The organism is Haloarcula argentinensis DSM 12282 (assembly GCA_000336895.1).
Taxonomy (GTDB): Archaea; Halobacteriota; Halobacteria; order Halobacteriales; family Haloarculaceae; genus Haloarcula; species Haloarcula argentinensis.
Window position 1 is genome coordinate 166862 of the sequence record AOLX01000025.1, and the last position, 91715, is coordinate 258576.

87 protein-coding genes (1 of these 87 cut by a window edge) are annotated in these 91715 nt (G+C 62.5%); 37 read left to right on the forward strand and 50 right to left on the reverse strand.

Annotated features, from left to right (window positions below; all coding sequences use genetic code 11):
- The 4 genes from C443_RS16130 to C443_RS16145 all read left to right on the forward strand — a co-directional run.
- On the forward strand, nt 1–173 hold the 3' end of the coding sequence (locus tag C443_RS16130) for an SAM hydrolase/SAM-dependent halogenase family protein (protein ID WP_005537697.1). It extends 604 nt beyond the left edge of the window; 173 of the gene's 777 nt are visible here — the last part of the coding sequence; its start codon lies off the left edge, out of view; its stop codon occupies nt 171–173.
- 79 nt (nt 174–252) lie between these two features.
- Nucleotides 253–2721 carry a DUF5059 domain-containing protein gene (locus C443_RS16135; RefSeq protein WP_049944101.1) on the forward strand — a complete coding sequence of 823 codons (2469 nt, stop codon included), beginning with the start codon at nt 253–255 and terminating at the stop codon, nt 2719–2721.
- Nucleotides 2722–3160: 439 nt separating this feature from the next.
- The gene (locus tag C443_RS16140; RefSeq protein ID WP_005537702.1) at nt 3161–3994 is read left to right on the forward strand and encodes an endonuclease III domain-containing protein; all 834 of its coding nucleotides are present in this window, start codon (nt 3161–3163) and stop codon (nt 3992–3994) included.
- Nucleotides 3995–4116: 122 nt separating this feature from the next.
- The gene (locus tag C443_RS16145; protein ID WP_049944102.1) at nt 4117–5430 is read left to right on the forward strand and encodes an MFS transporter; all 1314 of its coding nucleotides are present in this window, start codon (nt 4117–4119) and stop codon (nt 5428–5430) included.
- A 111-nt stretch (nt 5431–5541) separates the two neighbouring features.
- Here C443_RS16145 and C443_RS16150 read toward each other — a convergent pair whose 3' ends face one another.
- Together C443_RS16150 and C443_RS16155 are read right to left on the reverse strand one after the other, a co-directional pair.
- Nucleotides 5542–6573: an aldo/keto reductase gene (locus C443_RS16150; protein WP_005537706.1), complete on the reverse strand. Its 1032-nt coding sequence runs from the start codon at nt 6571–6573 to the stop codon at nt 5542–5544.
- 93 nt (nt 6574–6666) lie between these two features.
- Complete coding sequence (locus C443_RS16155) at nt 6667–7095, reverse strand: disulfide bond formation protein B (RefSeq protein ID WP_005537709.1); 429 nt, start codon at nt 7093–7095, stop codon at nt 6667–6669.
- Nucleotides 7096–7208: 113 nt separating this feature from the next.
- On the opposite strand from C443_RS16155, the gene C443_RS16160 reads away from it, so the two are divergent.
- Nucleotides 7209–7511, forward strand: a complete 303-nt coding sequence (locus C443_RS16160) for a hypothetical protein (RefSeq protein ID WP_005537710.1) — start codon at nt 7209–7211, stop codon at nt 7509–7511.
- Nucleotides 7512–7530: 19 nt separating this feature from the next.
- Here C443_RS16160 and hpt read toward each other — a convergent pair whose 3' ends face one another.
- Together hpt and C443_RS16170 are read right to left on the reverse strand one after the other, a co-directional pair.
- Entirely contained in the window at nt 7531–8079 is a 549-nt protein-coding gene (gene hpt, locus C443_RS16165) for a hypoxanthine/guanine phosphoribosyltransferase (RefSeq protein ID WP_005537711.1), read from the reverse strand.
- A gap of 115 nt (nt 8080–8194) precedes the next feature.
- Nucleotides 8195–9718 (reverse strand): phytoene desaturase family protein, encoded by a 1524-nt coding sequence (locus tag C443_RS16170; RefSeq protein ID WP_005537712.1) that lies wholly within the window; start codon nt 9716–9718, stop codon nt 8195–8197.
- Between the two features lie 149 nt (nt 9719–9867).
- Here C443_RS16170 and C443_RS16175 point away from each other — a divergent pair, with 149 nt between their 5' ends.
- Both C443_RS16175 and C443_RS16180 read left to right on the forward strand, forming a co-directional pair.
- A complete protein-coding gene (locus C443_RS16175) occupies nt 9868–10932 on the forward strand; it encodes a Brp/Blh family beta-carotene 15,15'-dioxygenase (protein WP_049944103.1) in 1065 nt (354 codons plus the stop codon).
- A gap of 78 nt (nt 10933–11010) precedes the next feature.
- Nucleotides 11011–12201 carry a GNAT family N-acetyltransferase gene (locus tag C443_RS16180; RefSeq protein WP_005537714.1) on the forward strand — a complete coding sequence of 397 codons (1191 nt, stop codon included), beginning with the start codon at nt 11011–11013 and terminating at the stop codon, nt 12199–12201.
- Nucleotides 12202–12286: 85 nt separating this feature from the next.
- Here C443_RS16180 and C443_RS16185 read toward each other — a convergent pair whose 3' ends face one another.
- The 6 genes from C443_RS16185 to C443_RS16205 all read right to left on the reverse strand — a co-directional run bounded on the left by C443_RS16185 (nt 12287) and on the right by C443_RS16205 (nt 19705).
- Nucleotides 12287–13666 carry a hemolysin family protein gene (locus C443_RS16185; RefSeq protein WP_005537715.1) on the reverse strand — a complete coding sequence of 460 codons (1380 nt, stop codon included), beginning with the start codon at nt 13664–13666 and terminating at the stop codon, nt 12287–12289.
- 54 nt (nt 13667–13720) lie between these two features.
- The gene (locus C443_RS16190; RefSeq protein ID WP_005537716.1) at nt 13721–15310 is read right to left on the reverse strand and encodes an oleate hydratase; all 1590 of its coding nucleotides are present in this window, start codon (nt 15308–15310) and stop codon (nt 13721–13723) included.
- Between the two features lie 119 nt (nt 15311–15429).
- Complete coding sequence (locus C443_RS16195) at nt 15430–16074, reverse strand: helix-turn-helix domain-containing protein (protein WP_005537717.1); 645 nt, start codon at nt 16072–16074, stop codon at nt 15430–15432.
- 201 nt (nt 16075–16275) lie between these two features.
- On the reverse strand, nt 16276–17400 hold the full coding sequence (locus tag C443_RS22205) for a methyl-accepting chemotaxis protein (RefSeq protein WP_318249597.1): 1125 nt from the start codon (nt 17398–17400) through the stop codon (nt 16276–16278).
- Nucleotides 17393–18679, reverse strand: coding sequence for a cache domain-containing protein (locus tag C443_RS22210; protein WP_318249598.1), 1287 nt, complete (start codon nt 18677–18679; stop codon nt 17393–17395). Before C443_RS22210 ends, C443_RS22205 begins: the two co-directional genes overlap by 8 nt.
- Before the next feature lie 6 nt (nt 18680–18685).
- Nucleotides 18686–19705 carry a glycine betaine ABC transporter substrate-binding protein gene (locus tag C443_RS16205; protein WP_229727305.1) on the reverse strand — a complete coding sequence of 340 codons (1020 nt, stop codon included), beginning with the start codon at nt 19703–19705 and terminating at the stop codon, nt 18686–18688.
- 632 nt (nt 19706–20337) lie between these two features.
- Between C443_RS16205 and C443_RS16210 the strand changes: the two genes are divergently transcribed.
- A complete protein-coding gene (locus C443_RS16210) occupies nt 20338–21399 on the forward strand; it encodes a S66 family peptidase (protein WP_005537720.1) in 1062 nt (353 codons plus the stop codon).
- A 263-nt stretch (nt 21400–21662) separates the two neighbouring features.
- On the opposite strand, the gene C443_RS16215 is transcribed toward C443_RS16210, so the two are convergent.
- Both C443_RS16215 and C443_RS16220 read right to left on the reverse strand, forming a co-directional pair.
- Nucleotides 21663–22232, reverse strand: a complete 570-nt coding sequence (locus C443_RS16215) for a hypothetical protein (protein WP_005537721.1) — start codon at nt 22230–22232, stop codon at nt 21663–21665.
- Nucleotides 22229–24349: a DUF262 domain-containing protein gene (locus tag C443_RS16220; RefSeq protein WP_005537722.1), complete on the reverse strand. Its 2121-nt coding sequence runs from the start codon at nt 24347–24349 to the stop codon at nt 22229–22231. Before C443_RS16220 ends, C443_RS16215 begins: the two co-directional genes overlap by 4 nt.
- A gap of 137 nt (nt 24350–24486) precedes the next feature.
- On the opposite strand from C443_RS16220, the gene C443_RS16225 reads away from it, so the two are divergent.
- From C443_RS16225 to C443_RS16250, 7 genes are all read left to right on the forward strand, one after another.
- Nucleotides 24487–25020 (forward strand): hypothetical protein, encoded by a 534-nt coding sequence (locus C443_RS16225; protein WP_005537723.1) that lies wholly within the window; start codon nt 24487–24489, stop codon nt 25018–25020.
- A complete protein-coding gene (locus C443_RS16230; protein WP_005537724.1) occupies nt 25017–25949 on the forward strand; it encodes a tyrosine-type recombinase/integrase in 933 nt (310 codons plus the stop codon). Before C443_RS16225 ends, C443_RS16230 begins: the two co-directional genes overlap by 4 nt.
- A 445-nt stretch (nt 25950–26394) precedes the next feature.
- Nucleotides 26395–26784 carry a hypothetical protein gene (locus C443_RS16235; RefSeq protein ID WP_049944104.1) on the forward strand — a complete coding sequence of 130 codons (390 nt, stop codon included), beginning with the start codon at nt 26395–26397 and terminating at the stop codon, nt 26782–26784.
- 346 nt (nt 26785–27130) lie between these two features.
- Nucleotides 27131–27835, forward strand: coding sequence for a hypothetical protein (locus C443_RS16240; RefSeq protein ID WP_152423057.1), 705 nt, complete (start codon nt 27131–27133; stop codon nt 27833–27835).
- A gap of 45 nt (nt 27836–27880) precedes the next feature.
- On the forward strand, nt 27881–28027 hold the full coding sequence (locus C443_RS21515; RefSeq protein WP_160163360.1) for a DUF7557 family protein: 147 nt from the start codon (nt 27881–27883) through the stop codon (nt 28025–28027).
- Nucleotides 28028–28142: 115 nt separating this feature from the next.
- Nucleotides 28143–29375 (forward strand): bifunctional DNA primase/polymerase, encoded by a 1233-nt coding sequence (locus C443_RS16245; RefSeq protein WP_160163361.1) that lies wholly within the window; start codon nt 28143–28145, stop codon nt 29373–29375.
- A gap of 204 nt (nt 29376–29579) precedes the next feature.
- The gene (locus tag C443_RS16250) at nt 29580–30005 is read left to right on the forward strand and encodes a hypothetical protein (RefSeq protein ID WP_005537728.1); all 426 of its coding nucleotides are present in this window, start codon (nt 29580–29582) and stop codon (nt 30003–30005) included.
- 91 nt (nt 30006–30096) lie between these two features.
- Here C443_RS16250 and C443_RS16255 read toward each other — a convergent pair whose 3' ends face one another.
- Complete coding sequence (locus tag C443_RS16255) at nt 30097–30363, reverse strand: MarR family transcriptional regulator (RefSeq protein WP_005537729.1); 267 nt, start codon at nt 30361–30363, stop codon at nt 30097–30099.
- Between the two features lie 131 nt (nt 30364–30494).
- On the opposite strand from C443_RS16255, the gene C443_RS16260 reads away from it, so the two are divergent.
- Both C443_RS16260 and C443_RS16265 read left to right on the forward strand, forming a co-directional pair.
- A complete protein-coding gene (locus C443_RS16260) occupies nt 30495–31049 on the forward strand; it encodes a hypothetical protein (RefSeq protein WP_005537730.1) in 555 nt (184 codons plus the stop codon).
- A gap of 27 nt (nt 31050–31076) precedes the next feature.
- Nucleotides 31077–31532, forward strand: a complete 456-nt coding sequence (locus tag C443_RS16265; protein WP_005537731.1) for a hypothetical protein — start codon at nt 31077–31079, stop codon at nt 31530–31532.
- Between the two features lie 142 nt (nt 31533–31674).
- Here the strand turns inward: C443_RS16265 and C443_RS16270 are convergent, their stop codons facing one another.
- Nucleotides 31675–32121, reverse strand: a complete 447-nt coding sequence (locus C443_RS16270; RefSeq protein ID WP_005537732.1) for a hypothetical protein — start codon at nt 32119–32121, stop codon at nt 31675–31677.
- Between the two features lie 412 nt (nt 32122–32533).
- Here C443_RS16270 and C443_RS16275 point away from each other — a divergent pair, with 412 nt between their 5' ends.
- The 3 genes from C443_RS16275 to C443_RS16285 all read left to right on the forward strand — a co-directional run bounded on the left by C443_RS16275 (nt 32534) and on the right by C443_RS16285 (nt 34431).
- The gene (locus tag C443_RS16275; protein ID WP_005537733.1) at nt 32534–33190 is read left to right on the forward strand and encodes a DsbA family protein; all 657 of its coding nucleotides are present in this window, start codon (nt 32534–32536) and stop codon (nt 33188–33190) included.
- A complete protein-coding gene (locus C443_RS16280; protein ID WP_005537734.1) occupies nt 33187–33786 on the forward strand; it encodes a hypothetical protein in 600 nt (199 codons plus the stop codon). The genes C443_RS16275 and C443_RS16280 overlap by 4 nt, the downstream gene beginning before the upstream one ends.
- A gap of 105 nt (nt 33787–33891) precedes the next feature.
- Nucleotides 33892–34431 carry a hypothetical protein gene (locus C443_RS16285; protein WP_005537735.1) on the forward strand — a complete coding sequence of 180 codons (540 nt, stop codon included), beginning with the start codon at nt 33892–33894 and terminating at the stop codon, nt 34429–34431.
- A 48-nt stretch (nt 34432–34479) separates the two neighbouring features.
- Here C443_RS16285 and C443_RS16290 read toward each other — a convergent pair whose 3' ends face one another.
- From C443_RS16290 to C443_RS16300, 3 genes are all read right to left on the reverse strand, one after another.
- A complete protein-coding gene (locus C443_RS16290) occupies nt 34480–36120 on the reverse strand; it encodes a methyl-accepting chemotaxis protein (RefSeq protein ID WP_005537736.1) in 1641 nt (546 codons plus the stop codon).
- A 125-nt stretch (nt 36121–36245) separates the two neighbouring features.
- Nucleotides 36246–37433: a redox-regulated ATPase YchF gene (locus C443_RS16295; protein WP_005537737.1), complete on the reverse strand. Its 1188-nt coding sequence runs from the start codon at nt 37431–37433 to the stop codon at nt 36246–36248.
- Between the two features lie 92 nt (nt 37434–37525).
- A complete protein-coding gene (locus C443_RS16300) occupies nt 37526–38023 on the reverse strand; it encodes a GNAT family N-acetyltransferase (protein WP_005537738.1) in 498 nt (165 codons plus the stop codon).
- A gap of 128 nt (nt 38024–38151) precedes the next feature.
- On the opposite strand from C443_RS16300, the gene trpC reads away from it, so the two are divergent.
- The 4 genes from trpC to C443_RS16320 are packed head-to-tail and all read left to right on the forward strand — an operon-like array spanning nt 38152 to nt 41937.
- Nucleotides 38152–38967: an indole-3-glycerol phosphate synthase gene (trpC, locus tag C443_RS16305; RefSeq protein ID WP_005537739.1), complete on the forward strand. Its 816-nt coding sequence runs from the start codon at nt 38152–38154 to the stop codon at nt 38965–38967.
- On the forward strand, nt 38964–40277 hold the full coding sequence (gene trpB, locus C443_RS16310; RefSeq protein ID WP_005537740.1) for a tryptophan synthase subunit beta: 1314 nt from the start codon (nt 38964–38966) through the stop codon (nt 40275–40277). Before trpC ends, trpB begins: the two co-directional genes overlap by 4 nt.
- Nucleotides 40277–41107: a tryptophan synthase subunit alpha gene (gene trpA / locus C443_RS16315; RefSeq protein ID WP_005537741.1), complete on the forward strand. Its 831-nt coding sequence runs from the start codon at nt 40277–40279 to the stop codon at nt 41105–41107. Before trpB ends, trpA begins: the two co-directional genes overlap by 1 nt.
- A gap of 26 nt (nt 41108–41133) precedes the next feature.
- Nucleotides 41134–41937, forward strand: coding sequence for a 2-amino-3,7-dideoxy-D-threo-hept-6-ulosonate synthase (locus C443_RS16320; protein WP_005537742.1), 804 nt, complete (start codon nt 41134–41136; stop codon nt 41935–41937).
- Here the strand turns inward: C443_RS16320 and C443_RS16325 are convergent.
- Nucleotides 41934–43190, reverse strand: a complete 1257-nt coding sequence (locus tag C443_RS16325) for a P-loop NTPase (RefSeq protein ID WP_005537743.1) — start codon at nt 43188–43190, stop codon at nt 41934–41936. The two genes, C443_RS16320 and C443_RS16325, sit on opposite strands and share 4 nt — an antisense overlap.
- A gap of 237 nt (nt 43191–43427) precedes the next feature.
- Between C443_RS16325 and C443_RS16330 the strand changes: the two genes are divergently transcribed.
- Nucleotides 43428–44594: a 3-dehydroquinate synthase II gene (locus tag C443_RS16330; RefSeq protein WP_005537744.1), complete on the forward strand. Its 1167-nt coding sequence runs from the start codon at nt 43428–43430 to the stop codon at nt 44592–44594.
- Between the two features lie 35 nt (nt 44595–44629).
- Here C443_RS16330 and C443_RS16335 read toward each other — a convergent pair whose 3' ends face one another.
- From C443_RS16335 to C443_RS16365, 7 genes are all read right to left on the reverse strand, one after another.
- Nucleotides 44630–45046 carry a DUF6677 family protein gene (locus C443_RS16335; protein WP_005537745.1) on the reverse strand — a complete coding sequence of 139 codons (417 nt, stop codon included), beginning with the start codon at nt 45044–45046 and terminating at the stop codon, nt 44630–44632.
- Nucleotides 45047–45130: 84 nt separating this feature from the next.
- Entirely contained in the window at nt 45131–45820 is a 690-nt protein-coding gene (locus tag C443_RS16340) for a type I 3-dehydroquinate dehydratase (protein WP_005537746.1), read from the reverse strand.
- Nucleotides 45821–45856: 36 nt separating this feature from the next.
- A complete protein-coding gene (locus C443_RS16345; protein WP_005537747.1) occupies nt 45857–46885 on the reverse strand; it encodes a DNA-methyltransferase in 1029 nt (342 codons plus the stop codon).
- A gap of 121 nt (nt 46886–47006) precedes the next feature.
- A complete protein-coding gene (locus tag C443_RS16350; protein WP_004591241.1) occupies nt 47007–47972 on the reverse strand; it encodes a transcription initiation factor IIB in 966 nt (321 codons plus the stop codon).
- 257 nt (nt 47973–48229) lie between these two features.
- A complete protein-coding gene (locus tag C443_RS16355; RefSeq protein ID WP_005537748.1) occupies nt 48230–49072 on the reverse strand; it encodes a DUF726 domain-containing protein in 843 nt (280 codons plus the stop codon).
- Nucleotides 49073–49363: 291 nt separating this feature from the next.
- The gene (locus C443_RS16360) at nt 49364–51181 is read right to left on the reverse strand and encodes a flippase-like domain-containing protein (RefSeq protein WP_005537749.1); all 1818 of its coding nucleotides are present in this window, start codon (nt 51179–51181) and stop codon (nt 49364–49366) included.
- A 68-nt stretch (nt 51182–51249) separates the two neighbouring features.
- Nucleotides 51250–52968 carry a radical SAM protein gene (locus C443_RS16365; protein WP_005537750.1) on the reverse strand — a complete coding sequence of 573 codons (1719 nt, stop codon included), beginning with the start codon at nt 52966–52968 and terminating at the stop codon, nt 51250–51252.
- A 148-nt stretch (nt 52969–53116) separates the two neighbouring features.
- Between C443_RS16365 and C443_RS16370 the strand changes: the two genes are divergently transcribed.
- Complete coding sequence (locus C443_RS16370) at nt 53117–53455, forward strand: hypothetical protein (protein WP_005537751.1); 339 nt, start codon at nt 53117–53119, stop codon at nt 53453–53455.
- Nucleotides 53456–53514: 59 nt separating this feature from the next.
- Here C443_RS16370 and arcD read toward each other — a convergent pair whose 3' ends face one another.
- From arcD to C443_RS16385, 3 genes are all read right to left on the reverse strand, one after another.
- Nucleotides 53515–54969 (reverse strand): arginine/ornithine antiporter ArcD, encoded by a 1455-nt coding sequence (arcD, locus tag C443_RS16375; RefSeq protein WP_005537752.1) that lies wholly within the window; start codon nt 54967–54969, stop codon nt 53515–53517.
- 261 nt (nt 54970–55230) lie between these two features.
- Nucleotides 55231–57153, reverse strand: coding sequence for an ABC transporter ATP-binding protein (locus C443_RS16380; protein WP_005537753.1), 1923 nt, complete (start codon nt 57151–57153; stop codon nt 55231–55233).
- Between the two features lie 69 nt (nt 57154–57222).
- Nucleotides 57223–58020 carry a DUF429 domain-containing protein gene (locus C443_RS16385; RefSeq protein WP_005537754.1) on the reverse strand — a complete coding sequence of 266 codons (798 nt, stop codon included), beginning with the start codon at nt 58018–58020 and terminating at the stop codon, nt 57223–57225.
- 105 nt (nt 58021–58125) lie between these two features.
- On the opposite strand from C443_RS16385, the gene C443_RS21815 reads away from it, so the two are divergent.
- Nucleotides 58126–58284 carry a DUF7559 family protein gene (locus C443_RS21815; protein ID WP_004517194.1) on the forward strand — a complete coding sequence of 53 codons (159 nt, stop codon included), beginning with the start codon at nt 58126–58128 and terminating at the stop codon, nt 58282–58284.
- Entirely contained in the window at nt 58281–58805 is a 525-nt protein-coding gene (locus tag C443_RS16390; protein ID WP_005537757.1) for an Hsp20/alpha crystallin family protein, read from the forward strand. Before C443_RS21815 ends, C443_RS16390 begins: the two co-directional genes overlap by 4 nt.
- Before the next feature lie 30 nt (nt 58806–58835).
- Here C443_RS16390 and C443_RS16395 read toward each other — a convergent pair whose 3' ends face one another.
- The 5 genes from C443_RS16395 to C443_RS16415 form a co-directional block, all read right to left on the reverse strand.
- On the reverse strand, nt 58836–59939 hold the full coding sequence (locus C443_RS16395) for an NAD(P)/FAD-dependent oxidoreductase (RefSeq protein ID WP_005537759.1): 1104 nt from the start codon (nt 59937–59939) through the stop codon (nt 58836–58838).
- Nucleotides 59940–60725, reverse strand: coding sequence for a DUF7388 family protein (locus C443_RS16400; protein ID WP_005537760.1), 786 nt, complete (start codon nt 60723–60725; stop codon nt 59940–59942). It abuts the gene before it with no gap.
- A 70-nt stretch (nt 60726–60795) separates the two neighbouring features.
- A complete protein-coding gene (locus C443_RS16405; protein ID WP_005537762.1) occupies nt 60796–61416 on the reverse strand; it encodes an NUDIX hydrolase in 621 nt (206 codons plus the stop codon).
- A gap of 169 nt (nt 61417–61585) precedes the next feature.
- The gene (locus C443_RS16410; protein ID WP_005537764.1) at nt 61586–62056 is read right to left on the reverse strand and encodes a DUF7109 family protein; all 471 of its coding nucleotides are present in this window, start codon (nt 62054–62056) and stop codon (nt 61586–61588) included.
- A 32-nt stretch (nt 62057–62088) separates the two neighbouring features.
- On the reverse strand, nt 62089–63225 hold the full coding sequence (locus C443_RS16415; RefSeq protein ID WP_005537766.1) for an MFS transporter: 1137 nt from the start codon (nt 63223–63225) through the stop codon (nt 62089–62091).
- Between the two features lie 119 nt (nt 63226–63344).
- Between C443_RS16415 and C443_RS21820 the strand changes: the two genes are divergently transcribed.
- Nucleotides 63345–63515, forward strand: a complete 171-nt coding sequence (locus C443_RS21820) for an HVO_0758 family zinc finger protein (protein WP_004517187.1) — start codon at nt 63345–63347, stop codon at nt 63513–63515.
- Here C443_RS21820 and C443_RS16420 read toward each other — a convergent pair whose 3' ends face one another.
- The 13 genes from C443_RS16420 to C443_RS22215 form a co-directional block, all read right to left on the reverse strand.
- Complete coding sequence (locus tag C443_RS16420; RefSeq protein WP_005537769.1) at nt 63516–64601, reverse strand: aldo/keto reductase; 1086 nt, start codon at nt 64599–64601, stop codon at nt 63516–63518. It lies immediately after the preceding gene.
- A 72-nt stretch (nt 64602–64673) separates the two neighbouring features.
- Complete coding sequence (locus tag C443_RS16425) at nt 64674–65858, reverse strand: DHH family phosphoesterase (RefSeq protein WP_005537771.1); 1185 nt, start codon at nt 65856–65858, stop codon at nt 64674–64676.
- Between the two features lie 49 nt (nt 65859–65907).
- Nucleotides 65908–66798 (reverse strand): SDR family oxidoreductase, encoded by an 891-nt coding sequence (locus C443_RS16430; protein ID WP_005537773.1) that lies wholly within the window; start codon nt 66796–66798, stop codon nt 65908–65910.
- The gene (locus tag C443_RS16435; protein WP_005537775.1) at nt 66795–67223 is read right to left on the reverse strand and encodes a DUF5791 family protein; all 429 of its coding nucleotides are present in this window, start codon (nt 67221–67223) and stop codon (nt 66795–66797) included. The genes C443_RS16430 and C443_RS16435 overlap by 4 nt, the downstream gene beginning before the upstream one ends.
- A 50-nt stretch (nt 67224–67273) precedes the next feature.
- The gene (locus tag C443_RS16440; protein WP_005537776.1) at nt 67274–70276 is read right to left on the reverse strand and encodes a DUF7286 family protein; all 3003 of its coding nucleotides are present in this window, start codon (nt 70274–70276) and stop codon (nt 67274–67276) included.
- Nucleotides 70264–71124 carry a DUF7284 family protein gene (locus C443_RS16445; protein WP_049944106.1) on the reverse strand — a complete coding sequence of 287 codons (861 nt, stop codon included), beginning with the start codon at nt 71122–71124 and terminating at the stop codon, nt 70264–70266. Before C443_RS16445 ends, C443_RS16440 begins: the two co-directional genes overlap by 13 nt.
- Nucleotides 71125–71132: 8 nt before the next feature.
- The gene (locus C443_RS16450; protein ID WP_005537780.1) at nt 71133–71528 is read right to left on the reverse strand and encodes a DUF7285 family protein; all 396 of its coding nucleotides are present in this window, start codon (nt 71526–71528) and stop codon (nt 71133–71135) included.
- Complete coding sequence (locus C443_RS16455; protein ID WP_005537782.1) at nt 71509–71970, reverse strand: DUF7283 family protein; 462 nt, start codon at nt 71968–71970, stop codon at nt 71509–71511. Before C443_RS16455 ends, C443_RS16450 begins: the two co-directional genes overlap by 20 nt.
- Nucleotides 71971–72004: 34 nt before the next feature.
- Nucleotides 72005–73750, reverse strand: a complete 1746-nt coding sequence (locus tag C443_RS16460) for a type II secretion system F family protein (protein ID WP_005537783.1) — start codon at nt 73748–73750, stop codon at nt 72005–72007.
- Nucleotides 73747–75609 (reverse strand): ATPase, T2SS/T4P/T4SS family, encoded by a 1863-nt coding sequence (locus C443_RS16465; protein ID WP_005537785.1) that lies wholly within the window; start codon nt 75607–75609, stop codon nt 73747–73749. Before C443_RS16465 ends, C443_RS16460 begins: the two co-directional genes overlap by 4 nt.
- The gene (locus tag C443_RS16470) at nt 75602–76075 is read right to left on the reverse strand and encodes a DUF7311 family protein (RefSeq protein WP_005537786.1); all 474 of its coding nucleotides are present in this window, start codon (nt 76073–76075) and stop codon (nt 75602–75604) included. Before C443_RS16470 ends, C443_RS16465 begins: the two co-directional genes overlap by 8 nt.
- The gene (locus C443_RS16475; RefSeq protein ID WP_005537788.1) at nt 76072–76587 is read right to left on the reverse strand and encodes a DUF7310 family coiled-coil domain-containing protein; all 516 of its coding nucleotides are present in this window, start codon (nt 76585–76587) and stop codon (nt 76072–76074) included. The genes C443_RS16470 and C443_RS16475 overlap by 4 nt, the downstream gene beginning before the upstream one ends.
- A gap of 91 nt (nt 76588–76678) precedes the next feature.
- Nucleotides 76679–76801: a hypothetical protein gene (locus tag C443_RS22215; protein WP_268237874.1), complete on the reverse strand. Its 123-nt coding sequence runs from the start codon at nt 76799–76801 to the stop codon at nt 76679–76681.
- A 178-nt stretch (nt 76802–76979) separates the two neighbouring features.
- Here C443_RS22215 and C443_RS16480 point away from each other — a divergent pair, with 178 nt between their 5' ends.
- From C443_RS16480 to rad50, 3 genes are all read left to right on the forward strand, one after another.
- The gene (locus C443_RS16480; RefSeq protein ID WP_005537790.1) at nt 76980–77348 is read left to right on the forward strand and encodes a hypothetical protein; all 369 of its coding nucleotides are present in this window, start codon (nt 76980–76982) and stop codon (nt 77346–77348) included.
- A gap of 84 nt (nt 77349–77432) precedes the next feature.
- Nucleotides 77433–78671 (forward strand): DNA double-strand break repair protein Mre11, encoded by a 1239-nt coding sequence (mre11, locus tag C443_RS16485; protein WP_005537791.1) that lies wholly within the window; start codon nt 77433–77435, stop codon nt 78669–78671.
- Nucleotides 78672–78684: 13 nt separating this feature from the next.
- Nucleotides 78685–81360, forward strand: a complete 2676-nt coding sequence (gene rad50 / locus C443_RS16490) for a DNA double-strand break repair ATPase Rad50 (protein ID WP_005537792.1) — start codon at nt 78685–78687, stop codon at nt 81358–81360.
- Between the two features lie 25 nt (nt 81361–81385).
- Here rad50 and C443_RS16495 read toward each other — a convergent pair whose 3' ends face one another.
- From C443_RS16495 to C443_RS16505, 3 genes are read right to left on the reverse strand one after another with little or no spacing between them, the layout of a single operon-like run.
- Nucleotides 81386–81808: a DUF7346 family protein gene (locus C443_RS16495; RefSeq protein WP_005537793.1), complete on the reverse strand. Its 423-nt coding sequence runs from the start codon at nt 81806–81808 to the stop codon at nt 81386–81388.
- Between the two features lie 27 nt (nt 81809–81835).
- Nucleotides 81836–82240, reverse strand: coding sequence for a DUF7322 domain-containing protein (locus tag C443_RS16500; RefSeq protein ID WP_005537794.1), 405 nt, complete (start codon nt 82238–82240; stop codon nt 81836–81838).
- A 40-nt stretch (nt 82241–82280) separates the two neighbouring features.
- Nucleotides 82281–82472, reverse strand: a complete 192-nt coding sequence (locus C443_RS16505; RefSeq protein ID WP_004517169.1) for a DUF7331 family protein — start codon at nt 82470–82472, stop codon at nt 82281–82283.
- Nucleotides 82473–82579: 107 nt separating this feature from the next.
- On the opposite strand from C443_RS16505, the gene C443_RS16510 reads away from it, so the two are divergent.
- The 4 genes from C443_RS16510 to sufD all read left to right on the forward strand — a co-directional run bounded on the left by C443_RS16510 (nt 82580) and on the right by sufD (nt 89126).
- Nucleotides 82580–85387, forward strand: a complete 2808-nt coding sequence (locus C443_RS16510) for a DNA-directed DNA polymerase (protein ID WP_005537797.1) — start codon at nt 82580–82582, stop codon at nt 85385–85387.
- A 125-nt stretch (nt 85388–85512) separates the two neighbouring features.
- Nucleotides 85513–86445 carry an ABC transporter ATP-binding protein gene (locus tag C443_RS16515; RefSeq protein ID WP_005537799.1) on the forward strand — a complete coding sequence of 311 codons (933 nt, stop codon included), beginning with the start codon at nt 85513–85515 and terminating at the stop codon, nt 86443–86445.
- 36 nt (nt 86446–86481) lie between these two features.
- On the forward strand, nt 86482–87912 hold the full coding sequence (gene sufB / locus C443_RS16520) for a Fe-S cluster assembly protein SufB (protein ID WP_005537802.1): 1431 nt from the start codon (nt 86482–86484) through the stop codon (nt 87910–87912).
- Between the two features lie 2 nt (nt 87913–87914).
- Nucleotides 87915–89126: a Fe-S cluster assembly protein SufD gene (gene sufD / locus C443_RS16525; protein WP_005537804.1), complete on the forward strand. Its 1212-nt coding sequence runs from the start codon at nt 87915–87917 to the stop codon at nt 89124–89126.
- Nucleotides 89127–89320: 194 nt separating this feature from the next.
- On the opposite strand, the gene C443_RS16530 is transcribed toward sufD, so the two are convergent.
- Nucleotides 89321–90952 (reverse strand): alpha-amylase family protein, encoded by a 1632-nt coding sequence (locus C443_RS16530; protein ID WP_005537805.1) that lies wholly within the window; start codon nt 90950–90952, stop codon nt 89321–89323.
- A 250-nt stretch (nt 90953–91202) separates the two neighbouring features.
- Between C443_RS16530 and C443_RS16535 the strand changes: the two genes are divergently transcribed.
- Nucleotides 91203–91685, forward strand: coding sequence for a hypothetical protein (locus C443_RS16535; RefSeq protein WP_049944107.1), 483 nt, complete (start codon nt 91203–91205; stop codon nt 91683–91685).
- Nucleotides 91686–91715: the final 30 nt, after the last annotated feature.

Consider the following 91715-nt stretch of genomic DNA (forward strand, 5'->3'; position numbering starts at 1 on the left):
TCGCAGTCGACGGGGTCGAGGCCCCAGTCCGCCGAGCCTACGCTGCCGTCGACCGAGGTCAGCGACTCGTCACTGTCGGCAGCCACGGGAACGTCGAACTCGCCGTCAACCGTGGCCGCGGCGACGAAGCGTTCGGCGTCAGTACCGGGGGCGCTGTGGACCTGTCGCTGTGATAATGCGTTACTGTCTGGCGGTTTAGGGACACCAAAAGATCGGTGGGCTTAAGTCTTTTAGGCGAACCTAATTGTCTGTATGCCACAGAGACGTGACTTACTGAAAACGGTGGGGATCGCTGCGACGGGACTGCTTGCCGGGTGTCCAGGGGTGGGGTCGTCCGACTCGAACACGGCGTCAGCTGATACCGAAGCAGCAACAGAACAGGTAACGGCTGCGGAAACCGACGATAGCGGCGAAAGCGGTATCTCGGTCGGACCGATGACCGCTGTCGCGAGTGAGTGGAATGTCTACCGGGCGCGGCTGTACGACGCTGTCGCGCTGGGCCGGGCCGGCGCACCCGGTGCAGGGGCGAGTGTCGCCCAGAGCGTTTTCGCCCGGTTCGAAGGCGCGTCGGGCGAGTACGGGGCCCACGAACAGCTTGAATCGACATCCGAGTCAGCGTACGAGGGGTTCGAGGATGCCCTCGGGGCAGTTCAGTCGTCGCTGTCAGAGGGCGATGTGTCCGGAGCCGCCTCGGCTGCAGACGAGGCGTCGGGCCACCTCCAGACGGCCCAGCAGGCCGCTGCCGGACAGCAGGCCACCAGAGTGCTGGACCTGCTCTTGCTGGGTAGTCGAGCGAGCAATGCCGCCATGGCTGGCACGCTGGGCGCGTTTGAGGGGGCTGCCGCCATCGCGGAGGAGACGATGACTGCGTTCGAGGACGCACTGGTGTACAGCCAGATCGAGGAGGCGGACGCGGAGTCCTACGAAGCCTTCGAGAACGCACTGGCCGGCATCGGTTCCGCCGCGGGCAATGAAGACGCAAGCGGCGTCACTGAACAGGCCCGTGCCGCACTCGATGCGACCGTTTCGGGCGCCTATGCACTGGTTCAGGAGGCGTCGGTCGCCGGTGCGGGCCACCTCGCGACGATGCAGGCCCGTGGCTGGGATGCGGCCGCGCTCGCGTCCGCCGGCGGTCCCGGACAGGCGTACGCGCACACGGTCACGCTGAACAGCTACCGTGCTCGCGTCGCGGACGCGGACTGGCTCGCTGCCAACGACGCGACCGATGCAGCGTCGACCGCCGTCGAGAACGTCTTCGCTCACTTCGAGGGGGCGAACGCACACGACGCGCTGGAGGAGGCCGACGGCGAAGCCTACGAGGCATTCGAGGGCGGGCTGGATGACCTCTCCAGCGCTATCGGGAACGGGAACGCGGACGGTATCGACAGCGCGACCGAGACGGTCGATACGAATCTCGTCACCGGCATCGAAGCGCTGGTCGGCAGCGAGGACGCCCGCGCGGCGCTGGAGTCGGCGTTCTTCCGCGCCCGTATCGCGGACGCCCGCGAACTGTATCGCCTCGGTGACGCCGACAGCGCGGCGACTATCGTCTCGGACGTGTTCGCCCGCTTCGAGGAGAACGAACTCGGCTTCCACGAGACGATGGAACACGAGAGCGAGGACCTCTACCACCGCTTCGAGGAAGAGCACCTCACCTCGCTCCAGTCGGCTTACGAGAACGACGACAGCGAGGCCGTGGCGACACACCACGACGGAGTCCAGCAGGCCCTGCTCGACTTCGAGTCGGCCCTGTCGACGGCCGTCGCAAGCGGTGCGGAGGCGGACTACATGATCGGTCGGGCCTTCGACGCGGCCGGACTCGCGGCGCTGTCGGAAACCGACCGCGCGGCGACCGTCATTCAGGACACCTTCGCCCACTTCGAGAGCGGCGCGGCGGGCTTCCACGAAGCGCTGGAAGAGGCCGACGAGGAAACGTACGAAAGCTTCGAATCGACGCTTACCGACGTTCGCTCCGCGGCTGAGGACGGAGGGGACGTCACTGCCGCGGCGACGGCATTCAACGACGAGGCCATCGCGGCGGCGTACGCCATCGCCGGGAGTGCCGGCGGTAACGGGGAGGCCGCGGCGGCCATCGTGCAGGACATCTTCGCGACCTTCGAGGAAGCTCGGGTCCACGAGATGCTCGAAGAAGCAGACCACGACGCCTACGAGAACTTCGAGGCTGCACTGAACACTTACTCGAAAGGATTGACGAACGGGGACGCGGACCCGTCGGTGCTTGCGGATGCCACGCGAACCGGACAGTTCGCCGTCGTTGGCGCTGTCGACAGCGCCCCGAGTGGGTCTGGTGGCCACAGCGACGAGGAATCCGAGGAGACCGAGTCGTCACTGTCCGGCGGCCCGAACATCGTCGAGAGCGTTCCCGAGGATGCCGACCACGTCGTCGACATGGAAGCAGTGGCGTTCGCACCTGAGGAACTCACGGTCAGCGTTGGTGACACGGTCGCCTGGAAACACGTCGGTGGCGAAGCGCACTCAGTCACCGCTGTCGAAGAAGACCTCCCAGAGGACGCGACGTACTGGGCCTCCGGGGGGTTCGAAAGCGAGTCGGCCGCACGCGGGGGCTGGGAGAACGGCAAGGGGGCTGTTCAGTCCGGCCAGAGCTACGTCCACACGTTTGAGACGGCCGGCGAACACGCTTACGTCTGTATTCCGCACGAGGCCGCGGGGATGGTTGGCACCGTCGTCGTCGAGGAGTAATCGACCCCTCTTTTTTGGCCCGCCTAGAAACCGGTGGCTTTTTGTGTTTTAGGGTAGCCTAAACAATTGTATGCCGGACGAACAGGCCACTTCGAGACGGGATATCTGTCGCCGTAGCGAGTCGGGTACTGCCGTCCCTGTCGTCCGCGCAAACGCCGCCCGACAGGAGGTGAGAGTCAGGACGTGAGTGTGTACTGACCTGTCAGTCTCGACCATCTTTCGCGGCGACGACCACCGTGGGCATAGCCCGTCGCCGCACGCCACGAGCTTTTCGTGTCTGTCCCGTGGGCGTCTCGTCCCAAGGACGCCCCATTTCAGGTCCTTTGCTGTGGACCACACTGGAACCACTGATTCCCGCCAGCCGCCGGTATACGCTTCGTCTGCGTTGCGACCGACTTTCGGGACAGGCGTTTTGTCGGTCCCAGCCTTGGCACCCGATATGAACGACGAGGAACCAGCGGAGAACATCAGCGGCGGGACCGCTGGCGGTGGCCAGCCGGCAACTTTTGACCCGGAGACGGCGGGGACGCGAGTCGAAGCCGTCGTCGACCGTCTCGGCGAGATGTACTGGACGAAGACCTACGGGGGCCGGGACGCCTTCGAGTGCCTCGTCCGGACGATTCTCAGTCAGAACACCTCTGACAAGGCGAGCCAGCCCGCCCACGATGAACTGATGGCGCGGTATGGCGGCGATGAGAACGCGAGCAGCGAGGGAGACACAGACAGCGACCTCGCCCGCGCGCTGGCCGACGCCGACCAGCCTGAACTCGCTGAAACCATCTCCTCGGCCGGGCTATACAACCAGAAATCAGAGCGCATCATCGCGCTGGCACAGCGCATCTGCGAGGAGTACGGTGGCGAATCGGGCTTCGATGAGTTCGTCAGAGAGAGTGACCCCGAGGAAGTGCGGTCGACGCTGCTCGATATGAACGGCGTCGGTCCGAAGACCGCCGACTGCGTCCTGTTATTCGCGGGCGGCCGCGGCGGCGTGTTTCCAGTCGATACACACGTCCACCGCATCGCTCGCCGGATGGGACTGGCCCCCGCCGACGCTGACCACGAGACAGTCCGTGAGTACCTGGAGCGCGATGTGCCCGCGGAGAAGTGCGGGTTCGGGCATACCGCGATGATTCAGTTCGGCAGGGAGTACTGCTCTGCCAGAAAGCCGGCCTGTCTGGACGACCCCGATGCGTGTCCACTGGCGGGCCACTGCGACCAAGTCGGCGTGTATCCGTCTACTGGTGAGGTCGCCGACCCATCCGAGACTGTCTGACGCGCTCTACAGTATACTGTCTGGGCTGTCAATGTATGCTGGTCGCTACTTCTTCCCGTTAGAAACCAAACTGAAGTGTATTTCAGAAAGGAACTTAGTCCCCCGAAAGTGACAGCATCCGTATGTTACAACCGGTATCCGACCGTGGGTTAGTGCGCCGGTACTATCTGTACCGTGCCACGATCGCTGTCGGATTTATCACTCCTATTTTCACCCTGTTTCTCCTGCGAACAGTGTCTTTCACACAGCTCGGTGCCCTCTCAGCAATCTACTCAGGGCTATCTGTCGTCGGTGAGATCCCAACAGGCTACGTCGGTGACAGGCTCGGGCGGCGGGCGAGCCTCCTTCTCAGCGTGCTGTTCACCGTTGCCTCCCTCGTGGGCTTCGTTCTCGCTTCGGGTTTCCTCTGGTATGGCTTCCTCTATGCACTGTGGGCGCTGTCGTTGACGTTACGCTCGGGTAGCATGGATGCGTGGCTGTACGATACGCTCACTGAACGACTCGACAACGGGCAGTTCAGTCATATCCGTGGCCGGGGCGACGCAGTACAGAAGTGGACTGCAGCGGTATCGATGGTTGTCGGTGGCCTGCTGTATGGGCTGCACCCGATCTATCCATTCGTTGCCGCAATCGGTTTCAATAGTCTCGGTTTCCTCACCCTGCTCTCACTGCCTAAGAACCGCCAGTACGCCGCCCGGGGTGATGACAGTAACTCCGTCGACTGTCTCGATCCACTGGAAACCGTCTCCGTCATCTACACGTATCTGGCTCGACCGCCGCTCCGAGCACTGGTCCTGTACATCGGGCTGTTCTATGCTGTTTTGGGCGTTTCCAGCACCTACGTCCAGCCGATGGTCGTCGAGACGCTGGGGCCGTACGCCACCGCTATCGGCGTTCAGATCCCTGCCGGTGGTCCGATCGCGGCGGCGCGAGCAGGTGAGGCCGGCGCGGCACTTGCACTTGGACTGGGTGTGCTGTACGCCACCCTGACAGCAGTGTCGTCCGCTGGCGGCTACTACGCTGGCGCAATTGAGGACCGTCTCGGCGTCCGCAGAGCCGTGGTCGTCGTGCCAGTTCTGACGGCTGTCGCGCTCGTGGTACCGCTGTGGATCGCGCTCGTGGCACTCCCGGCGTTTGCGTCGATGCGAACCGCGAAGCCGCTGGTCCAGCCGATCGCCAACGGATACATTAACGACCATGTCGAGGCGGTCGGACGGGCGACGTTGCTTTCCTCGGTGTCGATGTTGAATATGATGCTCCGGACGCCGCTGGCACTTGCTGCTGGGACCCTGGCGGATGCAACCACGGCGACCACGACAGTCGCAGCGCTTGGCGGCCTGTTTCTCGCCACTGGTGGCGCGGTCTGGCTGTTCGGCGAGATTGCACCTGAGACAGGGACTGTTTCTGGTGACAGGGCCAGCAAATCAGCGTCGTAACTCTATCAGTGGGCGGCCGAGAATTCTACCGGGTCGCGATTAGATCGAACGCCCCCGGAACGACAAGAGCATCTCCTGACTCCAGCGTGCTTCTATCAGTTTGTATCCCGATTACGCCCGGTGACCCCAGCGCTCACCGTCCTCGGCGTAGCGGGCGCTCACGATGCGGTTGAACTGGTCGTCGGACAACGAGATGTCTGTCGCGCCGACGTTCTCGTCAAGCTGGTCGACTGTGCGAGCGCCGACGATGGGGACGCAGGTGAACTCTGGCTGTTCGATGAGCCAGCGGAGCGCGACCTGCGCGGGCGTGGCGTCGAGTTCGTCCGCGACAGTACGGAGTTCGTCGAGGACGTGCCAGCCGCGCTCGGAGAGGTAGAAGTCCTCGAAGCGGTCGGACAGCGAGCCCCGCGAGCCTTCCGGCCCTTCGAAGGCCGTCGGGTCGTCGTCGTCCGTGCGCTCGTACTTGCCTGTGAGGAACCCACCGGCCAGCGGCGAGTACGGACAAACGGCGATGTCCTGATCGGCACAGACATCGAGGTAGTCTTTCACGTCGTCGCGGTAGCCAGCGTGGAACAGCGGCTGGGTCACCTCGAAGCGCTCGTAGTCCTCGACATCGCTCTTCCAGAGGGCTTTCGTGAGTTGCCAGGCGGCCATCGTCGACGCGCCGAGATGGTGGACCTTCCCCTCGTGTACGAGGTCGTCGAGCGTCGACAGCGTCTCCTCGATGTCGCTGTGCTTGTCCCAGCGGTGGATGTAGTAGAGGTCGAGATAGTCCGTATCGAGGCGGTCCAGTGTCCCCTCGATCTGTGCGCGGATGTGCTTGCGCCCGAGGCCGGAGTCGTTGGGACCGGGCTCGCCGCGGCCGTCGAAGGGGAAGTACACCTTCGAGGCGATGACGAAGTCCTCGCGGTCGTAGTCATCGAGCCACTCGCCGATGTACTCCTCGCTAGTCCCGTTTGGATTGCCGTAGACGTTGGCGGTGTCGATGAAGTTGATACCTCGCTCCCATGCCGCGTCGAGCAGGTTATGGGCCTCCTCGCGGTCGGTCTCGACGACGCCGCCGGTCTCCCGACCGAAGCGCCACGTGCCGAAACACAGCTGTGAAACCGTCGTTCCGGTCGAACCAAGTCTGGTGTACTCCATATCGGGGCCACGTCGGGCAACCCGAAAAAGGGGCGCGGTCCCGGCGAAGGCTGTCCGGTATCGGCCGCTCACTCGCTCTGTCGCACCCGCGAATCAGAACTGACTGCCAGACGCTCGGACGGCCGCGACGACCAGCCTGGTCACCAGCACGAACGCCACCAGCGAGAGATTCGGGACAGTCAGGCCGAGCACGCGGTACTGAATCTGCGCACAGCTGATCGCGCCGATGCCACAGGTCGTCTGGCTCACCTGCAGCCAGGAGTGGTAGGCCGCGATAGCGGCTCCCGGAACCGCAAGCGGCAGCGCCGTCCGGACGACGCTGGGACGGCGCTCGACAGCAGCGACACCGAGGACGACCACCAGCGGGTACATCAGAATTCGCTGATACCAGCAGAGCCGACAGGGTGTCAGCCCGAGGCCCAGCGAGAGATAGAGGCTGCCGGCCGTCGCAACGGCGGCGACAGCGGTGGCGGCGGCCAACAGGAGTCGGGGCCGATTAGAGACGAATCGGGAGTCAACCACAGGGAGTTCAGTGTCTGCTGGGAGAAAAAGCGTTCCGAGAGTGGCACGCTTTCTCGGCTCCCGGCTAACTCGCCAGCACTCGCTTTTTCAGTCTCCCCGCCGACAGCCAGCGTATGCCCGACGATTCGGACCCCGAGGCGAACCTCGAACAGTGGAAGTCCGCGATGCAGGAGGAACACGCTGAAGCCATCGCAAACCCCGATCCCAACGAATCTCACCAGATCGAGGGCGTGGCACAGGTCACGTACCGGGTGACTTTCGACTACGACGCCGAGGATGACGCGCTCAAACGGGCCAGCGCTGAGGAGGTCGACGATCTGACCGATCCCGAACTGCTCTCCTGTGTGTGCGGCGTTCGCGGGATGACACCCGAGGAAGCCCGGGAGCACATGGCCGCCGCTGTCGAACGAGAATAAGCCGGCCCGAACTACCGACTCAGTCGTGGATGGTCACGCCGCTCTGGTCGACCGAGATGTCGAGCAGGCTGGTCACATCGTAGTCAGTGTCGTCAAGCGCTGAATCGCCCTGTTTCCGGAAGACGACGACGATATCCGAGATGTCCGCCCCGATGTCGTCGAGCGCCTCACAGATGGCGGCCATTGTCCCGCCGGTCGAGAGCAGGTCGTCGACAATGAGCAGGTCGTCGCCCGCCTCAATGTCGTTGATGAACATCTCCGATTCGGAGTAGCCAGTGGTCTTGTGCAGCGGCACCTCGTCGTCGAGGCCGTAGGAGCGCTTGCGGATGACCACGAGCGGGATATCCGTCTGCAGTGAGAGCGCGGTTGCGATGTGGATGCCCATCGCCTCCGGGGCGACGATCTTGTCCACGTCGAGGTCGGCCGCCCGCGTCACACCGACGACGACCTCGCGGAGGAGTTCCGGCTCCAGCATCGGGACGCCGTTGCTGAGCGGGTGGACCAGATAGGAGTATCCATCCTTGTCGATGATCGGGGCCTCGTGTAGCGACTCGCGGAGCTTCTCCATGCCCCCGTTACCTGAAGCGGGACAATAAACTGTTCGAGGCTCCGCCGCGATGTGTGCAACGGTAGCACGCTGTGATTCGGACGGTTCGCGCGAACTGCCCGCCCAGAGGACGGCGTCAATCCGCCGTCGAGGCCGAGCGGTCCTGTTTCGTCTCGAACGGGCTGTCCTCGATGATGTCCCGGGCGGTGTGTTCGCCGCTGATAAGACACATCGGCATCCCGATGCCGGGCGTCGTGTAGGCTCCAGTGTAGTAGAGTCCGTCGAGGCGGGCGCGGTGGCCGGGACGGAGCGGCCCGGTCTGGAACAGGGTATGTGCCAGCCCGAGCGCCGTCCCCTGGGGGTCGCCATAGCGCTCGGCGAACTCGCTGACACACGCCGTCTCTTCGACGACGATGCGGTCGCGGAGGTCCACACCGGTCTGTTCGGCGAGGTCGTCCAGAACGAACTCCCGGTACTCCTCTCGGATGTCGGGGCCGTCGTCCAGCCCCGGCGCGATGGGGACCAGGATGACGACGGTGTGATGGCCGTCGGGCGCGACCGTCTCGTCGGTCTTCGACGTGACCGACAGGTAGTACGCGGGGTCGTCGGGCCACGCCGGGCGGTCGAAGATCTGCTGGAAGTGGTCGTCCCAGTCTGTCGGCAGGACCAGCGAATGGTGGGCGAGTGGGTCCACGTCGCCCTCGACGCCGAGATACAGCATGAACGCCGACGGCGCGTACGTCTGGTCGTCCCAGTGGTCCGGGTCGTGGTCGCGGGCAGCGGGGTCGAGCAGATTCTGCTCGGTGTAGGCGGGATTGGCGTTGCTGACCACGACATCGGAGGTGACGACACCATCCTCGGTGGTCAGTTCGAACGCCCCCGCCTCGCCGGCGATGTGTTGGACTTCAGTTCCAGTCTGGATGTCGACGCCGAGGTCCCGGGCCAGCGACCCGAGGCCGTCGACGACGCCGGCGATGCCGCCCTCCGGGTAGAACACGTTCATGTTCAGGTCGACGTGGCTCATGATGCTGTACAGCGCCGGGGTGTTGTGCGGCGCGCCGCCGAGAAACACCAGCGTGTATTCGAGCAACTGCCGGAGCTTGGGGTGGTCGATGTAGCGGCTGACGTAGTCGTCCATCGAGCCGAACAGTCGGGCCCGCGGCGCAAGCGGGAGCAGGTCGGTGTCGACGTAGTCCCGCAGGCGCTCGCGGCCCTCGTAGACGACCCGGTCCATCGCGAGGTCGTAGTTCTGTTCGGCCCGTTCGAGATACTCGGCCAGCGCGTCGCCGGCTCCATCCTCGTAGGATTCGAACACCTCGTACGCGTTCTCGCGGTTTGGCCGCATCGTCACGCGGTCCCCGTCCTTCCAGAACACCCGGTACTGGGGGTCCAGTCGCTCCAGTTCGTAGTAGTCCGCTGGTTCGCGGTCGAAGTGCTCGAAGAAGCGCTCGAACACGTCGGGCATCAGGTACCACGACGGGCCGGTGTCGAACCGGAAGCCGTCGCGGTCGAGGACGCCCGCGTGGCCGCCGAGGCGGTCGTGGCGTTCGAGCAGTCGCACGTCGGCCCCGGCGTCGGCCAAGTAGCACGCAGCCGAGAGGCCGCCGAAGCCGCCGCCGACGACGGTCACCGTCCGGTCGCTTGGGAGGCCATCACGCATACCCACTGCTAACGACTACGCCTGAAAAAGGGTTCCTCGGATTCCCAGAGCCTCACAACGGATATCTCCCGATTCAAACCACCGATCCGTTCCCAGTTCGCTGGAATCCCGTGCATCGTTTATTGTGAGTATTTCCCTAGGCTCGCGATATGCCCACGACCAGCCTGGGGTCTGTCTGGCAGCGGCATCGAGACACTGACCGCCATCCGTCGCTTTTGCTTTCGCGGGCGAGCCTGCTGGTACTTGCTGTCATTTTCGGTCTCCTCGGCGCTGCCGAGGTCCGAGTTCCGCTCCGGGCACAGATGGTGGTGTACCTCGTCGGGATGGTCGCGCTCAACCTCCCCCATGGCGGGTACGAACACTTCGAGAACCTCCGCCGCCGTCGCCCCTCGTTTCGCTGGCGCTACGTCGCGGTGTATCTGGCGGCCATCGGCGGGTTCGTCGGCCTGTTCCTCACCGCACCAGTCGCCGGCCTCGCGCTGGCGCTGACTGTCGCCATGGCGAAGGGTGGCCTCGGCGGCCTGCAAGTGCTGGAAGCCACGAGCGGCACTGACCACCTGCAGACCCGGTTCCAGCGCGGGCTGGCGGCGGCTGTCCGCGGCGGTGCGGTGATGCTCGTCCCAATCGTGTTCTGGCCGGAGACGTTCCACGCATTCAGTTCGCTGATGGTCGGCCTCGTCGAACCGGGGGCACTCTCGTCGTACGCGGGGTCGTTCGACACAACTCGGCTCGTTATCGGGTCGGGCTACGGGCTCGCTCTGACGGCGCATATCGTGCTGGGCTACGTCCGCGGCGGCGGCCGCTCCTGGCTCGTCGACGCCGGGGAGTCGCTCCTGCTCGCGACATACTTCGCGTTCGTTCCGGTCCTCGTCGCCGTCGGCCTGTACTTCCCGTTCTGGTACTCCGCCCGGCAGGTGGCGCGGACGGCGTCCGTCGAGACAGAGCCGGTCGGCGACGAGCGCTGGGACCTGCTCGGCGGCGCGGACGCCTCGACCGTTGCGCTCCGCGCTTGGGTCGTCCTCGTTGTCGGAGCGCTGGCCACCTTCGGCGTCCTCGTCGCCGTCTACTGGGCGTTCCCGAACCCGCTGGGAACGAGCAATCTGCTCCCCGGCGCGGTGGCGTTCTGGAGTATGTTCATCAGCATCGTCGCACTCCCGCACATCGTCGTCGGGTCGCTCCTTGACCGGGACCGTGGTATCTGGTACGTGCCGTGACAACCCACTCTTCCGAAGGACCGCGACGCCGACCCGCAGATGACTAACTTTCTGTAGCTGGCGGACACCCGGGACAGTATGTCCGAGTTCCGCCCCGTCCCGGTGGCCGACCGCGAAGCCTGCCAGCGGATACTTCAGTACGCGTTCGCGCCTAGCAGGGGACCTGTAATCCCAGACTCAGACGACGACTGGCCGCCGTCGCTGTTCGACCAGCGAGGCCTCTACGACGGTGACACCCTCCGGGCCGTCTGCAAGCTGTATTTCCTCGACACAACTGTTCGCGGCGCGGCGACGACGGTTGGTGGCCTCGGTGCGGTGGCAACGCCGCCAGAGCACCGCGGGCAGGGGTTCGCTGCCGACCTCTGTCGACACGCACTGTCTGAGTACCGCGAATCCGGTGTCGGGCTCGTCACTCTCTGGCCGTTTTCGACGCCGTTCTACCACCGTCTGGGCTGGGGGACGGCGAACACCTATCGCCACTTCGATCTGCCGCCGTCGGCGTTCCCGAACGACGACACTGCCGGACAGCTGGTCCGTCTCGATGCCGACGACTGGGAGCGTCTCCGGCAGGTTGAGTCCGCTGCGGCCGCCGGGACGGCGCTCTCGCTCCATCGCTCGGAGGCGTGGTGGCGCGAGCGGACCCTCGCCGACTGGGACGGCGGCGGCGTTCCGTACTGCTACGGCTACGAACGCGACGGCGACCTCCGTGGGTACCTTGTGTACACCGTCGCGGACGACACCGACCACACGCTCTCGGTTTCGAACTTCGCGGCTGTCGACGAGGAGGCCCGCCGCGCGCTGTTTGCGTTCCTCGGGCATCACGGCGCACAGATCGAGCGCGTCACGCTCCAGCTACCGCCTGACACTGACCTCCTCCATCGCGTCGACGATCCTGGCGCGGTCGACTGCACGGTCGAAACCGGGCCGATGGTTCGGCTCACCGACGTGAGCCACCTCGAACGCCTCGACTGGACCGGGGGCGATCTCAACTGTACGCTCTCGGTCAGTGACCCGCTGCTCGACCGCAACGACGGTCTGTTCCGGCTAGCAGTGAGCGATGGCACCGCGACGGTCGACCCGCGTCCGCCTGCCGACTCAACAGCCGACGCGACCGTCGACATCGCGACCCTCTCTCAGCTGGCCGTTGGTATGCACGGCGTTGCTGCCGCTGAACGGCTGGCTGGTCTGGAGATACACGATGAGGCGGCTCGCGAGCCGCTCGCGGACGTTTTCCAGCCCGAATCCGTCTATCTGGGCGAGTTCTTCTGAGACTGGCTGTAACTGCAACAGGATACTTGCCACTCCGGTAGTGGCGAACTCTCAAAAGACGGACAGCCGACCGCCTGAGAGACACTCACTCAGCCGAGGGCGAGTCGTCAGCGTCGCCCTCAGTGATCTGGATCTTCGATATGCGGGTGCCGTCGACGCTCGTCACCTCGAACACGTATCCGGCCGCTTCGGCGACATCGCCGACTTCCGGGGCGCGGTCGAGCTGACTCAGCACCAGCCCGCCGATGGTTTCGACCGCGTCCCTGTCGAGGTCGACACCGAGGGCCTCGCTGACTGTCGACAGCGGGACACCGCCGTCGGCGTCGTAGCTCCCGTCGCTTTGTTTGCGGATCGCGTGTTCGCGGCCGTCGACGTCGAACTCATCGCGCAGGTCGCCGACGACGGCCTCGACCACGTCCTCGATTGTCGCGATGCCCTCCAGCGACCCCCACTCGTCGATGACCGCGGCCATCTGCCGGCGGTCCTGCCTGAACTGCAACAGGAGGTCGTTGATAGCTGTCGTCTCCGGGACGACCGGTATTTCGCGGGCGATGTCGCCGGCAGTTGCGGTCTCGTTGCCTTCCTCGCCGGCCCGCAGCACGTCTTTGACGTCGATGAATCCGACAATCTGGTCGCTGTCGTCGGTGTCGACTACCGGATAGCGGGTGTGGCCTTCGTCGAGAACGACTCCCCGGATATCCGACAGCGTGGCGTTGGCTGGCACGCTCACAACGTCGGGACCCGGGACCATGACCTCCCGGACGACCGTATCGTCGAGGTCGAACACGCGCTCGATCATGTCGACTTCCGCCGCGTCGATGTTCCCTTCTTCGCCGGACTGGGCCAGCACCCGGCGTATCTCGCGCTCGCCGAGCGTCTCGTCCGTCTCCGAGACTGGCGGGACACCTAGCAATTGTGTAAAGGCGTTGGCCGAGCCGTTGAACACGACGATACCGGGGTAAAACGGGTAGTAAAACAACTTCATCGGCGGCGCAAGCAACAGCGAGAGCCGCTCAGTCCGGGCAATGGCGAACGTCTTCGGCGCGAGTTCGCCGAAGACAACGTGGAGGAACGTGATGATCGTGAACCCGATTGCGAACGCCACAAGGTGGAGAAGGCTCTCGGGCAGTACCGGAGCAAGGACGGGTTCAAGCAGCGCCGCGACGGCTGGCTCACCGACCCATCCCAGTCCCAGCGAGGCGAGCGTAATCCCGAGCTGGGTCACCGCGAGATAGTTGTCTAGGTCCGCCATCACTGCCTGAAGCGAGCCCGCGCCGGCTCGGCCTTCGTCAGCGAGCTGTTCGACCGACGTGCCGCGAACGCGAACGAACGCGAACTCAGCGGCGACGAAAAAGCCGTTCAGTCCCACGAGTACCAGCGCCGCGAGGAGTTGCGCCGCCGAGAGCGCGAGGTTTACCATCGCACCCTCCGGGCGGAGCGCGTCGGCGTGTGCATACACACCCATCCCCCTCACCGTACTAAAACACTGGAATGTCCTCGCCCGTACCGCCCTCGTTTCTCAACGGTACGCGGCGCGAACAGTGTCTGCAATGACACCGGGCTCTCGGTAGTGCTTGCTCACCGGGGGTACCTCACGGTCCAGATCGAGCATCTCGTAGACGGCGGTCATCGCCGACCGGACGGAGTACTCGACGGTGAACACGACGTCTCGTGGCTGTTCGGCGTACTGTCCGAGGAACGCCAGATTGTGCGACCCGTCCGGAACGACGTCGGGCCGGTCACCGGGTTCCCGGGGCTGGAAGTGCGCCGTGATGAACGGCATCATCGCCGGGATGCAGGTCACGTCGTCGAGTATCTCCGGGAGCCGTTCCTCGCACTGCAGGTGGTAACACAGCTCCTGAAGGATCTCGCGGCCGGTACACTCGGACATCGGTTTTTCCACGTAGTTCCCTTCCCGATCCGGGAACAGCGCGTAGCCCCAGAATACCTTCACGTCGTCCGGCTGGTTCGCGAAGTGGGGCTGTGCGGCGACGACCGTCGACAACAGCCAGTTCGACCCGAGGTAAGTGACGAGCCCGTTGCCCGGTTCCTCGTTGGTGAAATCGACGATGTGGTCGAACAGCTCGGTGTTGTGCAGGGTAACGGTGAACGACTCCCATTTCGTCTCCGTGACGTTGTCCGCGAACACCGACGGATTGCCGAACTGTGGGTTGTCCTCGGCGATGGACTTCCACAGCTCCCACGACGCGCCAGTTTCGTTCAGTTCGGGGGCCTCGTCCATCCCGCCGATGGACGAGCCGTCGGTCATCGACCCGTTCGTCACGAACACGAGGTCGGACGGCTCGACGGGGACCGTCTCGGTTCCGCTGTCGGTCTCACAGTAGAGCCGCTCGACGGTACGCCCCGTCCGCGACGGGACGATATCCATATCGGTCACCTCGTGGCCGTACTCGAAGGAGACGCCCCTGTCTTCGAGCCAGCGCCGGAGCGGGAGGATCATCGAGTCGTACTGGTTGTACTTCGTCCGGTCGATACCCTCCATGGTGTGCAGGCGCGGGAACTCTTGGAGGAAGCGGTACATGTACCGTCGGACCTCGGCGACGCTGTGCCACGGCTGGAACGCAAAGATGGTCGCCCAGACGTACCAGAAGTTCGTCTCCAGGAACGACTCGTCGAACCACTCCTCGATGCGCGTGTCACCGAGCCGCGGTTCGGGCGTGATGAGCAACCGAACGATCGACTGTCGGTGCTGACGCGTCAGTCCGTACTCGCCCGCGTCGATCCGTTCGCCCTCGCGCATCAGCCGTGTTTTCGCGTATGAGGGGTGCGCTTCGTTGAACTCGTCCATCACGTCTTTGACCGAGCGCGAGTCGTCTTCGAGCGACGGGATGGACTCGAAGAGGTCCCACGTACATTCGTACGCCGGGTAGTTGAACATCCGACCGCCCCGGATCAGGTACGCCTCGTCCGGGTCGCCAGCGCCGTCCATCGCGCCACCGACGACGTCCAGCTTTTCGTAGACATGGATGTTTTCGCCGGGCATGTTGCCGTCCCGGACGAGGAACGCCGCGCCAGCGAGGGAGGCAATACCGCCCCCGACGAAGTGTGCTTCGCGGTCAGTGACGTGTGGGTGCTGTTGAATCGTCATTTTGGATCACCGTCATGTAGTGCTACGCAAGTCCCAGCCCTAACCGTTGCCAACATATGTACAGCAATTTATAAGAGAGGTCATTTCGCCGAAATAGCCGCGCTCTGGCTAGCCGGCTGTCACTGTTCGGAGCTGGCAATCGTATGGTCGATCAATTGGTCCGTGCCACGACGGAGGCGCTCCGAAATCGCGGACGTGGTCGTGCCGAGTTCCGCTGAAAGTTCCGTCAGGTCTGCCCCACGGGGGACGGCGAAATATCCCAGTCGATGGGCTGCCAGCAGCGCCTCTCGCTGCGGAGCGGTGAGCCCGTAGTTGTCGCCGCCGTGCTCCGTCTCGCAGAGCCGATGCGGACGGAACGCGACACTGCTGGACTGACAGGTGTCCCGGAACGCTTCGAGATCTGTCCGGTCGGCGAACTGCGTGCTCACCTTCCACCCATGCTCGGTCACGAGCGCACCCATCGGATACGTCTGCCGGTCGACGAGTTGGGTGTACATTTCGACGTAATCCGTATTGAGGACGACCCGATACCGGGACTCGACGATATCCGAGTCCATGGCGACGAACTCCACGACTGATTCGTCGCCGAGCAACGCCGATTCGAGCGCGTCCGGTTCGACGCCCGTTGCGGAGAACACGAGTGCTGGCTCGTCGGTCGTGCCGGAGACGACGTTGTCGACGATCAGTCGGGTGTTCAGTTCGGCAGCGACTGCACACAGCGGCATATCTGCGGACTGCAACTCGAATTCACAGATGACGCTCATGTGTGTTTCTCAGCCGAACAAAATAAAGGCATACTGGGAATTCTCACATGCCGAAACCGACCGGCAAGGTCGGGTCAGCGTTCCGGCCGACATATGTAGCAAAGCGCACCCGCGTCACGACCAACACACGTAGCGAACCGGTACAGGAAGCCGTGTGTACGGGACGGCTTCGAGCGTCAGCCGGGGCTGCTCCGTTGTCGGTCAGCGGTCTCGGGATCGCTGGCTCTCGTCGACAGCGACGTCAAACTCGGACAGTAGCGTCTTGAGCTGTTCGGCCTGTCCGCTCAGCGACTTGATGCTGTCGTTAATCTCCGACATCGAGGCCGCCTGCTCCTCTGCGGCGGCGGACACGCTCTGTACCTCATCGGCAGTGGATTCACTGAGGTCAGCGACCTCCTCGGTCATCGACACCGCTTCTTCAGTGCTGGCGGCCTGGTCGTCGGTGGTGTCGCTGATCCCCTGAACGCCGGCGTCTGTTTTGTCGGCGTACTCAGATACTTCTGTGAACGCAGCCATGACCTCTTCGACCGCATCGATTCCTTCTGCCATCGATTCCTCAGCCACTCTGGCTTCGTCGACAGTTGTCTCGGTCTGTGACTGTACGTCTGTGATGAGTTGCTCGATCTCGGTCGCGGAAGCCTGCGTTTCCCCGGCGAGTTCCTTGACCTCGTCGGCCACGACGGCAAACCCTTCGCCGTCTTTGTCGGCACGGGCAGCTTCGATGTTCGCGTTCAGCGCGAGCATATTCGTTTGCTCGGCGATATCAGCGATCAGCTCGACGATGGTGCTGATTTCCGCCATTTGCTCGTCTAACTGTTCAACGTTCTCGACAGTCGTGTCGATTGCCTCCTGTACCCTGCGCGAACTTTCGAGCGCGTCTCTGGCCGTGTCCTCGCCTTCTCGGGCGACGTCAGCGGTCTGATTCGAGTGGTCTGCAACCGAGTCAGCGGACGCAGCCACCTCTTCGATGGCTGCCGAAAGGTCAGTCATCTCTCCTGAGACTGTGTCCAGCATATCGCGTTGCTCGTCGGCGGCAGCCGCGATCTCCTGAACCGATTCGCTGATCTCGCCGCTCGCACGCTCGGCGTCAGCTGCCCCGACTTCAGCCTCCTCGCTGGCGGCTGTGACGGTCTCCGCGAACTCCTGAATGTCGACGATAGTGCGTTCCCACTGTGCGAGCATATCGTTGAACGACGAGGCGATAGCCGCCATCGCCTCGTTGTCGGTCTCGCTTTCGGGCAGACGCCGAGTCAGGTCACCGTCTGCGCACGCTTCCATCACGTCGCTGTATATCTCTGCTTGCTGTTCCAGCTGTCTCTTATACACATCTCTNCTCTTCCTCCGCTTCCTGCTGAGCGTCTGTTGCTTGCTCACGGGCAGCTTCGGTTTCGTCGATTTTCGAGACGAGTGCATCGCGCATACTCCCGATAGACGTGAACAGCTGGCCGATCTCATCTCGGCGAGAGCTCGAAACGTCGACATTGTACTCGCCCTCCTCGATGGCGGTCGCGGCTGCAGAGAGCTGTTGTACCGACGTCGCCGTGTTCCGCCCAATCGTTCCACCGATGACGACCACTCCGCCGAGCGCGATCAGAATGAACGCCAGAATATCAGTCCGGATCTGCTCGCTCAGTGCGAACGCGTTTGCCGCAGGTGTGTGCTTGATGACGACCCAGTTTGTTCCGGGGATGGTCGCGTACGCGGCGACGTAATCGGTGTCAAGCACTGCTTCCTTTGCTGGGGTATTGGTAAAGGTCCCCTGTTCAGTAGCTGTACTGATCTCGGGGATATCAGCCTGTGACTGATTTGGGATGTACGGCTGCCCGACAGCATCGGTGCCGGCGTCGGAGAACAACACCTCAGTCGAACTTGAGGTCGGACGGACAACCTGCGTGAACGTCCCGTCGATACCAGTGCTGAACTGCTTGCTCAGGTCGCTGGCGTCATACTCGACCACGAGTACGTGAGTGAAATCGGCGGCAACACTCATCGAACTAACCACTCGCTTGCCGTTCGCGTTCGTGTACGGGTTCGATGAAACCACTGTGTCGCGGCCGATAGACCGAGTCCGGTCGACCCACGGATGTGCGTCCGATGTGACGCGCGTTCCGCGGAGCGTTTCGTCAGTACTCGCCACAATCCTTGCCTCCCCCGCTGTGCCGACGGTGGGGTCTGCAAGGTGGACGGCAACGACGCGGTCGGCCTGTAGCTCGTCTCCGGCCAGTCTTTCCATGTAGGCCTGCTGGTCCTCGCGCGTCGTGTTGAAACCGAGCAACGGATTGTTTGAGGCGACGAGCACCGGCCGCTCGTTCCGCTCAACCCACTCGTTCAGCAGGCCGGACTCGGCGTTGACCTCCTGCTCAAGCTGTTGTGCTGTGTCGTCTTCGAGTGTGGCAGTTGCGTTCCCCTGCACCCAGAATCCGCCGGCCGCAATGAGTACCACAATTACGAGCAACGCAACAGCGAACTTGACGATGTACGATCGAAGTGGCAGTAGCGCAACGGCTTTCGCTCGCTCCAGCCCTGTCGTGTTCGAGGCCGCTGACTCTGTCGCGTCTGCTGGTTCGTCGTCACCGTCGCCTGAATGTGTTGTAGGTTCGTCCATACTGATTCAGATGAAGTCGTTGGCCTTGAGGTGCTCAACAACCGCCTGCTGGCTGCCGACCTCGGTTGCGTGACTGTTCAGCTCTTGCATCGTTTTCGCGTCGGGAATGGCGTCCGGCATCTTGTTCAGTGCCGACACCACGGCCTCCGTTGCGACGTCCTCGTGAACGACGCCGACCGGGTGGAAAAACGGCCAGAAATTCCGGTCGTCATCGAGGTACACGATATCTTCAACGGTTGTGAGCCACGCGCTGGTGCTGTACCCGAAGCTGAGATCAGCGTAGCCTTCGTCGACGGCCGTGCCAGCCGCCTGTGCCGACGCCGCCTCGATGAACTCCTGTTCTGCCTCCCAGCGCTCCACGTGCTCGCTCTCAAATCCGTAGTACTCGAGCAAGGCATCGAAACCGTCGCTACGATCCCTGAATCCGTCGCCAAACGCCGGTTGGATATCGTAGTTTCCGTCGTTGACGTAGCCGGCGAGGTCACTGATTGTCTCGATACTGGTCCCTTCGATAGCGTCCTCGCGGATGAACACGGCCCACGTGTTCTGCCAGTCTGCGCGGTCAAGGATCCGAATCGGATGTTCTGATTCCATCTCGGACTTTAACGCGGTGTACTGCTCGTCTGGCGTCTCGAAGGTCGCTTCGTCGTGCTGGGGCGGGTGCGCAGCCCACAGCGACCCCATGTAATCGTAGTACGCGTGGATGTCGCCGGCCTGATAGGCCTCGGCGTGTGCAGCGTTCCCACCGAAGCCGGTTTCATCTACGAGACTCACACCCGTGTTGTTGGCGAGCAATTCATAGGCGATGTACCCAAGATTCAATTGCTCTGTGTATCCTTTCGAACTGACAACGACTGATTGGGAGCTGTTGGTTGACCCGGCCGCTCCGTTCCCACCTTCGGCTGTACTTGATTCAGCGTCTCCACCACTCGAACAGCCACCCAGTGTGGCCGCTCCGCCCGCCGCGAGCATTCCAAGCACTCGCCGCCGGCTTCCAGTCCACGACTGCTGTCTTTCATCTTCCATTGCTCAATCTGTAGCTAATGATCGGGAAAAAGCCGTTGCCGAGAATATCAGCAGTGATACTAGAACAATAAAACCGTGTATAATTTAGCTTCTAATCCCGATAAATGCTCATAGAGAGCAGTTCTACAGGAAGGTGGTCACAGTGGCTGTCGTTCTAGATACGTCTCATGTCGGTGGCAACTGAGCTCTAGAGTTACCTGCGGAGAATCGTCCTCAATCACAGCTAGGAGGAGAAGAGCCTCTGTACTCGCGACTTACGATTATCCATAGTGGCTGTGTTTAGCGCGGCTATAGATGCCGTTCGATCTGTAATCCGTTCCCCCCTCTTGTTACTCTTCTCGTCTGTTCTCTGAGGTTTGAGTGACCAACATCGCTGGCTCTGACCGAAGGTAGTGAGGCCGTCCTCTCTACGTTCTGTGAGGACGTGCTGTGCAATCTCAAGACGTATATCTTGCATTCACCCGCTTTTGTGGGAGGCCTGCTGTGTGAATCTGAGAGGTACCTTTTGGATGTGCAATTCGTACAGTTGCAAAGAGATGCCGAGCTTCACACTCGTGCTTGCTCTGTGAGTCTCTATATCTCTTGACAGTATGGCACATGGCTGGATAAAAAATATATAATCAGGTCTACAGATGCCAGCCGTGCCTGAGTTCCTTACTCCACCCCCTGTCGAACCCGGTGATCAGGTCGCGGTTGTTGCGCCGGCATCAAACGCACCCGAGTCTGCACGGTTCATCTACGAACTCGGCCTTGAGCGAATGCGCGAGGTTTTTGATCTTGATCCGGTTGAGTATCCGACCGCGACCGCCGACCCGGAGTGGCTTGCGGACAATCCAGAGGCGCGCGCCGAAGAGGTCATGAACGCCTTCCGGGACCCAGACATCTCGGCCGTGATCGCTAATATCGGAGGCCACGACCAGATCACGATGCTCCCGTATCTCGATGGGGACGTACTCCGCGAATACCCGACTCGATTCTACGGGTACTCAGACAACACGAATCTGGCTCTGTTTCTCTGGAACCACGGGATCATCTCGTACTACGGCGGCTCTACCCTGCTCGAATACGCGATGGATGGCGAGATGTTTGACTACACCAAAGAGTACCTGCGGCGTGCGCTTTTCGAGGATTCTGTCGGCGAGTGGACCGAAGCGGACGTGTTTACTGATGAGTCCGGCAACTGGGAAGATCCGGAGTCAGTCAAAACCACGCGCGAAATCGAACACTCTGATGGCCGAATCTGGCGTGGTGGTGAAGAGACTGTCTCGGGTCGAATCTGGGGCGGCTGTTATGCAGTCCTCGTTGAGCAGTTCCTCACCGACCGCTACCTGCCTGCTCCCAAGGCACTGAATGGCACTGTGCTTGCGTTGGAGACGAGCGAACTGATCCCTGACCCGGCTGTCGTCGGTGCGAACCTCCGGGCACTCGGCGAACGGGGTCTTCTCGAACGATTCGACGGTATGCTTGTCGGACGCGCCTGTGCCCGCTCACACGCTGAAGAGAACCCACGAGACTGGCGGGCGGAATATCGAGAGCGCCAGCGCGACACGATTGCTGACATCCTCGAAACGTACAATCCGAACGCACCTGTTGTCTTCAATTGCGAGTTCGGACACACGTACCCGACGTGTCCTATTCCAATCGGCGGTGAGGTCGAAATAGAACCCGCAACCAAATCCATTCGCTTTCCTTGATTCACGGCAGGTTAGAATCCTGTCGGCCGCTCGCTTGTTAGCAGTGGGGTTCGATAGCTACTAGCCACGAGATGACAACTGAGATTAGATGCCAGATAGAGTCTCTATCCCTTGATTGGTTTCTCTGGCGTTCGTTCACTTCTCCTCGCAAATGTGTGAACAGAAAGCTGGCCTCGGCACTCACGACTCACAATCTATCCATAGTGAATGTGTTTAGCGCGGCTATAGACGCCGCTCAATCCGTAATCTGTTACTCTCTCTTGCTACTCTTCCCGCATGTGCTCCAGAATCTGGAAGAAGCGGAACGCGGGTTCATCGAAACCCTTCTTCGTTTCTGATGCCCGGTCACGGAGTTCATTCACCCGTTTGGTGTACTCGCCGTTGATGATGAGTTCAACTGACTCGTCATAGTCGCTCTCGAACTGCTGCGTCAACTCTTCTAGACCTTCGGTTAGATGGCCCTCGGACACATACGGCGACCAGAACTGAAACTTGTACTCCTCAGCATCGTCGAAAACGCCGGTGACTAAGTCGTAGTCCTCCTCGAACTTGTGGAAGATACGTTCGAGCGAATGTTGATAACTCGGATTTCCGTATTTGCTCCACCATCCTTCCTCATCTGGAGTGCCAGAATATAATCCCCCTCGAATATGCGTGACCACCTCGCAGGCATAGACGGTCTGTTTCCCGTTTGTTGACTTGACTCCGAGCACGTCAAGTTCCATCTGTCTGCCCGCCTCTTTCGACCGTTGATTGTACGAGACGAGTTCGCAGTCGTTGATAACCCGAAGGTATGCCCCGACAATTAGCTCGCCAATCTGTGTCTGAATCATGATTCCTCGGTGGAGGGCACGAGTCGTTCACGCAACTCCTCGATATAGCCTGAATCAGGATTCAGTCGATACTCAGTCCCTCTTCCGGTTGTTCTGTAATTAACAAGATTCCATGTGAAGCCATTGCTGTATTTGCGAGTGAACCCTGAGAGGATGCCGGAAACCGCTCGACTTCCGCCCGACGAGAGGTCATATTCGTTCTCCATCCGCTGCCGTATTTCCTGATTCACAATCCAATCATTCTCTTCGAGCAGTACCCGAATGAATGCCTCCTGTCGGTTCGTTAACCGCCTGAAGAAACTGTCTGGGAGACTATCATATTCTACATCATCAGAGCCTTCGTCGGTACTCGACCCACCCGACGGCTGTGGCTCAGACGCAATCCCCCATTCGTCAAGCGCAAAGTCGATTATTTGTTGTTCTCTCTCCTCGATTTCGTCCCGTCCGAACTGCTCATACGTTGCTAATATCTGTTGCACTCGGAGTACGGATGATTTGTACTCTTTCTCTCTACGTCCTTCTGCATTTTTCTTTTCTGTGAACGGAAGGTCGGATAGGGATTTGTTCCAGTACGAACTGGCAATCGTGAGGTTCCCCAGTCGATGGATGTTGTCTTCGAAATCCTCCCGGAGGTTTTCGGGGATGTGCTCCTCATCAAGTTCACGAGCAAGAATATGTTCGACCTCGAAATCCGTCGAGAGAATTCGTTCGAGGTCAGGCTGAGCCTCTTCATGCATATCGACGCCGAGTTGCTCTCCGTAGTGGTGCAGTAGATACCGGATATCCTGGCTGGACATTGAATCATAGAATTCAGGGTCTCGAAGATTTCGCTCGAACCGGTCGTCATCAGTATAGATGCGAGTAATAGAGTCGAGACGACTGAGCACGTCCTCGAACAAATAGGAGTCGTCTGAGTGAATTGAATGAGCGAGGCGAACTAACTTCCCCCGTCCCGTATCAGCCCGCCTGCCATCGGTTGCATAGACGCGGAAGACGAGTGTTTCGCAGGCTCGAACGATATCCGCCATCTTATCGGGTTCATCGTCACCGTACTCCATCTGTGCCGCCATCAGGACGGGAAGAACGTTCGCAACCCTGCCAAGTGAGAGCAAGCGGTTTAGTGCGAATTCGACTTCATCAGGACGTTGCGAGGGATTGAACAGCGCAGCAAACACTGATGCTGCTTCACGAAGGTTCTGTGTGTACTCATCAATCTCCTGCTGAACGGCATCGTACTCGCCGTTCCGGTATCCCTCTCGAAGTCTGTCTTTGAGCGTATCGAGACTGTTGAAGTACTCGTCAGAGTCGTACCCGTCATAGATTCCCCAGTGAAACCGTTGAACGCTGTCTTCGTCGAAATCACTCACCCGGTCATGCCCGTTAGATAGGACGAACAGCTCGCGGTAGATGCTCCCGAAACGCTGCTTGATTTTGGTTTCGAGAGCACCCCGATTGCTGGAGCGGTCGTCCATATACATCAGGAAGCTTTTGGTTTTATCGAGTGACGACAGCGGTTTCCCCCGGTCATTCAGGCTCTCGAAAATCGATGCTGCCTCAGAGTCACTGTCTATCTCTACGACGTTGATTTTGCAGTCGTACCGCAGGCGCTCCGATATCTCTCGAACAGGCAGGTCTTCAAATTCTGACTCGAAATACTCCTTGGCGTATTCGAGACGCTCCTGTGACGGAGTTTCGCACTCTAAACTCGCAGTACCGAACAGGCTGTCTCGGAAGAACTCCCCGTCCTGGTCCTGCGGCATCAGCCGGGGGCGCTCGTCAACAGGGAATATCAGGTTGTCCTCCGACACCGTCTCGTCAACCACGTCATCAAACTGCGCGGCGACGTGTAGGAGGATGAGCGCGGTCGTCAATCGCTGTTGACCGTCAACAACGTCATACACGTCGAAGCGCCTGCCTCGGTCTGTTTGATACTGCTCGTCCTTCTTGTCGAGGATGATGTTCCCGAAGAAGTGGTTGGACTCCTCGGGGAGATATCGAAGGTCGTCAATCAGGTCTTCTAACTGCGGTTCCTCCCACGAGTAGCTGCGTTGGTACGACGGTATATCGAAGAATCCATCCTGATACAAGGAGGCAAGCGTCTCGGTACGAGTTTGCATACTTCTCTCATCAGGTGATTGTCCGTTATTTCTTACGACAGCATCAGTTCGCCAGCATTGCCACGGTCAACACATGGGACGTATCTATCCACAATGCCTAGGACCGTCCAGTTGTAAGTGTCTGTTGTGAGATACGAATGAGTGACGAAGAGCCACAGCAGACCGAATGGGAGGACGAGGTCGGCCTGTCCGAAGAAACGACTTATGTCGCCCTCTACCCGAGTCGTAAGCACGCAGAGGAGTGGATGGAAGAGGCCGAGGAGCAGGGCTACGGGAGTCGGTCAAAGTACCTATATGAACTGATACAAGAGGCCCGCGCTGCTCGTCAAGAGGGGTTCCTTGCGTACAGTCAGAACGAGTCGAAGGTCGAAGAACTGCAACTCAAAGTCGAGCAGTTACAGGACGACCTCGAAGACGCTCGTAACTCCGAACCCGGTGAAATCGATATCGAACACGAGGAGTTCGTTACCACGTTCCTCACCGACCGCTACCAGGAGTTCGAAACCATCCTTAAGGATGTGACGGGGAGCGGCGTTCTTACGGGTATCGTCAAAGACGCTGTCGAGGAGCAACTATTCGACCTCGCGGAAGAGGGCAAGGTCGAGTACAAGCAGGGGTATGGTTGGCGACTCGCTCATGATGACGCTGACGCGGAGGTGGTCGAGGCATGACGGGCAGTACCCGCGAGAAGATTTACGAGAACGAGCACGCCGCGGTCAACGACTTCATCGAGCGCAAGCAGGCGATGGGGCGCAGTCGCCGGACGCTCAACGCTTACTCTCGGACGCTGAAATCGTTCTTCCACGAGGAGTTCCCCGACCTCGCGCCCGAAGACGTCGAAGTGCGCCACATCGAGGACTACGTCGGGAAGCTCGCCGCCCGCGACCTCTCACAGAACACGAAGCGCAGATACCTCGAATCGCTGTCGTCGTTCTACGGGTGGGCGATGAAACGCCCGCGCTTTGAGAACATCACCGGCAATCCCGCTGCGGTCGTCCTCGAAGAAATCCCGCAGAAGTATCGCCAGCGTCCCGACTGTGCGACGTGGGAGAACGCGAAGAACATCGTCCATAACATCGCCGACCCGCGGAACAAGGCGATTACCGTCATCCTCGCCAAGACGGGTTGCCGGATTCGGGAGGCGCTCGAAATCGAACGGGACGATTTGATGCTTGACGAGGGATTCATTCGCCTCCGTGAGCGCAAGGGTGGCAGTCAGACGGTCGTCCCGGTCGACGAGGAGGTGAAGCACGCCATCAAGCGGTATCGCCTCGTTCGCCCGGACAACGACTCCGAGTACCTGTTCCTAAGCATTCAGGGCAATCGCATGCAGACGACGCAGGTGCAGCGAGCCGTTCGTGACGCTGCGGTCAGAGCAGGCGTGATGGATGAGGGCGAAACGCGGTTCCACAAGAAATTCACTCCTCACACGTTTCGGACGGTATTCACGACGCTAATGCGCAACAACGAGATGCCCGACCACATATTGCAGTACATCAGGGGCGATTCAAATTCTCGCACAATGGATTTATATACTCGTGTTGACAGGTATGATGCCCAACGCTCGTATCTGGAGTGCATCGAGTCACTCGACCTCTAACTTCGCCTCGTAGAGCAATACGGGGAGACGCAAAGAGACGCGGTCGTGAAGCCGGTCGATAGGGCAGGTCCCTGTTTTCCATCAGTTGAGCACTGGACCGAGAGAGTCGTCGAGCGTCTTCGGTCTGAGGTAACTGGTGATTCTGGTGGGACGACCTTCGGCAAAATTTTGCGTGATGTACTCACAATACCTGCTAGTCTCCGATATCCACACTCGTCGCCGTGCCTGCTTTCGAGTCTGCGACGATACGCGCAACGCTCTCCCCGTTCGTCGCCCCGGCCCCCACGATGGGACAAATAACACCCGAATCCCGAGAGCGTCGAGTCTGCTGTCAGCTCTGCGGTCAGGGGATTCGCTATAACAAAATCGTCTAACACCACAGGTAGGATGACAGAAAATTGACTGCTGAATCGCCATGCATCGACGAACATACATTCGTGCTGCTGTGAGCGCCGGAGTTCTCGTAGTCGCCGGGTGTTCCAGCAATGACGACGACAGTACGAACGACGAACAGGCAACTACGACGCCCACACCAACAGAAACGCCGACCCCGGAACGTGAGACGCTCGTTGACGAGACGCTGTACTACCGGGAACGGTATCCGTTCGACTTGCAAGCGGGACAGCGACTCGTGATTACCGTAGACGTAGAGCGTGGTGGGCCTGTGGTTGTGGACGTAGCGGATGCCGAAGCGGGGGAATCGCTGTTCAGTGACCGCGTTGAGACGCAGGAGACGTTTGAGGTCGACTTACAGAGCACTGGGACGCACTACGTTACCTTCCAGAACGTCTCGGAGGCGAGCATCGAAATCGTCCTCGTAGAAGCTACCGACTGACTCTCCGCCCCTTCGATTCCGAAATCACATCGACCGTCGAGATGAACACTCTCCTTCTCGCTGCGTGGCCTGTCTGAGCACTAGTACGATACTTCATTATGACGTACCGTACACAGCCTCCGAGGGCTACGACCGTGCCTTGTTGCCCAATCTAAATCCACTTCCACTGACTATGGTATGGCTGGATGCGTCGAGATTGACTTCGTACTGAAGTTATAATATATTTGAAAACGGGGACGAAGACAGGATACCAGCAAAAATTTCTCTTTTCGGTCCAGAAACGCACCCGTTTTTAGCCAGTCAGGTACAGAACCCTTAATCCCCGATTGATTTGCGTGGAGCTTCGATGGTTCAGTCGGTGATGGCAGTTCGTAGGAAGGCTCCACAGGAGCCCGCAATGAGTGAAATACACTCCGACGACGGACGCACAGTAGAAAAGCTCGGTCGAGAGCCTTGGGTCCAGATTGACTGGGCCGAATTATTTGAGCGGACTGCCGGAAAAGAGAATCTCCCGCTCTCAACCCAAACGCTGGCCCAAGTGCTTAGCGCCCGGTACGACTGCACTCCGGGACTTGCCAGAGAAGTCCTACAACTGGCCGTCAATCACGGAGAACTTCTGAGTCTTGAAGTTACTATAGGTGATATGTCTTGGACCTATTATTTCAATAGAACATCTCCCTCTGGGAGTCGTTCTATCGAACTGATTGTCTCCACCCGTGATTTCTATGACACTCCCTCCGATTTCGTTCCGGAGACTATCTCTAAGGAGAATCTGAAGTCGAAATACGAAGGGATTTACTCTCACGCTGATACTACTCTCTTTGACCGTGTAATTAATTCACTGGAATATATGATTCCTCTTTTGGTAGATGGAGACGAGGTACGTCTCCATCCCGCTCTCACCAGGTATGTACTCCTGCGGAGGTCGCACGAGGCGATATCTGACGCGATAGCGCCATGCGATACTGCTGAAGAGGGGCCAGCGTTCGAGCGTGTCCTCGGAGAGCTGGGAAAATATAGCGAAGCTAAAAACGAGCTTACGCGACGTTGAAGCCGCTCTAGGTCTATTTTTTGCTCTCTATAAATTATACAGTGTATGTCCCGAACGACGGTCGCTCTCGACAAGTCGACGAAAGACCGTCTGTGTACCCTCAAACGCGGCGGCGAGAGTTACGACGACCTGCTGAATTGCATTCTCGACCACGTCGAGCGAACCGCCTCTGGCGAGGTGGTCGTTGACTAACACGTAATCCCGTTCCAGTGCTCGCTCGCTGTGACCTGACGAAGCGAGCACAAGCGGGACGGTGTGGACGACGAGCCTGCGGGCAGCGGGCTTCCGAGCCATGCACTCCAAGACAATGACCCGGACAAATCACGATACGGACTCCGACCCTAGAAATCTGTCGAGCCAAGACAGCACGGCGCATAGCTCCGCCAACGGGCTGACTGCACAGACTGAACCCCGGACAGTCCTCAGCAGTCGGATAACAGCAGCCGGACTAGACGTAGAGCGGTTCGTACCGCTATGCGACGGGACGAAAAAGAGTCGCGTTGACCATACAAACTCCGCACATCAATACCCGGCTGACGAACTCGACGGCAACTACGGGGTGATGGCTGGTGACGGGCTTGTTATCGTGGACATTGACGATTACAGTGGTAACCAGGGTGTCCCAGACTCCATCGAGGCGCTACCCGCGACGTTCACAGTTGAAACCCCACACGGAGGCGAGCACAGGTACTACGCAGTCAACGACATAGTCAGCAACAATCAGTCTGAGTGGGGCGAAATTCGCGCTGCCAAACAGTACGTCGTCGGTCCCGGTTCTGAACTCGATGCCTGTTCGAAATCGTGGCACGACTGTTCAGCCGACGACGCTGGACGCTATGCGGTCCTTGACGACAGGCCACTCGCACATATCTCTCCATCGGCACTGCCAGAGCGACCCACGCAGCAAACGAATCCTCCGACCACGGTATCGACCGACTCATCGGATGTGGCGTGTCTTGATGACATAGCCGCACCGTTCGGGAAACTCGAGACACGACTGCGGGCGTTCCTCGGGGATGACCGTCGCCAAGCACTCTGGGAGGGGCGATACTCTGACGCAGGCTATGACGACCGCTCGCAGGCTGAAGCCGAACTCGCGTATCATCTCGGCTGGTTCTTCGAGAGCAACGCCGAGGTCGTCAGCAAACTGCTGACGCTCGCCTGTGAACAGTACCCGACGACGGACTGGAACGAACCCCGGAAATGGCGCGTGCGTGATGACGATGCCTATCGCGTGAGCACATGCGAACTGCCTGACTACGACGACACCTACACTCCGCCATGGTCAGGTCGTGGCCCGCGACCCGAAGTGAGTCAGGTAACGTCGGATAAGGTTCTCGCTGCTACGTTTGAATTGTACCCTGCGACAGTCGATGAAATTGCTAACTACGAAGAAGTGGATGTATGCCGAGAGCAGACGCGGAAGGCGCTCGAAGAACTACGTGACCACGAGATACTCGCACGAGAGAAGGATACGATGCAGCCGGGGAAGCCATACGTCTACTACCCGACGTTTGAGGAGGAGCTAAACAATATCTAACCTACCCCCACACTGTGGATAATGTCTTGGATGGTGTGTTAATTGAGAAACACGAATGTCAGGGAGGCGCGGTGCGTCAAAGACCCCGCGGTTCTTCCGTCGCTCCAATGTGACGCTAATAATTCATCTCACACCTTGCTATCTGAATCCCCTTTGAGATACATATTTATTCTCTGGTTCTATTGTTGGGTACAGTGGCCCGTCATGCAGTCTCCAATCGAGCAAACCCGAGAGATGCTGGAGGAAATGGAGGCGGATAATACTCTCCATGGGAAGTCACTGGACGTAGTCGACACTGTCTGGCTTTCCTCTGAAATCGGAAGTATAATTCCAAAAACTATCGCTGCCTGCTCAGTCTATGTTGCCTCTCGCTTCCCAGACGTAGATGCTGAAATCGCACAAACCGAGATAGCCTCCGTCGCTGACCTCTCGACGGCTACAATTGAATCGAACTGGGAGACAATATACGAAATCTATACTGGGGACTCAATTCCTGACGGGCGTAGCCTGGATCTTGAACAGACGGGAACCGCTAGCGGTTCTGACCAAGGTGAAAGTTGGCGACGAAAAGTTTTGAGAGAAGAATTTCCCGAACCTGACAAAGACAGTAACGAGGACGAGAACAGTTAGCAGCCCGTGATATTGGTAATCGAAGTGTCCGTCTTGTTGCTCCCGCTTCTCGTGCGAGTCTCTTCAGTCAACGATGAGAGACAGTCATGTATCAATCCGATTCGTCGGATTCGAGGTCTTCTGCATCGACTTCGCCAGCGAGGAATCGCTCCCCGAGGTCTGTAACCCGGTAGTTCGAAGCATCAACCCGTTGTAACAGTCCTGCGTCCGTTAGTCTCCGACACCGCCGAGAGAGGTATTCCTGCGTGTAATCGATATTTGCAGCGATGACGCTGGGAGAGGCGACTATATATTTCTCGTGTAGAAACTCGAGTACTCGTTCGTCAGCCTGTGTCATCCAGTCAACCCGTGGTCGCATTTAGTATCTGAAATACAGGGTTTGACTGTTTCAGAGGGTGTCAAGACGTGGTTGTAGACATTAGAATTTAGTTCTAATACCACAATTTCTTGTGGTTAATGCTAAGTTGATGGAGATGTTCTGCTGAGGTAATGGACTTGGGCCGGCGCGTACTCGAACAGCAGGAGCCACTGTACGCTGAGGAAGAGGATATGTACGAGGACGAGGTCGCCCGGCTCGAATCGTTACCGACTGCGTTCGAGGAAGACGAGTGGACGCATGAGGATTTGGAATGGATAATTGAATGGAAGGTTCGGGTGTTCACGAAGCCGACGCTGAAACACCTCGATAAAAATGAGGACGAGGAGATTCGAGCGCGAATTAACGAGGCAGTTCACGAGTCGAGCATCAGGCGGAAAGTCGAGGCGCTCACATCTCTCACCGGTATTGGTGTCCCGGTAGCCTCAGCAATCCTCCTGTTCATCAACCCTGACCGGTTCACTGTTATCGACGAACGGGCATGGAACGTCCTACAGGAAACAGGATACCTCGCACAAGAGCTTTCAGACGACCCTACTGTTGACGAATACTTGCTGTATCTCGGTGCGTGTTGGACGCTCGCCAACGAGTACGACGTGAGTCTCCGAACGCTCGACAGGGCGCTATGGGTGCTCGATATCCAGAAGGACAAGAACTCCAGCGATTAAATACTGTCAGGAGAAATAATACAACGTATGGATGACCCCGAACGGCCCGAGCGTCCCGGCCCCGACGCTGATGCCGCCGAGATAGCGGAGTGGATGGAGGAGGATTTCGGGCGAGCCGTGGCCGAGGGGGTAGCAAACGCTGGTGAGGGGGAGGACTCCGACGACGAGCACGAGGTCATAGAGGTCGAGATACTCAATCACGAACGGGGTGAGGTCGTCGGGACGGTAGACACGAACGGGAACCTCGACACGGAGAGCGACGCATTACGCGAGGTTTCGCAGGAATATCTTGAGGAGGGCGTTCCCGTGCTCGTCCCCACAACCTACGAGAACGAAGACGGTGAGACGGTTCACGCGGATGCAGAGGTGATGGTCGAACCGGGAACCACGGGATTCGTACGGGCTTTCATCGACGAACTCCCGAACCCGTTCGACTGCGACTCTGAGGTGCTTAGTGACCTGCCCGTTCACGACGAAGCGTAACGAGGTAGCAACTTGTCAGAGGACGCCGTTCCGAAAATCCAAGTTCGTGAGAAACAGAAAATTGCGCTTTCAGAACGCAACCTATTCTACAGGTAGTCCGTCGTCTCGTGTGAGATGCACCGGCGTTAGAAAAGCCATCTGACTAATTTTCGTTTGCTTCGACGTCTTGCCGCATTTCTTCAAGATTCCACGAATACGAACCTGTACCAGTCGGTATCTGATAGAGAGCGACTCCAGAGCCGCCTTGCTTGATTTCACCGCGAGATTGAATTCCGCTTGAGAGCCCATCCGAAGCGTGTGCCAAGTCGTAGAACCTCTCATCTGTCTCAATTCGACTCCGAAACCACACGTCCTGCATATCTAATGTCCCCTCGGCTACGTCAAGGGTAACAACTACCCACTTACTTCCTTCTTCCAGACGGCCGCCTTCCTTTCGGCTTTTCCGGATGTCTTCAGGAATTTCCTCGGGCGCTTGGTCTGCTTTGATGTTATACTCCAGCACAACATCAGGTTCCGATTCGCCAGCACAGCCAGCAATAACCACAGCTGAGCCTGCTGAAACCGCTCGTATGAACTTCCTCCGTTGCATATCGGTTAGTAGTGATATGTGTTCAAATAATTCTACTGGGATGACTGTCAGTGCGTCAGAAGAGGCTAAAAATTGGGAAGATATGTTGAACCGCGTTAGATTCCGGTGTGAGTGATGTGCCTGTGTGACACCTCAGAGCGAACTCTATCGAGCTTTTGATTACAACTGTCCTCTCTCAGAAGGCAGTAGACGTAATTCTCTGACGTCCGTTCACTTCTCTCCCGAAATGTATGGATAGAAAGCTGGCCTCGGCACTCATAGGGCTCGTCATCAACGGGGAGTCACCCCGGCTCGGCCCTGTGGGTCGTCGTCATCGGCCGCCGGATGATACCGCCGCCGCCGACAAGACGGTTACTCATCGGGGCCACACAGTAGAACAAACGCTAAACCCACGCGGGTCAACCAGTCGTACATGAACAGACGACGCTTTCTCACGCTTTCCGGGGTGGGTGTCGTCGGCGCAGTAGCAGGCTGCAGTAGCGAGGCGGACAGCGCCGAATCCGTTGACAGCCACCCGGCGGCCGCCGACCTCGACGCCCAGCCCCGCCGCGGCGAACTGGGCGGCCACGTCATTCTGGCGTTCGAAGACCCCTCTTGTCCCACGTGTCGCCGCTTCCACGAGGACACGCTGCCGGACATTCGGAAGAACATCGTGGACGCAGGCAAAGGCGCGTACGTCGTCCGGACCTACCCTGTCATCTATCCTTGGGGTGAGCCAGCGACGCAGGCGCTGGAGTCGACGTTCGCCCGTGACAGCGAGGCGTACTGGTCGCTGTTCGATCACTACTTCGCCGAGCAGTCGTCGTTCGACCCGGACAACGTTCTGGACCGGACAGCGACGTTTCTCACCGAGGAGACGGCGGTAGACGGCGAGGCGGTCGCACGTGACGCGCGGGAGCGGACACACGACGACGCTGTACAGGCTGATATCCAGGCGGCCGAGGACGCCGGACTGGGTGAGACGACGCCGATTATTCTGCTGTTCGAGGACGGCGAGTTCGTGACGAAAGTCAACGGAAGCGTCAGCTACGACCTCATCGCGGAGGCGCTGGGAGAGCGTGACGGATGAGCATCGCACGTGGGCTCCGACTGCCGACGACGCGCGGCGACTGGCGACTCATGGGTCGGACGGTCAGGCTCGTGCTCACGCTGCCGGTCTATGCGGCGGTCGCGGTGATTGCCGTAGTCGTCTCACTGACGCTGTTCGTCGTCTCGCTGAACGTCCCGCTGGTGCTTGACCTCGTGGTCGGTGGGTCGCTCCCGCTTGCCAGCCGACTGCGCGTGCTCGCTGAACTGTACCCGTTCATCGGCACATCGTTCAACCCTGCACAGGGAATCCTGCTACTCGTCGTCGCTGTCCTCACCGGCGTCGACATCGGTCTGGTGACGTACCACTTCCGCGAACACGGTCTCGACCTCCAGCAAGGCGGTGCGGGCGTCGCGGGCGTTGTCCTTGGAACGCTCGGCGCGGGCTGTGCAGCCTGTGGGTCGGCGGTGCTGCTGGGGCTGCTGTCACTGCTCGGCGTCTCGACCTCGCTGTTGTTTCTACCGCTTGACGGGCTGGAATTCGCGTTGCTTGCGCTCGTGGTGTTGACTCTCTCCATTTACTGGCTCGCCGAGGGGATGCGTGGCGGTGAGATCAATGGGTGTCCGGTCGACTTCTGACTCTGTCGGTGGCGGGTCTTCGTTTCGCCACGGTCACGTAGTCCCAGCCGTTCCAGCGGGAGAAAACGTATAGTGTCGTCAGCCAAACACTCGTGTCGAGAAGGTATGCCCGAGACGGAGACCCAGGTGACGGCCTCGATGGAGTCCCCCACCGAGTACGAACACCTCCAGCGAAAGCGGAAAGAAACGGCCGACACGGTCGAACTGGCCGAGGTCGTCGACGTGTGGGTCGGCGAGAGCAAACTCGTCTGTCGGTTTCAGTTCGACTGGGCGACCGAGACGATACAGCGGCGCTACGACCTTGACAGCGACCGCGACATCGCCAAGGTCGAGCGGCTCTGTGAAGCGACCGGCCTGCAGTTCGAGCAGGCCAGTCATCTCGAGGGATCACTGGTCGAACTCGAATACACCGGCTCCCAGTGGCTCCCGCGGCCGGAGGCCGCCTACACCGATGGCGAGGGATCGGCGGCCGAGACGTTCCGTGCGGAGTGGCGGTTGCTGGTAAATGAACTGGCGCAGTCGCCCGCGTTCGTCCGGCGGGGCATCGAACGCGTCCGGGGGCTATCGACGACGCAACTGATTATCGGCGTCATCCTCGTCAAGAAAGTCGCCATCATTGCCCTGCTGGCTCACCTCTTGCTGTAGCCGTGCTGCCTGTTGGACGACAGCGCGAGAGCCAGTACCCGGCACGTCTCAGTCGCTCATCGCGGACTCGGTGCCAGCCGGCGCATCCACACCGTCGGTTCCGCTGGTCTCGAACTGTGAGAGTTCGTCGTTGAGCGTGTCGGCGTCGTCAGCGAACCGCTCCACCGAGTCGACCATCCCGGCAACGGTCTGGCCCTGCTGATCCACCGTCGTCGCCATCTCACGGGCGTCGGTCGCGGTTTCCCCGGCGATATCGTTAATGTCGTCGATTATCCGCACGACTTCCTGTGCGCTGGTCGCCTGCTGGTCGGTCGCCCGGTCGATCTCCTGAATGCCGCCGTTGACATCGACAGTGGCGTCGACCACGTCTTCGAGCGTCGTAATCGTCTCGGAGATAGTGTTGCTGCCGCGGTCGACAGCGTCTTCCATCGTCTCCATGGCGTCGACGGACGTGCCGACCTGTGATCGCAGCGAGCCGATGAGGTCCTCCACGTCGCCGGTGGCGGCCTGTGTCTCGGTCGCAAGCTGTTTGATTTCGTCCGCGACGACGGCAAAGCCCGAGCCCGCCTGGCCGGCACGGGCGGCTTCGATGGAGGCGTTCAGGGCCAGCATATTCGTTTCCTCGGCGATACCGTCGATGACTTCGACGATCTCGGCCATGTCTTCGGCGATATCGTCGAGTTGCTTGACCTCGCTCGCGGCGCTCGTCGAGTAGTGTCGGATCTCGTCGACGGCGCTCTGGGCTTCCGACGAGGACCGCTGGGCGTCTCGGCCGAGGTCCGCGGCAGTGTTGCTCTGATCGGCGATTTCGGCGACGGACGACGCCATCTCCTCGACGGTCGCCGAGAGGTCACTGAGTTCGCTCGCCGCGTCGTCTAGCTGCTGGCGCTGGGTTTCTGCCCCGTCTGCGATGTCGGATGCTGTGTCGGCCACGGACTGTGTCTCGTCACGGACCTGCTGGCCGTCGGTCAATACGGTTTCACTCCCAGTGGCGATACGTGTCGAGGTCGACTGGCCGCTGCCGATGGCTGTCTCCAAGGCAGCCAGCGTCTCGTTAATCGCCGTCCCGACAGCCGCCATGGCGTCACTGATGCTGTCAGTATCGACGCGGGCAGTCAGATCGCCGGCGGCTGCGTCGTCGAGTGCTGTTCGGTACTGTGTCGCTTTCAGTTCGAGGTGGCTGCTCAGCGCCTCCATCTCGCTGCGCTCAGACTCCGCGGTTTCACGGGCCTCCTCGGCTGCTTCGCGCGCTTCCTCGGCGCGTTCCTGTGCTTCGTTTGCCTCCTGGATGGTCTGGCCGAGCGAGGTCGCGGCCCGTTCGAGTTTCGTGTACGCGTCTCCGACCTCGTCGATCCGGTCGACGCCGAAGTCGATGTCGTACTGGCCGTTGTCGACTGCCGTCGCCTTTCGGTTGATCTCGATTATTGCGCGATACATCTCACAGTAGCCCAGAAAACCGGTCACGGCGACGACGAACCCGATGAACACCGCAGCGGCTGTCACGGAGGAAAACAGCACGATCGCTAGCGCTGGTGCGCCCACAATCGACATTGCTGCCAGCAGGAAGACACGGGCGCTGAACGTCCGACGGAGCGGCGTCGGCAGGTACGGTTCGATCGTCATCGGCACAGTGCCGACCGCAAGCATGAGTCGGCCAAGCGGGCCCGTCGAATCATCCGTCGTCGTCATCGAAATCGCCCCGGCGCTGCTGTCAAATAGATAACGGAACGGGGTCGTATGAGGTGCATGTGAAAAATTCACACCGGCGTTTAAAAAATCGCACCCCCAGAGTATCAGCGGTGAATCTTACAGTATCAGTTCGTTGTCGTAATTTCGACGACGTCGCGGTGATCGAGTTCGGTGTCAGCACCGATCTGTCGCTCAGTGCGCACGTCATGCGCGTGGAGGAACCCCTCGCCGATGTCGGTGTGCAAGAAGTATGCGAAGTCCTCGGCGGTCGACCCATCGGGGAGGACAAAACAGTCCTGCAGGAAGGTCCCGTCCTCCTGTGGCTTGCGAGCGCCGGGGAACACCGCGATAGCCTCCAGTTCCTCGAACAGCGCGGTTTCGAGGGCCTGCTGGACGCCCGTGCCGCCGAACTCCGTAACGAAGTCCCGGATCTGCTCCAGCCCCGCAGCCTTCTCTTCGGGCAGGTCCGCCGTCACGGTGAAGTCCTCGTCGCCCGGTCGGTAGTCAAGCACGCCCTGCTCGTTGCCGTTTTTCAGCGCCTTCTCAGCATGGGCCGAGACGGGCACGAACGTGAGGTGTTCGTACTCCGGGTCCTCAGTGACGGTCTCCCAGTTCGCCTGTGCTTCCGGGGTATCCATCTTGTTCGCCGCGATGAGCATCGGCTTGGTCCGGATGCGGATCTCCCGGGCGAGTGCCTCCCTGTCCTCGTCGTCCCAGGCGTCGGGGTCGAGTTCCAGGTCCAGCGCGAGCACGACCTGTTTGATCTCGTCGGCGTTGATCTTGAACGCCGACATCTGCTCGGCAAGGTCGTCTTCGATGGCCTTGTCCTCGCCGTGGTAGCCCGAGCGGTAGCGCTCGATGCCCTTCTCGAGGATGTCGAGATACCACATGTCCAGTTCGTCTTCGAGGAAGTCGATGTCCTCGCGCGGGTCGTGGTCCTCGGTGGGTTCGCCCTCCAGGTCCGTTTCGCCGGTGAAGTCGACGACGTGGACGAGCACGTCGGCTTCGTTAAGATCCGTGAGGAACTGGTTCCCCAGCCCTTTCCCCTCGTGTGCGCCGGGGACGAGGCCGGCCACGTCGACGAGCTTGGTCGGGACGAACCGGACACCCTCTGTACAGTAGCCGTGATTCGGCGTGCAGGTGTGGTCGAACTCCGGGGCCGCACAGTCGACGCGGACGTACGCTTCGCCCATCGAGGGATCGATTGTGGTGAACGGGTACGCGCCCTCCGGCACATCGTTCATCGTCGCCGCATTGAAAAACGTAGACTTGCCGACAGAGGGCTTGCCGACGAGTCCGATCTTGTAGCTCATTGCACCGACGAAGCGGTTTCAGCGGCTTAAACGCTGTTACACGAGCTACGAGAGCGTGTGAGTCACACACGCGGTTGAATTCCGGATGGCGTTTACAGTCGTCGCTCGTAGACGTTCACCGGATGTTGCTGTCCACCGACCTCGGTCGTCCGCTCGCCGACCGTCTCGAAGTGGGAGCGGTAGAACGCGTTGCCGACCTCGTTCTCGGCCAGCACTTCGTCGCGAATCTTCCGCACCGAAAGTTCGTGCAGGTGCTGTTCGCCCCGATGGAGCAGCTCCGTCCCGATCCCTTCGCCCCAGTAGTCCGGATGGACGTACAGGTCGAGGTCGCCGAAGCCGGTCGCGTCCGTCATCCCACAGCTCATGTACGCTACTACGTCATCGTCGGCTGTAGAGACGAACAGGCCGACTTCTTCAAGTTCGATCATCTGCTCCAACAGCGGCGGCGCATACCCCTCCTTGAGGAGACTGTTCACCGTCTCTTTCCCGAGGATATCGTCGTATACCGCGTGCCACGCGGCTCTGGCGACCCGGCGGATATCCGCGATGTCGACCGATTCGGCCGGTCGGATGGCTGTCTGGAACGACATGTGTGAACAGTTAACGCGGAAGAGTATAGAAGTGTGCCATGGTTGACAGCCTGCCGGTTCGCTTGTATTCTGCTCCCCGAGAGAATAGGACAACTCTTATGTACACTTCTGTACGTTAGTGTTCAGTAATGGACGACAGTGAGGAGATAGCACCAGCGGTTCAATCGATTCTCGACGCGGCGCGGGAGCGCGGTGGCAGCGGAGACCGGGTATCGGTGACGCCCCGCTCGCTGCCCGATGCCTTCGACGCGGCGGCGGTCGACGGGCGGACGCCGGTCGTCGCCGAAATCAAGCCGACGAGTCCGACCGCAGACGGCGAGCGGACCGACGACCCGGTCGCCCTCGCCCGACAGATGGTCGAGGGCGGTGCGGCGGCACTCTCGGTGCTGACGGAGCCGGATCACTTCGGCGGGTCGGCGGCGACACTCGAAGCTGTGCGGGACGCTGTCGACGTGCCCGTCCTGCGGAAGGACTTCATCCTTCACGAGGCACAGCTGGATGTCGTCGAAGCGGACGTGATACTGCTCATCGTCCGCTTTCTCGAAGCCGACGGGACCGACGACCTCGCTGATCTCCTCACGGCCGCGCGCGAGCGTGGTTTCCAAGTCCTCGTCGAGACTCACACCGCGGCGGAGGTCGAGAAAGCGCTCGCCGCTGACGCAGACATCATCGGCGTCAACAACCGCGACCTCGGCGAGCTGGCGGTCGACCTCGGTACGTTCGAAGCCGTCGCGCCAGACGTTCCAGAGGGCGTCACACTCATTGCTGAAAGTGGTATACAGACAGCGGACGACGTCACGCGGATGCGCGACGCCGGTGCGGACGCCCTGCTGATCGGCTCGGCGATCATGGACCACGACGCGGCGACGGACGTGGAAGCGAACACGCGGCGACTGACACGCGCGAACACTGATGCAGCTGAGACAACAACTACAGACACATGAGTACTGACGACGCACACGACCCCAAGTTCGGCGAGTACGGTGGACAGTACGTGCCAGAGGCGCTGATGCCAGCTATCGAAGAGCTGACCGACGCCTACCAGCGGTACGTGCTCGAAAACGAGGATGGCTTCATGGACGAGTTCCGGGAGCGGCTCGCCGACTTTGGCGGCCGACCAACGCCGCTCCAGTACGCGGACCAGCTCTCGGCCCGGTACGACACGGACGTGTACCTCAAGCGCGAGGACCTGCTCCACGGCGGCGCACACAAGCTCAACAACGCGCTCGGGCAGGTCTTGCTGGCGAAGTACATGGGCAAGGAGCGGATTATTGCCGAGACTGGAGCCGGACAGCACGGCACGGCGACGGCGATGGCGGCAGCTCACTTAGACATGCCCTGTGAGATCTACATGGGCGAGACCGACATCGCGCGACAGCGCCCCAACGTCTTCCGGATGAAAATAAACGGCTCGGAGGTCGTCCCCGTGACCGTTGGCCGGGGCACGCTCAAGGAAGCGATCTCTGAGACGATGCGCGAGTGGGCGACTACCGTCGAGAACACCCACTACGTCATCGGAAGCATTGTCGGTCCGCACCCGTTCCCGAAGATGGTGCGTGACTTTCAGGCAGTCATCTCCGAGGAGGCCCGCGAACAGGCAATCGAAAAGACTGGTGGGCTGCCAGATACCGTGCTGGCGTGTGCCGGCGGCGGCTCGAACACGATGGGGACGTTCGCGCACTTCATCGAGGACACTGGCGTCGACCTCTACGCCGTCGAGGCCGGCGGCTCCTCGCTGCAGGTCGATGAGGAGGAAGGCGTGGCACCGAACTCCGCCACCCTTTCGACCGGCGATGAGGGTGTTCTTCACGGCGCGCGCACGAAGCTCCTGCAGGACTCCGACGGCCAGATCATGGAATCCCACTCCGTTTCGTCGGGGCTGGACTACGCCGGTGTCGGCCCGGAACTCGCCCACCTCGTCGACGAGGACCGGGTTACGCCGGTCAACGTCGATGACGACGCCGCGCTGGAGGCGTTCCACCGCCTCTCTCAAGACGAGGGTATCATCCCGGCCCTGGAGACAGCCCATGCCTTCGGCTATCTCGAAGAGCACCACGACGAAGTCGGTGACTCCGTTGTCATCAACGTCTCCGGCCGCGGCGACAAGGACCTCGAAATAGCCATCGAGGAGACCAGCAAGCGGGACCTCGATATCGCGCCTGACATGTCTATCTTCGATAGCGTGGGGCGAAGCCCCACGTCACAGTCGAGCGGCGATGAGCCGCGAGACAGCGTCGGCGGGGGTGGCCTCTGATGGGACTCGAACGCGCGTTCGCCGACGAGCCCGCTTTCGTCCCGTACCTCGCGGCCGGCGATCCGAACTACGAGGCGTCACTAGAATACGTCGAGGCGCTGGCCCGCGGCGGCGCGGATGCCATCGAACTCGGCCTGCCGTTTTCCGAGCCGATTGCGGAGGGTAAGACCATCCAGAACGCCATCGTCCGCTCGCTGGAAGCCGGAATGACGCCCGACCGCTTCTTCGAGTTCGTCGAGGACCTCGACGTGGACGTGCCGCTGGTGTGTATGACCTACTACAATCTCATCTATCAGTATGGCGGGGGCGAAGGTCCGCGACCGTTCGTCGAGAAGGCCGCCGCGGTCGGCATTGAGGGTCTCGTCGTCCCGGACCTGCCCGGAGAGGAGGCCGGCCCGCTCCGGACGGCCTGTGACGAGTTCGGCCTCGATCTGGTGTTCATTGTCGCGCCGACGACGAAGGGCGACCGGCTCGAACGGATGCTTGAACAGGTGTCTGGCTACGTGTACGTGCAGGCGCGTCTGGGTGTCACCGGCGCACGAGAGGACGTGGACGACGCCACCGAGGAGTCGTTGGCCCGGCTCTCGGACTGGGACGTGCCCAAGGCTGTCGGGTTCGGCATCAAGACAGGCGACCACGCCGAGCGCATCGTGTCTGCCGGCGCTGACGGCGTCATCGTCGGCTCTGCACTGGTCGATATCGTCGCTGAGGGCCACGAGAACGGCGATTCGACCGATACTGTGGCCGACCGCCTCGAAACGAAGGCTCGTGAACTCAAAGACGGCGCGCTCCGGGGGGCGTCAGAACGACCGCAACCGGAACGCACATAATCGTACTTGCCACACTGTCTCATAACATGACTGCAGGAAAACGCGCACGACTCGAACGCATCGGGACAGACGACACATACGTCATCATCCCGATGGACCACGGCATCACAATGGGGGCTGTAAAGGGCCTCAAAGACATCGAATCGACTATCGACGCGGTCACCAGCGGCGGCGCGGACGCCGTCCTCACCCAGCGAGGTATCGCCGGGCGCGTCCATCCGAACAAGAACGACGCGGGCTATATCACGCATCTCAATGGCTCTACTACTATCGGACCGGACGAGCAGGACAAGCGGACCACGGGGACGGTGGAAGACGCCATCCGCGCCGGAGCCGACGCTGTCTCGTTCCACATCAACGTCGGCAGTCAGTACGAACCCGAACAGATCGAAGAGCTCTCCGAACTGACGACTGAAGCCAGCCAGTACGGCCTGCCGGTGCTGGCGATGGCTTACGCCCGCGGCCCCGACATCGACGCCGAGAACGAGGACTACAACCAGTCCGTCGGCCACGCCGTCCGACTGGCGGAGGAACTGGGCGCGGACATCGTCAAGACCGGCTACACCGGCTCCGCCGAAACGTTCCAGCACGTCGTCGAGTCCACGTCGCTGCCGGTGGTCATCGCCGGCGGCTCGAAAGGGACTGACGAGGATACCGTCCGGATGGTCCGCGGGACGATGGACGCCGGAGCCTCTGGCGTTTCGATGGGCCGCTCTATTTTCCAGCACGACGAACCGGAGAAGATCGCTCGTGCTGTCTCCGCTGTCGTCCACGACGATGCGACCACCGAGGAGGCGCTCCGCGAGGCCGGGCTGGCCGTCGAGGCCTAAAAGCCAAACAGCGACCGCATTCTCTCGCCGAGACCGTTAGCTTCGTCTCTGTCGCTGGCATCCGCGTCGCTCTCGCGGGGAGCGTTCGACGGCGAGTCACTGGATCCCTGTTCCGAGCCATCGGAATCTCGTGACGCACCGGCGTCTCGCTCTGCCTCGTCGGCATCCTGCTCCGGCCCGTCGACCAGTGCTGATTCGCTTTCCACCAGATCAGTCCCGTCGATTATTGACGTGGTTTCGGCTTCGTCTTCGGCGTCCGCCTCCGAAGTGGCTGGCTTACCGAGATCGGTCGATTCGGCTACGTCCTCCGCTGGCGGCTCGCCCGCCCTGTCCTGCTTGGCTGGTGCTGGACCGGTCGGATCGCTGTTGTCCCTGATTGCGTCCGATGGGTGGACCGTCTTGCCGCCGTCCGTCGTCCCGGGGATGTGCCGCTGTGGTGGCTGTTCCGCTGGCCGGGTCGTCAGTTCTGGGTCGTCCGAGTCGGGTGGCTTCCCCGAACCGGCCGCATCTGCCGTGGTGTCGGTCGACGCCTTCTCCGTATCGACGAGCTGCTCCGAAATCCGCTCGTAGGCGATCGCGGCACCGCTGTTGGGCGCGTTCCGGACGACGGGCGTACCACTGTCCTGGGAATGCGGGACGGCGTCGTCCTCCGGGACGTGGCCGAGCAGTTCGACGTCGAGGAACTCCGCGATTTCATCGGCACCCGGCGACGCTCCCGTCCCGGATTTCGTGAGGATGAGGCCCCGAACCGGCGCTCCGACCCGCTCTGCGAGTTCTTTGGTGTTCGAAACGTTCCGTATCGATGCCACGCGCGGCGTCGAAATGAGCAACACGTCGTCGGCGAGCTTGAGCGGCTGAATCGTCTCATCGCTCAGTCCCGCCGGGGTGTCCAACAGGACGATGTCGTGGTGCCACCGGAGGGTTTCGACGATGCCGGGTAGCCGGTCGAGATCGGTGTTCGCGTACCCTTCGAGCGTGGTCCCGCTCGGCACGATTGACAGGTCAGCGTCAGTCTCATACATCGCCTCTGTGACTGCCGCCTCGCCGGCGAGTACGTCGTGAAACGTCGCGTCCTCGTCGGTGTCGATGTCGACATCGAGAAAGTCGACGAGGTTCGCCATCGCGAGGTCCATCTCCACGACGACGGTCGAGTATCCGGCCTTCGCCAGCAGTGTGCCGAGGTTGATGCTGGACGTCGTCTTTCCGATCCCCCCTTTCGCCCCGGCGATTGTGTAGATGTGGTTAGTAACCATCCGTAGCTGGACCGTATTATGTGGCTACTTTATTAGTAAAGCTCATTGATAAGTCTGCTGGCCAACATTTAATTGCGATAACTTGGAATAAATAACAAGTGTTGTATTCCCCAAATTCTAATTTCAGGAAATACGGCTAATATCGTCTGCTGTGGGCGTATGATTTCCTCGTACGCCACTCGACAGGCCGACCCGGGTTCCGCCACGTTCAAGCCCCGCCGTTGCGGACGTGGGCGTATGACTCGAAGCGTTTGGCTCAAAGCCGACAGCGAGGTCGGCGACTGGGAGACACGGAAACGCCGGATAACCGCCGGTATCGAGGCCGGCGTCGACTGGGTACTGGTCGACGAGGAAGACGTCGACCGCGTCTCGGAACTCGGGCAGATAAACATCGCCGCGTTCACCAACGGCGATGTCCACGTGATGGAGGCCGAGGCGGAGGACTCAAAAGCTGATGCAACCATCGTCGGGAAAGACGGCGAGGGCGACGGGACGGTCGATCTCCCCTCCGACTTCTCCGGCTCCGCTGACCTCTCGACGCTCCGACAGAACGGGACCGCCCCCGACGGCGGCTACGTGCGCATCTTCGACGAGGACTACGAGGCCTTCGCCGAGGCGGTCGCCGCCGAAGCCGACTTCACCATCGTCATCGGTGAGAACTGGCAGATCATTCCGCTCGAAAACCTCATTGCCCGCGTCGGCGAGGAAACGGACCTCATCGCCGGCGTCCGGACCGCCGAGGACGCCCGGACGGCCTACGAGACGCTGGAACTGGGGGCCGACGGCGTCCTGCTGGACACCGACGACGTCGACGAAATCCGCAAGACTGTCGAGGTCCGCGACGAGATGGGTCGGGAGTCGCTCGATCTGGAGTACGCCGAGGTCACCGCTATCGAGCAGACCGGCTCCGCTGACCGCGTCTGTATCGACACGGGCAGCCTGATGGAACACGACGAGGGGATGCTCGTCGGCTCGATGGCTCGCGGTCTGTTCTTCGTCCACGCGGAGACGGCAGAATCCCCCTACGTCGCGTCCCGACCGTTCCGGGTCAACGCTGGGGCCGTCCACGCCTACGTCCGCACGCCCGACGGCGGGACGAAGTACCTCTCGGAACTCCAGTCCGGCGACGAGGTCCAGATAGTCGACGCGAACGGTCGGACCCGCGAGGCCATCGTCGGCCGCGCGAAAATCGAGAAGCGCCCGATGTTCCGCGTGCAGGCGGAAACTACGGACGGCGACCGCATCGAAACGCTGCTCCAGAACGCTGAGACGATCAAGGTCCATACCCAGGACGGTCGAACTGCCGTCACGGACCTCGAACCCGGCGACGAGATCCTTATCCACCACGAGGACACGGCGACGCACTTCGGCGAGCGGATCGAAGAGAGCATCATCGAAAAGTAAGCCGACCTCGTTCGAGGCTGACCGCAGCCTGCAGGTTATTGTTGGTCCGCCTCGACCGGTTCCAGTTGCGTCGTACACCAGTGACAGAAGTCGATGTCTTCGTCGAGTTCCTTGCCGCAGTTCGGACACGTCGTGCCGGCTTCGACCTCCTGGGCCTGATTCTCGTTGACCGCGACCCAGTAGGCGTCGACGACGTTGAGCGTCGTAATCACGACTGAACCGATCGTCACCTCGGTGGGTCTGGACTGATACGACGACGAGATAGCATCTAGGCTTAGCTGGGTGACAGGGTCGATAGCGCCAGTGGCGACGAACACCACCGACAGCATGAACAGTAACCCGAGCCACAGCAGTCCCCGCACCCACTTTCGGAGGTAGAAGTGTCCCAACCCAGGGAAGATGAACGCAAGCACCACGGCCAGTAACGGCCGCTTGCGTCCTTTGTCAGTCATACTCGGCGAATCTATCTCGCATACTCCTATATCTTCCGAAGGATCACTGTCCGGACGAAAGCCCCGCAGCGGGCGGCTACCGAGTCAGCCGTCGTTCTGTAGCTGTCCGACCAGGGTCCGGAGCGTCGCGAGGTCGTACTGACCCGGAGCGGTCGCGTCAGCGGGGTCGACCGGTGCGTAGCCGATGCGGGAGCCGTACAACGGGGCGACGGCTCTGGAGTGGCGACCGGCCGCACCCATACACATCGTGGCGACCTGTTCGCCGTCGGCGGTCAGTTCGCGGGTCGCGCCGAGCATCGCCAGTACGTCGTCCGGCGACTGGGCTGTGCTGGCCATCTTCCCCACGTCTCCGCGATCACAGGCCCGCTCGAGCCGGCTCACGATCGCGTCACGGTCGGGCGTCGACTCGAAGTTATGCGTCGAGACGACGACGGACGCTCCGTGGTCGCGGGCAACGTCGGCAACGCGGCCAGCGTCGTGGTCGCCGGCTCCCTCCAGCGCTGCGAGTTCGAGATCGACAGCGGTCACGGCGTCGTGTTTGAGCGCGGTTTCGAGCGCGTCGAGGCGACCCGCGGTGTCGGCGGCCTCGCCCCCTTCCCACGTCGGCCGGTTGGTGACGAGTATCGGGAGGTCGCCGTCGTAGTCGTCCAGTTGTGCCAGCGGCTCGTCGGCGAAATCCATCCGTAGTTCCAGCCCGTCAGCATCAGCGCGGGCGGCTGGTTCCACCCCGAGGTCGTCGGTGGCGGCGAGCAGGGTGAACGACTCGAAGTTCATAGGTCGGCTTCGACGGAGCCGCACAAAAAGCCGCGCTTACTCGACTGGCTCGTGGACGGCCCGGAAGCCATCATCGGTCGCGGTAACAGCATCGACCGCGTAGAACTGTATCCGTTGTTCCTGTTTCGTGTTGACGGCGAAGTCGTACTGCTCGGCCTCGTAGCCCGGTTCTTTGCCGTCGGCGCGCCGGTGCTCCACCCATGAGCGGTGGTCAGCAAGGCGCTCCCGAGCGATGGTCCGGGAGCGCTCCGGGGCGGTGGCAACCCGGTCTTCCAGGGCCGACAGGAGGTCCGGGTCGCGGTCCACACCCACCGAGTTCCGGCCGGCGACCATCGCCGCCAGCGTCGTCGTCCCGGTCCCGAGGAACGGGTCGAGTACGGTGTCGCCGTACACCGAGAACATCGAGATGAGCCGATAGGGCACCGTCAGTGGAAAGGCTCCCGAGCGGTCCCGAAGCCCGTCGTCGAGGTTCTGGGTCTCGCCGGGGAGTTCCCAGAGGTCGGAGAACCACTCGTTGCGCTCCTCCCAGAAATAGGCGCTCTCGTAGCGACGGTCCGCGCCCGGTTCGAGGCGGCGGCGCTCCCCGTTTCGGAACACGAGGATGTGTTCGTGTTCGAGCGTCGGATAGGCGTTTGGCGGCACCATCCCAGATCCCATGAACTTCGCGCCGCTGTTGGTTGGCTTACGCCAGAGGATATCAGGCAGCGCGCGAAGTCCGTGGTCGGTCAGCCGGTCGGTTATTTCGGCGTGGTTTGGATAGGAGCGGAAGCCGTCCTCCAGGGACCGCGTCGCGTCCCCGACGTTGATACAGGCAATGCCACCGGGAACCAGCACGCGCTCTATCTCGGCCCACACTGCATCGAGTACCTCGTGCATCAGTGTGAACGCCCGGTCGCCGTCTCCGTCATCCAGCGCCGCTCCGATGGCGGGGTCCAGCTCGGTGAAGATGTCGTCCCACATTTCGATCATCGGGTACGGGGGGGACGTGACTACCAGTTCGACGCTGTCGTCAGGACACTCAAGTGTGCGGGCGTCACCGGTTCGAACCCGGTGTGTCGTCTCCATACCGGTCCCAGCAGACGGGACGACTCTAGTCTTGTGGTTATCGGTCGACGGCGTACACGCTCTGCGTGTGACAATCGATGGCAAAAACGGCCCTCACAGCGATGTAACGCAAATACCGAGCTTACGCGACAGGCAGGTCCTGCTCGGCTTCCAGCAATTCGTGGTAGCGATTGCGGATAGTGACTTCGGAGATGTCGGCGACCTCAGACACGGCGGCCTGTGTCGTCTTCTCGTTGGTCAGTAGCGCCGCGGCGTACACCGCGGCGGCGGCGAGGCCGACTGGCGATTTTCCAGAGTGGACACCCTGCTCCTTGGCGTTCTGGAGGAGCTGACGGGCGCGGTGCTCGGCCTCGTCGGACAGTTCCAGCGAGGAGGCAAAGCGCGGGACGTAGCTCTCGGGGTCAGCAGGACGGACTTCGAGAGAGAGTTCCCGGACGACGTAGCGGTAGGTGCGGGCGATCTCGCTCTTTTCGACTCGGGAGACCTCCGTGATCTCGTCGAGCGAGCGCGGGACGCCGGCCTGACGCGCGGCGGCGTAGACGGAGGCCGTCGAGACACCCTCGATGGAGCGACCGGGGAGCAGGTCCTCGTCCAGTGCGCGCCGATAGATGACGCTGGCCGTCTCGCGGACGTTCTCCGGTAGTCCAAGGGCGGAGGCCATCCGGTCGATCTCGCCCAGCGCCTGCTTGAGGTTGCGCTCCTTGGAGTCCCGCGTTCTGAAGCGCTCGTTCCACTTGCGCAGGCGCTGCATCTTCTGGCGCTGTTTGCCCGACAGGGAGTTCCCGTAGGCATCCTTGTCGCGCCAGTCGATGTTGGTCGAGAGGCCCTTGTCGTGCATCATGTTCGTCGTCGGCGCGCCGACACGGGACTTCTCGTCTTTCTCGCTGGAGTCAAACGCGCGCCACTCGGGCCCGCGGTCGATTTCGTCGGACTCGACGACCAGCCCACAGTCTTCACAGACCGTTTCGCCGTGTTCGTCGTCGATAACGAGCGAGCCACTGCACTCCGGGCACGCTGTGCTTTCCGATTCCGTCGACTCCGTCGTCTGTTCTTCACGCTGCTGTCGTGTCCGTGTGTGTTCACTCATTGGTTGCGAAGGCGGGTGCTCACCGGGTGGGAGACATCACAGAACCCGGAGGCAGTCGGTAACACTGTATTCGAACGAAAGTCATTAAAACATTCCGGTATTGTCATGGAGACCACCGATACACGTCACGAAACCCACGTTTGTGCATTAGTCGCATGACCATTCATATAATAGCTGCCGAGTATTTTTGACTGATTTCCCACAACCCAGTTATAACCGTATACGATGGGTAGAGTCGCCACCTTCGCCTCCACGTCCTACTGAAACGTCTCGACGACGTCGGGCATACATCCCTCATCGGGCTCGTAGTAGGAATTGTGGTCGGCGACGGTTTCTGTGACATCATAATCGGTGTAGTTCTCGGGGGCGTCTCCAGGACTCTGCACACCCGTTTCACCGACCGCTTCCGCCCACTCGGCAGCACTGAATGCAGTCCCCAGCACCGCGTCGTCGTCCTTGTGGAAGTTGTCGAAGGACGTGGTGGCGTACTCGATGGATTCGCCGTATGTCTCGTCGACCTCAACGACGGATTCACCGATAGCGCCGCCCAGTAACGCCACCGACTTGACTGCATCTTCGCGTCCACGCTCGTGAAGCGACGCTACCGCTTCTACAGCCACCTTTGCGCCGAGCGAATGTCCGATTACCCGGACTGGAAGCCCACCGCTGTCGTTGTGGTCGACAACCCACTGTGCGAGCTTTGGACCGTTCTGTTTGGCGATGGCGACACCCTCGTACCAGCCGATGCCGTCGCCCTTGTCAGCATCCCAGGTGAATCCTACGTTGAACTGGTCGTATTCGTTCTCTTCAAGCCCGACCTGACAGGTGTAGGCGGCGTTTCTGGCATCCGTCTCCCCGAGACTCCAGCCGTGGACGAAGATAACGAGTTCCGTATCGTCGCTGGCCCGGCTAGAATCCCAGTTCCCGATTGTTTCGTACTCAGTCTCTGTGTATTCAGACTTCAGTGTACCATCGTCAGTGAACTGATCACGCGTCGAAACAAGCGGGAACTCCGCTGGAGCTGTGTACTCTCCGTCATCACCACCGAATTTGCCGCCCCGTACAGAACCACTCGCACCGAGTGCCGCTACTGATGCCACAGCACCGGTCGAAGCCTTGAGGAAACTGCGTCGCGTTTGCCTGTCCGGTTCGCTCGATTGTATGCTACGTTGAAACATAGCAGAACTGCATAGCTTTCCACATTATATAATATTGACTATTATATTAAACATTATTAGTAAGGTCGCCCTTATTTATAATATTCGTAAAGAAACACACCCTCTGGTGGCTGGTAGCTGGAAGAGCAGTCCCAGTAGAGTGCTGTTGGACTGTCCTAGTATTGCCAGCGCAATCCCAGTCGTGACGGAGTGTGGGGCGCGTCAGAACTGCGATCAGTCGTTCGTTTCCGGTTCGATAGCGTCTGTGGACTGAGACTCTTCGACCGCCGTCGTCAGCGAAACGTTGAGCCAAGCCATCGACGCGACGCCGCCGATGATGGTGACGACGTTCTTGACTGCGTGGTCGACGATAGCGACGCCAATGGCCGCGGCGACGCCGACCGGCGTCAGCGACGCAACGATGACGGTGAATGCCCCTTCGTAAAGACCGACCCCCCCGGGTGTCAGCGGCAGGACCTTTGCGAGGTTCCCGACGCTGACAGCAAAGAAGCCAACGGCCACCAGCGACGGCGTCAGGCTGTAGCCGAAGGCCGCGAAGACGATCAGGGCCGTTATGACATCGAACGTCCAGATGAGGAGGCTTCCGATGCCGACACGGGTGAAGGCCGACCCGTCGGCGGCCACTGTCTGCACGTCGCCGACGAACCCCTCGATGACGCCAGCGACGTAGTCGGCGTAGGAGTCGCTGCTCAGCCGGCCGATGACCGCCCGAACGAGGTTCCGGTCGCTCCGCGCACTGGCGACGATAGCCACCACCGCTCCGATAGCGGCGACGCCGACACCGCCGGCCACGGCCACGGCGGTCCGCCCGCTGCTGGCCGCGTCACCGCCGACAGTGTCGCCCGTCAGCGCCGTCAGCAACTGTTCGGCCGATCCCGTTACAGCCAGTCCGATCATGACGACGCCGGCAAGGAGCGTTATCGTCAGCAGGTCGAACACACGCTCGACGGCCAGCGACGCGAATCCCGAGGGGTACGGGATCGAACGGCGGGCCTTGATGACGTACGCCCGAACTGCGTCACCGGCTCGCGCCGGGAACACGAGGTTCCCGGTCTGGCTGATGAATATCGCGCCCGTCAGGAAGCCCCACCGCTCCCGGTACCCCATCGAGACGAGGATGTCGCGATAGCGGATACCACGGAGCGGCCACGAGACGGCATAGACAACAGCGCTCAGTGCGACGATCTCGGGGGCTGCGCCTGCCATCTCAGCGAGGACGCGGTCAGGGTCGAGATACTGCGTCATCAACAGGAGAGCAATGACGACGAGCATCGTGCCTGCGCCGAGCGACACCTCCCGCGTGATTCTGGGGCTGATCGATAGCTCCCAGAAGGTCCGGAGTATCTGGCTGCCCATGCCGAACACGTCCCGGACGATGTCTACCTTGGAGTCACCCTTCGGCGTCCAGTCGACGGGGAACTCCTTCACTCGGTAGCCGTTGCGCTGGGCCTTCACGAGCAGTTCCGTGTCCCAGAACCAGTGCTCGTCCTGCACGCGGGGCAACAGCGTCTCCAGTGCCCCCCGGTCGAAGGCCTTGAACCCGCACTGGTGATCCTTGAGATCCGAACGGAGGATCGTCCGGACGAGCGTGTTGTAGCCGAAGCTCGGAATCCCTCGCTTCGCAGGTCTGTTGGCTCGGTTTTCGGGCATCCATCGTGACCCGGTCGCCACGTCGTAGCCGTCGACGCGGATGGCGTTGACGAGTTCTTCGAGATGCGACATATCCGTCGCGAGATCCGTATCGAAATACACTAGCGTCTCGCCGTCGGCCTGGTCGAAGGCGAACTCTAACGCGCCGCCGCGGCCGAGGCGGTCATCACTATGGACGTGTCGGATCCGGTTGTCCTCGTTCGCGAGCCGTGTCGCGATTTCGGGTGTACGGTCCGAGCAGCCATCCTCTGCGACGATTACTTCATACGCGTCCTCGGGGAGAAACGAGGCGAGCGTCGCGAGCGTTGTCGACACTGTCCCCTCGATGGTGTCTGCTTCGTTGTAAGCGGGGAGAACGACGCTCACCTCGACCGCAGTCATACGCTCTTGGTCATCCCCGGAGTGAAAAGTACTTTCCGTTCGGTGTGCTTCCGGGACCGAATCAGCTGTTAGTCAGCGCCTTCCCCCGACTGGGTGGTCGCGAACCGCTCGATGGACGCAACGTCGATGTCCGCGACCGACTCGTAGGGTCTGTTTACCACCACGTCGCCGGCAGTGCTCCGGCCGATGCCGGGAATCGCGGTGAGTTCGTTCATCGACGCGCTGTTGAGATCAAGCGGGTAGGGAACGCCGGTGACTGACCGGTATCCGTGGTCGGTGACCGCAATGTCGACGACGCTGCCGAGTTCACGCTCGCCCGGAATGCCTACGAGCAGCGGGTACGTCCCCAGTTGGCGGCCGAAGGTCTTGCCGTCCTGGTGGTATTCCAGATGCACGTCGGGCAGAACCGTTCCCGGCGGCGCGACCCGCTGGAGCATCGGGTTGTCGATGGTCTCCCGGACCTCCTGTTTGTACTGCTTGAACAGTTGCTTGTGGTCCCTGGCGATCTCCGCGCCGGTGTCGGCCATGTCGGTCCCCTCGAAGGCCATCACCTGACGGATGTTCACCCGCCGGAGCATCAGCCCCTCGTCGTAGACCCGCTGGAGGAACCGCTTGTTGTGCTCGAAGGTCTCCCGCGTCTCGCCTTTCAGCCCGTGGACCAGATTGATTCCCGGGAGCAGTTTGGGGAGCCGCCGGGCGGCGTTGTCGCCAAAGTTGGGCGCAGTCCCCTTCTCTCCGCCAGGCCGCCAGCCAGCCACCTCGTTGACGATCTTTACCGCCTCGAAACACTGGTCGGCAGTGACGTTGAGATTGTTGTCGCTCATCACGTTCGGATCGGCCGACTCCAAGCCGAACGCGGCGGTGTCACCGGGCGTGTTATGCTCGGCGATGATGCGAATCCCCTCGCGGGCCTTTTCGGGCCACTTCACGACCGTAATGGGGTTCATGTTGTCGAGATGTAGCGTCTCAAGGTCTGGGGCGACCTCGCGGATGCCGCCGTAGAGCCGCCGCAGGGCGTCGGGATTCGGTGCTTCGCCGTCGCCGCCGTACGCGAGGATGTCGGCCTGCCGGCCAAGCCGGAAGTGCTTCACGCCGCGATCCGAGAGGGCGTCGACCTCGTCGACGACGCTCTCGGGCGGCCGGAAGTCCGGGTTGCCGTACATCGGCTCCGTGCAGAAGGAACACCGGTACGGGCAGCCCCGTGAGGTCTCCATCTCGCAGATGAGGTACTCCGGGTGGTTCGGGTGTTGTTCGACGACGAACGCGCCGGAACGAGCCCAGCGCGTCTCCTCCTCGATATCGCGATACCGGTCGTTGAATCCTTCCAGACCGGATTCCACGAGGTCGAACACTGCGGCCTCGACGTCTGCCATCGCCAGGAAGTCGAAATCGAGATCATCTCGGGCTGTCTCGCTCGCCCCCTCGTTGGCCTCGCCGACGCCAAAGCGGACGGGGCCGCCCATGATGGATGTCCCGTTGGCCGTCCAGGCCAGTTCGCGCACTTCGTCGGGTTCCGCCGGCGTCCCGCCAACGTACTTGCCGGGGACGGTCATGCCGCCGACGTACACCATGAGGTCGGCGGCCTCGACGTCTCGCCAGACGGCGTTGTCGTCCCGGAGTTCGTCGATAGTGTGATACGTAATCTGCTCGCGGGGGACGCCGGCATCGACGAGCGCGCCGGCAGCGTACCGCGGGTACGTCGAGATGTACGGCGGCACCCCGAAGTGTGCGGGCTCGTCGACGTAGCCGTCGACGATGGTCACGTCGAGCGTCTCGGGGTCAGTCATACCCCTCGCTTGACGTTCGATGCCTAAAACCGTGTCTGGTCAGCCGTGGCGACATAAACAGTCAGGTGTGGGCTCAAGAAAACGTAGTCAGAACCATGGCTACCCCCGGTTCAAAATCACTTTCTCCCAGCCCACGCCATGGCTTCATATGGAACGGGTCGAATTCACGGTCCGTGGCGAGGACGCGAGCACGCTGCCCAGAGCGTTCCATGACATCGACGAAGAGAACCGCGAGCTGTATGACGGCAACGGGTTTGTCGTCGCGGTCACGGAGAACCACTACCGCATGGAACTCACCGAAGTGCAGGCGACAACCGTGATGGAACTAATAAACGAGACAACCTGCAAGGTGACGATCATCGCGGGCGGCGGTGGATCCGGACTGACAGCCAATACGAGCGGTCGTGAATCCGAGGAAGCTCGAAAGATCAGGCAGCGGCTCGAAACGTTCTGTGAAGACCGTAATCTCACTGTCGAACGGGTGTAGGCCGGCAGCACTTCTGGAGGGTTGATCCGGTGACACCAATCGCCCAGAGGCAGCCGAACTCAGTCGTCGGCGACAGCGGACGACGCGACCGAATCAGCCTGTTTGGACCCGTCGTATCGGCCACCGAACAGGGTTGTCGCGAACAGGATCAGGGGCGAGAGGAACGCGAAGAAATAGTACGGGGCGTATGCAAGCGTTCCAACCCCGAAGACCGCAGACATGTAGACGGCACCGGCGTGCCACGGGAAGAGCGCGCCGGTCGGGGTTCCAGCGGATTCGATAGCCTGTGAGAGGTCGTCGCTGGACAGACCGTACTCGTCATAGAGGTTCCGGAGCGTGAGGCCGGGGACGACGATGCTCATGTACTGCTGTGCGGAAAAGGCGTTGACGAAGATGGCCGAAACGCCGGTTCCGACGACTAAGCTGCGCGGGCCGCGGACAGCGGTCGCGAGATGGTGTGCGAGCACGGCGAGGACGCCGGTCCGTTCGAGGAGCCCACCGAGACTGAGGGCCGCGACGACGACGGCAATTGTCCAGGCTGATCCTGAGACACCACCACTGGCCAGCAGGTCATTCACGAGCGCTGTCCCCGTCTCAGGGGCCGTCCCGTCGAGAAAGACGGTCCACGCGGCGGTGAACGACCGGCCCTGCACGAAGATGGTCGTGAAGGCCCCGGCAAAGACTCCGGCGACGAGCGTCGGGAGCGCGGGGATTCCGTACAGCGCCAGCCCGAAAGTGACAACGAGCGGGATGAGTACCAACGCTGAGAGTTCGTAGCTGCCAGCGAGTGCGCCCTGTATCTCGGCGACGCGCCCGGTCGGGATCTCACCGACAGCACGCAGTCCCAGCGCAGCGTAGAGCAATACTGAGAGGCCAAACGCCAGCACAGTCCCGTTACGCATCGCCCGGATGTGGTCGTAGAGGTCGGTGTTCGTCACGGCGGCGGCGAGGTTCGTCGTATCCGAGAGGGGTGACTGCTTGTCGCCCGCGTATGCACCCGAGAGGATGGCACCGGCAGTCATCGGTGTCGGCACACCGAGACCGGAGCCGATACCGATAAAGGCCACGCCGAGCGTGCCGGCCGTCGTCCAGGACGAGCCGATTGAAAAGGCAACGACCATCGCAAGCAGCGCTGTCGCCGGGAGGAACACGTTCGGCGTCAGTATCGAGAGCCCGTAGTACATCAGCCCGGGGATGGTCCCCGCGCTAACCCACGTCGCGATGAGCCCGTAGATGATGAACAGGATGAGAATGGCCTGCAGTCCCATCAGCAGACTGTCCGCGAGACCCTCGTAGAGGTCGTCCCACGAGTACCCCAGCCAGTATTTGCCGACTGCACCCGTCAGCACGATGCTCCAGAGCAGCGGCCCGTGTGGGGCCAGCTTCAGATATCCCGATCCGATGCCGAGGAAGAGCACGACACCGAGTACGGGGACCAGCGCCTGGAGTACGCCAGGCCGGCGCTCCGACGGGATGTCCTCGTACGTCAGCGGTTCGAGAGTGAGTGATGTCACGTCTATCCCGGTCTAATAACTTGTGTGTATTAAAACGAGCGATAATATCTCTGTAGCGCATATGGGACACTGTCACGTTCAAGGCTATCGTTACCAAACATCGATACAGCAGACGCAAAGCGCGGCTAACGCACACCTGACTGGCGGCCACGCTGGCTCTTATCAACGGCTCGAATGGGGAAACCAAGTATTTCGTAGCAGCGCAGTCGGTCGCATCACCGCTACTAATCTTCCGCCGAAAACGCTCGGACAGCAGCAGTCTCAGTCGTCAGCGCTAACGGTCCGGTCGTCGGCCTGTGCGTGCCAGAGATCGGCGTAGTCGCCGTCGGCTGCAAGCAGGTCGGTGTGGCTGCCGCGCTCGACGATTTCGCCGTCGTCCATCACGACGATGCGGTCCGCGTCCTGAATCGTGGAGAGGCGGTGCGCGATGACGAAGGCGGTACGGTCCGCGACCAGTTGTTCGATGCTCTCTTGAATGCGGTCCTCCGTCTCCGTGTCCACGTCGCTGGTCGCCTCGTCGAAGATGATGATTTCGGGGTCGTTCAGCAGGGCGCGAGCGATGGCGACACGCTGGCGCTGGCCGCCGGAGAGCTTGATGCCGCGCTCGCCGATCTGCGTGTCGTACCCATCTGGCAGGTCCTCGATAAACTCGTCGGCCTGTGCGGCTTCCGCCGCATCGCGGACGCGGTCGCGTGCGGTCTCCCACCCACTCTCCCGAGCCTCGTCGTCCGACTGCTCGGCGTCGAGGACGTCGCGGTCGCCGTAGGCGATGTTCTCGGCGACGGTTCCTGAGAACAGGTACGGCTGCTGTTCGACGATGGCGATCTCGCTCCTGAGGCTCTGGAGGGCGTACTCGCGTACGTCGACGCCGTCCACCCGAACTGCACCAGCGTCCACGTCGTGAAACCGTGGCACCAGTTTCAACAGCGTGGATTTGCCGGCTCCAGTCGCCCCAGCGAGGCCAATTGTTGCCCCGTCAGGCACGTCCAGCGACACGTCGCGGACGACCGGCGGTTCGTCGCCATAGCCGAAGGTCACGCTGTCGAACTCGACCGCCCCGTCGATGCTATCGGGTTCGTAGGGGTCCTCCGGGTCGGTGACTTCGGGTTCCTGACCCAGCAGGCCGAACACGCGCTCGGCGCTGGATTTGGCGAGCTGGTACTTGTTTGCGGACCGCCCGATTCGGCGCATTGGCGAGTACAGCCGGCGGATATACAGGAAAAACAGGGCAAACGCTCCGGTAGACAGCGCCGCTTCGCTCTCAGGATTCGTGATGAAGTCCATCCCGGCGACATACAGAATCAGGACGAACGCGATCCCAGTAAGCAGCCGTAGGCCGGCAAAAAAGGCCCGCCGGATGCGCAGGGCAGCCACTTTCTGGTCGTGATACTCTTGGCTCTGGTCGGTCACCCGTTTGCGCTCGAAGTCGTAGCGGTCGAACGCCTTGATAACTGGCGCGCCACTGAGGTTGTTCTCTAGCCGGGTGTTGAGCCGCGATACTGTCTGGCGGATGGAGCGATATTTCGGCTCAATCCAGGTGAGGAAGAAGCCACTGGCGATGCCGATGAGTGGGACGGGTCCGAGCGCGATGAGCGCCAGTTTTGGAGAGTACCGATAGAGGATGACCGCGATGCCACCGACAGTCGCGACCACCCGTATCATCTGGCGGAACTCCGTGTTCAGAAACGACTCCAGCCGGTTGATGTCGCTGTTGAGTATCGACATCATCCCGCCCGTCTGGTGGTTCGCAAAGAAGGACAGCGAGAGATGCTGGAGATGGTCGTAGGTGTCGTTCCGGAGGTCTCGCTGGATTTTCTGTGCGCTCGACTGGAGAAGATATCTGGAGGCAAAGCGCGTCGCCGAGCGGAGCAGGTAGGCGATGGCCGCAATGGCGACCAGCCGCTGGAGGAAGGCGATTCGGGCGGCTTCACCAGTGATTTCGCCCGGCGGCAACAGGCCGGTATCGGTCAACAACCCCGGTTTGCCGCTGCTAAGGACGACGCGGTCGATGGCTGCAGCGACGATTATCGGCGGCACGAGGCGGGCGAACCGGGTACAGAACGCCGCTATGATGCCGACGAGCAGCCGGAGCCAATAGGGCGTGGCGTAGCCGACGAGGTTGACCATCGGGTGGCCATCGACGTTCTCGCGGACGCCCTCGAAGCCGCCCTGGTCGTCAGGCATAGACGCTAGTTGGTCCGGAAACTGATATATGCCGGGCTTCGGCCCGAAGACGGTCCCCTCACTGCGTCGTCAAACGTAGATACAGCCTTCACTTTCGGGACCCGAGGTGAGCGGTCTTGCGCCGTCGGCCAGCCGGCTCGCGGAGACGACGGCGGCCAGCGAGTCCAGCGCGTCGTGGTTCCCGAGGTAGGTGTCGCGATGTTCACCAACGGTGACGCTACAGGCTTCGACCGCCGCGACGTTTGCCTCCCGGCGCTGTCGGGGGTCGTCGACGTTCTTGTACCCCTCGCGGTAACAGCCCAGCCAGCCGAACGTCGCGGCGGGGTACACCTCGACGACGAGCGTCTCGGCGTCCCAGCCTTGCATCGGTACGACGGCTGTTGCGTCGTCGTCTCGCAGTTTCCCGAGCACATCCCGGACGCCGTAGAAGGTCATACTGCGTGTCCGGTTCGTGTAGGGACACAGCGCGCCGCGTCGGAAGTCCGTCTCCCGGCGCAGATCACGGCTGCCAGTCGTCATCTCGGCGGTGTGCCGGCACGCCTCGGAGAGCGACCCCGGGTCGGTCGGGCCGCTGCCACTTGCAAGCCAGTCGACGAAGCCGTCCCAGGTCCCCCCACACTGCGCGTCAAGGAGCGCCTGTGGCAGACTGAACGGGAAATCCAGCCCGACAGTACCCACATCGTCGTCGGTAATGCGGTCGAGGAGGCCGGCATGGGCCGCTTCACGGTCACGCCCCCACTCGTCCGTCCCGCGGTAGCACTGTTGAATCTCCAGCCCGTCGTCCGTCGGTATCGCCTCGGTGACCCAGAGCGCGTCGCCAGCGGTCGCTGCGCCGCTGAAATCCACCCCGAGGACGCGTTCACTCATACACCCGAGTACGCCGGTGCCGGTATCAATGTTGGGACTGGCAGGAACGGAATGCCCCCTTCCCCGTCCGTAAGGGGTTTGTCCCCGACGGACCAACGAAATAGTATGCCAGCCACCATGGAGGTCGTCTGCACGGACGACAGCTGCGAACTCGACATGTTCGAGATGCACTACACGTACGATATGCCGGACGATGTCGAACTCGCGGCGTTCTCCTGCCCGTACTGTGGCGGGACGGACTGCCTCGACGAAGTGGAACTATGATGCGGGACATCGGCTCCTCGATCAGCGACGCGATATTCGAGAACATCGGCCGGGCAGCCGGCCGGGTTCAGGAGAACAAGCCGCTGGCCTCGGACCTGCTGGAATCGGACGACTCCTACCTCGTCGTCTTCGACGCCCCCGGCACGACGGCGTCTGACATCCAGGTCCGGTACGTCGACGACCGTGTTGAGGTCCGCATCGACCGCTTCCGTGACTTCTACGAGGGCTTCGAGATGCGCTATCCCGGCCGCGGGCTCGCGCTCGACGGGAGCGTCACCCTGCCGAGCGACGCCGCTGTCGACCCAGAGACGGCCCAGGCCACGCTCAAGAGCAACGGCACGCTCCACGTTCGCATCCCGAAAGCCGACACGGACCATGATGAGGGCGAGGCAACGGATGTCGGCGTTGAAACCGACGACAGCGAGACCGACGAGGAGACCGAAGCGGCTGCGGAGGGCGAAACGGCCGACGTCGAAGACGTGACCGAATCAGGCGACGAGGGCGAAGACGACAACGCCTGACCGCCCTGTCTACTATTTCTTACAGCGTATTCACTCGTCCCAATCACGCGTTGGGTCGTCCAGCGCGGCGAATTCCTCCGAGCCGTCGAAGCGTGTCGGGTCGACGCGGTCGGGCAGGTGTTCCGAGAGCGGGTTCGGGCGATCGAGAACGGCCGCGGCGAGATAGTTCCCCAGCGCCGGCGCTCGCATGAGTCCGTGGCCCTGCCAGCCAGTCGCCACCCAGAGCCCGTCGGCGACCTGCCCGGCCAGCGGTGCGCCGTCGGGCGTCGCCGTACACAGGCCGGCCCAGGCTCTGTCACAGGCCGGCGTTAGCGCCGACGTTTGCTCGACGCGGTCGAGGCTCCGAGTGACGAACTCGGCGTCCGCGTCGGGGTTCCAGTCCGTCGGGTCGACCTCGTGTGCGCCGTCACCGACAAGTAGTGCGTTGCCCTTCGGCCGCCAGTAGAACTCCCGCGTCGCGTCGTAGAACGAGGGGAGGGGGGCGTCGACCGGGTCAGTTACGAGCGCCTGCGCTCGGTAGGCTTTCAGTGCGAGCGAGACGCCGACATCGGCGACGAGCGGCTTCGTTTGCGGGCCGGCCGCGACGACCACCGCGTCGAACGCTCGGGCTTCGTCCGCTGTTTCGACGGTTGCCGGCGAATCGAGCGAGACCGGGGTGCCCGTCTCGATGGTTGCACCCGCTTCGCGGGCCTGCTTTGCCAGTGTCGCCACCACCTTGTCCGGGTCGAGTACGCCGGCGTCGCGGGCGAGACCGGCCACCTTGATGCCGCTGGTATCGAGTGCGGGGTAGCGGTCACCGAGTTCCGCTGGTGTGAGTGCCTCGACTGCGACGCCGTTTTCCTGCATTTGCGTGATCTGCTCGCGGACGGCCGTGGCGTCGCTCTCGTCGCGCGCGACCCAGACGTAGGGCTGGGGCTCGAACAGGTCCATATCACGGTAGCGGGCGAGCGCGTCCGCGGCCACGGCGGCGTCCACGTCGTCAGCGAACGCGTCGTAGCAGAGGCCGGCCGCCCGGCCGCTCGCGCCGCTCCCGAGGGTGTCGCGTTCGAAGACCGTCACAGACGCGTTGTGGCGAGCCAGCGCCACCGCGGTCGACAGGCCGACGGCCCCGCCGCCGACGACGGCAACCGTCATTTACGAGAGGAACGGGCCGAGTCCACGCGCCGGGTAGCCGACAACCGTGTCGACACCGATGTCGTGGAGTCGCTCGGTTCGTTCGGCGACTGTCTCGACGGAGCCGACGAGCGCGTAGTCGCGGATCGCCTGTTTGAGTACGTCTCTGGCCCGGCCCGTCGCTCGGCTGTCCGTCGGTGCGCCCTCGGGCAGCGCGTTCCGAACCGGGCCGCGTCGGGCCGCGTAGTCGCCGACGGCGTCGAGCATCGCGTCTTCGCTGTCCGAGAGTACCAGCGGGGCGTAAACGGCAATCGAACCGTCGAAGCCGGCGGTCCGGAGTGTCCGAACGTCGCGGACGGTCGTCCGCGAGAGGAGTTCGTACTGCGTCCCGCCGACCGCCAGTGCAAGGCGTTCGATGCCTTCGGTGCCGACCCAGGGGTCGCTGGTATCGTCGACGGCCGCCCGTAACCGCGGTGCGACGGCTCGTTCGGCCTCGTCCGCTGAGAGATACGCGCTGTGGCCGGCGACCAGTACGTGTCCCGCACCTGCCGGCAGCGCGTCGAACCCGCTGTCGTCGCCCAGCGGATCGAAACCGTCGGCCCGAACTGGTGCGGTAACACGCACGTCAGTGGTCGACGCCAGCTGTTCGATGGTGTCCGGCTCCGGAACGTGGGCCGCTCCCTCGTAATCGATTGCGAGCGTCTCAATGTCGAGGGCCGTCGCTCGCGACACGTCTACTTCCGTCGGCTTGAGTGCCACCGCGTCAATGCCGGCGGCCGCCAGTGTCGCACCGGTAAGCGTGGTCATCCAGTACGCCACCAATGCCTCGGGGTTGGAAAATCCTGTCGCTCTCGGCCCCGCTCCAGCCGGCTCTGTGTTACTCAGCTTCGTCGCGCACGCTCGGCGGCAAATCGTCGTCGGGCTCCATGTACCGGTCCGGTTCGGGCGGCACCCGCCAGTCGGTCGCGAGTTCGAGCAACTGGACGAGCATCCGCGCCGTCGCACCCCAGACAGTGTAGCCGTCGACGTAAAAGAAGTGGAGCCGAATCTCGCCGTAGTGGGGGTGGTCGCGGTGCTCTGACTCGTAGTTGTCCAGATCAGTCAGCTCCGACACCGGGAGGGTGACTATTTCCGCAACTTCCTCGTCCGAGGGTAGGTAGTCGCGGTCTGGAATCCGCCCGACGAATGGACGCACGGAATAGCGCGTGATGGTCCGGATATCGTCCAAGCGACCGACGACATTGACCGCCAGCGGGTCGAGCCCGATCTCTTCGTTTGCTTCCCGAAGTGCAGTCCGAAGCAAATCATCATCTTCAGGTTCGCGGCCGCCGCCGGGGAACGACATTTGCCCGGGGTGGTCCGACAGGTGGTCGGCACGTTTCGTGAACAGTATCGCCTCGCCCGCAGGCCGCGTGACGACCGGAGCGATGACAGCCGCCTCCTGTGGCTCATCGTCCACGACGACTGGCTCGTGGGCCGCGACCCGGTCAAACTGCATAGCATACTGTAGGTGACCGACCGTCTTAATTCGGGCGGCTCACTCCTTCGAACTAGCCGATTTAATGGTGCAGAATACGGAATGCCGCCCCTCCCCCATTGAAAACTCGAATCGAAGCCCGTCTGATAAAAACGAACGCTGGTCGCGCTCTGACGTTATCACCTGTCGATCACACGTCGTCGAGTCGATCCCGGAGACCGTCCATCTCGATGCTCTCCCAGGCTTCGATGTCGTAGCTCACGTCAAGCAGTGTCTCGACGCGGTCCTCGTCGCCGTGCTTGACTGCCATCACCGCGTCCTCTCGGAAGCGGGCCTTGACGGCCTCGATAACGGCGTCACGCGCGAGGTCGCGGGCCGGCACGTCCATGATGTGTGGGAGGTCGGCCGCGCCGTCTGGCAGGGCCGGGAACGCGACCGGGCCGACAACCAGCAGCGTCTCGTCGGTGTCGGCGGCGTGGTCGTCGACGGCAACGAGATGGTACGAGTCGATAGCGCTGTCGATGGCCGCCGCGACCGCGTCCGGGTCGGCGTCGATGCCCTGCTTGAAGGCGAGTTCGCCGCAGGCGTCGAGGAGCTCCGCTCTGGTGAGCGAGCCGAAGAGGTCGACGACGCCAGCCAGCTCGTCCGGTTGCAGGTCCATACAGGTGACGCGGCACCGAGCGGCTTCAGCCTTTAGGCTCGGGCGGCGCTCGGCAGCCGGCCGTTGCGGTGCAGCGACACCATTGCGACGAGGACGACAAGTAACGCGATTCCCATGCCGCGAAGCAGCGTCGGAAACGTGACGCCGGCGTCGAGCAGCCGTCCGACGATCGCGCTTCCGGGAGCCTGCATCACCATCATGCCCGCGCCGTAGGTGGCGTAGGCGCTCGCGCGGTGGCGGTCCGGGAGCGAGCCGAGCAGGTACGCGTCCACCGCCGGGAAGATACTGTGGATGACGTAGCCGACGACGACGCTGAACGCGGACAGCGACCAGAACCCAGTCAGCGACGGCAACACCAGCACACAGCCGGTAAACGCCGCAAGCATCGTCAGGAGGTACGGAATCGACGGCAGCCGATCGGCCAGACGGCCGCTAACGTAGAAGGCCGGCACCCCGGCGCCGAACGCGAGCAACAGGAGCGTCCGTCCCCGTTCGGGCGTGAGGCCGACGCTCGTGGCGTAGGTGACGTAGAAATTGAACAGTCCGTTCCAGACCAGTCCCGCGACGCCGATGGTAGCGACGCTGGTGACGATGATGTGCCACTGGGCACGCGCCGCACCGAGGAGGTCGCGGTCGTCGCTCCCGGCGTCAGGGAGTCGAGAGCGTCTCGCGACGATAGTGAAAGCGACGGTTACCAGTCCCGCGGCGACGGCGATCCCCTGTAGCGCGGTTCGCCACGTGCCAACGACAAGGACGAACGATATCAGCGCCGGCGCGCCGACAGCGGCGAGCTGGGCGGCGACGCCGTGTTGCCCGAGCGCGCGGCCGGGTCGGTCCGGAAACAGCTCGCTGACCAGCGTGTTCGCCGCGGTCAGGTAGACACCGCTTGCAAGCCCCATGCTAAATGCGCCGACGAGCAACAGCGTCGGGTCGAACGCGAGCGCGGTGAACGTCGTCCCGAGAGTCAACACGACACCGGAGCCGAAGATGACCTTCGCCCGCGATATCCGGGTCAGCAGGACGCCGGTGGGCAGCCGCGGGAGGGCACTCCCGGCCCAGGCCATCGTCGCGAGCAGTCCGAGTGTCGCATCAGAGGCGCCCGTCGTCGCCCGAATCGGCTCAATAAGCGGTGCAAAGACGACTCTGCCGAGGTTGATGCAGAACACCATCCCAAGCAGCGAGCCAAAGATGCGGCGACGTGACACGACCGGCGATAGATCGGAAAACCTGAACAACGTTCCGGAACGCCGCCACGGGGTTTTTACACGCGGGTAGCACACTGGCAGGTATGGACTCAGTGAGGAAGGCCCTCCGAGCCGGCGATGTCGAGAAGGACAACTACGGACGGCTCTCCTGTACCAGTTGTGACGAGCCACTTGCGACGGAGAACGACCCGGACGAGGTCGGGAAAGTGCGTGTCTGCCCCGAGTGCGACGGCAAGTGGAAGGAACTCAGCTAGCTATTCGAAGACGGCGTCGAACGCATCAGCACCGAGCGGTTCGTATCGGCCCGCATCGACGTTTTCCTGGGCGTGTTCGACCGACCCCGTGCCGACCAGCGAGCAGGTCACGCCCGGCGCACTGCGCGCGAAATTAATGGCGCGCTGTGCGCTCGTTTCGCCCGAGAGCTTCGCCGCTACGTCATCCGGGACTTCCGCGGCTAGCTGTCCTTGCATGATGGATGCGCTGGTGAACACGTCTAGCCCGGCCTCGTGAGCGAACCACAGCGCCGACTGTGGCCCCTCCGCGCCGTCGTGAGACTCGACAGTGAACGCGTCAGCCATCGCGACGTTGAACGGCAACTGAATCGCGCGGAGATGCGTCGCCGCGTTCCCAACCGTCTCCGCGGCGGCGCGTGCACGCTCAACGATTTCCGGAAGTGAGAGGTAGCTGTCGTGGTCGGCGGCCACGCGGAACGCCTCCCACGTCGCAACGCCGTAGTGCTTGATATCGCCGGCCGCCGCCCGCTCCTCCAACTGTTCGAAAGTCGCCTCTAGCTGGTCGTACACCGCCTCAGGCGAGTTCGTTTTCAGTTGCGTCTCCGGATTGTGGACGTAGTAGAGGTCGATGGTATCCAGCCCGAGATTCGTCAGCGACCGGTCGACCTGATCGTCGATGTAGTCGGGCGCAATGCAGTGCTGGCCGGCAACGAGGTCGTCGCGGTCGACGAGGCCGGTGTCGAGGTACTCCGACCGGACGAACGCGCCGGGATCAGCCGGTCGGTCCCCGTCGAACGGGACAAACCCGCCTTTCGTCGCAACTGCGATTGCTTCACGGTCCACGTCGGCGTCTGCGACGGCGTCGCCGACGACGCGCTCGGAGCGCTGATGGCGGTAGTTTATCGCCGTATCGACGACGTTGATGCCGGATTCGAGCGCCGTGACGATGGCGTCGTGATAGCTTGCGTCCCGCTCGTCGGTCGGGTCGCCCAGATACGTGCCGATGCCGATACTGGAGACGACGCCGTCGCCGAATCGACGGTAGAACGTGCGCGCGAACTCGTCGTGGTCGTCCCGGTATGCCCAGGTCGCCTCCCGTGTGGCCATACCGGCCGTTAGTCGGGCAGTGACAAAAGGACAGAGATTCACTGGAATCGACGAGGGCGTTCCAGTCGCTCGCTACAGCTCGCCACTCATGGCGTCGAACACCCGCTCACGGAAGTCCTCCCGGGAGACGCCGTTGCTGGGGCCGAGGCCGGCCATGTGTTCGACCGGGACCTTGCCACCGCCCATTCGCGCGTGGCCGCCACCCTCTGCCATCGGGATGTCGTCGACGACGGCCTCTATCGCCCGCCCGATGTGGACGCGGTCGTCCCGCGAGCGCCCGGCGATACGCATGGTGCCCTCCTTCTCGCCCACGACGACGACCGCGGAGACACCCTCTAACGTCTCAAGTTCGTCTGCTGCCTGTGGAATCGCGTCCGTGTTCGACACCTCGCCCACATCGCTGAACGCGTAGGGCGCTCGCACCTCTCGTTTCCCGATAGCCCGGGATTTCACGTCGAGCACTTCCGCGTCGACCTGGGGGTTCGCGATCCGGTTGAGCAGGTCGCTATCCATCCCATCGTAGAGGTACGCGGCAGCCGCGAAGTCCTCGGACTTACACCCGTTCGTCAGCGACCGGGTGTCCGACTGGATACCGTACATCAGCCCCGTTGCCAGTGCACAGGGAACGGTTTCTGCCGGTGCCGCGTCGATATCGATACCCCCGTTCCCCTGTGTGTCGCTGAACTCGAATTCTAACTGATTGAAGTAACTCGCGAAGATGGTCGCACAGGCCCCGTAATCGGACCGGATGTCGGTGAACTCATCCCCGCTGCCGTTGCCGGGATGGTGGTCGATGACGGCGACTGGCTCGACCTCCTCGGCACCGGGGAAGCCGCGTGCCGTGTTGTGGTCGACGAGGACGACCGCCTCGCCGTCGATGTCTTCGACAGTTTCGATATGGTCGAAATCCAGATCCAGCACTGTTTGGAAGGCCCGGTTTTCCGGGCGGCGTATCTCTCCGGGGTACAGCAGCGACGCCGACGTATCGGTGCCGGCGACGAGTTGGTTGACGGCCAGGGCAGAGGCCATCGCGTCCGGGTCCGGGTTTGGGTGCATCAACACCGCGATCCGGTCGTAGCCGGTCAGCGTCCGACGCAGTCGCTCGCCGGGCGTTCGGCTGAGATACCGACGCAGCCAGACGCCAGCACCGAGAAGGACGAGGAGGGCCACAGCGACACCAGCGATCAACAAGGGATTCTCGCTAGCGAACGCCGCGGCGGCGTCGATCTGGAGTCCGCCGGCGGCAACGCGTGTCATACCACGCAGTTCGCCAGCCTATCAGTAATAAAGTTCGCCCCTTATACAGCTAATTTTGCCGGTATTCTCGGACGGCGTCGCGGTACCCCTCCCGGAACGTCGGGTACTCGAATGTATACCCGAGTTCCTGGAGCCGCCCGTTCGAGCATCGCTTGCTCGTCTGAATACGGCGCTTTGCGGTCTCTGAGAGGCTATCGTCGGCGAGTCGTTCATCGGTGGTCTGTTTCGGCGGGAACGGGACCTCACACTGTTCGGCCAGCCAGTCGGCAAAGGCCCACTTCTCGACGGGTTCATCGTCGACGACCAGCACGACTCCGTCACGGTGGTCCTCGGTCAGCAGATGACGCACGGCCCCGGCCGCGTCGGCCCGGTGGACCATGTTCAGGTAGCCGGCCGTCACCGGCCCCTCCAGATACCGCTCCAGTCGGTAGCGGTCCGGGCCGTACAGGCCGGCAAAGCGAGCAACTGCACCGTGGCCGCCGTGTTCTGTGGGACGCTCGCGGGCGACCCGCTCCGCTTCGGCCAGCACTTCTGTCTTCTCTGTCTGAGGGTCCAGCGGCGTCTCCTCGTCGACCCACGCGCCGTCGTGGTCGCCGTACACGCCGGTGCTGGAGGTGTACACTAGCCGCTCGGGCGGGTCCGCCCGTGACCAGAAGTGGTCGATAGCTGTCCGGAGCCCCTCGACGTACACCTCGCGGGCGGCCTCGGCTCCTCGCCCGCCGGAGCTCGCTGCAAAAACGAGCCAGTCAGCGTCCGGCACCGCCGACAGCGACTCGGGGTCGGTTACGTCGGCTTGGACCGCCTCGAAGCCGGCGTCCTCGATAGCCGCGATGCCACTGTCGGAGCGGCGAACGCCCACGACCTCGTGGTCGTCGTGCAACTGCCGCCCGAGTTCGAGGCCGACGTAGCCACAGCCCAGAATGGCGACGCGCTCCGTCACCGCTTTTCCCCCTCGATGTAGCTGTGCAGGAGGGCGTACTCGGCCAGCGTCACTGGATATCTGCCCTCGATTTTCTGCTGGATTTCCTTTGGCTCCAGTTCGTCGTCGATGCCAGAGGCCAGCGATTCTACGTCCATCACAGCCGTCGTCATCCCCATCAGGAGGATGTCCTGCGCTTCGGCCTGCAGTGCGTCAGCGTCCGGTCGGTTCGGTCCGGTCGCCAGTACGGCGACCGCCTCGTCGAGCGTCCGGTCAGCGATATCGCCGTCGGCGAACGCTGTCACCGTCGCTTGGTCGAGACCGGTCTCGGCGACGATCTCCTCGACGCCGACGGTCTCAACTGTCTCGGTCAGCACGGTGCCGTAGGCCGCCAGTAACTCCTCGTGGGACTGCTCGCCCGCATCCGGAAACTCGCCTCGAAGCATGGGCATCGGTATGGCCCCGGGGTATTTTACTTCGGTTATGCGGTCCGAGGTCAGGAGCCTGCGTCCGGCCACCCACTGGATTCCTCCACGGCATTACCGCCCTTATCACCGACTCCGCGCGGTTTGGGTGGCACGACGACGACAACGCCAGTATCGGCCCGGAACGAGATGCGGTCAGCGGTACCCAATTGCTCGCCTGTTCCATCGTCGTCAACGTCGAGCGTAACATTGTGTCCGTCACGCGCATAGGTGGTCTGTGCGCCGGGCTCGCTCGGCGGCCCGTGACTCGCAGAGACGGCGAACCGTGCGTACTCGCCCTCGACGGTCACCCACCAGATGTTCGCTGTCGCGTACCAGGGAGTAGCCGGTGGTGCCAGCGGGAGGCCTGCCGGGAGCCTGTCCGTCCCGAGCCGCTTCGTCGCGACCTGTTGGGCCTTCTGTTCGCCGGCACTTGCTAGGGCGCTGCTCAGTTCGTCTTTCGCAACGGACCGCACCGCCGAGGCCGTCCCGTTCGTCGAACCCAGCGCCGGTCTGGTTGCCGGTGTATCGACCGAAAGCAGTTGCAGGCGGAGGCGGTCACGTTCGACCCGCGTGAGGTTCAGTCGGGCACCGGCGACACGGGCGACCCGTTCCTGAGCGGAGCCGTTGGTCAGGGCCAACGCCCGGGCCGCCGATGTTTCCCACGGCGACATCGCTTCAGTGACAATGGCCTTGCTCTCGTCCTGTTCAGCCTCGGTGTGCTGGGAGACTGCCAGCCAGAGAGTCGTCGTCATCTCCCTGTTGGCCGCCTCGACCTCCCGCTGGAGTGCATCGCGTTCTGAAGCGAGCGTGGTGTTCGACTCCGCTTCGAGGGTCTCGTTCGCGGCCGCGAGTGTGTTCGCTGCCGTTGCGAGGCGTACCCTGTCGGCACTCTCGAACGTACCGCCAACGACGGCGTCAGCGGCGTCGCCATAGGGGACTGTGAACACGTTCGCGTTCCGCGCCACCAGCGGATGCTCGCTCCCATCCAGCGCGCGATACCGACTCTCGTTTAGCTCGGCCAGCGTCAGATACGGCGTCTGCGCATCGACCCGTGTTCTGACGGGGCCGGCCGGACCGACCGGCACCGGACGCGAGCGCGGAACGGGCGTCTCCCGCGCCGTTAACCCTTTGCGGAGGGCGCGCAACGACCCGTCGGTATGTTCCGATAGCTGTGTATCGACTCGCTCTCGGTTGCTGTCACGCGCTGTGGCCTGCCTATTCAACTCCGCAGACACCGCATTCAAATAAGTCAGCCGGGCCGCGACGCGTGCCTTCTGTGCCGCGCTATCGTAGGTGTCCGGCACGGCCGCAAGGGTTGCACGGCGTTTCGCGACCCGTTCTCGGAGTTCCTGCGGGGGATTCGTTTCGAAGGTCCCGACGCGTCCGCGCTCGACGGTGACGGTCGTGTTGCGGACTGACGCCCGTAGACTCATCAGGTCCCGATACACCCAGTCGTGCAGTTCTGGCGGTCGGTCGGCCGTCACCGTCGCCTCCGTCCGGCTGAGGCTATCGTCGACGACTCGCTCAGCGGTCTCGTCTCGCCCCCCGGCGTGGCCGACGAGCGTGTCCATCGCTTTCGGTTCCACATCGGCGAGGTTCGACCCGTTCAGCGGACTCGGGCTGGCGTCGTGCGCGGTCCGAATCGAGCGGTTCGGTGCCGGTGAACGACCGTGATGGCGGCCGACGACGGCGACGGTCACGCGATAGCGCGCGGTGCTTGACGCCGTCGTGCGCCGACGCACCGACCCGTTCTGCCAGACGGCAGTCCGCGTGTACTGGCGCTCGACAGTCCGGCTGAACGTCTCCAAGGTATGCCAGCCGTCCGGCGTTACGACGCGACCGCTGGCGTTCCCAACTGCCTCCGTAGCGGTGGTCGTCCGGTCGGCGACCAGTGTCCACCCGGTGCCCGGCGTCGGCGGCGTCCCCGGCGGCCCCCCGCCAAGCTGATGCCTGTCGGTTTCCAGCGCTATCTCGACCGTGTATGCGGCTTCGAGCGTCTCGTTGAGCGCTGATGGCTCGGTGACTGACCGGAACGCGGTGTCGGCTGTCTCGTTGACGCCCACGGTCATCGAATCGGACGGACTCGGACCGGCCGTGGACTTCGGACGCGGCGGCGTTTCACTGACCGGCTTGTACTGGGCCTGGTCGAGTACCTCCGTTGAGTACGCTGTCCCCTGGCTCCCCCGAATCAGGTCCTCGATTCCCGTCATCGCTGTCGCCTCGGTCAGCGCACGGCGGCCGGCTGGGTCGCTCCGCCCGAAGGTCGACCGCTGGACGCCGAGCAATGCACCGTTCGTCGCCAGCGAGACGTGCCGGTTCGCGACGACATTTTCGATGCCAGCGCCGCCGTATTGTGCGTAGCCTCTCGCCCACGCTATCGGGTACAGCCGGGCTGTCATCCGCCGGCTCAGCCCCGGATTGTCCAGACCGTTGTTCAGACGCGTCTGGTAGGTCGACACTTGATCGTGGAGCATGAGCGCCTGTGTCGGGACAACGACAGTCGGCGAAACGCGCCGGGTCGAGACCACCGCTCCGTTGCGCCGGACCGTCAGAGTGACATTCTCGACTGTGGCCCGCATCGCGGTTTTGTTCGGCCCAGCGCGCTCGACCGAGACGCGGTGTTTCGCCGCCCGGAGGTCGCTTACGTTAGAAACCGCTGGCAGGCTGGCGGTCACAGTCACGTCACCGCTTCGGCCGGAGACGCGCTCCAGCCGGTCGGCGATCCGGAGATAGGCACGGATTCTGAGTGAATCCCGGAACGCCGTCGAGTCGTTCAGGACCCGGCCAGTCGCTGTGTCGGCCGGCGTGACGACCGGATTCGCCGCTGCCTGCTGGCCAGCCGTCGAGACGCCGTCCCGCACGGCGATCTGTGTCTCCGCCGTGGCCTGATTCAGCGCCCGTTCGACCGCCGTCTCGCTCGGAGCCGGTTTGGTGACGAACGTCGGGGCTAGCGTGAGACTGCTCACCAGCAGGAGAACGCCGAGCAACGCGAAGGGGACTCGGCCACGGGTGTCGTCCCTCACGGCGACCACGTCCTGACAATGACGCGGACGCGGCTCGCCCGAACGGCGCGGGCGGCGTCCGCTGGCGAGTCGTACCGCGACCGCATATCGGTTCGAAGCCGCGCTGCGAGCGCTTCGGTCAGGTCGCGGTTCATCTCGACCGTCGACTGTCGTTCGACAGCAACGCTCGTTCCGGTCAGATCAGCCATGCGCTCGTATCGCGTCGCCAGCAGCACGTCTGCGGGGTAGTCGCCACGGAGGGCGTACCGCGACTGCGTCGGCGGGAACAGCCCGTCGACGATGCTCCGAGCCACGACCGTCGCCACGCCGTCGTAGCCGTTTGTCCCCGCCGCTTCGCGGGCCGGCTCCGAGACGTTCTCCATCCCGCTCGGGACAGTTACCGTCGCCGCTCGAACGTCTACAGTATTCGGCGGCCGGTCGCCGACGCGGTACTCACCGCGGACTGGCGCACCGCGATACGGGGCCCAGGTGACACGGACGGCCGTTCGATGCCCCTGGCTGTGGAGTCTATCACGCGTCGCCGCCGCGACTCGTGACTCAAAGTCCGTGCCGGCGCTCGATACCCGGTCACCGTCAATGGTGACGCCGCTCATCGCCGCCTCACCGAGTAGTTCTGCGACGGTCCCGTGACTCGTCCGCTGCCGCCGCGTAGCGTGGTCGGGTGGCCTGCGGTGCTCTGACGGTGGGACGAGCAAATCGTACTCGACGCTCGCGGTACTCGTCGCCAGCGTCGACGCTTGGTCAGCCGCAGGGTTTGTGGTCGCCGCCGGTTTCTCGACACCAACGCCGCTCACGAGAGTCCCCGCAGCAGCACCGACGAGCAGGAGGAACACCGTCACGTCAGCGACGGCACTCATCGCCCTGTTCATCGCCACACCCGAACGGTGAGCGTTCCGCGACGGACTGCTCCCGCTCCGACTCGCACGCTCACCGTTCTGGTTTCGGTGTCGGCGCTCTTCGGTGGCTTTTGCCCACTGCTCCATCGCTCGCCGGTCGTCGATGTGATGGTCGCGTTCTCGTGGTAGTTCGCTGGCACCGCATCGAGCGCGCTATTGAGCGCCTCTGGCCGAACGACGCCGGCCGACGAGAGCCGCTGTTCCACAGCATCGGCGGTCGGCGTGGCGAGATTGCGGTCATCGTCAAGCGTTCCGAACGCGTCGTCTACTACGCCGGCATACAGCGCTACGCCGAGCGTGACGGCGAAGACAGCGACGAGCGCGACCAGCGGTTCCGTCGTCGCCCTATCCGACGATAGTGACATCGGTCCCTCCCCAAGCCACATGCCTGACGGTCACCCGGTCCGGAGCCGGTCGCCATCCGTCGTCTGTAGTCCGGGCCTGACGGGCATCTCGATGGAACGCCGCTGGTGATTCGTACACCGCCTTCGGCCGCGTACCGTCGACCACAGACTGTAGCTGCTCGGTCCGCGCCGGGACAGCCGTTCGAATCAGTCGTGCGGTGGCTGTCCCACCGTCGTTGCGAAGACGGATTTCACGGCCGTCGAACGCCCACTCTGTAGCGACGAGTCGTCGGTGTGCGACGGACCCGGGCGGGCTGGTTGTGACCTCATCGATAGTCGCGGCCGCCGCCGTCGCGTCCGGCGGTGCGGTCGTCGGGAGGCCGACGACGACGCCGAGGACGGCCACGCTCACTATCCCTAGGCCGACCCAGAGATACAGTGTGTCGACGTGCGTTTCGAACATGGAACGGCCTGGCTGCGTTTTCTGATTTAAACTCTCAGACCAGCAGCTCAGTGGCGACGACGGCGACGAGGAAGGTGGCCGTAGCCGACAGGAGCGCCAAGCCGGTTCGGTAGCCAACGAGCGCGCGGTCGAGACCCCGATGCAGGCCCGTCGATAGCGCCGTCAACAAAACAGCTAAAACGAGCACGTACCAGCCGATGACCGGTCCCAGCAGCGCATTCGGAACGGTAGCGAACTGCTCGCTGCCACCCATCGATCCGGCCAGCGCGACAGTCGCACCGCCGATAAGCGGACCGAACAGCGCGGCGGTGTTCGACAGCGTTTCGGTTATCTGCGAGAGGTCCCTGCGCGTCTCGCGCTCGATGGTCCAGAGTGCGTCCAGATGCTCGCCCATCGTCGTCACGGACGTTCCCGCCGGTGGCCCGATTGTCGCGGCTGTATCCAGCAGAGTCGCCGCTCGACGGGTACGGCGGCTCGGGACCTCAGCGAGCGCGCCGCCGGGACCCAGAAATGCCACCTCGACGCTGGTGCCGAGGCGTTCCTGACGCGCGACGGCGGATTCGATCACGGCGCTGGTCGGTTCGGGAGTCTCGTCGACAGCCTCGACAAGCGCGGCTTCGACCGACTGGCCGCGGTCCAGTCGACGACCGACAGCCGATAGCACGTCCGGGAGACCCGATTCGATATCTGTGACGTAGTCGCGCACCTCGGCCACGGGGCGGTAGTAGTTGACGAGCGCGCTCCCGACGCCGGCCCCAAGCGCGCCGATGGGAGACGCCCACGTAGCGACGAGTGTGCTGGCAAGGAACCATCCACCGATTCCGGCGATGATGCCGCCCGCGATCGACGGGAGCGCCGACGCTGGCACGTCCGGATGGCTCCGTGGAATTGTCGCTGGCGGGAACGCGACCGGCCGCCGTCCCAGGAGCCAGCAACAGGCGACCAGCAGCGCGGCGGGCAAGACGACGCCGTAGATCCCGACCAGCACAGGGGCGGTCACTGGCACACCCGCGGCAGCGGCGGCCGGCAGCAGCGACGCCATCGCCAGCGGCAGGAGGACACCGAACGCGTACAGCCCGGTCGCCGGTCCTTGGAGTGAGGCCGCGAAGGCCGCCATCTCGTCGCGCGTCCCGTCGAGGATGCATCGCCGCGCGCGTTCGAGAACCTCGGGCCGCTCTTCGGCTTGAGCCGCCGTCGCGTTCTCGACCAGCCCGACTGCGCGTTCGAGCGCGGGGAAGCGGTCGCTCCAGGCTGTCGCGAACGTTCCCAGACCGCTCCGTGGCGTCCCTGCGGCTCGCTGCCGGTGGTGTTCCAGCCGGGTAGCGAGCGGGCCGTCTCCGGTCTGCCCGGCGAACGCCGCCGCCCGCTCAGCGCTGGGCCATAGCGTCGCGCCAAGCACCAGCGTCGTGACGAGCGAGGGCGCGGCCCCCAGCGTCCGAATCTGCTTCGCCTCCGCCGTGAAGAGGATACCGTACCGCCCCAGCGCCGCGACACCCAGAGACAGGCCGAGGAATCCGAGGCTGACAGTCGTCGCCAGCAGTCCGGTCACCATCACACCGACGAGTAGTGCGAGCAGGGAGCCACACACCGCAACGGCGTAGCTCGCCGTCAGCAGTGTCTCGGGCGGAGCCGAAACCGAAAGCAGCCGACACGCTCGCCGGTAGTCGTCCGGTACCTCGACAGTACCCGGGCAGGCCCCAATGAGCGCGGTTGTGAGCGGTGCGGCTGATTCCGTGTTCGCGTCGTCACGAGAGTCGTCTGAATTGCCGGCGTGGCTCACGGCTGGACCTCGCCTGTGGGCAGCTCGTTCTCAGGCGTCTCGACAGCCACCGACTCCTCGAACCGTTCGGTTCGCGCCTCGATAGCGTCGAGTACCTCTGCATAGGTCTCCCCGGGCGCGGCGAGTGACTCCACCAGACGGCTGTTGCCCCGCATCAGGCGACCGGTAGCCATCGCTGTCGACCCGTCGCGTTCGTAGAGCATCTCGAAAGAGACATCGTCGCCGTGAGAGACGGTTTCGGCGACAGATGTGATGCCGCGGCCGTGCGCCGACGCGGGCGGTGCCAGCGTTATCACGAGATCCGTCGCCGCGAACGACTGGACCGGGACGCCGAGGTCCGACACCAGCCGTTCCCGAACCGCTTCGGGGCCGTTACCGTGAATCGTTCCGAGGACAGCCCCGTCGCCGCCACCGACACGCATCGCCTCGTAGAGAACGCTGGCCTCCTCGCCGCGGACCTCTCCAACGGCGAGCGCACCTTCGCCGAGGCGGAGTGCTGTTCGCAGGGCCTCTGTGGCGTCGACCGACGGTCCTTCTTCGCGAGCAGTCCGAAGCGCCTGCACGTCCCGTCTATCGGACCGCAACGACGACGCTGGAAGTTCGGGCGTGTCTTCGATCAGGATGGTCCGGACCTCCTTGGGGAGCTCCCAGAGCAACGCCCCGAGTGTTGTCGTCTTGCCCGCGCCGCGGGGGCCGGCGACGAGGCAGGCCCCGCCGCGCTCCGCGACGATGGAGAGCAATCCGGCGACAGCGGCCGGCATCGTCCCGTTGGCGACGAAGTCGGCCAGCCGCCATACGTCGCGGTCGTGGGCGCGAAAGGCGAAGGCGAGGCCGTCACTGACCGGTTCGCTCACACCGGCGACGCGGATCTGCCGGTCAGCCACCGTCGCCGTTGCATCGAGCGTCGGGCTCGCTTGCGAGAACGCCCGGCCACTCGACCGTCTGAACGTCGACGCCAGCGTGTTCGCGCCCGCCGGCGTCAGGCGGACATTGGTTCGCATCGTCTCGCCATCACAACGCACTCGGAGCCGGGTGTCACTCACGGGGGCTGTCGCGAACACGTCGGACACTCGCTGATCGGCGAAGATATCTTCGAGAATCCCGAGCCCACCCGTGTGCTTCTCAAGCACGGGACCGACAGCGGTTGTCGTCATACTGTCGCCGGCCACCGCGGTAGCTGCGTCGTACGGGTGACAGCCGCCGTCGGCGGCAGCGGTCGCGACTCGCTCGTACGCTTCGACAAGCGCCTCCATCGTGTCCGCGTTGAACCGCTGTTCGCGGGGCTCGATGTGATACATCGGTAGTTGGTCGCCGTGCGTGTCGTATCGCCGAACGACAGCCTCTGTCGGGAGTGTCTGCTGGTCCCGGAGCGCCGAATTCGCTGGTGGCGCTGCCCCGACACGGGCGTCGCTAATCGTTGGTCCAGTGTATGCAGTAAGCGCCTGTTCGCTGGTATCGAAGCCTTCTGTGGCGACAGCCAATCCGGTCTCCGCAGCCAGGTCAGCGACCGGCCCCGCTCGACCGACTGCCTCCACGGCGGCATCGACGGGATCCCGGCGGGTACAGGCTGCAAGTCGGTCGTCCAGCGAGGCGACTCTGGTCGCGAACCGACCAGCCGCGGTGAGCACCGCCGCCGCCCGGTCGACGTACACTCGCTCCTGTCCTGCCTGTTTCGTGACGACAGTATCGACACTGGCTGAGGGGAGCGACCCGACGACTGTCGCCCGGCAGTCAGCCGACGCGGCGAGGTCGCCGCCGCCAGGACACTCGTCCGCTGTCACCACCAGCCGCCCACCCTCGATGGCCGTTTCACAGCGACAGTCGGACGCGGTCGATGATCCGAAAAGCCACTCACGCATGGCCGTGCCTCGCCGCGGCTTCGGACTTAAACCGATGGACCTGCAGTATCCGCTGACCATTTGACCGCGTCAGCACGAACACGAGCCGATGTGTGCCGGGTTCGTCGAGTCGGTCGGTCGCGGCTGTCGTTCGGATCGGGGTGCCGACCAACCGCTCGGTCTGTTTCCGGGACTCGACTGTCCAGGTCGCGATACCGACACCGGCCCGCTCCGCGAACTGTAGCTGACTGACGCCGGCGTTCGTGTAGGTCCGCACGGGGAGTCGTATCGTCACTGCTCGCCGTGCGTCGCCGTTCGCCGTCGCGTCGTCAGTCTCGACTAACGTCGTCAGTTCGGTCTCCAGTTCGTCCAGTTGACGCTCCATTGTCCCGCTGGCTGCGTCCGCTCGGGCTATCGACAGCGCTGGCGCTGTTGCACCGACAAGTGCGGTCGTGACCGCGACAGCGAGGACCAGTCGGTATATCACAGCAGCGCGCGGATACGCCCGACGATGCCCGCGTCAGGAGTCTCGTCGTTGTCGGGGTCACCACCGTCGGTGATGGCGGAGAAATCGGTCGGCTCTTCGGTTGTGGCGTTCGTTTCTGTGCGATCACCGCTATCCGACAGACCTGGATGGCCCTGTGCTGTCTCCGCCCATAACTGATCGGTCCCCGCCGCTGGTGGGTCAGATGTCGACGGCGACGACAGTGCTTCGTCGAGTCGGATTTCCAGTCGGTCGGTCGCCGCCAGCGCCGCGTCGGCGCGTTGCTCGATGTCTTCGTTGACCGCGCGGATGTTCCCCACGTAGCCGCGAAGGGCCTGTGTAGCGGCTTCGAGTTCCGCCGTCCGCTCGTCGATGTCGTCGATACGTTTTTCGACGGTATCCATACGGCTCTCCAACTCGGCGAGTTCCGTTACCTCCGGGAACTCAGTCGTTCCGTCCGTGACTGCGCGTTCGACTGTACGGAGCCGCTCGGCCAGCGTCTCGATATCTGTCATGCTTGGCGCTGGTCCCGTGCTCGTATTTGAACGCTCGGACGGGGTACTGCGGGAAACGTACCGGTCGCTATCAGAAAGCCCTCGTCCAGCCTCACCCGCCGAGGATGAACAGCGCGAGGATGATAGAGATGAGCAGGGTTACCAGAATCAGCAGCGCGACGATTGTGGTTGACGAGAGCGCTTTGTCGTCGGAGCGGAGTTTGCACAGCGGCATGATACTGAACTGTTAGTGGTTCTTCGTCCGGTAGCACTGGTGCTGGACCGTTAGTTCTATCGAACCAATCACCACACTGACCAGTACGCGCTTTCGGTCGAGTGATTGTCTCCAAGGCGCCAGTATCTGCCCCGGAGCCAGCAAACGTTTATTTCGGATGCCGTGGCCACGCCGTTCTATGACCGATAGCGACCAGGTGAAAACGGCACTCGCGGCGCTCGCTGACGGAGAGGGCGACAACAGCGACGGCGGGGGCGGGGCTACCGGAGCAGCCGACCGGGAGGGCGGTAGTAGCGCAGGCCGGATGGAAGCCCATGAGACGGGTGGCGACGCCGGCTACCGGACGGTCATCGAACGAGCAATCCGGGCAACCGACGATTTAGACGAAGCGGTCGCCTTCGTCGAGACGTTCGGCGTCGGACGACTCGAAGCAGCCGTCACACAGGCCGAACACGAAGTGAGTGGGCTGGCAGACAAGGGCCGGGCGGCTTTGCGAGCGTTCCGGCGATATCGGGACGCTGCGGCGGGACCCAGCGATGGATCGTAGCCACCGGGCTAACCACAGTGCCGCCGACCACTTTCACTCCGCTCACGATACCCCTTTAGGTGGCGCTGGCTTACGGGTGGGCAAATGACACGGGTGATACACACCGGCGATACCCACGTCGGGTATCAGCAGTACAACGTCCCCGACCGGCGGGACGACTTCCTCGATGCGTTCCGGCAGGTGGTTCGAGACGCCATCGCGGACGACGCCGATGCCGTTGTCCACGCCGGTGACCTGTTCCACGACCGCCGCCCAGCCCTGGCAGACATCATGGGTACGCTGACCGTTCTCGAAGAACTCTCCGAAGCCGATATCCCATTTCTTGCCGTCGTGGGCAACCACGAAGCCAAGCGGGACGCCCAGTGGCTCGATCTGTACGAATCGCTGGGCCTGGCGACGCGGCTCGACGACGAGCCGACCGTCATCGGCGATACTGCCTTCTATGGCCTCGATTTCGTGCCGCGCTCGCAACGCGACGACCTCGACTACGACTTCGCCCCACATGGCGCGGACAGCGCCGCGCTGGTCACTCACGGCCTGTTCCAGCCCTTCGATTATGGCGACTGGGATGCCGAAGAAATTCTGACCGAGTCGTCGGTCGAGTTCGACGCGATGTTGCTCGGCGACAACCACGACCCCGGCAAACAGCAGGTCGAAGACGCCTGGGTCACCTACTGCGGGTCGACCGAGCGCGCGAGTGCGAGCGAACGCGAGGACCGTGGCTACAACATCGTCACCTTCGGCGACGAGGTCCGGATCACCCGCCGCGGCCTCGACACCCGCGAGTTCGTCTTTGTCGACGTGGATCTTGGGCCCGAGGAAGGCGTCGAACGGGTCCGCAGCCGTGTCGGCCAGCATAATCTGGAAGATGCCGTGGTCATCGTCTCCATCAGCGGCGACGGTGACCCGGTCACCCCGGCCAGCGTCGAATCGTTCGCGCTCGATCGGGGTGCGCTCGTGGCTCGCGTCACTGACCACCGAGAAATCACGGCCGAGGAGCGAGAAACCGATATCAGCTTCGCCGACCCGGACGACGCCGTCACCGAACGTGTCCGCGACCTCGGACTGAGCGAGGCCGCCCACGACATCGACGAGACGATCCGGGCCTCGAAGGTCGCTGACGCGAACGTCAAAGACGAGGTCGAACGGCACGTCCGTGAACTGCTCTCCGAGGAGTCGGATGCCCTCGCAGCCGATACGGATTCGGATGCGAGTGATGAAGCGCCCGACACCGCGAGCGTAAACGAGGATGATGCCGACGACACGGCACCGGTGGACGGGGCCGATGACGACGGCCAGGCGAGCGTCGAGGAGTTCCTGTAATGGAGGGTCAACAATGAAATTCCAACGCGTCAAGCTATCCAATTTCAAGTGCTACGACGATGCCGACCTGCGACTGGACAACGGCGTGACCGTCATCCACGGACTCAACGGGAGCGGGAAGTCGTCCCTGCTTGAGGCCTGTTTCTTCGCGCTGTACGGCTCGAAGGCGCTGGATGAGAACCTCGGCGACGTGGTTACCATCGGAGCCGACGACTGTACCGTCGAACTGTGGTTCTCCCACGCCGGCGGCGACTACCACCTCACGCGCCGGGTCCGCGCGACCGGCGCGCAACCGACGACGGCGAAGTGTGTGCTGGAGACTCCCGACGGAAACTACGAGGGGGCGCGCGACGTGCGCCGGCGGATTACGGAGCTCTTGCGGATGGACAGCGAGGCGTTCGTCAACTGCGCCTACGTCCGCCAGGGCGAGGTGAACAAGCTCATCAACGCCTCTCCCGGCGACCGACAGGATATGCTCGACGACCTCCTCCAACTGGGGAAGCTGGAGGAGTACCGCGAGCGGGCCAGCGACGCCCGCGTCGGGGTCGGTCGCGTGCGCGACGACAAGCAGGGAGCACTCTCACAACTCGACGAGCAGATAGAGGAGAAAGAGGCGAAGGACCTCCACGAGCGCTTGAACGGCCTCGAAACGAAGGAGTCGGAACTGCACGAGGAGATCGAACACATCGAGGATCAGAAGGCCACTGCCGAGGAGACGCTCACGCGGGCCGAGTCGGTCCTCGAAGAGTACGAGGAGAAACGCGACGAACTGTCGACCCTCGAAGCCGACATCGAGGAACTGGAGACGACCATCACCGAGACCGAGACGGAACGAACCGAGCTCAAAGAGCAGATCAGCGACCTGCAGGACCAGCGGGCGTCGCTGCGGGAGGAGCTCTCGGAGACGGTCGCCGACACAGACCTCGACAGTTCGGACCTCGACCCCAAAACCGTCGATGCGCGACTCGACGAACTGCAGTCCCGCGACGACGAACTGCAGAGCCGCATTGAGGACCAGCGGGTCGACGCGAAGGAACACAGCAGCACCGCCGATGCGCTAGCCGAGAGCGTCGCGGACCTCGAATCTCGGGCCAAAGACAAGCGCGAGGAAGCCGACGAACTGGAAGCCGACATCGAAGCTGCGCGGGAGACTATTGCCGAGCGGCGGGAGCAGATCAGCGATATCGACGACCAGATCGCCGACCTCGAAGCCGAGTTCGAGGACGCGCCGACCGACCGCGACGGGGTGCGGTCGCACAAAGACTCCATCGCCAGTGACCTCGACGACGCCCGACAGCGGGTGACTGAACTGGAGACAAAACTGGAGAGCGAGCGCGAGGCGCTGGCCGAGGCGGAGGCGTTGCTTGAGGCCGGCAAGTGTCCCGAGTGCGGGCAGGACGTAGCCGAGTCGCCACATGTCGACTCCATTGAGGACGACCGCGATCAGATCGCGGAGCTGGAGGAGCGGCTCACGGACGCCCGTGAGGACGTGTCAGACCTGCAGGCAGAACACGAATCGGCGACGGCACTGGTCGAGACCGCGGACGAACTGGCGACGCTGGAGAACAACCGCTCGAACATCGTGCAACTGGTCGAGGAGAAAGAAGACGGGCTAGACGCGGACCAGGAGCGCATCGAGACGCTCCGCGAGGAAGCAGCGAAACACGAGTCCGAGGCCGAGACGAAGCGCGAGAAAGCTGCCGAAGCCCGCGAGCAGGCCGAGGACTGTCGGTCGGTCGTCGCCGAATGCAATCAGGAACGCCAGCAGGTCAAGCAGTCGATCGAGCGTTTAGAGCGGGTCGAAGACCTGCTTGCGAAGATCGACGACTGCACTGATGACATCGAACGCTTGCGAGAGAAGCGCAGTCAGCAGGCCGAACTGAACGACCAGCGCCGCGAACAGCTCGCGGAGAAGCGCGAGCGCAAGCAAGAGCTGGCTGAGTCGTTCGACGAGGAACGCATCGAAGAGGCTCGAAGCGAGAGGCAGCGGGCGAAAAAGTATATCGAGCAGGCCGAGGCGACGCTGGCGGAGAAACGCGAAAAGCGCGACGAACTGCAAAACGCCATCGGCGGCGTCACGAACGAGATCGAGGAACTGGAGTCACTGCGGGACCGGCGCGAGGACCTCGAAGCGACCTTGGAGAAACTCGAAACACTGTACGAGGAAACCGAGGAGCTACAGGAGATGTACGGGACGCTTCGGGCAGAGCTGCGCCAGCGCAACGTCGAGACACTCGAACGGATGCTCAATCAGACGTTCGATCTGGTGTACCAGAACGACTCGTACTCCCACATCGAACTCGACGGGCAGTACCAGCTGACGGTGTACCAGAAGGACGGCGAACCGCTGGAGCCCGAACAGCTCTCCGGCGGCGAGCGGGCGCTGTTCAACCTCAGCCTGCGGTGTGCCATCTATCGCCTGCTCGCGGAAGGCATCGAGGGGGCTGCGCCGATGCCGCCGCTCATCCTAGACGAGCCGACGGTGTTTCTGGATTCGGGTCACGTCACGCAACTGCTCGACCTCGTGGAGTACATGCGCGACGAGGTCGGCGTCGAGCAGATTCTTGTAGTCAGCCACGACGAGGAACTGGTCGGTGCGGCGGACGACCTCGTCCGCGTCGAGAAAGACGCCACGACCAACCGCTCGCGGGTCGAGCAGGTCGAAGCGACGGTCGCGGAACTGGCCTGAGCGCAGTCACGACGCTGGACAGCCCTCAGTCGCGGAGATGTGCCAGCCCGTCGCTGGCTGTCTCGGTCGTGTCGTAGCCACGCTGGCCATGGACTGTCGCCTCTGTGAGCAGGCCGGCGGCGCGGAACTCGGCCAGCAGGCCGTGCAGGTCACTTTCACAGAGGTCGTAGGCTGAGAGCAGTTCCGCTACGGAGAGCGGTCCGCGCTCGTCGACCTCCACGAGCAGGCCCAGCGCACGCTCATCGTGGGCCGCTGTAATGACGTGGCGGGCGGCGTCGGGAACGGCCTCGGCGGCCGTGGCCAGCGGCGATTCGCCATCCACAGGTTCGAGGTCGGCGTTCGGGACGTGCCGCTGTTCGCCGGTTTCAGGGTCCCTGACCAGACTCGAATCGGTAGACTCCTTCAGTAGTAAGTACCGCGTGCCGTCGTCGTCCCGCACAGTACGCATATGGCCGTTCGTAGCCGACCGGGCCGGTTAGCCGTTGTGGTCGCTTGACTCTGCGCCGTCAGCCGGGGTATCCGTTGTCTCGGCTGTTTCGCCTTCGCCGTCGTCCGACTTACGTTCGCGTTCGAACTGGACGTACCGAAACGTTCCGTACCCGAAGGCGATGACGCCGACGAGGAAGATCCGAACCCCGAGGTCGACCTGCCCCTCGAAGTAGGCCAGCATTGGCCCGAGCGAGAGCGCCAGCAGCGCGACGTTGAAAACGATGACGAGTTTGACGAACAGTCCCGTGGCGTCGCCGTCGTAAGCGCCGTCCGACGGCGATGGCACGTCCGGCCCGAGACTCTCCGGGTCGAACTCTTCGGGCTCATACTCGCTCTTCTCGGAGAGGACACCGCCGCTCTCGTTCGGGTCGTCCTCGCCGGGGATATCCATCACACTAGCTACGACGTGTGGACGCTAAAAGTACTTCCTGTCAGGCGATCTCCTGTAAGGTGAGCGCCGTGTCAGTCTGCAGCCACGCGAGCGGGTTCTCTGCGTCGTAAAACACTGTCCCCTCCTCGGTCTCGTAGGTCTCGGTCGTCTGGATGGCGTCCGGGAGCGCCGGCTCCGACCGCAGTTCTTCGGACCTATCCGCCTCGCCGTGGGGGGATGCGTGGTGCGACATTGGCCGTCAAACTTGGGTATGTTACTCGATGGCATATACTTTCTGCCTGTGGCAATACCCCGTCGACCGTCGGTGTTTTTATGCGGCATCTCGAAACACGGCCAAGAATGAGTGACGGGACCCAGGGCACGCTGGGGGACTTCGAGCAAGACGCGGAGGAGGACCGCCCGGTCGCCGACGAAGCGGCGGCCATCGCGGGCAACGGTGGGAGCGATAGCGGGGACACGAGCGTTGTCGACATCGACGAGCGCCAGTTCCCGCCGGTCGAAGAGACCGTCGAGTTCGTCGTCACGCAGGTCGACTACACCATTGAGGGGCAGGGCGACGACGAGTTCCCAGTCGTCCACGTCTTTGGGCGCACTGACGACAATGAGCCGGTCCATGCGCGTGTTTTCGATTTCCAACCCTACTTCTACGCACCGACCGACAGCGTCTCAGAGGACGAACTCCGCCAGTACGACAGCATCACCGGCTGGGAAGAAGCCGACGGAGACGGCGAGCCCTACGAGTCCATTCGGGGCGAGCGCCTGACGAAGATATTCGGCCAGACGCCTCGCGATGTGGGTCAGATCCGTGACGACTTCGATCACTACGAGGCGGATATCCTCTTTCCCAACCGCCTGCTCATCGACAAGGACATCACGAGCGGCGTGCGCGTCCCCGCCCGCGAACTTGACGACGGGAGTCTGAAGGTCCATCACGAGGAGATAACGCCGGTTGAGGCCCACGCCGACCCGCGGGTCAACACCTTCGACATTGAGGTCGACGACAGACAGGGGTTCCCCGAGGACGGCGAAGAACCGATAATCTGTCTCACTTCGCATGACTCCTACCGCGACGAGTACGTCGTCTGGCTGTACGAGTCCCCCGATGGCGTCAATGGTCCCGAGGCGCTGGCCGGCTACGACCCGATTCGGGAGGACTTCGAGGCCGATGTGCGCGTCTTCGACGAGGAGGAGGCCATGCTGGAGGCGTTCGTCGACTACATCGTCGACACCGACCCGGACGTGCTGACCGGCTGGAACTTCGACGACTTCGACGCGCCGTACTTCCTCGACCGACTGGAGGAACTCCAGAGCTACAACCACGACTACGACCTGCAGATAGACCGCCTCTCGCGAGTCGACGAGGTCTGGCGCTCGGGCTGGGGCGGCCCCGATATCAAAGGCCGTGTCGTCTTCGACCTCCTCTATGCCTACAAGCGAACGCAGTTCACCGAACTCGAATCCTACCGGCTCGACGCCGTCGGCGAGCAGGAACTCGGTGTCGGCAAGGAACGCTACACCGGCGACATCGGCGATCTCTGGGAACAGGACCCCGAGCAGCTGCTGGAGTACAACCTTCGGGACGTGGAACTGTGTGTCGAACTCGACCGCGAGCAGGACATCATCGACTTCTGGGACGAGGTCCGCACCTTCGTCGGGTGTAAGCTGGAGGACGCGACAACGCCCGGCGACGCCGTCGACATGTATGTCCTCCACAAACTCCACGGCGAGTTCGCGCTCCCCTCGAAGGGCCAGCAAGAGAGCGAGGACTACGAGGGTGGCGCAGTGTTTGACCCCATTACGGGCGTCCGCGAGAACGTCACCGTGCTGGACCTGAAGTCGCTGTACCCGATGTGCATGGTGACGACCAACGCCAGTCCGGAGACGAAAGTCGATCCGGAGATCTACGACGGCGACACTTACCGCGCGCCCAACGGCACCCACTTCCGGAAAGAACCGGACGGCGTCATCCGGGAGATGGTCGACGAACTCCTCTCAGAGCGGGAGGAGAAGAAGGCACAGCGAAACAGCTTCGACCCGGACAACCCCGAGTACGAGCGCTTTGACCGCCAGCAAGCAGCGGTGAAGGTGATAATGAACAGCCTGTACGGCGTTCTGGGGTGGGACCGCTTCCGGCTCTACGACAAGGAGATGGGCGCGGCGGTCACCGCCACCGGTCGGGAGGTCATCGACTACACCGACGAAGTCGTCGCGGACGAAGGGTACGAGGTCGTCTACGGCGACACCGACTCCGTCATGCTCCAACTCGGAGACATCGGCCCGGAGGATGTCGATGGGGACGCGACGGTCACCGACGAGATGCGCGAGAAACACCCGGAGATGGGTGACGACGAACTCGAACTCGTCGCCGCGACCATCCAGAAGGGATTCGAGCTGGAGGAGACGATCAACGACTCTTACGACGAGTTCGCGATGGAGCGGCTCAACGCGAGTGACCACCGCTTCCAGATAGAGTTCGAGAAGCTCTATCGGCGGTTCTTCCAGGCGGGCAAAAAGAAGCGCTACGCGGGCAACATTGTCTGGAAAGAGGGCAAACACGTCGACGACATCGACATCACCGGGTTCGAATACCAGCGGTCCGATATCGCGCCCATCACGAAGCGGGTCCAGAAGGAGGTCATCGACCGCATCGTCCGCGGCGAGGACGCCGAGTCCATCAAGCAGTACGTCAGCGACGTCATCGAGGACTATCAGGACGGCAATGTCAACTACGACGACGTGGGTATTCCCGGCGGCATCGGGAAGAAACTCGACAACTACGACACCGACACCGCGCAGGTCCGGGGCGCGAAGTACGCCAACCTCCTGCTGGGAACGAACTTCCAGAGCGGCTCGAAGCCCAAGCGACTGTATCTCGACCGCGTTCACTCCGATTTCTTCCAGCGCATCGAGAAAGAAGAAGGGCTGGACCCCCAGCGGGACCCGCTGTACGGCGAGTTCCGGCGGGACCCTGACGTGATCTGTTTCGAGTACGCGGACCAGATTCCAGAGGAGTTCGAGATCGACTGGGACAAGATGCTCGATAAGACGCTGAAAGGCCCGATTGCTCGCATTCTGGAAGCAATGGACATCTCCTGGGAGGAGGTCAAGTCCGGACAGGAACAGACGGGACTCGGCAGTTTCATGTAACCCACAGAAAGCAGGTGGTTACTGCTGCAAGAAATATTGTTTCTATATACAGAAGTTGAGTTCACGGCAATGCGAAAGCTTCATGGGTGAAACGGACCTTCTTTCGGTTGACCTAAGAGATACCTATGGCTAAACTCGAAATCAACAATCTCCACGCAGAAGTCGCAGAAGAGGACGGTGAGACGATTCTCCGCGGTGTCGACCTCGAAGTCGAGTCCGGCGAGATCCACGCGCTGATGGGTCCCAACGGCTCGGGCAAGTCGACGACAGCGAAGATCATCGCCGGCCACCCCGCCTACGAGGTAACCGACGGCGAAGTACTCATCCACCTCGAAGAGGATGAGTTCGGTGACGAAGAGATCCCGGAGGATCTCCGAACCTGGAACCTCCTCGACCTCGAACCGAACGAGCGCGCCGCGCTCGGCATCTTCCTCGGCTTCCAGTACCCGGCCGAGATCGAGGGCGTCACGATGGTGAACTTCCTCCGCACCGCGCTCAACGCCAAGCTCGAAGAACGCGAGGAGCTCTTCGAGGACGACGACGAGGAAGAAGAAGCCGACGCAGAGGGTGGCGACACCAACGAGGACGCCGCCGGCTACGACACCTCCCCGATGGAGGGCAACGTCGAAGAGGGCGAAATCGGCGTCGCCGAGTTCCAGGAGATCCTCCAGGAGAAGATGGAGCAGCTAGATATGGACGAGAAGTTCGCGTCCCGGTATCTCAACGCTGGCTTCTCAGGCGGCGAGAAGAAGCAGAACGAAGTCCTCCAGGCCGCGATCCTCGAGCCCTCCGTTGCCGTGCTCGACGAGATCGACTCCGGGCTGGACATCGACCGACTGCAGGACGTCTCCAACGGGATCAACGCGCTCCGCGACGAGCAGGGCGCGGGTATCCTTCAGATCACCCACTACCAGCGCATCCTCGACTACGTCGAACCCGACCACGTCCACGTGATGCTCGACGGCCAGATCGCCACCTCCGGTGGCGCAGAACTCGCCGAAAAGCTCGAAGACGAAGGGTACGACTGGGTCCGAGAGGAAGCCTACGAGGCCGCGTAACGCCCTTCCGTACACAGCGATAACACTACACACACTATGAGCTCAGATCAAGACCACCTCAAAGAGACCGACACCGAGAAGCGCTTCGAGTTCAAGAAGGAGGAGAAGTCCGCCTTCGAAGCCGAGAAGGGCCTTACGGAGGAGACCATCCGGGTCATCTCCGAAGACAAGGACGAGCCCGAATGGATGCTCGAACGCCGTCTGCGCGCACTCGAGCAGTTCCACGAAATGCCGATGCCGGACGGCTGGCCGGGCGCGCCCGACCTCTCCGAGGTCGACGTTGACGAGATCGTCCCGTACATCCGTCCCGACATCGAGACCCGCGGCGGGGTCGACGACTGGAACGACCTCCCCGAGGAGATTCAGGACACCTTCGACAAGCTCGGCATCCCGGAAGCCGAGAAGAACGCCCTCTCGGGCGTCGGCGCGCAGTACGAGTCCGAGATTGTCTACCAGAACATGCAGGAGCGCTGGGAAGACAAGGGTGTCATCTTCTGTGACATGGACAAGGCTGTCCAGGAACACGAAGACATCCTCAAAGAGTATTTCATGACCAAGGCCGTGCCGCCGAGCGACAACAAGTTCGCGGCGCTGCACGGCGCTATCTGGTCCGGTGGGTCGTTCGTCTACGTCCCCGAGGACACCACGGTCGACATGCCGGTGCAGGCGTACTTCCGCATGAACTCCGACGGCATGGGCCAGTTCGAGCACACGCTCATCATCGCCGAGGAGAACTCCGAGGTCCACTACATCGAGGGCTGTTCCGCCCCGAAGTACTCCGAGTTCAACCTTCACTCCGGCGGCGTCGAAGTGTTCGTCAAGGAGAACGCCCACGTCCAGTACTCGACCGTCCAGAACTGGTCGAAGAACACGTACAACCTCAACACCAAGCGCGCCATCTGTGAGGCCGACGGTACGATGGAGTGGGTTTCAGGGTCGATGGGTTCGAAGGCCACGATGCTGTACCCCTCCACCGTCCTGAAGGGTCCCGGCGCGACGGACAATCACATCACCATCGCCTTCGCCGGCGAGGGTCAGGACATCGACACGGGCGCGAAGGTCTACCACAACGCCCCCGAGACGAAGTCCACCATCGAGTCCAAGTCCATCAGCAAGGACGGCGGCCGCACGAACTACCGCGGTCTCGTCCACATCGCTGACGGTGCCGAGGACTCCTCCACCTCCGTCGAGTGTGACGCGCTGATGTTCGACAACGAGTCCACGTCGGACACGATGCCGTACATGGAGATTCAGGAGTCCAAGGTCGACGTTGCCCACGAGGCGACCGTCGGCAAGATCGGCGACGAGGACGTCTTCTACCTCCAGTCCCGCGGACTGGACGACGACGACGCCAAGCAGATGATCGTCGCCGGCTTCATCGAGCCGATCACGGAAGAACTGCCGATTGAGTACGCCGTTGAGCTGAACCGCCTCATTGAGCTTGAGATGGAGGGGTCGCTCGGATAACCATGAGTACGCAGGTACACGCCAATCTCACAGAGACCCAGGTGGAACAGATTTCAGACGACCTCGGCGAGCCCGAGTGGCTGCTCGAAACCCGGAAAGACGCGCTCGCGGCGCTCGACGAGCTGGACATGCCAGACGTCATCCGGACGCCGGGTCGCACCTGGACGAACCTCGACGCGCTCGACTACGAGGCGCTGGTCGATCCGCTCGACTACGCACAGGACAAGGACCGCATCGATGCCGAAGGCGTCGAGGTACTGTCCTGGAGCGAGGCGCTCGACGAGCACGCGGACCTCGTCAAGGACCACTTCGGCAGCGTCGTCGACCCGCAGCGGGACTACCTCACCGCGCTGTCGACGGCCCTGTTCTCCGCCGGGACTGTCGTTTACGTCCCCGAAGGCGTCGACGCCGAGGACGTGAAGATTCGGACGACGATGAACAGCCAGTCGCTGTTCAACTACACGCTCGTCCTCGCTGAGGAGTCCTCCTCGGTCACGATTCTGGAACGCCAGGGGACCGGCGAGACGACCGACGACGACCAGTACTACTCCGGGATCGTCGAGGTCGTCGCCGAGGAGAACGCCTACGTCCAGTACGGCGCGCTCCAGAACCTCTCAGAGGAGACCTACAACTTCCAGGTCAAGCGCGGTCACGCCGACACCTACGCCACGGTCAACTGGATCGACGGTAACATCGGCTCCCGCCTGACCAAATCCAATGTCGAAACCCGACTGCTGGGTGACTCCTCCGAGTCACAGATTCTGGGTGCGTTCTTCGGCCACGAGGACCAGCACTTCGACATCGCGTCGCGTGTCTGGCACGAGGCCGAACACACCATCGCCGACCTCGTCACCCGCGGTGTCCTCGACGACGACGCCCGCTCGGTGTACGAGGGCGTTCAGGACGTCGGCCGCGAGGCCTGGGACACGTCGTCCTACCAGCGTGAGAACACGCTCATGCTCTCCGACGATTCCGAGGCCGACGCGTCGCCGAAGCTCATCATCAACAACCACGACACCGAGGCCTCCCACTCCGCGACGGTCGGACAGGTCGATCAAGAGGACATGTTCTACATGACCTCTCGCGGTGTCGACCCCGAGAGCGCGAAGAATATGCTCGTTGAAGGGTTCTTCGTCCCTGTGCTCGAAGAAGTGCAGGTCGACGAACTCCGCGAAGACCTCGACCAGCTCATCTACGAGCGTCTGCGAGAGTAATCGGGCGATTACTCTCGCAGGCTCACCAGAGCTTGCTCTGATGGTGTCTTCGGGAGTGAGCGGTAGCGAACGACCGAAGGCTCAAGAGAACTCGTTCTTTTGATGTCTTCGGGAGTAGCGAGGTCCATAGCGACCTCGAACGTTGCGTGACGAGCTCGGTCCTGTCGCCTTTTGTATCCGGTCGCGTGCAGCAGTCACCAGTCGCTCTTGTCGCCGCGAAGCCAGACGTAGTCACACGAGTCCAGCAGGAAGGTGACGCCGCCATCCTCGATGTGGTAGCCGCCGTCACCGAGTTGCTTTGATGTGTCAGCATCGGGGACCTCCCACTGGAGGACGGATTCGTGGTACTCGTCGGCGAAGTTGTGGGTGAAGATGAACGCGGTGTCGTCGGTGTCGACGCGGTGGACGAGCACGTCCCTGTGGCCCGATTCGGCCAGGTGGAGGTCGCCGTCGCTGAGTTCGGGGTTGTGTTTGCGGGCCGCGATGATGCGCTGAATGTGCGACAGCAGCGAGTCGGGGTCACCCTGCTGGTCGGCGACGTTGATGTGTTCGAAGCTGTACTCTTTGCCGGCGACCGGCGGGTTGTAGCAGTCCTCGCGGTCGGCCGTCGAGAAGCCGCCGTTCTCGGTGTCGTCCCACTGCATCGGCGTCCGGACTGACTCCCGTTCGTCGAGCCACAGGTCCGAGCCCATGCCGATCTCGTCTCCCGAGAGGACGACCGGCGTCCCCGGATAGGCAAAGAGAAGGCTGTGTACCATCGCGATGCGGTCGTGGTCGTGGCCGAAGAGGTCCGCCAGTCGCAGTCGGTGACCCCGGCCGAAAATCCATGAGGAGCCATCGTCGGGGCCGAAGTACTCCCGGGCGTGTTCCAGGGCCTCCTGAGGGAGTTTCAGGAGATTCCACTCGTCGTGGTTCCGGAGGAAGTTCGCCCACTGGCCGACGCCGGAGATATCCGGCAGGACCTCATTCGCGCGGTGGAGCGGCCAGGTGTCTCTGACGCCGACGCCGTACACCATGTGGGCGTTCAGGACGAAGTTGAACATGAGGTCGAACGCCTCGCCGTCGCCGAAATAGTAATCGAGGTGTTCGGGCTGGTCGTCGGCCTCGGCGATGAGTACGGCGTGGTCCTTCGCCGCCGTGACGACGCGTTTCAGTTCTTTGAACAGCTCGATGTCCTCGGTCGTCCCGTTGTGGCCCTTGGGTAGGAGCATCGGGTGGGCGGCGTCGATCCGGAAGCCGTCGGCTCCCTGATCCAGCCAGAAGCGCATCACGTCGTGGATTTCGTCGCGGACGGCGGGGTTGGCGACGTTGAGATCCGGCTGGTGGTGGTAGAACTGGTGGAAGTAGTGTTTGCCGGCGACCTCGTCGTAGCTCCAGACACCGTCCTCGCGGTCGGGGAAGATGTTGCTGGTCTGGTAGGCGTCGTCTACGTGGCTGGTCCACAGGTAGTAGTCGTGGTACTTCGAGTCGGGGTCCTCGCGGGCGCGCTGGAACCACTCGTGGTCGATCGAGGTGTGGTTGAACACTAGATCGGTGAGGACGCGGATGCCGCGGTCGTGGGCCCGGTCGGTGAGTTCCCGGAAGTCGGCCAGCGTGCCCATCCGGTCGTGGACGCCGTAGTAGTCGGCGACGTCGTAGCCGTTGTCCCGGAGCGGACTCGGGTAGAACGGGCGGAGCCAGAGGCAGGTGACGCCGAGGTCCTCGATGTAGTCGAGCTTCTCGATGAGGCCCTGGAAATCGCCCCAGCCGTCGCCGTCGCTGTCGTTGAACGTCTTTACGTCCAGTGTGTAGATGACCGCGTCCTCGTGCCAGCCATGTTCTACCATCGGTCGTGTGTGCTATCGAGCCCCACCCTCTGGTAGTTTCGGGTGGTCACCGGCCCACAACTCGAGTCGGGCGGTCGTGACAGCGGCCGAGAGTTTCGGCCTCTCCGTTGAATCACAGTAGAGGGAGCCTTCGGGGCGACGCAGTCACGGGACCGACAGGGAATGGGCCCGACGACAGGGAACCGCTTAAGTCCAGCCCTCCCCGAACTACGTGTATGACTGCAGCACAGCGCCGATTGGGGGTGTTGCCGTGAGTCTCACACAGCCGGTGGCGTCCGACCATCAGCTCGCCCGGCTGCTACAGATCGGTATCGTCTTGGAAGAGGTCGTCGAGGCACGGTCGGCCAAGCACGCCGAGGAAACGGGTGGAGAGCACGAACAGGCGGTACTCGATCTCCTCGAACACGCCGAGACCGAGTCCGCCGAGCACCGCCGGCAACTGGAGGCGCTCATCGACGACCTCGAAGCGGACACCGTCCCCTTCGAGGAAATCGAGATGCTGGTCGAGGCCCAGTACGAAGCCGATGAGGACTTCGACGGCGTGCTGTACGACCAGCTCTGTAACGAGGAGACGGCGTACAAGTTCTATGACGACCTCATCGACGCAATCGAGGCGTCGGACGTGACATTCACCATCGACCGCGAGCGGCTGCTGGCCGTGCTGTCGGATATCCGCGAGGACGAGGCGGAGGGTGTCGAAGACGTGACCGACCTGATGGAGGACTACCAATGAACACGCAGGCCCAATATCTGAAAGCGATCT

Bases quoted from the DNA above. Each gene is read 5' to 3' on its own strand.
- mre11 (WP_005537791.1), top strand. From the start codon at position 77,433: ATGACACGGGTGATACACACCGGCGATACCCACGTCGGGTATCAGCAG.
- C443_RS16185 (WP_005537715.1), bottom strand. From the start codon at position 13,666: ATGGGTGTGTATGCACACGCCGACGCGCTCCGCCCGGAGGGTGCGATG.
- C443_RS16475 (WP_005537788.1), bottom strand. From the start codon at position 76,587: ATGACAGATATCGAGACGCTGGCCGAGCGGCTCCGTACAGTCGAACGC.
- C443_RS16280 (WP_005537734.1), top strand. From the start codon at position 33,187: ATGAGCATCGCACGTGGGCTCCGACTGCCGACGACGCGCGGCGACTGG.
- C443_RS21820 (WP_004517187.1), top strand. From the start codon at position 63,345: ATGGACTCAGTGAGGAAGGCCCTCCGAGCCGGCGATGTCGAGAAGGAC.
- C443_RS16515 (WP_005537799.1), top strand. From the start codon at position 85,513: ATGGCTAAACTCGAAATCAACAATCTCCACGCAGAAGTCGCAGAAGAG.
- C443_RS16500 (WP_005537794.1), bottom strand. From the start codon at position 82,240: ATGGATATCCCCGGCGAGGACGACCCGAACGAGAGCGGCGGTGTCCTC.
- C443_RS16260 (WP_005537730.1), top strand. From the start codon at position 30,495: ATGGACTTGGGCCGGCGCGTACTCGAACAGCAGGAGCCACTGTACGCT.
- C443_RS16390 (WP_005537757.1), top strand. From the start codon at position 58,281: ATGATGCGGGACATCGGCTCCTCGATCAGCGACGCGATATTCGAGAAC.
- C443_RS16505 (WP_004517169.1), bottom strand. From the start codon at position 82,472: ATGTCGCACCACGCATCCCCCCACGGCGAGGCGGATAGGTCCGAAGAA.
- trpB (WP_005537740.1), top strand. From the start codon at position 38,964: ATGAGTACTGACGACGCACACGACCCCAAGTTCGGCGAGTACGGTGGA.
- C443_RS16160 (WP_005537710.1), top strand. From the start codon at position 7,209: ATGCCCGACGATTCGGACCCCGAGGCGAACCTCGAACAGTGGAAGTCC.
- C443_RS21815 (WP_004517194.1), top strand. From the start codon at position 58,126: ATGCCAGCCACCATGGAGGTCGTCTGCACGGACGACAGCTGCGAACTC.
- C443_RS16265 (WP_005537731.1), top strand. From the start codon at position 31,077: ATGGATGACCCCGAACGGCCCGAGCGTCCCGGCCCCGACGCTGATGCC.
- C443_RS16395 (WP_005537759.1), bottom strand. From the start codon at position 59,939: ATGACGGTTGCCGTCGTCGGCGGCGGGGCCGTCGGCCTGTCGACCGCG.
- C443_RS16300 (WP_005537738.1), bottom strand. From the start codon at position 38,023: ATGTCGTTCCAGACAGCCATCCGACCGGCCGAATCGGTCGACATCGCG.
- C443_RS16335 (WP_005537745.1), bottom strand. From the start codon at position 45,046: ATGACTGACAAAGGACGCAAGCGGCCGTTACTGGCCGTGGTGCTTGCG.
- C443_RS16405 (WP_005537762.1), bottom strand. From the start codon at position 61,416: ATGCAGTTTGACCGGGTCGCGGCCCACGAGCCAGTCGTCGTGGACGAT.
- C443_RS16295 (WP_005537737.1), bottom strand. From the start codon at position 37,433: ATGAGCTACAAGATCGGACTCGTCGGCAAGCCCTCTGTCGGCAAGTCT.
- C443_RS16195 (WP_005537717.1), bottom strand. From the start codon at position 16,074: ATGAGCGTCATCTGTGAATTCGAGTTGCAGTCCGCAGATATGCCGCTG.
- C443_RS21515 (WP_160163360.1), top strand. From the start codon at position 27,881: ATGTCCCGAACGACGGTCGCTCTCGACAAGTCGACGAAAGACCGTCTG.
- C443_RS16360 (WP_005537749.1), bottom strand. From the start codon at position 51,181: ATGACTGCGGTCGAGGTGAGCGTCGTTCTCCCCGCTTACAACGAAGCA.
- C443_RS16205 (WP_229727305.1), bottom strand. From the start codon at position 19,705: ATGGAAGATGAAAGACAGCAGTCGTGGACTGGAAGCCGGCGGCGAGTG.
- C443_RS16330 (WP_005537744.1), top strand. From the start codon at position 43,428: ATGACTCGAAGCGTTTGGCTCAAAGCCGACAGCGAGGTCGGCGACTGG.
- C443_RS16190 (WP_005537716.1), bottom strand. From the start codon at position 15,310: ATGACGATTCAACAGCACCCACACGTCACTGACCGCGAAGCACACTTC.
- C443_RS16250 (WP_005537728.1), top strand. From the start codon at position 29,580: ATGCAGTCTCCAATCGAGCAAACCCGAGAGATGCTGGAGGAAATGGAG.
- C443_RS16145 (WP_049944102.1), top strand. From the start codon at position 4,117: ATGTTACAACCGGTATCCGACCGTGGGTTAGTGCGCCGGTACTATCTG.
- C443_RS16530 (WP_005537805.1), bottom strand. From the start codon at position 90,952: ATGGTAGAACATGGCTGGCACGAGGACGCGGTCATCTACACACTGGAC.
- trpC (WP_005537739.1), top strand. From the start codon at position 38,152: ATGGACGACAGTGAGGAGATAGCACCAGCGGTTCAATCGATTCTCGAC.
- C443_RS16510 (WP_005537797.1), top strand. From the start codon at position 82,580: ATGAGTGACGGGACCCAGGGCACGCTGGGGGACTTCGAGCAAGACGCG.
- C443_RS16290 (WP_005537736.1), bottom strand. From the start codon at position 36,120: ATGACGACGACGGATGATTCGACGGGCCCGCTTGGCCGACTCATGCTT.
- C443_RS16450 (WP_005537780.1), bottom strand. From the start codon at position 71,528: ATGTCACTATCGTCGGATAGGGCGACGACGGAACCGCTGGTCGCGCTC.
- hpt (WP_005537711.1), bottom strand. From the start codon at position 8,079: ATGGAGAAGCTCCGCGAGTCGCTACACGAGGCCCCGATCATCGACAAG.
- C443_RS16380 (WP_005537753.1), bottom strand. From the start codon at position 57,153: ATGCCTGACGACCAGGGCGGCTTCGAGGGCGTCCGCGAGAACGTCGAT.
- C443_RS16285 (WP_005537735.1), top strand. From the start codon at position 33,892: ATGCCCGAGACGGAGACCCAGGTGACGGCCTCGATGGAGTCCCCCACC.
- C443_RS16275 (WP_005537733.1), top strand. From the start codon at position 32,534: ATGAACAGACGACGCTTTCTCACGCTTTCCGGGGTGGGTGTCGTCGGC.
- C443_RS16445 (WP_049944106.1), bottom strand. From the start codon at position 71,124: ATGAGTGCCGTCGCTGACGTGACGGTGTTCCTCCTGCTCGTCGGTGCT.
- C443_RS16420 (WP_005537769.1), bottom strand. From the start codon at position 64,601: ATGGCCACACGGGAGGCGACCTGGGCATACCGGGACGACCACGACGAG.
- C443_RS16435 (WP_005537775.1), bottom strand. From the start codon at position 67,223: ATGCTTCGAGGCGAGTTTCCGGATGCGGGCGAGCAGTCCCACGAGGAG.
- C443_RS16455 (WP_005537782.1), bottom strand. From the start codon at position 71,970: ATGTTCGAAACGCACGTCGACACACTGTATCTCTGGGTCGGCCTAGGG.
- C443_RS16240 (WP_152423057.1), top strand. From the start codon at position 27,131: ATGGTTCAGTCGGTGATGGCAGTTCGTAGGAAGGCTCCACAGGAGCCC.
- C443_RS16255 (WP_005537729.1), bottom strand. From the start codon at position 30,363: ATGCGACCACGGGTTGACTGGATGACACAGGCTGACGAACGAGTACTC.
- C443_RS16495 (WP_005537793.1), bottom strand. From the start codon at position 81,808: ATGCGTACTGTGCGGGACGACGACGGCACGCGGTACTTACTACTGAAG.
- sufD (WP_005537804.1), top strand. From the start codon at position 87,915: ATGAGTACGCAGGTACACGCCAATCTCACAGAGACCCAGGTGGAACAG.
- C443_RS16415 (WP_005537766.1), bottom strand. From the start codon at position 63,225: ATGGTGTTCTGCATCAACCTCGGCAGAGTCGTCTTTGCACCGCTTATT.
- C443_RS16175 (WP_049944103.1), top strand. From the start codon at position 9,868: ATGCCCACGACCAGCCTGGGGTCTGTCTGGCAGCGGCATCGAGACACT.
- C443_RS16465 (WP_005537785.1), bottom strand. From the start codon at position 75,609: ATGCGTGAGTGGCTTTTCGGATCATCGACCGCGTCCGACTGTCGCTGT.
- C443_RS16400 (WP_005537760.1), bottom strand. From the start codon at position 60,725: ATGACCACGCTTACCGGTGCGACACTGGCGGCCGCCGGCATTGACGCG.
- C443_RS16345 (WP_005537747.1), bottom strand. From the start codon at position 46,885: ATGGAGACGACACACCGGGTTCGAACCGGTGACGCCCGCACACTTGAG.
- C443_RS16425 (WP_005537771.1), bottom strand. From the start codon at position 65,858: ATGACACGCGTTGCCGCCGGCGGACTCCAGATCGACGCCGCCGCGGCG.
- C443_RS16135 (WP_049944101.1), top strand. From the start codon at position 253: ATGCCACAGAGACGTGACTTACTGAAAACGGTGGGGATCGCTGCGACG.
- C443_RS16210 (WP_005537720.1), top strand. From the start codon at position 20,338: ATGCCAGCCGTGCCTGAGTTCCTTACTCCACCCCCTGTCGAACCCGGT.
- C443_RS16325 (WP_005537743.1), bottom strand. From the start codon at position 43,190: ATGGTTACTAACCACATCTACACAATCGCCGGGGCGAAAGGGGGGATC.
- C443_RS16270 (WP_005537732.1), bottom strand. From the start codon at position 32,121: ATGCAACGGAGGAAGTTCATACGAGCGGTTTCAGCAGGCTCAGCTGTG.
- C443_RS16150 (WP_005537706.1), bottom strand. From the start codon at position 6,573: ATGGAGTACACCAGACTTGGTTCGACCGGAACGACGGTTTCACAGCTG.
- trpA (WP_005537741.1), top strand. From the start codon at position 40,277: ATGGGACTCGAACGCGCGTTCGCCGACGAGCCCGCTTTCGTCCCGTAC.
- C443_RS16320 (WP_005537742.1), top strand. From the start codon at position 41,134: ATGACTGCAGGAAAACGCGCACGACTCGAACGCATCGGGACAGACGAC.
- C443_RS16365 (WP_005537750.1), bottom strand. From the start codon at position 52,968: ATGACTGACCCCGAGACGCTCGACGTGACCATCGTCGACGGCTACGTC.
- sufB (WP_005537802.1), top strand. From the start codon at position 86,482: ATGAGCTCAGATCAAGACCACCTCAAAGAGACCGACACCGAGAAGCGC.
- C443_RS16170 (WP_005537712.1), bottom strand. From the start codon at position 9,718: ATGCGTGATGGCCTCCCAAGCGACCGGACGGTGACCGTCGTCGGCGGC.
- C443_RS16480 (WP_005537790.1), top strand. From the start codon at position 76,980: ATGACCGATAGCGACCAGGTGAAAACGGCACTCGCGGCGCTCGCTGAC.
- C443_RS16340 (WP_005537746.1), bottom strand. From the start codon at position 45,820: ATGAACTTCGAGTCGTTCACCCTGCTCGCCGCCACCGACGACCTCGGG.
- C443_RS16385 (WP_005537754.1), bottom strand. From the start codon at position 58,020: ATGAGTGAACGCGTCCTCGGGGTGGATTTCAGCGGCGCAGCGACCGCT.
- rad50 (WP_005537792.1), top strand. From the start codon at position 78,685: ATGAAATTCCAACGCGTCAAGCTATCCAATTTCAAGTGCTACGACGAT.
- C443_RS16140 (WP_005537702.1), top strand. From the start codon at position 3,161: ATGAACGACGAGGAACCAGCGGAGAACATCAGCGGCGGGACCGCTGGC.
- C443_RS16350 (WP_004591241.1), bottom strand. From the start codon at position 47,972: ATGAGTGAACACACACGGACACGACAGCAGCGTGAAGAACAGACGACG.
- C443_RS16370 (WP_005537751.1), top strand. From the start codon at position 53,117: ATGGAACGGGTCGAATTCACGGTCCGTGGCGAGGACGCGAGCACGCTG.
- C443_RS16230 (WP_005537724.1), top strand. From the start codon at position 25,017: ATGACGGGCAGTACCCGCGAGAAGATTTACGAGAACGAGCACGCCGCG.
- C443_RS16215 (WP_005537721.1), bottom strand. From the start codon at position 22,232: ATGATTCAGACACAGATTGGCGAGCTAATTGTCGGGGCATACCTTCGG.
- C443_RS16180 (WP_005537714.1), top strand. From the start codon at position 11,011: ATGTCCGAGTTCCGCCCCGTCCCGGTGGCCGACCGCGAAGCCTGCCAG.
- C443_RS16220 (WP_005537722.1), bottom strand. From the start codon at position 24,349: ATGCAAACTCGTACCGAGACGCTTGCCTCCTTGTATCAGGATGGATTC.
- C443_RS16410 (WP_005537764.1), bottom strand. From the start codon at position 62,056: ATGGACCTGCAACCGGACGAGCTGGCTGGCGTCGTCGACCTCTTCGGC.
- C443_RS22215 (WP_268237874.1), bottom strand. From the start codon at position 76,801: ATGCCGCTGTGCAAACTCCGCTCCGACGACAAAGCGCTCTCGTCAACC.
- C443_RS16245 (WP_160163361.1), top strand. From the start codon at position 28,143: ATGACCCGGACAAATCACGATACGGACTCCGACCCTAGAAATCTGTCG.
- C443_RS16225 (WP_005537723.1), top strand. From the start codon at position 24,487: ATGAGTGACGAAGAGCCACAGCAGACCGAATGGGAGGACGAGGTCGGC.